This window comes from Microcoleus sp. PH2017_08_TRC_O_A (genome assembly GCF_020738665.1).
GTDB lineage: Bacteria > Cyanobacteriota > Cyanobacteriia > Cyanobacteriales > Microcoleaceae > Microcoleus.
The window spans coordinates 24,883-112,877 of the sequence record NZ_JAEQCE010000017.1 but is presented as its reverse complement, the minus strand read 5'-3'; the positions used below and the strand labels follow the sequence as shown (position 1 = coordinate 112,877).

The 87,995-nt window shown below is 45.1% G+C and carries 80 protein-coding genes and 1 pseudogene; 43 read left to right on the top strand and 38 right to left on the bottom strand.

Going from position 1 to position 87,995, the window contains the following annotated elements; translation table 11 throughout:
• The first annotated feature begins 150 nt into the window (after positions 1-150).
• Entirely contained in the window at positions 151-300 is a 150-nt protein-coding gene (locus tag JGK22_RS07690) for a type II toxin-antitoxin system RelE/ParE family toxin (protein ID WP_293189588.1), read from the top strand.
• Between the two features lie 156 nt (positions 301-456).
• Here the strand turns inward: JGK22_RS07690 and JGK22_RS07685 are convergent, their stop codons facing one another.
• The 3 genes from JGK22_RS07685 to JGK22_RS07675 all read right to left on the bottom strand — a co-directional run bounded on the left by JGK22_RS07685 (position 457) and on the right by JGK22_RS07675 (position 3,116).
• Complete coding sequence (locus tag JGK22_RS07685; RefSeq protein ID WP_293189590.1) at positions 457-1,263, bottom strand: pentapeptide repeat-containing protein; 807 nt, start codon at positions 1,261-1,263, stop codon at positions 457-459.
• Between the two features lie 65 nt (positions 1,264-1,328).
• Positions 1,329-2,189 (bottom strand): Rpn family recombination-promoting nuclease/putative transposase, encoded by an 861-nt coding sequence (locus JGK22_RS07680; RefSeq protein ID WP_293205429.1) that lies wholly within the window; start codon positions 2,187-2,189, stop codon positions 1,329-1,331.
• Positions 2,190-2,297: 108 nt separating this feature from the next.
• Positions 2,298-3,116, bottom strand: coding sequence for a pentapeptide repeat-containing protein (locus JGK22_RS07675; protein ID WP_293205431.1), 819 nt, complete (start codon positions 3,114-3,116; stop codon positions 2,298-2,300).
• Positions 3,117-3,265: 149 nt separating this feature from the next.
• Here JGK22_RS07675 and JGK22_RS07670 point away from each other — a divergent pair, with 149 nt between their 5' ends.
• From JGK22_RS07670 to JGK22_RS07660, 3 genes are all read left to right on the top strand, one after another.
• Positions 3,266-3,925 carry a hypothetical protein gene (locus tag JGK22_RS07670; RefSeq protein WP_293205433.1) on the top strand — a complete coding sequence of 220 codons (660 nt, stop codon included), beginning with the start codon at positions 3,266-3,268 and terminating at the stop codon, positions 3,923-3,925.
• A 153-nt stretch (positions 3,926-4,078) separates the two neighbouring features.
• On the top strand, positions 4,079-4,795 hold the full coding sequence (locus JGK22_RS07665) for a hypothetical protein (protein ID WP_293205435.1): 717 nt from the start codon (positions 4,079-4,081) through the stop codon (positions 4,793-4,795).
• An 8-nt stretch (positions 4,796-4,803) separates the two neighbouring features.
• Entirely contained in the window at positions 4,804-5,292 is a 489-nt protein-coding gene (locus JGK22_RS07660; RefSeq protein ID WP_293205437.1) for a hypothetical protein, read from the top strand.
• Here the strand turns inward: JGK22_RS07660 and JGK22_RS07655 are convergent.
• The 5 genes and pseudogenes from JGK22_RS07655 to JGK22_RS07635 all read right to left on the bottom strand — a co-directional run bounded on the left by JGK22_RS07655 (position 5,275) and on the right by JGK22_RS07635 (position 7,166).
• The gene (locus JGK22_RS07655; protein WP_293205439.1) at positions 5,275-5,493 is read right to left on the bottom strand and encodes a hypothetical protein; all 219 of its coding nucleotides are present in this window, start codon (positions 5,491-5,493) and stop codon (positions 5,275-5,277) included. The genes JGK22_RS07660 and JGK22_RS07655 overlap by 18 nt on opposite strands.
• 240 nt (positions 5,494-5,733) lie before the next feature.
• A complete protein-coding gene (locus JGK22_RS07650) occupies positions 5,734-5,955 on the bottom strand; it encodes a type II toxin-antitoxin system HicB family antitoxin (protein WP_293175944.1) in 222 nt (73 codons plus the stop codon).
• Entirely contained in the window at positions 5,952-6,155 is a 204-nt protein-coding gene (locus tag JGK22_RS07645; protein WP_363319110.1) for a type II toxin-antitoxin system HicA family toxin, read from the bottom strand. The genes JGK22_RS07650 and JGK22_RS07645 overlap by 4 nt, the downstream gene beginning before the upstream one ends.
• Positions 6,156-6,336: 181 nt before the next feature.
• Positions 6,337-6,705 (bottom strand): XisI protein, encoded by a 369-nt coding sequence (locus JGK22_RS07640; RefSeq protein ID WP_293217477.1) that lies wholly within the window; start codon positions 6,703-6,705, stop codon positions 6,337-6,339.
• Positions 6,693-7,166, bottom strand: a pseudogene (locus JGK22_RS07635) (element excision factor XisH family protein). The gene JGK22_RS07640 and the pseudogene JGK22_RS07635 overlap by 13 nt, the downstream one beginning before the upstream one ends.
• A 418-nt stretch (positions 7,167-7,584) precedes the next feature.
• Between JGK22_RS07635 and JGK22_RS07630 the strand changes: the two are divergent.
• Positions 7,585-9,285, top strand: a complete 1,701-nt coding sequence (locus JGK22_RS07630) for an ABC-F family ATP-binding cassette domain-containing protein (protein WP_293205441.1) — start codon at positions 7,585-7,587, stop codon at positions 9,283-9,285.
• Positions 9,286-9,558: 273 nt separating this feature from the next.
• Here the strand turns inward: JGK22_RS07630 and JGK22_RS07625 are convergent, their stop codons facing one another.
• The 4 genes from JGK22_RS07625 to JGK22_RS07610 form a co-directional block, all read right to left on the bottom strand.
• Complete coding sequence (locus JGK22_RS07625) at positions 9,559-9,987, bottom strand: hypothetical protein (protein WP_293175936.1); 429 nt, start codon at positions 9,985-9,987, stop codon at positions 9,559-9,561.
• A gap of 35 nt (positions 9,988-10,022) precedes the next feature.
• Positions 10,023-10,973 (bottom strand): fructosamine kinase family protein, encoded by a 951-nt coding sequence (locus JGK22_RS07620; protein WP_293274353.1) that lies wholly within the window; start codon positions 10,971-10,973, stop codon positions 10,023-10,025.
• Between the two features lie 291 nt (positions 10,974-11,264).
• Positions 11,265-13,592, bottom strand: a complete 2,328-nt coding sequence (locus JGK22_RS07615) for a S8 family serine peptidase (protein ID WP_293312645.1) — start codon at positions 13,590-13,592, stop codon at positions 11,265-11,267.
• A 159-nt stretch (positions 13,593-13,751) separates the two neighbouring features.
• Entirely contained in the window at positions 13,752-14,150 is a 399-nt protein-coding gene (locus tag JGK22_RS07610) for a transcriptional regulator (protein WP_293175930.1), read from the bottom strand.
• Positions 14,151-14,449: 299 nt separating this feature from the next.
• Between JGK22_RS07610 and JGK22_RS07605 the strand changes: the two genes are divergently transcribed.
• The 3 genes from JGK22_RS07605 to grxD all read left to right on the top strand — a co-directional run bounded on the left by JGK22_RS07605 (position 14,450) and on the right by grxD (position 16,032).
• Positions 14,450-15,073, top strand: coding sequence for a hypothetical protein (locus JGK22_RS07605; protein ID WP_293175928.1), 624 nt, complete (start codon positions 14,450-14,452; stop codon positions 15,071-15,073).
• 42 nt (positions 15,074-15,115) lie between these two features.
• Positions 15,116-15,373, top strand: coding sequence for a BolA family transcriptional regulator (locus tag JGK22_RS07600; protein WP_293175926.1), 258 nt, complete (start codon positions 15,116-15,118; stop codon positions 15,371-15,373).
• 338 nt (positions 15,374-15,711) lie between these two features.
• Entirely contained in the window at positions 15,712-16,032 is a 321-nt protein-coding gene (gene grxD / locus JGK22_RS07595) for a Grx4 family monothiol glutaredoxin (RefSeq protein ID WP_293175924.1), read from the top strand.
• A 388-nt stretch (positions 16,033-16,420) separates the two neighbouring features.
• On the opposite strand, the gene JGK22_RS07590 is transcribed toward grxD, so the two are convergent.
• Together JGK22_RS07590 and JGK22_RS07585 are read right to left on the bottom strand one after the other, a co-directional pair.
• On the bottom strand, positions 16,421-16,675 hold the full coding sequence (locus tag JGK22_RS07590; RefSeq protein WP_293175922.1) for a DUF6761 family protein: 255 nt from the start codon (positions 16,673-16,675) through the stop codon (positions 16,421-16,423).
• Positions 16,676-16,819: 144 nt separating this feature from the next.
• A complete protein-coding gene (locus JGK22_RS07585) occupies positions 16,820-16,960 on the bottom strand; it encodes a hypothetical protein (RefSeq protein ID WP_293175920.1) in 141 nt (46 codons plus the stop codon).
• Between the two features lie 311 nt (positions 16,961-17,271).
• On the opposite strand from JGK22_RS07585, the gene JGK22_RS07580 reads away from it, so the two are divergent.
• Positions 17,272-18,021: a response regulator transcription factor gene (locus JGK22_RS07580; RefSeq protein ID WP_293175918.1), complete on the top strand. Its 750-nt coding sequence runs from the start codon at positions 17,272-17,274 to the stop codon at positions 18,019-18,021.
• Between the two features lie 8 nt (positions 18,022-18,029).
• Here the strand turns inward: JGK22_RS07580 and JGK22_RS07575 are convergent, their stop codons facing one another.
• The 6 genes from JGK22_RS07575 to JGK22_RS07550 form a co-directional block, all read right to left on the bottom strand.
• On the bottom strand, positions 18,030-18,380 hold the full coding sequence (locus JGK22_RS07575) for a 4a-hydroxytetrahydrobiopterin dehydratase (protein ID WP_293175916.1): 351 nt from the start codon (positions 18,378-18,380) through the stop codon (positions 18,030-18,032).
• 47 nt (positions 18,381-18,427) lie between these two features.
• Complete coding sequence (locus JGK22_RS07570) at positions 18,428-18,790, bottom strand: DUF5615 family PIN-like protein (RefSeq protein ID WP_293175914.1); 363 nt, start codon at positions 18,788-18,790, stop codon at positions 18,428-18,430.
• On the bottom strand, positions 18,791-19,165 hold the full coding sequence (locus tag JGK22_RS07565) for a DUF433 domain-containing protein (protein WP_293312643.1): 375 nt from the start codon (positions 19,163-19,165) through the stop codon (positions 18,791-18,793).
• Between the two features lie 149 nt (positions 19,166-19,314).
• Positions 19,315-20,199, bottom strand: coding sequence for a Uma2 family endonuclease (locus JGK22_RS07560; protein WP_293312641.1), 885 nt, complete (start codon positions 20,197-20,199; stop codon positions 19,315-19,317).
• Positions 20,200-20,428: 229 nt separating this feature from the next.
• The gene (locus JGK22_RS07555) at positions 20,429-20,749 is read right to left on the bottom strand and encodes a nucleotidyltransferase domain-containing protein (RefSeq protein WP_293189605.1); all 321 of its coding nucleotides are present in this window, start codon (positions 20,747-20,749) and stop codon (positions 20,429-20,431) included.
• 235 nt (positions 20,750-20,984) lie between these two features.
• On the bottom strand, positions 20,985-22,352 hold the full coding sequence (locus JGK22_RS07550; protein ID WP_293312639.1) for an aldehyde dehydrogenase: 1,368 nt from the start codon (positions 22,350-22,352) through the stop codon (positions 20,985-20,987).
• 42 nt (positions 22,353-22,394) lie between these two features.
• Between JGK22_RS07550 and JGK22_RS07545 the strand changes: the two genes are divergently transcribed.
• On the top strand, positions 22,395-23,315 hold the full coding sequence (locus JGK22_RS07545) for a glycine betaine ABC transporter substrate-binding protein (RefSeq protein WP_293312637.1): 921 nt from the start codon (positions 22,395-22,397) through the stop codon (positions 23,313-23,315).
• 423 nt (positions 23,316-23,738) lie between these two features.
• On the opposite strand, the gene JGK22_RS07540 is transcribed toward JGK22_RS07545, so the two are convergent.
• Together JGK22_RS07540 and JGK22_RS07535 are read right to left on the bottom strand one after the other, a co-directional pair.
• Positions 23,739-26,012: a bifunctional (p)ppGpp synthetase/guanosine-3',5'-bis(diphosphate) 3'-pyrophosphohydrolase gene (locus JGK22_RS07540; protein WP_293217459.1), complete on the bottom strand. Its 2,274-nt coding sequence runs from the start codon at positions 26,010-26,012 to the stop codon at positions 23,739-23,741.
• A 345-nt stretch (positions 26,013-26,357) separates the two neighbouring features.
• Positions 26,358-26,483 (bottom strand): hypothetical protein, encoded by a 126-nt coding sequence (locus JGK22_RS07535; protein WP_293175899.1) that lies wholly within the window; start codon positions 26,481-26,483, stop codon positions 26,358-26,360.
• Between the two features lie 101 nt (positions 26,484-26,584).
• Here JGK22_RS07535 and patD point away from each other — a divergent pair, with 101 nt between their 5' ends.
• The 8 genes from patD to JGK22_RS07495 all read left to right on the top strand — a co-directional run bounded on the left by patD (position 26,585) and on the right by JGK22_RS07495 (position 33,925).
• Positions 26,585-26,983, top strand: coding sequence for a heterocyst frequency control protein PatD (gene patD, locus JGK22_RS07530; RefSeq protein WP_293175897.1), 399 nt, complete (start codon positions 26,585-26,587; stop codon positions 26,981-26,983).
• Between the two features lie 92 nt (positions 26,984-27,075).
• On the top strand, positions 27,076-28,530 hold the full coding sequence (locus JGK22_RS07525) for a transposase (protein ID WP_293175895.1): 1,455 nt from the start codon (positions 27,076-27,078) through the stop codon (positions 28,528-28,530).
• Between the two features lie 50 nt (positions 28,531-28,580).
• Positions 28,581-29,165, top strand: a complete 585-nt coding sequence (locus JGK22_RS07520) for a zf-TFIIB domain-containing protein (RefSeq protein WP_293175894.1) — start codon at positions 28,581-28,583, stop codon at positions 29,163-29,165.
• A gap of 4 nt (positions 29,166-29,169) precedes the next feature.
• Positions 29,170-29,373, top strand: a complete 204-nt coding sequence (locus tag JGK22_RS07515) for a hypothetical protein (protein ID WP_293312635.1) — start codon at positions 29,170-29,172, stop codon at positions 29,371-29,373.
• A gap of 327 nt (positions 29,374-29,700) precedes the next feature.
• A complete protein-coding gene (locus JGK22_RS07510; RefSeq protein WP_293175890.1) occupies positions 29,701-31,374 on the top strand; it encodes an ABC transporter ATP-binding protein in 1,674 nt (557 codons plus the stop codon).
• A 125-nt stretch (positions 31,375-31,499) separates the two neighbouring features.
• Positions 31,500-32,573 carry an RNA polymerase sigma factor, RpoD/SigA family gene (locus JGK22_RS07505; protein ID WP_293175888.1) on the top strand — a complete coding sequence of 358 codons (1,074 nt, stop codon included), beginning with the start codon at positions 31,500-31,502 and terminating at the stop codon, positions 32,571-32,573.
• A 445-nt stretch (positions 32,574-33,018) separates the two neighbouring features.
• Positions 33,019-33,504 (top strand): GNAT family N-acetyltransferase, encoded by a 486-nt coding sequence (locus JGK22_RS07500; RefSeq protein WP_293205452.1) that lies wholly within the window; start codon positions 33,019-33,021, stop codon positions 33,502-33,504.
• A gap of 214 nt (positions 33,505-33,718) precedes the next feature.
• A complete protein-coding gene (locus JGK22_RS07495; protein WP_293175884.1) occupies positions 33,719-33,925 on the top strand; it encodes a glycogen debranching protein in 207 nt (68 codons plus the stop codon).
• A gap of 122 nt (positions 33,926-34,047) precedes the next feature.
• Here the strand turns inward: JGK22_RS07495 and JGK22_RS07490 are convergent, their stop codons facing one another.
• Positions 34,048-34,362 (bottom strand): hypothetical protein, encoded by a 315-nt coding sequence (locus JGK22_RS07490; RefSeq protein WP_293175882.1) that lies wholly within the window; start codon positions 34,360-34,362, stop codon positions 34,048-34,050.
• A 98-nt stretch (positions 34,363-34,460) separates the two neighbouring features.
• Between JGK22_RS07490 and JGK22_RS07485 the strand changes: the two genes are divergently transcribed.
• From JGK22_RS07485 to JGK22_RS07470, 4 genes are all read left to right on the top strand, one after another.
• Positions 34,461-35,456, top strand: coding sequence for an AEC family transporter (locus tag JGK22_RS07485; protein ID WP_293175880.1), 996 nt, complete (start codon positions 34,461-34,463; stop codon positions 35,454-35,456).
• Between the two features lie 221 nt (positions 35,457-35,677).
• Entirely contained in the window at positions 35,678-36,496 is an 819-nt protein-coding gene (locus tag JGK22_RS07480) for a Uma2 family endonuclease (RefSeq protein ID WP_293189621.1), read from the top strand.
• A gap of 146 nt (positions 36,497-36,642) precedes the next feature.
• The gene (locus JGK22_RS07475) at positions 36,643-38,133 is read left to right on the top strand and encodes a hypothetical protein (RefSeq protein WP_293205454.1); all 1,491 of its coding nucleotides are present in this window, start codon (positions 36,643-36,645) and stop codon (positions 38,131-38,133) included.
• Between the two features lie 122 nt (positions 38,134-38,255).
• Positions 38,256-38,669, top strand: a complete 414-nt coding sequence (locus tag JGK22_RS07470) for a nuclear transport factor 2 family protein (protein WP_293175875.1) — start codon at positions 38,256-38,258, stop codon at positions 38,667-38,669.
• A gap of 368 nt (positions 38,670-39,037) precedes the next feature.
• Here JGK22_RS07470 and JGK22_RS07465 read toward each other — a convergent pair whose 3' ends face one another.
• On the bottom strand, positions 39,038-39,706 hold the full coding sequence (locus JGK22_RS07465; RefSeq protein ID WP_293195945.1) for a 2OG-Fe dioxygenase family protein: 669 nt from the start codon (positions 39,704-39,706) through the stop codon (positions 39,038-39,040).
• Positions 39,707-39,790: 84 nt separating this feature from the next.
• Between JGK22_RS07465 and JGK22_RS07460 the strand changes: the two genes are divergently transcribed.
• Positions 39,791-39,916: a hypothetical protein gene (locus tag JGK22_RS07460; RefSeq protein ID WP_293175871.1), complete on the top strand. Its 126-nt coding sequence runs from the start codon at positions 39,791-39,793 to the stop codon at positions 39,914-39,916.
• Between the two features lie 43 nt (positions 39,917-39,959).
• Here JGK22_RS07460 and JGK22_RS07455 read toward each other — a convergent pair whose 3' ends face one another.
• Together JGK22_RS07455 and JGK22_RS07450 are read right to left on the bottom strand one after the other, a co-directional pair.
• Positions 39,960-40,721, bottom strand: a complete 762-nt coding sequence (locus JGK22_RS07455; RefSeq protein ID WP_293175869.1) for an aldolase/citrate lyase family protein — start codon at positions 40,719-40,721, stop codon at positions 39,960-39,962.
• Between the two features lie 334 nt (positions 40,722-41,055).
• Complete coding sequence (locus JGK22_RS07450) at positions 41,056-41,568, bottom strand: hypothetical protein (RefSeq protein ID WP_293175867.1); 513 nt, start codon at positions 41,566-41,568, stop codon at positions 41,056-41,058.
• Between the two features lie 133 nt (positions 41,569-41,701).
• Here JGK22_RS07450 and JGK22_RS07445 point away from each other — a divergent pair, with 133 nt between their 5' ends.
• The 6 genes from JGK22_RS07445 (at position 41,702) to JGK22_RS07420 (ending at position 55,724) form a co-directional block, all read left to right on the top strand.
• The gene (locus JGK22_RS07445; protein WP_293175865.1) at positions 41,702-43,804 is read left to right on the top strand and encodes an FAD-dependent oxidoreductase; all 2,103 of its coding nucleotides are present in this window, start codon (positions 41,702-41,704) and stop codon (positions 43,802-43,804) included.
• A 413-nt stretch (positions 43,805-44,217) separates the two neighbouring features.
• Positions 44,218-45,045, top strand: coding sequence for a type I methionyl aminopeptidase (map, locus tag JGK22_RS07440; RefSeq protein WP_293175863.1), 828 nt, complete (start codon positions 44,218-44,220; stop codon positions 45,043-45,045).
• Between the two features lie 437 nt (positions 45,046-45,482).
• Positions 45,483-46,175, top strand: a complete 693-nt coding sequence (locus JGK22_RS07435) for a response regulator transcription factor (RefSeq protein WP_293155027.1) — start codon at positions 45,483-45,485, stop codon at positions 46,173-46,175.
• A gap of 510 nt (positions 46,176-46,685) precedes the next feature.
• Positions 46,686-47,063 (top strand): hypothetical protein, encoded by a 378-nt coding sequence (locus tag JGK22_RS07430; RefSeq protein ID WP_293175861.1) that lies wholly within the window; start codon positions 46,686-46,688, stop codon positions 47,061-47,063.
• Between the two features lie 635 nt (positions 47,064-47,698).
• Positions 47,699-52,897 (top strand): hypothetical protein, encoded by a 5,199-nt coding sequence (locus JGK22_RS07425; RefSeq protein ID WP_293189623.1) that lies wholly within the window; start codon positions 47,699-47,701, stop codon positions 52,895-52,897.
• 553 nt (positions 52,898-53,450) lie between these two features.
• Positions 53,451-55,724 (top strand): FdhF/YdeP family oxidoreductase, encoded by a 2,274-nt coding sequence (locus JGK22_RS07420; RefSeq protein ID WP_293205458.1) that lies wholly within the window; start codon positions 53,451-53,453, stop codon positions 55,722-55,724.
• A gap of 429 nt (positions 55,725-56,153) precedes the next feature.
• Here JGK22_RS07420 and JGK22_RS07415 read toward each other — a convergent pair whose 3' ends face one another.
• Both JGK22_RS07415 and JGK22_RS07410 read right to left on the bottom strand, forming a co-directional pair.
• Positions 56,154-57,395 (bottom strand): glycosyltransferase family 2 protein, encoded by a 1,242-nt coding sequence (locus JGK22_RS07415; protein ID WP_293197674.1) that lies wholly within the window; start codon positions 57,393-57,395, stop codon positions 56,154-56,156.
• Between the two features lie 424 nt (positions 57,396-57,819).
• Positions 57,820-57,969, bottom strand: coding sequence for a hypothetical protein (locus tag JGK22_RS07410; protein ID WP_293182331.1), 150 nt, complete (start codon positions 57,967-57,969; stop codon positions 57,820-57,822).
• A gap of 194 nt (positions 57,970-58,163) precedes the next feature.
• Between JGK22_RS07410 and JGK22_RS07405 the strand changes: the two genes are divergently transcribed.
• Entirely contained in the window at positions 58,164-60,683 is a 2,520-nt protein-coding gene (locus tag JGK22_RS07405) for a serine/threonine-protein kinase (RefSeq protein WP_293205460.1), read from the top strand.
• A 289-nt stretch (positions 60,684-60,972) separates the two neighbouring features.
• Here JGK22_RS07405 and JGK22_RS07400 read toward each other — a convergent pair whose 3' ends face one another.
• Positions 60,973-62,388, bottom strand: coding sequence for a hypothetical protein (locus JGK22_RS07400; protein ID WP_293205462.1), 1,416 nt, complete (start codon positions 62,386-62,388; stop codon positions 60,973-60,975).
• Positions 62,389-62,578: 190 nt separating this feature from the next.
• Here JGK22_RS07400 and JGK22_RS07395 point away from each other — a divergent pair, with 190 nt between their 5' ends.
• The gene (locus JGK22_RS07395) at positions 62,579-63,604 is read left to right on the top strand and encodes a hypothetical protein (RefSeq protein WP_293182325.1); all 1,026 of its coding nucleotides are present in this window, start codon (positions 62,579-62,581) and stop codon (positions 63,602-63,604) included.
• Between the two features lie 622 nt (positions 63,605-64,226).
• On the opposite strand, the gene JGK22_RS07390 is transcribed toward JGK22_RS07395, so the two are convergent.
• Positions 64,227-64,580 carry a TMEM14 family protein gene (locus JGK22_RS07390; protein ID WP_366025225.1) on the bottom strand — a complete coding sequence of 118 codons (354 nt, stop codon included), beginning with the start codon at positions 64,578-64,580 and terminating at the stop codon, positions 64,227-64,229.
• Positions 64,581-64,685: 105 nt separating this feature from the next.
• Here JGK22_RS07390 and JGK22_RS07385 point away from each other — a divergent pair, with 105 nt between their 5' ends.
• The 4 genes from JGK22_RS07385 to JGK22_RS07370 all read left to right on the top strand — a co-directional run bounded on the left by JGK22_RS07385 (position 64,686) and on the right by JGK22_RS07370 (position 69,013).
• Positions 64,686-65,990, top strand: coding sequence for an ATP-binding protein (locus JGK22_RS07385; protein WP_293197668.1), 1,305 nt, complete (start codon positions 64,686-64,688; stop codon positions 65,988-65,990).
• Between the two features lie 485 nt (positions 65,991-66,475).
• Positions 66,476-66,922, top strand: coding sequence for a tellurite resistance TerB family protein (locus tag JGK22_RS07380; protein WP_293182342.1), 447 nt, complete (start codon positions 66,476-66,478; stop codon positions 66,920-66,922).
• Positions 66,923-67,219: 297 nt separating this feature from the next.
• On the top strand, positions 67,220-67,633 hold the full coding sequence (locus tag JGK22_RS07375) for a thioesterase family protein (RefSeq protein WP_293193227.1): 414 nt from the start codon (positions 67,220-67,222) through the stop codon (positions 67,631-67,633).
• A gap of 408 nt (positions 67,634-68,041) precedes the next feature.
• Positions 68,042-69,013: a putative 2-dehydropantoate 2-reductase gene (locus JGK22_RS07370; protein WP_293182315.1), complete on the top strand. Its 972-nt coding sequence runs from the start codon at positions 68,042-68,044 to the stop codon at positions 69,011-69,013.
• A 148-nt stretch (positions 69,014-69,161) separates the two neighbouring features.
• On the opposite strand, the gene JGK22_RS07365 is transcribed toward JGK22_RS07370, so the two are convergent.
• The 6 genes from JGK22_RS07365 to JGK22_RS07340 form a co-directional block, all read right to left on the bottom strand.
• Positions 69,162-70,700: a 2-succinylbenzoate--CoA ligase gene (locus JGK22_RS07365; protein WP_293217439.1), complete on the bottom strand. Its 1,539-nt coding sequence runs from the start codon at positions 70,698-70,700 to the stop codon at positions 69,162-69,164.
• Positions 70,694-71,689 (bottom strand): o-succinylbenzoate synthase, encoded by a 996-nt coding sequence (locus JGK22_RS07360; RefSeq protein WP_293212267.1) that lies wholly within the window; start codon positions 71,687-71,689, stop codon positions 70,694-70,696. Before JGK22_RS07360 ends, JGK22_RS07365 begins: the two co-directional genes overlap by 7 nt.
• Positions 71,690-71,890: 201 nt before the next feature.
• On the bottom strand, positions 71,891-72,691 hold the full coding sequence (gene menH / locus JGK22_RS07355; RefSeq protein WP_293205468.1) for a 2-succinyl-6-hydroxy-2,4-cyclohexadiene-1-carboxylate synthase: 801 nt from the start codon (positions 72,689-72,691) through the stop codon (positions 71,891-71,893).
• Positions 72,692-72,716: 25 nt separating this feature from the next.
• The gene (locus tag JGK22_RS07350; RefSeq protein ID WP_293205470.1) at positions 72,717-72,962 is read right to left on the bottom strand and encodes a hypothetical protein; all 246 of its coding nucleotides are present in this window, start codon (positions 72,960-72,962) and stop codon (positions 72,717-72,719) included.
• Positions 72,963-73,109: 147 nt separating this feature from the next.
• On the bottom strand, positions 73,110-74,006 hold the full coding sequence (gene menA, locus JGK22_RS07345; RefSeq protein WP_293197660.1) for a 2-carboxy-1,4-naphthoquinone phytyltransferase: 897 nt from the start codon (positions 74,004-74,006) through the stop codon (positions 73,110-73,112).
• A 46-nt stretch (positions 74,007-74,052) separates the two neighbouring features.
• Positions 74,053-74,199 (bottom strand): hypothetical protein, encoded by a 147-nt coding sequence (locus JGK22_RS07340; RefSeq protein ID WP_293182305.1) that lies wholly within the window; start codon positions 74,197-74,199, stop codon positions 74,053-74,055.
• A gap of 188 nt (positions 74,200-74,387) precedes the next feature.
• Between JGK22_RS07340 and JGK22_RS07335 the strand changes: the two genes are divergently transcribed.
• A complete protein-coding gene (locus JGK22_RS07335) occupies positions 74,388-75,818 on the top strand; it encodes an isochorismate synthase (protein WP_293193231.1) in 1,431 nt (476 codons plus the stop codon).
• A gap of 286 nt (positions 75,819-76,104) precedes the next feature.
• Positions 76,105-78,069, top strand: coding sequence for a 2-succinyl-5-enolpyruvyl-6-hydroxy-3-cyclohexene-1-carboxylic-acid synthase (gene menD, locus JGK22_RS07330; RefSeq protein ID WP_293281792.1), 1,965 nt, complete (start codon positions 76,105-76,107; stop codon positions 78,067-78,069).
• Positions 78,070-78,217: 148 nt separating this feature from the next.
• Here the strand turns inward: menD and grxC are convergent, their stop codons facing one another.
• Positions 78,218-78,532 (bottom strand): glutaredoxin 3, encoded by a 315-nt coding sequence (gene grxC / locus JGK22_RS07325; protein WP_293182299.1) that lies wholly within the window; start codon positions 78,530-78,532, stop codon positions 78,218-78,220.
• Between the two features lie 260 nt (positions 78,533-78,792).
• Between grxC and JGK22_RS07320 the strand changes: the two genes are divergently transcribed.
• Positions 78,793-79,002, top strand: a complete 210-nt coding sequence (locus JGK22_RS07320) for a hypothetical protein (protein WP_293182340.1) — start codon at positions 78,793-78,795, stop codon at positions 79,000-79,002.
• Positions 79,003-79,208: 206 nt separating this feature from the next.
• Here JGK22_RS07320 and JGK22_RS07315 read toward each other — a convergent pair whose 3' ends face one another.
• Positions 79,209-80,060 carry a WYL domain-containing protein gene (locus JGK22_RS07315; protein ID WP_293205474.1) on the bottom strand — a complete coding sequence of 284 codons (852 nt, stop codon included), beginning with the start codon at positions 80,058-80,060 and terminating at the stop codon, positions 79,209-79,211.
• Positions 80,061-80,221: 161 nt separating this feature from the next.
• Between JGK22_RS07315 and JGK22_RS07310 the strand changes: the two genes are divergently transcribed.
• The 5 genes from JGK22_RS07310 to cas6 are packed head-to-tail and all read left to right on the top strand — an operon-like array spanning position 80,222 to position 87,869.
• Complete coding sequence (locus JGK22_RS07310; protein ID WP_293205476.1) at positions 80,222-82,930, top strand: CRISPR-associated protein Csc3; 2,709 nt, start codon at positions 80,222-80,224, stop codon at positions 82,928-82,930.
• Positions 82,931-82,947: 17 nt separating this feature from the next.
• Entirely contained in the window at positions 82,948-83,967 is a 1,020-nt protein-coding gene (gene cas7d / locus JGK22_RS07305) for a type I-D CRISPR-associated protein Cas7/Csc2 (protein WP_293205478.1), read from the top strand.
• Between the two features lie 3 nt (positions 83,968-83,970).
• Complete coding sequence (cas5d, locus tag JGK22_RS07300; protein ID WP_293205480.1) at positions 83,971-84,732, top strand: type I-D CRISPR-associated protein Cas5/Csc1; 762 nt, start codon at positions 83,971-83,973, stop codon at positions 84,730-84,732.
• A complete protein-coding gene (cas3, locus tag JGK22_RS07295) occupies positions 84,725-87,004 on the top strand; it encodes a type I-D CRISPR-associated helicase Cas3' (RefSeq protein ID WP_293217436.1) in 2,280 nt (759 codons plus the stop codon). The genes cas5d and cas3 overlap by 8 nt, the downstream gene beginning before the upstream one ends.
• A gap of 31 nt (positions 87,005-87,035) precedes the next feature.
• Positions 87,036-87,869 carry a CRISPR-associated endoribonuclease Cas6 gene (gene cas6 / locus JGK22_RS07290; RefSeq protein ID WP_293217433.1) on the top strand — a complete coding sequence of 278 codons (834 nt, stop codon included), beginning with the start codon at positions 87,036-87,038 and terminating at the stop codon, positions 87,867-87,869.
• Positions 87,870-87,995: the final 126 nt, after the last annotated feature.

The window sequence follows — 87,995 nt, the reverse complement described above, 5'->3', positions numbered from 1 at the left end:
AATCTTGACTCCAGGCAAGTCTAATAGATAGTCTAAATAAAAGTCCATGACAGTAAATGTATTGTTTGTTACATTATACACCATAAAGTCAGGAGAGCCAATTATTCCTCCTATTCATACTATAACTCAGCAACGCCGGTCTCTTCTCGGATGGGGGAGATTCGTCAGTGGCGAATTAAGGATTTTCAAGATTATCTAATTTTTTACCGGATTCAAGACGATCGGGTGGAGGTTCTCCGTGTTTTGCATGGTGCTAGGGATTTGGAAGATATTTTGTCTAATCTTGATGAAGAAGTTTAAGGCTCTCATAAGATGTGTTCGATCGCCCTTATGGACTGACGCACTCCGACAAAGAAACCGGGTTTTTACCTAATCTGTCGGTGACAACGCGTCTTTTCGTAAAAAACCCGGTTTCTGGGCCCCTATACGATCGCCCTTACGAAAAAAACACTCGCCCTATCTCTGACTCAATATGTCTAAAAACTCTTGGACAATGCGATCGGGTTCTTCTGTACATCTGTTGGCGTCGCAGTAGTGGATCATGCTGATACCGTGAGATGCAAACAGGCGATCGCGCGTTTCATCTTTTTGTGTGTCGGGATGCCATATTTCCAGAATTCCCCATTTGCCTTGGTGGAATATGAGGAAATCTGGTTCTTGGTTTTGTCTACCTGCGGGTGTGGTGAGGCGGGCTTTGGAGTTGGGGAAAAAGAGGGTGTTTGTGCGATCGAGCGCTTCGGCTATTTTTACTTGTTCTTCGCAGCGAAAGCGCAGATCGTTCCAGTGATAAATCCGTTCTTTTATGCTTGACAAGATTCCCTGGTTATGCGCGTTTTCAGGCTTGATAGTTTCATCTGATACTGTATTATAATCAGATATAGTTGCACCCTGTAAATCTGTTGATGAATCAGATTCACTTAAGTTGGCGAATGATATTCTGGCTCCGGTTAAATTAGCACCGCTGAGGTTAACTCCAATTACTTGAGTTCGATGTAATGTCACTTGATGTCGTCGCAAGTATCGCTTAAAAACAGAGCGTAAATTACTTTTTTTTACTTTTTCATCAAAAGCCTCTGAGAGTTGTTTCCAGAGTTTAGCCGCCAGCGCTTTGATGTATTCATCATTATATTGAGAGAGTTGAGAAATTTCCTCATAGGAACATCGGCCTTCCCAGCATTGTCTGAAGATGAGCTCTTGCACGTCGTTTAAGCCTTCGCCATCAAGGACTGTTTCTGCGATCGCGATTGCTTCATCAACGGTCATGGCTTAAGTTTCCTTAAAGTATATATCTGGTGAAGTTTTGAAAATAGGCGGCGATGTTTGAGCAATTAAGGCTGATGTTCATTCAACCAATTGGTTAAATCTGAGGCTTCTGAAAAATCCAGCAGCGCCTCTCCTAAATCCTCTAATTCTTCTACGGATAAAGTCTGAATTTGCTCGGTTGTTTCAGGTGCGATCGGACCAATCCGTCGAATCAACAGGCGAGTGAGCAACGACAGCGCCTCATCTTTCCTTCCTTCAAGGAGGCCTAGTTGTCTTCCTTCAAGGAGGCCATCTTCGCGAATTTCTTGGTAAATCACAGAACCGCGCATAGTTTCCTTCCTAAATAGTTGTCTGATTAAGTCTTTTTCAAATCTCAAACCTGCGAGCACTTGGGTACAAGCGAGTAAATCCGCTTGTTGATTCGGTTCCTCTATTGTAGCAATCTGAGTAGCGATTTGCTCTAACAAAGTTCGCGGCGAGTTGGTTTGGGATAGTGTCGCGAATGGGAGCAAGCCGGGGACGGACAGCAGTAAAGCGGGGTCTTGTTCCCACAGGCGGATAACTCGGTAGCCGTGTCGGGTGTTCGCGTCTGTGTACTCGGATACAAAAACTTGTTCTGAGGCTGTTTGCTGCAAAAAGATTACTACTTGATTGATGGAACAGGAGTATTGGCGTTTGAGCCTGACGTAGTAGTCTAGCATTCTGAAGGCGATCGGCGGGTCGGAGTAGGGTCTGGTTTCAAATTCCAGATGTAGGATTTGGCGATCGGTTTGCAGGAAAACGAGAGAATCGGCTCGGATGGGTTCTTGAATTAGTTCGGTTTTGAGTACCTGAACATCGGTGGGCTCGTCTATTGGTAGCAGCCAGCGGACGAAGGCGGCGGGGAATTTTTCGGCTAGGTATTTGCAGGTGTTGTCGTAGGCCAAGGAAGTTGGGTTGTGAGAGGGGTGTGTGAATTGTTGATTAGAGTATTGTAAGGTTAACTCGACTTTTTTGGGGAGTGCGATCGCCCTTACGAAAAAAAACCATTCGCCCTATGCGTGACTCAAAATCTCTAAAAATTCCTGCACAACGCGATCGGCTTCTTGACTGCACCTGTGGGCTTCACAATAGTAGATGGTGCAGATGCCAGCAGAGGCAAAGTTGCGATCGCGTTCTTCGTTTTTTTGTGTATCGGGATGCCATATCTCAAGAATACCCAATTTGCCTTTGTGGAAGATGAGGAAATCGGGTTCTTGGTTTTGTCGCCCTGCGGGTGTGGTGAGGCGGGCTTTGGAGTTGGGGAAGAAAAAGATGTTAGCGCGATCGAGCGCTTCGGCTATTTTTACTTGTTCTTCGCAGTCAAATCGCAAATCATTCCAGTGATAAATTAGTTCTTCTGTGTTAGACTCAATTTCTTGGTTATTTCCATTTTCATCCTGTATTTTTTCATCGCATGAATCTGCTGATTTAGTATTATCAGGATTGATTGCATTCTCTAAATTAGCTGGAAATGAATTGGCTCCGTTTAAGTTGGCAAAGCATAATATTGAGCCACTTAAGTCGGCTCCACTCAGGTTAATTCCCATTAACTGATTTCGCTGTGAGTTCACTTGATGTCGCCGCAAGTATCCATTTACTACTGACTTTAGGTTATTTCTTTTGACATTATCATCAAAAGCTTTTGATAGCAACTTCCATAATTTTCCAGCAAGGTACTTGATATATTCATCATCATAACTGTAGATTCGAGCAATTTCTTTATAAGACTGTCGTCCTTCCCAACATTGCTTGAAAATCAGCTCTTGAATGTCGTTCAACCGTTCGCCATTTAGAACGGTTTCCACCAGCGCTAGAGCTTCATCAGCAGTCATGGGTCAATTTTCCTTAAAAATATTTATTCTATATTCTAGCACTTGCACAAATATCTGATCGCTTTTGATCGCTTTTGATCTCTTTTAATCGCTGTTCAACCTGAACCATAGGCACTATATTAGATAAAAGCTCAAACAAAGCGACATTTATGGATGAAATAAGTGATTTTTTTAATGACTGTACAGCAGTTATTACAGAGATTGTAGTTGCTGTTACTGGTGGACTGGGTTTAGTTGACAATGCTCTCAATCAGTATCCTCCAGAGCAACCATGTGAGCGGGAATCGGGTGAAACGTCAGAATTGAATTGCAGAGCAGACGACAATTGGAAAGCTTACAATAACATAAAGGAGATAAAAAGACCCGAAAACGACAATGACGATAATGGTTCTATTTTTGGCTTATTTGGCGGTGGCGGGAATGATCATGATGAATCTGATTCTGAATACTACACGCCTGCGTCATCTGTAGAGGAATCATCTGGTGGATGGTCATTTTTGGGATGGTCTGGATCTACTGAAGATTGTAGGGTTAATACCAGTACCGACTATGACTCCACTACTAGCTATAACTCCTATAACTCCAGTAGTGAGTATGACTCCAGTAGTGATTATGACGGTGGTTCTGACTCCAGTAGTGATTATGACAGTGACTATGGCGGTGGTTCTGACTCCAGTAGTGATTACAGCAGTGACTATGGCGGTGGTTCTGACTCTGACGGCGGCGATGGAGGTTCTGACTATGGCGGCGGTAGTGACTCTGGTGGCGGTTCTGACTCTGGCGGTGGCGATGGAGGTAGCTGGTGGTAGGAGGGTGGCAAAACTTTCCTAAGTCAGTCAATAGCAGATTTATGAGCATCCCGCTTGAAAACACCGGGCGGGGTACTAGAGACGCTGGCTAAAATCAATTGCTGTACTTAAGTTATTCCCCTAACGGAAATCAGCTAGGAGATAAAACACACAATGACTGGTAAACAATATCATGAATCGATCGATCAAGCCACTACTTTTGAAAATGCTCTTGCTTCCGCATTAAACGTAGTGAACCCAATGGTGTTCTCGCACAATAATCAATTAATAAGTTTAATATTTAATGAAGTCGAATATATAGATAAAAATTTTCAAGAAGGAGAAATAAAAATATGTACATTTGAATCTTTTTATACAGCAGTATTACTACTGCATAGCAATCTAATACTTTTTAGTGATTTTACTAACAAAGATAACATATTTACAGAAAAAGCTAGCAAGATACATTTCAAAATAATAAATGAAATAATAAACCTAGAGCGTGAAGTTGCGACAAGTGGTCATTACGATTTCAAAGAGAAGGATAAATATTTAAATATTTGGAAGAAATTACTAAAAAATATAGTCTACTTATGTTCTGAGTATTCAAGAAACAGAAATGCTTCACAAAACAATGTTAGGAATCAAGGATTCTGGTCGAAACCTAGACACTTGCCAAAGTTTTCTTTAGAGTGGTTTAAATCTCTACACTTTCCAAGTGTTTCTATTAAACGGGAAAGAGATTTAGCTACAGAAGATGACACTTCCAATCATCCACAATCGTCTCCGTCTAAGAATAAGTCTGGAGTCTCTCGTCAGATGACTCATATAGCAATTGCTATTATCGTTTTTGTCATAGGTATAACATTAGCCTTAACTGTATTTCGTTAGAGGAGTTAGTGATGATCAGAACTTTTGCAATTATTGTATTTTGTATTCCCGCTGTTTGGGATGTGGTGACGACTTACAAAGGAATAGTAAGTATTTTAGGTGGTGAAAATTCAGGAACTATGGGAGTGGCGATAGTTCTGGCTCTTTTTATTGCGGGCTTAAGTGTACTAACCACGAATATTTGGAAACCAGAGGTTCAAAAGAAAATAAGTAATTTTGCTATAACAATTAATGGCAAAGAATATCATATGGATCTGGGAATGCGTACAATTTTATGGTGTATGTGGTGGCCAGCTATTTTATTTGATTTCTGGACTTCCCTAATAGGAAATATTCAATTATTGACAAGGGGAAGTTTTGGTATTGCTGCTGTCGCCGCTGCATCTATCCCTACCCCGACAGGAGCGCAGTGGATAGTCATAATTTTTGCTACAGCTATATCAGCATTAAGTCCTATGATACTAGGACATTTCATAACTTCATCTGATGAGTTTTAGCTCCGCGATAACTTCATTAACTGTACCTCGAAACACCTTTCCAGATTGATAGTCTTGTTTTCCTTGTGCAATGTTAGCCGCAATTTCGGTGCGACGGCGATCGCTAAGTCTTCGGTGCATGATGACAAGTAAAGCAGTTTGTTCGTCTATAGACAATGTTTCGATCTCGTCTAAAATACTGTCAAATGTTGAAGTTTGCATGGTGAGTTAGGTTTTGTGGAGATGATGGCTGTCTTATTTTACTCAAGTTTAATGGAATTTGCTGAAGGCGATCGCACCTCTCATCGCCTGCTTTGAAAGTGTTTGAAATTCGATAGCCCAAATCATCCCCAATGCGATCGCTCACGCTTGGGAAGTCGGTAGTCTGCAAGCATTAGAAGAAGTAGAAAGTGCGATCGCCCTCTTTTCCTCCACCACACAAATAGAGTTTTACAATAGCATTCAACAAGCAATTTGAAGCATACTAGGTTCAGGGATAGATTCACCTTCTGCTTGCCAAGCTTCCAAATACATTTCAATCACTTCTTCGCCGTTATGAATTGCTTGCTCGCGAGTTTCACCGTGAGTGCAAGGCATCACCACGCGATCGGCAAACTCTGGAATCGTGAGTAGAAAAAGCCGATCTTCATCAGACCATTGAACAATCATACTGTATCGACTCATAAATCCTCGCCCTCCCTTAACTCATTCAGCTCACTTAATAACTGTGCTAACTGCTTTTCTAGGTAGAGTGCCACATCATCTCCATCTTTGCCGGGAATTGTCAGCGTTTTTTTGAGCCTTGGATGTCGCCAACGCTCATGGCTACCTTTGCCGCGCTTGGGTAGATAAACAAAACCTTCACGCGCAATCTGAACTTTCAACTCTCTAATTTTCCTTGGCATGGATTTTGTTTACTGCTCAACTCTATTTTATCACTTTTTTTCGAGTCCTCCAAATACGATCGCACATTCTCACCCCCGCCTTTCTACAACCTTCTCCCATCGCCTGCTTTAAAGGTTTTTGAAGTGCGATCGCCCTCCCATTCAAATCCCTTCCACTCCATCATACTTTCAAGGATTCTCGCTGCTGCTCCCTACAAGGAACTCCATAAGCAGTATAAGGTCTAACATCAGGCGGTTGAAGCCCCAAAACAATTGATTTAGCCGGAATTCCCGCTGCAACTAACTCCTCAGCAATCAGGCGATCGGTATTATTTGCTTGAATCCACACCTGAGAGTCAATAATATCAATATGAATCACGCAATGGTGAATGCGCTGGTCGTTAAACCAACCTATATTTATTAACATATAGTGGTCATTTTCCAAATCAAAAATTGTGGCGTTTTGCGTCCCACTTTCACAAACGGGAATCTCAGTGTATTCAGTCAGGATCTGCTTAACAAGTTTGCGATAATTATTTAAGCTATCCATTGTACTATTTCCTCTGTTTTTGGGTTGAAAACAACAAGATTTAGGCGGTTATTATCTAGCAAAATCTGACCAAATTTTTCTCCTTCAAAAAGCTCTGTAAAAGCATTTAGTGGAATTGCAAGATACAGTTGTCTTTCTGATTCTTTCCGTTTTAAGATGTCATAGTAAAGAGTGTATTGACCCAAAGCTTGCTCTAAATCTGCAATTCTAGACTCTCTGATAAAACTTTTAACTTCAACCGCTATTTTGCGATCGTTGTTCTCAGCAGCTAATAGCTGTTATGCACCAAGATCGATCGATAGGTTTCTCTTCGCCCAAGCTAAGGGGTGCGGATCGTGGGTAATTGTCCAGCCAGCCTTAATCAGACCCTGTTTGACAACTTGATGATAAATGTCTTTTGCTGGCACGATCGCTTTAAGAGAGCGATCGAGGTTGATACTGACTATTGTAATGTATTGCATCAACTACAACAGAATAGGACTTACGCATCCATATCAAACAGTTCGCGATCGCACTCACACACCACAGAAACCGGGTTTTTTCGTGAATCTGCGACTCTGTACGAAGTATTTTTGTAAAAAACCCGGTTTCTGACTATGGTAATAAAATCTCAAATCCCAAGTGCGATCGCACTCATACACCAAAGAAACCGGGTTTTTCGAGAATCTGGGGCTTTGTGACAAGTATTTTCCTAAAAAACCCGGTTTCTCGCTACCCGCGCGCCCAGGGCTATAAAATCTAAAATCCAAAATCCGATCGCCCGCCCAAACCCAAATCTTGCCAATGACTAAATTTAATTAAAATTTGTTAAGATTAACTCGACCTCAGCGCCGGCATCCCATCCGCCGCTAAACCTCCCCTTCCCCAGTCCCCACAACAATGCTGCGACTCGAACACATCAGTAAAATTTACCCCACAGGCGTCGTACTCAAAGATGTCACCTGGGAAGTCAAACCGGGCGATCGCATCGGCTTAGTAGGCGTCAACGGTGCCGGCAAATCCACCCAACTCAAAATCATCGCCGGCGAAATGGAACCCACCTCAGGCGAAGTCATTCGCCCCGCCAGCCTCCACATCGCCTACCTCTCCCAAGAATTTGAAATCGACCCCACCCGCACCGTTAAAGAGGAATTTTGGCGCGCATTCAGCGAAGCCAACGAAGTCCACGAATCCCTAATGGAGGTGCACCGAGAGCTCGAAGCCGCCACCCCAGAAAATCTCGACAACATGATCCACAAAATGGATCGGCTACAACGGCAATTTGAAGGCTTAAACGGCTACGGTTTAGAAGCCCAAATCGAGAAAATTTTACCAGAAATCGGATTTGAGCAAGAAGATGGCGATCGGCTAGTCAGCGCTTTCAGCGGCGGCTGGCAAATGCGGATGAGTTTAGGTAAAATTCTCCTCCAAAAACCCGATATCCTGCTGTTAGACGAACCTACCAACCACCTCGACTTAGAAACGATCGAATGGCTGGAAGTTTACCTCAAAGGGCTGACAACCCCAATGGTAATCGTATCCCATGACCGCGAATTTCTCGATCGACTCTGCACCCAAATAGTCGAAACAGAACGTGGCGTTTCCAGCACCTACCTCGGCAACTACTCATCCTACCTCCTGCAAAAAGCAGAAGCGCGCGAAGCCCAACTCAGCGCCTACGAAAACCAGCAAAAAGAACTCGACAAACAGCAAGCATTCGTTGAAAAATTCCGCGCCAGCGCCACACGCAGTACCCAAGCCAAAAGTCGCGAGAAGCAGTTAGACAAAATTGAACGCATCGAAGCCCCAACAGGCGGCTTAAAAACTTTGCATTTCCGGTTTCCCCCCGCACCCCGCAGCGGCCGCGAAGTAGCCATAATTGAAAACTTAGTACACACCTACGGCGAGAAAATCCTATTTTTGGGAGCAGACTTATTAATTGAAAGAGGCGATCGCATAGCCTTTCTCGGCCCCAACGGTGCCGGAAAATCTACATTGCTGCGCCTGATCATGGGTTTAGAAACGCCCACCGAAGGTACGGTAAAAATGGGAGGCCACAACGTCATCCCCGGTTACTTTGAACAGAATCAAGCAGAAGCCTTAGATTTGAATAAAAGCGTGATGCAAACCATTCACGACGAAGTACCCGACTGGAAAAATGAAGAAGTTCGGACTTTGTTGGGGCGGTTCTTGTTTAACGGTGAAACAGTATTCAAACACGTTGGCGCTTTAAGTGGTGGAGAAAAAGCCCGTCTGGCTTTGGCAAAAATGCTGCTGGAACCTGTGAACTTGCTAATTTTGGACGAACCGACAAATCACCTCGACATTCCCGCGAAGGAGATGATGGAAGAGGCGATTAAGAATTACGACGGCACTGTAATTATCGTTTCGCACGATCGCTATTTTATCTCTCAAGTCGCTAACAAAATAGTAGAAGTTCGAGACGGCGAGTTTCGGACTTATCTGGGAGATTACCATTACTATCTGGACAAAATAACTGAAGAGAAAGAACTAGCCAAGTTCGCCAAACTTGAAGCTGAGAAAGCTGCCAAGAAATCCGAGAAGGAAGCGAAGAAGAAAGCGGCGGCTAAACAAAAGTAAGTAACTTGACTGGTAGGGACACGGCAATGTCGTGTCCCGATATTGAATTGAGTCAATTTCAATATTAGAGCGCTTCTAAGCTGGGGCAGCATTTAAATAGGATGCTCGGAACGGGCTAGAAGCCCATTCCACAATATCTTTATTGATTTTTAATCCACAATTTAAATGTAGAACAGCTTATCATAGAAAAACTCATTAATAGTTTAACCCAAAATTCTATTAATCATTTGACTTGCCTGTAACTCGTGATGACAGCCACAGCAATTAATAATTTTAGCGAGAACCTCTGCCCCCTGATTTTTGTTTAAAGAATGGCTTCTGGGAACTAAGACACTCCTGCAAATCATCATCTAAATCTCTAGCAAAACCATAATCTGCCACATACTTAATCAACTGATTTACCGGGCCTAATAAGACAGTATCTGTATCTTGTTGCGACAGAAACGTACCGTCAAATCCGTTGATTTTGTAAAAATCTTTGCGGTTAGTATCCGCCGTAACGGAAGCCACAGTAACTCCGTTAGAAGAAAAGCCTTTGAAGCAGATTCTCTTTTCTGTTTGAGCAATCTGAATGTATCGAGAACCGCCGCCGTGATAAATTCCCACCTGTAACGGTAAAGCAGCTAAAGCATTCTCAGCCCCGATGCTGCTCAAAAACAAAACTATAAATCCCAGTTTGGTACAACAGTGCCAAAACTTCATTTGTGATTCCCTCTAATCCAATTAATATTGAAATCTTAACCCAAAATTTTATTAATTATTTGATTTGCCTGCGACTCGTAACTCCCGCCAAACAAATTAAAGTGATTCAAAATATGATATAAGTTGTAAAGCGTTTTGCGCTTTTCATAGCCTGAATCCAGCAACCAAACTTCATTATAACCTCGATAAAATGCTGGGGAAAAACCGCCGAAAAGTTCCGTCATCGCAATATCGACTTCTCTGTCGCCCCAATAAGTCGCGGGGTCAAAAATTACTGGTTCCCCCGCAGCAGTTACCGAGGCATTTCCTCCCCACAAATCCCCATGAACTAAGGAAGGTTGAGGTTTGTAACCCTCCAATAACTTGGGAATAGCTGCTAGCAAAGTTTCCCCTCGACTGAAATTTCCACCACGACGCCTAGCCAACTGTAACTGATAACCAATCCGATGTTCTGTCCAAAATTCTGCCCAATCAGCAGTCCAGTTATTAATTTGAGGAGTTGAGCCGATCGCATTATTCCTATCCCAACCAAAACATCCCCTTAGCAAGGATGAATTCGCCTTTTCTCCCCCCGTTAGCAAGGATGAATTCGCCTTTTCTCCCCCCCTTAGCAAGGGGGGGCTGGGGGGGGTGTATTTGTGCATTTGAGCCAGTTTGCGTCCCATTTCTGCCCAGGCTATCTCGCCCCCGCCACTTCGCAAATCCAGCCATTCCAATACAATATAGGCAGAATTGCCCTCAGTTCCCCAGCAAATCGGTTGAGGAAGGCGAATAGTCTGAGTTTGGGCCATTTGCTGCAAACCCAGCGCCTCAGTTTCAAACATGGCGACTTGGGAAGCTTGATTGATTTTGGCGAAATAAGTGCGGGTACTGCTGTTGATAGCATAGCCTTGGTTGATGCAGCCACCGCTGACTGAACGGCGGTTGTCTATTGAAAATGTGTCTCCGGTTGCTTGGGAGATGTGTGCTGCAATTTTGTGCCACATAGCATCAAATGGTTTTGAGGGCGATCGCCATTAGTGTATCTGACTGGCGACACTTTACTGCGATTAATCGATCGCAGATCGGACACAATAGAATTATTCGACCGTCTTTTTTGTGGATATATCTTAATATCATGTGGGGTCGATTACCATAACAAAAAACTGTTCGTAGTGCGGACTGAAGTCCGCAGCATATTGCGGACTGAAGTCCGCACTACGAACGGCGATATTACTCGCGAACCGCCTGAAGATGACCAGAATAATTCGGTATGCCCAACAGCGGTTCGGGAGTGGCTAGACAATGTAGGGAGAGTCGATCGCCTTGGCGCGATTAATTGCTACCAATGTCTGGTAAATCAAAGCCGAAATCTCAGCCCGGGTGATGTCTCGCTGCCCAGAAAGCCGATCGCGCGCCGGATAGTTTACTACAATCTTCAAAGCTGTGGCTGTTGCTGCGGCGCTTAAAGCAAAATTAGGAATTTGATTGCGATCGCTGTAAACTTTTAAAATATCGGGATTGCCACCCTTAAGTTCCAAACCGTTAACCAAAGATACGATCGCCTCAGTCTTCGTCAAATTCTGATTCGGGCCAAACTTCAGCCCTGGAAACCCGGACAAAAACCCCGCCCGATTCGCCCGATCGATCGCACTTCTCGCCCAAAAACTCGCCGAAACATCAATAAAATTGGTAGCCGCCGCCTTCGGAATCGGACTAAATGCACTCACCAAAAGCGCCGCATATTGAGCGCGATTTAAACTGTTGTCAGGCCCGAAAGAACCATCAGGAAAACCGCTAATTATATTCGCCGCAGCCAAAGCTTCAATAAACTTTTCTGCCCAATGTCCAGAAATATCGCTGAACCTGGAACCGCCGATATTTGGATTGCCGCCAGCCTTTCTCACCGCAGCTTGCACAGCTTTTAAAGCATTCACTTTCCCGTAACCGAACCAATCGCTGCGGCGAGTATTAGCATCGTAATTTCCCAGGCGATTCCCCAACTGCGGATCGGCATCGGCATCGACAATTTTGTCAGCAGTTTGTTCGAGAATTCCCCGCACTTCCCGCGCCGTCAAACGAGGGTTTGCCGAAAGCACTAAACCTGCCACTCCAGCGACTACTGGAGTGGCGCTGGAAGTGCCGCCAAAGCTATCGGTGTAGTCCCCCGAGTCGTAGCCGGCAACCCCGACGCGATCGGCAGTAAACACCCCCAAACCTGGCAAATACTCCGACACCTCCGGCGCAGTCGCAATAAATCCGGTTTCTGGTAGCCAGGTTCCAGGCGGTGCGTTGTTGCTGGGCGCGCAAACCGAGATGCTGGTGCCCCAATTGCTGTAGGCTGCTTTTTTGTTGAGGGAAGTGGAAGCAGACACCGCAATTACATCGGGGTGTACGGCAAATCCTGCTAGCCAATTAGTTTTGCCGCCCACAACGTTATTTGGCCAGCCTTTCTCGTCCACAGTCCCGTTAACGGGGCGGTTGGCATTCCCCGCAGCAAACAGAATCACGCAGCCTCTGCCGCCCCGCCCTTGGGTTGCTGCTTTGGTGATAGCGGCGCTTTGGCGTAGGGAAAGCGGATAGTAAACTGCCCCAGGCCCCCAACTGCAAGAGATGACGGCGGCACCTTTTTCGATCGCCCAATTGAATATTTTTTCGATCGACTCGTCATCGAGAAAACCCGTGGTACGGATGGGCATCAGGGCGCATCCGGGGGCGACGCCGACAGTGCCTTTACCGTTTTCTTCCGCAGCGGCGACACCAGCGCAACTTGTCCCGTGGTTGTCCGATTCAGCAACCGGCATCGGGGAAGTATCGCCGTCTTTGAAATCGATGGGCGAGACGATTTTGCCTTGGCCTTGAAAATCGGGGTGCGTCAGATCGAATGAATCGTCGGCGATCGCAATTACGATCGATCGCACGCCGCGAGTTATATCCCAAGCTGGTTCTGCATAAATTTGAGCGCCGCTGACAACTCCGTCACCGCCTTTGTTATTGAGATACCACTGTTTGGGATAAAGCGGATCGCGGGGTGTATAATGTTGCTGAGTTTCTAGGATAATATTGGGTTCCGCCACCAAAACTTCTGGATATCTTGTCAAGCGGTTGGCAATTTTAATCGGGTTTTCGGTTGCTTGTTTGGTGACTTCGCAGACGAAGGTATTGGGAATGCCTTCGACTGGCCGGATTATTGTTAAATTTGCTGCATTGGCGATCGCACTTCGCGATTCTTCGTTTACTTGTTCGCCAAATTGAATAGTAATGCGATCGGTTAAATAAAAGAATGTACTCGGATTGTTTGCGGGACAATAGACATGGCTGGCAAAAACTACAGCATCACTGGCGCGGGCGGCTTGCATTGCTGCATCTAGGTTTTCCGGCGCCACTAGATATTCTTCCAGATTACTTTGGCCGACGCGACGGTTAAGTTTTGCCTGATTTGTTGCAGCCCAATTATTTGATGTCGATGCTGTCGCTGACGGACGGACTGTAAAGCGGTTTGGAACTTTTGACAGCAACAATTCATCGCCGCCGCGCTGCAAAATCACTGCCAGACTTGCTTCGGGAACTCCGATACCTTGATAATTTTGTAAGGTATTTGCGGAAAGTGCGATCGGTTGTGTCATTAGAAATGCCCCTGTTCAGTTTTGATCCAGTATTTACTATATCTCTGAAAAACAGGCAAGATGCCTGTTCCACAAAGACTGAATCTTCTGGTGGGGAGTAGGGGTTGGGCTTCTAGCCCGCCCAAAAAAGGCCGATCGACAAAGATCGAACAACTACCATCAAATAAATACGCTAGGATTAACGTTAAAAAAATCTCCCAGCGCCTTAGCTTGCGCCTTGCTAATCGCCCGTTTCCCATTAACCACCTCAGATACTACTCCTTTGGAACCAATCACGCCCACTAAATCAGCTTGTTTGAGTTCGCGAATTTCCATGAAATGCAATAGAACATCCCGGGGAGTCACTTCTGGATCTGGGTAATATTTTGATTCGTATTCTTCGATCAAGATTCCCCAGAGACTCAGTAAAGTTTCTTCTTCTAGTGTTAATTCTTCCTTAGACATCAGAAAATCGACTTCTGCGAGGGCAAGATCGTTATCTTCTTCGTTCAGGATGGGCTTAGGCTGCGATTTCGCCAGCAGTTGACCGTAGACTGTTTTCTCGATTGTGATATTCATGGTTCATTTTATTGTTAAATTAGATCGAAACTTACGCATCAAAACCAAAGAAACCGGGTTTTTCACCAATTTTAAAGCCTCAAATGCAGTATTTAGGTAAAAAAACCCGGTTTCTGCCTCCGGGACTAAATCGCCGGGATATGTCCAATCCCCCGCGATTTCCTTTGTTTAATCCAAAATCGATCGCACCCTTTGACATTTGAACAAATTTGGTTTACACTTAGCCGGTTGCGATCGCCAATGGTAAGATCGGCTCAAGCTAAATATCTTTTTAAAGCGCCGAGGCGCAAAGTAATTTCATGGTATACTCTGCAACTGTTTGCTGGCTTCGCTTCACCGCCCGGATGACGATCGGGGCGATCGCAGTTTTGACCCTGTTGCAACCGCTCCAAGCCCAAGCACAACAACCTTCTCGGCCAGATAACCAACCGCAAGTCGAACCCGCCGACGACCCCACAGACCCCAACAACCTCCGCCCTGTCACCCCAGACAGCAGCGTACTGAGCATTGCCGGAGGTCAGCGTTTGATGACAGAAGCCAGTGGTGCTATTTCCAGTCAAAATTACACGCTGGCGGCTCAAAAACTTCAAGAATCCCGCCAAATTTTCAATCAACTCTCCAACTTCTACCAGCAACTGGGCAGCAGTTTTGCCGGAATTGACATCCGCTTGGCCGACAGCAACCGCACCAAAGCTGTGGAAACAGCCCAAATGCGCGACGAAGCTACCTACCGGCTGGCGTTGGTACACCGCGCACAAAATAAGCCGGAACTGGCTGTTCCCCTACTGATTCAGATTATTCGATCGCAACAGCCAACTCGCGACTTGGGTAAAAAAGCTTACCAGCAATTACTGGAATTGGGCTTTGTGGATGCCCCCTATCCCCGGCCTGCTGCAACTCAACCGCGATCGTCTAACAAATAGTTCCACTAAAATACTCAATACAGCCCTTTATCACAAATACCAATGGTTACACCGTCTCAAGTAGCAGAAATGATTCAGACTGGATTACCAGACGCTAAGCTAAAAGTTGAGGATTTGAGAGGCGGCGATCACTACCAGGTGAGAGTAGTCTCTGCTGCCTTTGAAGGGAAAACCCGAGTACAGCAACACCAACTGGTTTACGGAGCTCTCAAACAGGCAATGGCTAGTGAAGCTATCCACGCTTTGGCGTTGGAAACCTTAACTCCGGCAGAATGGGCAGCCAAAAGTGAAGTTGCTTAGTTTTTTAGTCGCAATTATCGCAAGTTTGTGCTTGTGTCAATAGTCGCTTGAGAAACAGTTGCTAACCAAAGAAATCGGCTTTTGCACCGGAATCTATGGCTTTCAACAGTTGACAGTTGACAGTTGACAGTTGACAGTTGACAGTTTGATAGCGACCTCTACCCTTAAGTCCGAGGATTGGAGTAATCAATAGTCTGATTTTAATTTCTCCCTCAAAGACTTGGGGCTTTCAACCAATTCTTTCTGGTAACGAGAAATTTTCGTTAAAAACCCGGTTTCTGCCTCATCAGAAACTACTGTCAACGTTTAAAAATTTTCAAACAATATTAGGAGATACCATGAGTACAGCACATGAAAGAATTGACGAATTGGTTAAGCAAAACAAAATCATGGTGTTCATGAAGGGCAATAAGTTAATGCCACAGTGCGGTTTCTCTAATACTGTGGTGCAAATTCTCAATACGATGGGAGTGCCTTACGAAACAGTTGATGTTTTGGCAGACCAAGAAATTCGTCAAGGCGTTAAAGAGTATTCCAACTGGCCGACAATTCCCCAAGTTTATATCAATGGCGAGTTTCTTGGCGGCTCGGATATTCTGATCGAAATGTATCAAAAGGGCGAATTGCAAGAAGTTGTAGAAGTCGCTTTGGCTTCTTAAACAATTGACAGTTGACAGTTGACAGTTGACAGTTGACAGTTGACAGTTGACAGTAAAGTGTGAAGCGTGAGGTTTTTTTATGGGGATTTCAACTCCACTCCCCCACGCCACATTCCTGAAGTGGGGAAGTTAAACCCGCTAGCGGACAATTGTCAATTGCCCACTGTTTAAAATCAGACAGAACAAACATAGCCCCGACTTCTTCAAGAAGCCGGGGATCTAATAGCAACCGGGTTTTACGTTGAATTAGGTTGATTTATAGCAGAAGCAAGAAGGAAGAAGGAAAAAGCAGGAAATCACAAATAACCAATTCCCGATTCCCGATTCCCTCTTTTGCCGATGCCCGATGCCCAAATAATCAGCGGGTTTATTAAACCAAATTTGGTGTTTAATAATAGTCTGATTCAGCTTGCGTTTGTGTCTGTGGCATTTCAAAATTGGAAGTATCGTGAATGTAACGCGCTGCTTCTTCCTCTAATCTGTGAATCAGATAGGGTTCCAGGCTGTTACAATGTCGCAGGGCTGCGAGGTAGCCATCTAAGTAAAGCCGCAGGTCATCGAAACGATAACCTCTATTCCACATTTCGACGAGAGCGTCGGTGAGTTTTTGGTAGTGCCGGATTGTTTGGGTATCTTGTAGCATGGTCTGAGTTTGAAATCCTTTGTGGTGTATAATGACGGCGGGATTTAGGAACTGCCCGGATTCATACTGAGCAAGCTCAGAAGAGAGGCGATTGCTAAATAAAAGCTTTTACCCTGCTCAACAGGCTACCCTCCATAAAAAATTTCACTTGCTGCTATGCAGTGGCTCGACTCTTTGGCGCGCACCTAAATAATTCACCGTGCGTTTAATAGAATCGGGATGTTGCTGAATTTGGCGATCGAACTGAGTGAGTGTTCCGGCTACCGAGCGAACGGTTGCACGCATTTTAGTTTCAGTTACGCGATTTGTCAACTTCCTGGGAGTGGATACCCTGTCGGGGGGTTCGGTCAAAGCAGGTGGCTAGGTCATAGGCTCGATCGGCTGTAAGCTATATTATTTTCATTGTAAGCTCACCGCCAGAATGATTTAACCTTTCTCAGGTCTGACGATCGCAATTTGACCAAATCTTTAAAATTGATACTAGAAGTTTGTTCGTCGCTTTAAACGCAGCTTATGCTTGAGTAGCCATGGTTACAAAACCTTGACAAAAGCTCTGTTAACCTGGTACCCATTAGTGATAAGGGAAGCTCGCCGTTGTGGGATCTGCAAGTATTTCAATTGTTGAAGGAAATCCGCACCTGCGATCGCTCTTGGGCTGGCATTTACAGCAAGTCGGTCACTGGGTGCACCAATCAGCGGATATCAGTCATGCTAGGGAAATATTTTTCAGCCGCCAGCCAACCCTAGTGATTCTTGATGCCCAATTGCCTGATGGGGACGGTTTGGAATTTTGCCGCTGGCTCCAACAGCAGCAGCAATCGCTGATTTTGATGCTATCAGCGCGGAATTCAGAAGCGGATATTGTCGAAGGTTTGAAGTCGGGCGCCGACGATTACCTGACTAAACCGTTTGGGATGCAAGAATTTATGGCTAGGGTGGAAGCCCTGATGCGCCGCAACCGCACAATGGTACCGCCCGCGATGCTGGAGTGCGGGCGGCTAAAAATTGACTTGGTACAGCGCCGAGTCAGGCTGCATGAGGAACACATCGAGCTTACTCCCCAGGAATTCAGCCTGCTGTACGTGCTGGCTCAAGCTGGAGGAGTGCCTTTGTCGCGCTCCGATTTGCTGCGTCGGGCGTGGCCGGATGCGATTGACAACCCGCGCACGATCGACACTCACGTACTCTCTCTGCGGAAAAAAATCGAAATCGACCCGCGACAGCCGAGTCTAATTCAAACTGTGCGGAATGTCGGCTACCGCCTGAATCTGGAATTGTTGAATACGAATCAACAACATTCACCCGTATTCGGCGCTCCGACATCTGAAACTATCATTAGCCGATAGATCTGATTTTAGGTTGAGAATTGATGTGCGATCGCATCTGTTCTCGCGGCCATAATAAAATCATTGCGGTGCAGTCCCGAAATCGAGTGAGTCCACCAAGTAACGGTAACTTTTCCCCATTCGGTTAACAGTGCGGGGTGATGCCCTTCAGTTTCTGCTGCTTCGCCTACACTGTTAGTAAAGGCGATCGCACTTTTGAAATCCGGGAACTTGTAAGTGCGCTCTAACTGGGGAATACCATTTTTTTCAATCAAATTCCAGTCGGGAATTTGAGGTTTGAGTTGGACAATTTCGTAAGCTGTGACGCGGGGAGAGTTTGGGAGGCAGGCGGCACATTTTTCTTGCAATAGGGTGGGCATAAATTGCTTTTTAGTTCGATGATAGTTTTCTGGGTATTCTATTAGGATTAAGCTAAAGGTACATAACTAATGCGATCTAGATATTCATCATCATCAGCCGCTTCTGCAATTAATACTAAATCAGCAATCACTTGACCAACATCTGCTTGACGGCGAAGTACCAAAATTCCTGGTAAATGATGACCTGTGCTTAAATGATCTGCCAAGTGAAATGGCATTGAGCGGCGGTTCTTAGTAATGAGTAAAAAACCATTTTTTTCACACCAAACTATAATTTCTGGATCTAGTGTACCTCTAGGTGGCACACCTGAATCGCCAACCGTGTGGATAATTAAATTTGGTAGATGACGCAATAGCTGTTCGCGATACAAGGACGGCATATTTTCATCTATAAGGTACTGAATTGCCATTTATTGTGCTGCTGCCCGATTCGCATCGCCTTCTGCTTTTAACTTCCGAAGCCGTAAGACAACAGGCGGAGGATTTTTATCGTGTTCTGCCTGTGCTTTTAGAGTGTACTCTAACCAATCTTCTACATACTTTTCTACAATTTCTGGATTTTGTAGATAGTAAAAAATTGTAGCGTAAATTTGCTCTAAAGTTACTGTGGGAAACAGCTCTGCTATGACTTCTGGTGATTTCTTACCATAAATGTATTCATCGAGAATATCCTCGATCCCAATGCGGGTCTCTTTAATGCGAATATCATCAGCCGCCCAAAAATCAAAATAGTCTTTTAATTGCTTTGGTTGCTTGACTACAGTTACTTCTACAGTTTTACTCATTGTCTCTGGCTCGCTATCGAACACTTACCAACTTTAATTATAGCACGATCGTTGTGCGTCAGCCTGATGTAAATAAATGTTCGATCGCCCGTTTTTTCGGATAATTCATCAAAGAGCGATCGCACTCTCTTTTTCCGCCCAATTCAGTATTAACCGTTCAAAAATCGATCGGGATCGATGCCAGATTCCCGCAGTCTTTCGATCAAAGATTGTAAGCGAGTTTCGGCAATCTCTGCACGCTCCTGTGCCTCATCTGCCCGCTCTTGTGCCTCATCGGCACGCTCTTGTGCCTGCTCGGCTCGCTCCTCGGGAGTCGGAATCCAATTGCCTTCACTATCGTACCAGCGCAACCACAGTCGATCGACTCCCAGATAATCCCCGTGCCACAAACCCAAGCCTAAATCAATCTCAGGCATCCACAGGCGCGAGTCAGACAGTTCTAATTCTTCATAGCGAGCGCCATCCAATTTAAAAGCCCTCAATCGATTAGTGTAGCGACTGAAAACAACATAATAAGGAATCCGCAAAACCTGCTCGTAAACCTCCCATTTCCGCAGTGGCTTTTCCAAACTCGGTTCGTGGTTAATGTTACCATTACCTGCGATTTCCTCAGACACAGACGGCAGTTTTTCCCCATCATTTTCTCCCAAATCTTCTTTTTCTGTTCCCGGCGAGAGCAATTCTACAATCACAAAAGGATTCACACCCTCTTGCCAAATGACATAACTCAGCCGCATATCAACTTCATCATACAATCGGGAAACTCCCACAACTCCAAACCAATCCGGGCGCTTGTACCAAAGCGGGTGACGCACGTCATAATAAAGATTCATGTCGCTTCCGGTAAATATTTGGGAAGCCGAATAGGTGGAAGGGCGGAAGGTGTAGCTCAGCAACTGCGGTTGCAAGCCGTGAAATTCATCAGGCAAACCAGGTTCCTCCGGATTTTCGCTGGGTAGATCGTACATCGTGGGGAGTGTTTCTTTTGGCGATCGGGGCGGTTCTGTTTGAGGCACGGGATATTTAGGAAACATAAGAATTTAGGGGAATAACTGACTTTATTTTAACTCAAGCAATATTAAGCAGGTGGCTGATTTCCCAGCATCTAATTTCGTTAAATTCAAAAGGTTTGTAGTGAGGACTTTAGTCCGCATCAAATTCTGCGGACTAAAGTCCGCACTACAAACCTATTCGATCCAGCTAACAACTTAGCTGCTCGTAAGCTTTCAACGGCTTTGGTTAAAAGAGCAATTTGTTCTGGTATCAAATCAATACTCCTTCTCTGCGAACATTTAGAAAGAAAGGACTTTTCTCTTGCTGAAAACGTGCTGCGGAGGCGAAAGCACTAGAAATTACTACAGTACGATCTAAGCACAAAGCAGCAACAAATTCACTCGTGCGAGCGATTTCTTTGCCAGCACTCACAGGTTCGTCCAATACAACCAAAATATCAATATCAGAATCTGGTTTCGCATCTCCTCTGGCTTGGGAACCGTAGAGAATTAACTGTACAAGTCTGTCGCCGTACAAATCATTAAAGTAGTGGCGCAGTTCAGCTAATATTTCTGGTAAATTCTCGTTCATATTGTTGGTTTATCAAGTTATAGCGGATCTAGCTCTCATATGAGGTACGTTGTTGGGCTTCAGCCCTCTTAGTGGAACTGGTTATATAAGCTATCAGTCATACCTCATCTTTTTGAGAAAGGCTATATATTGTCAGATTATGGATAATCTGGGCGGAATAACACCGCGATCTTATTTAGATTGTAGATGTTGGTGAAATCACGCCCCGATGATATTGAAACAAGTAGTCGTTCGCTCAACCGATAATCTTCTTAATCAAATCCAACTTGCCTAGATAGGGAGCGTACCGCCATTTTAAGTCAAGTAAAAACGACTTTTGCAGCACGCTTTTTTGATGAGAGAAAGTGTCAAAACTGGCTTTCCCATGATAGCTACCAATACCGCTGTCGCCAACTCCGCCAAAAGGTAAAGTTGTAACTCCGACTTGCATAACCGTGTCGTTGATGCAAACTCCACCGGAAGAAGTTTCGCGCAAAACTCGCTCTTGTTTCTCCTTGTCCTTTGAGAACAAATACAAAGCTAGCGGTTTGGGGTGGGCGTTGATTTGGGCGATCGCCTCTGAGAGCTCTTCATACTCCAAAACGGGCAAAATCGGGCCAAAAATCTCATCCTGCATCACCGGCGAATCCCAGGAAACCTTGTCAATTACCGTCGGCGCAATATATTTGTCTTCGACGTTAGTTTGACCGCCCGCGACAATTTCACCATCTTTGATAAACTCTGCCAAACGTCCTAAATGATGCTGATTGATAATTCGGGAATAGTCGGGACTTTTCTGCGGATCTTCGCCGTAAAATTCGTGAATTGATGTTTTAATTGCTTGCATCAAAGCGGGTTTAACTTTTTTGTCAACTAACAGGTAATCTGGAGCAATACAAGTTTGACCGGCATTGATAAATTTGCCCCACGCAATGCGTCTTGCAGTATATTCAACTTGAATGTCTGAGTCTACAATGCAAGGACTTTTGCCACCCAATTCTAATGTGACAGGTGTGAGGTGTTTGGCGGCGGCTTCCATGACTACTTTACCGATTTTTGTGCCTCCGGTAAAGAAGATGTGGTCGAATTTTTCGGCTAATAATTGTTGGCTGATTTCAACTCCTCCTTCGATGGCTGCGATGTAGGCGGGATCGAAGGCTGTGAGAATCATATCCGCGACAACTTTCGACGTGTGCGAGGCGATTTCTGAGGGTTTGAGGATGGCGCAGTTGCCGGCGGCGATCGCCCCGACTAAAGGTGATATCATGAGCTGAAACGGGTAATTCCAAGGCCCGATGATTAAAACGACGCCCAAAGGTTCCGGGTAAATCCGGGCTGAGGCGGGGAATTGATCGATCGGTGTTGGCACTTTTTTGGGCTTGGCCCACGATTCAACGTTTTTGATGGCATAATTGACTTCTGCGAGCGCAGCAATTTCAAAATAAGCCTCATACTCCGGCCTGTTCAAATCAGCCTTGACAGCATCCACAATCCGTGATTGATTGGAGACGATCACACTTTTGAGATTTTTGAGTTGTTCGATCCGAAAATCCACATCTTTAGTTTTCCCAGTAGCAAAAAATTGTCGCTGCTCCCGGATCGTATCGCTGACACTCAATAGCATATTTTCTCCTGTATCTATCTACATAAATGTTACAATAAAAAAATGAAAATATCAAAAATCAATTTTTTATCTTCCTGTTTATCATTGCTTTGCTTGTTCGCAGTTACAAGCTGCAATTCGAGTTCTCAAAAACAAGTTGTTATTTGCTCAAAAGACTTTAGCGAACAAGTCATCCTTGCAGAAATTTTAGCACAGCACATCGAAGCCAAAACAGATATTAAAGTAGAACGCGAACTCAACCTCGGAGGCTCGCTTTGCCATCAATCCCTAACAGCAGGAAAAATTGACTTGTACGTCGAATATACGGGTACAGGTTTTACCAACATTCTCAAACAAAAGCCGATTTCTGACCCCAAAAAAGTCCTCGCCTACCTCAAACAAGAATATCCCAAACAGTTTAAAGCCGAATGGACTGAACCCCTGGGATTTAATAACAGTTTTGCGATTATTTTGCGGGGAGACGATGCCAAAAAACTCAACTTGCAAAATCTCTCGCAATTGGGTAAAGCTGCACCAAAATTGCGCGCTGGTTTCGGGCCGGAATTCAAAGATAGAGAAGATGGATTTCCCGGATTGGCTAAAACTTACGGGATTAAATTTGCGGAAGAACCGAAGGAGTTGCTGTTAGGATTGCTTTATCAAGCACTGCAACAAAAAGAAGTAGATGTGATTGCTGGAGGCACAACCGATGGTTTGATTCAAAGTTTGGGTTTGGTAGTGCTCAAAGATGATAAGAACTATTTCCCGCCCTATGAAGCTGTGCCGGTTGTGCGATCGCAAATTTTGGAAAAATATCCCGAATTGCGTCCAGTGCTCGCAGAGTTGGGCGGCAAAATCTCCGAGGAAGATATGCGCCAACTCAACTATCAAGTTGATGGGAAACAGCAGGATGCCGCACAATTAGCGCGGCAGTTTTTGCAGCAAAAATTGGGTGAGTCCAAGCCTGCAACTCCGGCGAAATAAAGGCACGAATTATGCAAAAAATGGTTGGATATCATGTCGAGCAAAATATCAACTATAGGTTTGTAGTGAGAACTTTAGTCCTTCTTTTTGCGGACTAAAGTCCTCACTACAAACCTACAATCGGGTGCGTCTCGAAGAAGACCGGGCGAATATAATTCGCGTCTATACAAGCACTCACGTGACGGGAGCAGGTTGAAGAACGAACGGTTAAAATTATGTGATCTTCTTCAGAAGACCGGGCGAATAGAATTCGCGTCTATACAGACAAAACCTGCCTTCGCAGGTTGAAGAAGGAACGGTTAAAATTATGTGATCTTCTTCAGTCCGCGGAGGCGGACTTTGTTTGTGTAGCCGCGGTTTTAACCGCCGTCTTTCTTCATTTTTTCTAAACCTGGTTTCAACCGCCGTCTTTCTTAAGTTCCTTCACTCAGCTTCACTCAGCCTCCGCAAATTCAAAATATCGCTCATATTTTTAATCTGCATACAAGTCCGCTCGAACTGTTCTTTATCCTGGATATCCATGCACAAGTCAATTAATGCCGGCAATCCTGGATATGTTTTGACTTGAGCGCTGCGGACGTTCACTTTGTTGTCTTTTAAATGCGATAATACATCATTGAGAACTCCCACTCGATCGAGCGCTTCGACTTGAATGTTAACCGGATAAGTATTGGGGCGAGATTCATTGCGGTTGGTGGAATTCCAACTCACAGGAACTAATCTATCACCCGGTACACTCTCAACATTTGAACAGCCTTGTCGGTGAATCGAAATTCCTCGGATGCGAGTCACTACTCCAATAATTGATTCGCCGGGAATCGGACAGCAACAGCCGGCTAAATGATACAGCAATCCTTCTACACCTGCGATCGGCGATTTGCTCGGAGATGAACTCGGTACGGGTTTGGGTGCGGCTGATGCAGGTATTTGTACTGGCGATTCCTGGATTCCTGCGGGTGCAGCTTCTATTTTTTGCTGCACTTTGACTAAATCTCGCAGTCGGTTGACTACGAGATTTAGGGTGACTTCGCCGTAGCCCAAACCTGCGATTAAATCTTCGACGCTGTGGTAGTTGCAGCGCTGAGCTACTGATTGCATGGGTTCAGATTTCAGCAAGGATTCTAAGCCGTTTTTACCTAATTCTTTTTCCAGCAATTCCCGCCCGCGAGCGAGATTTTCATCTCGGTGCGATCGCTTTAACCACTGGCGAATTCGGTTTTTTGCTCCGTTTGTCTTGACAAAATTCAGCCAATCGGAGCTGGGATGGCCGTTTTTTTGATTCAAGATTTCTACAATATCACCGTTCTTTAAAACCTTGTCTAGTGTCACCATCCGCCCGTTGACTCTGGCGCCGGTGCAGCGATTGCCTATTTCTGTGTGAATGCGGTAAGCAAAATCTACGGGTGTTGACCCGCTATTGAGAGCAATTACGTCTCCGTTAGGAGTGAAAACGTAGATATCTTCGTCGAATAAGTTGTCTTTAATGCTTTGTAAATATTCGCGATCGTCTTTGAGATCGGTTTGCCATTCTAGCAGTTGTCGCAGCCAGGTAAATTTTTCGTCGTCGCCGGTTACTGTGGTATTGGAACCGCCGGTTTCTTTGTATTTCCAGTGGGCTGCTATGCCGTATTCGGCAATGTGGTGCATTGCTACGGTGCGAATTTGTACTTCGATGGGGCGGCCGCTGGTGCCGATGACTCCGGTGTGCAACGATTGATAGCGGTTGGCTTTTGGTAAACCAATATAGTCTTTGAAGCGGCCGGGAATCGGGCGGAATGAATCGTGGACGATCGCCAATGCGCGATAACAGTCATCATTACTTTCTACTATGATCCGCACCGCAGCAATATCGTACACTTGGTTAAAGCCTTTTTGCCTGCGCTGCATCTTCCCATAAATCCCGTACAAATGTTTGGGACGACCGCTGACTTCATAGCATTTAATGCCTAAATTGTCAAGCCTGTCTCGCAAACAGTCTGTGACTTCTGCGAGTTGGGTTTCTCGATCGCCCCGCTTCACCGCCACCAAGTCCTGAATTTCGCGGTAAGCTTCCGGTTCCAGGTATTTAAAGGCTAAATCTTCCAATTCCCACTTAAAGCGCCCGATACCCAAACGGTTCGCCAGGGGAGCAAAAATCTCTCGGGTTTCTAGGGCAATGGTGCGCTGCTTTTCTTCGGACAAATGCTCCAAAGTCCTCATATTGTGCAGCCTATCTGCGAGTTTGACGACAATCACGCGAATATCTTTAGCCATTGCTAGGAACATTCGGCGGAAATTTTCGGCAAGGCGCTCTGTTTTGCTGGAAAAATTAAACTTAGAAAGCTTGGTGACTCCTTCGACTAACTGTCGCACTTCTGCCCCAAACCGCTGTTCTATTTCTTCGAGAGTAATATCTGTATCTTCCACAATGTCATGGAGGAAACCAGCAGCAATCATAGCGCTGTTTCCGCCCATATATCGGAGTATTCCAGCTACAGCTACGGGATGGCAAATATAAGGTTCTCCCGATTTGCGGTACTGTCCTTCGTGCAAGTCGCGGGCAAATTCAAAGGCCCGACAAATTAAGCCGTTGTCCGTCGTACAATTCGGATTTGGGGCTTCGTCAGGTTGCGATCGAGCATTCAGACATTCTTGCAGCCAGTCGGGAACTATGCAAGGATCGATCGCATTCGAGGGAGTCAGAGTGTTTGCGTTCATGGGGTACACCTTTAAAAATTAGAAATACAAATGGTTAAATGCCAGTTTTCGGTTGAATTGCCGAAATTATGTGTTTAGTTATACTAAACTAATTGAATGCCACAATTTGCAATTCAAAAAAATAGTCAATTTTTCTGTTAACTATACCTATCTAATTGCGAGTCGCCCCCCCTCGCAGGTAGGAAAATATAGTGACTCCACTGCCGCCACTGCGGTCGATCGATCGGGTAAAATGGGGATATTTTGGCGGTAGCAGTGGAGGTCAGTCGATTTGAGATTTGAGATTTGAGATTTGACTCGACAGATGAATCTGGAACTAGGGTCTAAAATTTGAAGATATCCACTCTAGCGAGCATTAGGACACTGTACCTGTTTTTGGTGGAGCGGGCGATCGGCATTTACAGGCAACGCTAAACTCAAAGCAGAAGCCAGAGCGATCGAGTCACGCCCCCAGTGATGAAATTTTCTCAAAAAACAGGGAATTGCTGCAAAAAGGCACGGCTTTCCTTCATCTGAGCCAACCTTAAGCAAGAATCTACTTTGATTATAAATATAAATTTGTTCACAAAATCATGATATTGTCCGAAGACCGCCGCCATTGCTACGAAGAATTACAGCAAGCACTCGAACAGCTACAAAGAACTGTTACACAGGATAAGGTCGATCGGGCAGCGCTGGCGATCGAATACAAAAAAGTGCAACAATTTTTCGGAAACCAAATTATGAGAGTCCCCAGCGCTGAGTTAGACGCCTCAGAACCCCCCCCAGAACAGTCATATTTGACGGAAATTCACAAGCAACTGCGGTTATTGGGAACAGATGTCACGTTTTTGCAAGTAGCGAAGCAGCCAGCAACAGCATCCGCAAGGCAAACTGCGACGGCGGAGCGACTTAACACGCTAATTGGCTACTGCGGCGCGGTGCTCCAAAAAAATTCTGGTGCGCCCGGGCCCGTCGAGATGCAAAATTAATAACTGTTTTCGTATAGTAAACGATTTCTTGTAAATTCCTTGAAGATAGCGGTAGACATTGATAGTATGTAATCAATAAAAAACCACCGTGTATGACGAATTCCAATACATTGGATACGGACTCAACTTCACACGCAAAGAAATTCTTGCCTTTTTGGGACAAGTCATGTCAGGAGATATCGAGACAGTTGTGGTCGTCGATCGCTTTGACCTACTCGCGCCCAGGAGTTGACAGATCCATATTATCAAGTGGATCTGTCAACAGCAAAATTGCTAACTCCTGGTTCTGTGCCGAACAGACTTATCTCCCCAACCAGAAATGGTTGAAGATATCCTATGAATCATCCAGGCTGACGATTGCGGACTCTACTCCCAGCGTCAAGACAAATCTACTATCCAAAAAGATCAGAGTCTACCCGGAAACAAAACTAGCTCAGAAATGGCGGACATGGATAGCCGCAAGCAGATGGTGTTACAATCAAGCAATTGCCATTCTCAAAAATGAAAAAATCGGTAAATATGAATTGCGTAAACGCATCATGGATTCAGCACCTGAATGGGTGTCTCAACAGCCATACAACCCGCGTCAACTAGCAGTATTTCAAGCCTGCGAAGCACACAAAGCAGCTTGTAAATCCCAAGGTACAGCCAAGTTTAGAAGTTGTCAAGAACCAACTCAAACTATTAGGTTTCAAACAGCGAACTGGAAATCAAACACATTCTATCCGCGCGAAACCAAAGGCTTGTCTTTTAAAGCGTCTGAAGCAATAGTGGAGGTAATGCAACACGAACCAACCCTTAGTATTATCAACGATCAATGGTTTATCTGCTATGCGGTTGACACTGTTGCACCGCCTCCGACTCAATCCGAATTAGCGATTGCCTTAGACCCGGGAATCAGAACATTTATGACAGGATTTGACGGTCATAATATACTGAAATTAGGCAAAAGTGATATCGGTCGCATTTATCGGTTAGCCAGACATTTAGACAAGTTAATGTCTCGGCTCGGAAAAAGCAAAGGTAGTCAGTTTAAGCGGCTGCGGTATCGATTGAGAAAAGTAGCAGCAAGGATTCGTGTTAAGATTAAGAACTTAGTTTCGGAATTGCACAATAAGGCGGCTAATTACCTAGTTAGCAAGTATAAGTTAATTTTCTTGCCAACATTTGAAACGCAGCAAATGGTAAAAAAGGGTAAGCGAAAACTTGCCACGAAGACAGCTAGAGCGATGGTGACTTTGAGTCATTATCGTTTTAAACAAACGTTGAAGCATCAAGCATCCAAGTACGGTTGTGTTGTAGTAGACGTGACAGAAGAGTACACCAGTAAGACTTGTTCAAAATGCGGTCATATCCATAGCAAGTTGGGCGGCTTAAAAACGTTTAAATGTCCCGAATGCGGACACACTCTGGACAGGGATTTAAACGGCGCTTTCAATATTCTGTTGAAAGCTTTGAGGGATACCTCCATGTCTGGTAAGCTGCAAGCTTTCCAGATTATGCCATACACAGTAGATTTGGGTGGATTCCTAGATTTACCGGGTTAAATGTATCTGAATTAACAGGGAATATAGATAAGGCAAGGAGAAATAAAGCGGTGGAATGTCCAAAATGCAAGCATCCCAACTTAGACGGTGGCACCTTAGCCGGCAGTATGTCGGTGCAGTGGTGTCCCAACTGTTACGGTATCTGGATTCCGGGCAAAGAATACGAAGCTTGGCAGAAAGAACACAGCCTCTGGTACAACAAATCCGAGAAGCCTCAGCCGACTGGCACTCTCGGCATAGAATTCACGCCGTCTCCCTACGACAGCAAAGCAGCACTGTGTCCCGAAGACGGTCACTATCTGTCGCGGGCAAAGGTTCCGTTTAGCAGAGTGCCCTTTTACATAGAGCGCTGTATGCTGTGCGGAGGAATTTGGTGCGATAACGGCGAGTGGGATATTCTCGAAAGTCTGGGATTCCACACCGAGATTGACAAGATGTTTTCTCCCAACTGGCAAGCTAAGGCCCGCGTGCAAGAACTCGCTGCTCGGGAACGTCAGGTGCTGACTGAGAAGCTGGGCCCGGATATCGCCGGATATGTGTTGGAACTAGCGGAAGTTTTAGCAGACCATCCCCATGCTGATTGTGCGGCTACTTACATATTGCGGAGAGCTGAGTTGAAACGAAAGGAAATTTAGTCAGTTGGCAGTTGGCAGTTGGCAGTTGGCAGTTGGCAGTTGGCAGTTGGCAGTTGGCAGTTGGCAGTTGGCAGTTGGCAGTTGGCAGTTGGCAGTTGGCTTGGCAGTTGGCAGTTGGCAGTTGGCAGTTGGCAGTTGGCAGTTGGCAGTTGGCAGTTGGCAGTTGGCAGTTGGCAGTTGGCAGTTGGCAGTTGGCTGTGGTCATTAGTTATCAAATACTGACTAACAACTGACAACTAACTGACAACTAATAATTAACTGCTATCATGTCTGGTCGATTGTCATTAATAAAATTGTTTGTAGTAAGGATGAAATTTATCCCGTCACCCCGATTGATGACTCGCCGTCCTCACTACGAACGATTTAGGATTATATGACGGGACATGATATGACCAATAACCAATAACCAATAACTAACAACTAATAACTAACAACTAATAATTAACAACCAATAACCAATAACCAATAACCAATAACCAATAACCAATAACCAATAACCAATAACCAATAACTAAGGACTAAGGACTAAGGACTAATGACTAATGACTCTTCTCTATTTTCGGTTGAAAATCTGCGAGTAGCTTATCCTCAGCGGCGGGGCCAATCCGGTTGGGCCGTTGATGGGGTTTCCCTGGCGTTGGAACCGGGGGAAAAACTGGGATTAGTTGGGGAGTCTGGGTGCGGTAAGTCAACTTTGGGTAGGGCGGCGATGCGGTTGCTGCCGGATTCGACTTTGGTTGAGGGGCGGGTTGGTTTTGGTGGAGAGTCGGTGTTTGAGATGAATGCTTCGCGGCTCAGACGCTTTCGGGGCGAAGCTGTGGCATTGATTTTTCAAGATCCGATGACTCGTCTCGATCCTTTGATGACTGTTGGGGAACACTGCATTGAGACTTTGCAGGCTCACAGACCGAATTTGAATCGCAAGGAAGCTAAGAAACGGGCGATCGAGATTTTGGATGCTGTGAAAATTCCGGCGTCTCGCTGGTCGCAATTTCCCCACGAATTTAGCGGTGGAATGCGCCAAAGAGTGGCAATTGCTTTGGCTCTTTTGCTCGATCCTAAATTAATTGTGGCGGATGAACCGACGACGAGTTTGGATGTAACTGTCGCTGCTCAGATTTTGCAGGAGTTAACCCGACTTTGCGCTTCAAGAGGAACGGCGATTTTATTGATTTCTCACGATTTGGCGATGGTGGCTGAGTATTGCGATCGCATTGCGGTGATGTACGGCGGCAAAGTCGTAGAAACGGGGCCGGTGTTGGATGTGTTTGAACGGCCGCAACATGAATATACTCGATCGCTCCTCAAAGCAGCTTTGCACATTCAAGCTGATTCGGGTAAAGGGTTAACATCGGAGGAAAGAAGGACTGAAGTCCTCACTACAAACTTAACAAATTCACCTCTGTTGACTGTGACGAATTTACAGCAGCACTACAGTTTAGAAAGCAATTTATTAGACCAGTTATTTTCGCGGAACCGCCAGGTAATTAAAGCCGTAGACGGCGTTAGTTTAGAGCTAGAGCGGGGAGAAATCCTCGGGCTTGTAGGGGAGTCCGGCTGCGGCAAAAGTACGTTATCGCGCACAATTTTGCGGCTAATTCCCCCGACAGGTGGCAAAGTGGAATTTCAAGGCATAGATATCACTGCCCTGAGTCGCGATGCTGTCAGGAAACACCGCCGCCAAATGCAAATGGTATTTCAAGATCCCCACGCTTGCTTGAATCCGATGATGACTGTCGGGCAAAGTATTGCCGATCCTTTGTTGATTCACAAATTAGCTAAGGGAGAAGAAGCTAAAAAACAAGTAATCCAAATGTTAGAGCGGGTGGGTTTGACTCCTGGGGAGGATTTCTTTCGCCGTTATCCGGGGGAACTGTCGGGGGGACAACAGCAGCGGGTTTCCATCGCCCGAGCTTTGATTACTCGGCCGCAACTGATTATTTGCGACGAACCGGTGAGTATGCTGGATGCTAGCGTACAGACTCAGGTATTAGAGCTGATGCTGGAGTTGAAGCAGGAATTTAATTTGACTTATCTGTTTATTACGCACGATTTGTGGGTGGCGAGGTTTTTTTGCGATCGCATTGCGGTAATGAATTCGGGAAAAATTGTGGAAATCGGGAAAACTAGGGATATTTTTACTAATCCGCAGCACCCTTATACTCAGGAGTTATTGCAGGCTGCTCCTTTACTGGCTCGAACTCAATAAAAATGTATAAAATTAGCGCAATCAGATATTAGTCAGCAACTTCTATATGGATTTCGGAAATTTCTGATTAAATTCGTTACAGTGAAGGGATACTTTTCAAATCATCCCACGGACACCAAGCAAATATGGCAAAATCTGACTTAGGCAGTTTTGCGGTGGCATCCGAAGCCTCACTCGAAATCGCAGAGGATGAGGACACCGAGATCGATCGTCCGACGGTAAGTAGATCGTCAGCATACAACAGTTGGTCTGCCGACGATCCCGTGGGAGCTTTGTTCAAAGAAATGGCTCGCTATCCCCTACTGACTGCCACCGAAGAGGTAGAGTTGGCGCGCCGCGTTCAAGAATTGGTAGCCCTTCAGGAACTAGAAGAGCGTTTAAAGCAGGAATTGGACAGAGTGCCCACAAAAGCTGAACTAGCCACGGCTTTGGGGGTGAGCGAAACTCAACTGCAACAGATCCGCTACCAGTGTCAGTCGGCGAAACGGAAAATGATCAGCTCTAATTTGCGCTTGGTGGTTTCGATTGCCAAACGCTATCTCAACCGGGGCGTGCCTTTTCTTGATTTAATTCAGGAAGGATCTTTGGGTTTGAACCGAGCCGCCGAAAAGTTCGATCCTGAGAAGGGTTATAAATTTTCTACCTATGCCTATTGGTGGATTCGCCAAGGAATTACCCGCACAATTGCCAATCAAGGGCGGACAATTCGGTTGCCGGTTCACATTGTCGAACAGTTAAATAAACTCAAAAGAGTTTATCGGGATTTGAGGCGTTCTCTTCAACGCAATCCCACTGAACTTGAACTTGCTAAAGAAATGGAAGTTACTTCCGAACAGCTTCGTTACCTCCAGCAAGTGCGCCGCCAATCTTTGTCTCTCAACCACCGCATCGGCACGGAAGAAAGTTCGGAACTTTTGGATGTTATTGAAGATAATGCAACGCAATCTCCCGAAGCTCAGATGAATGAGATGATGATGCGCCAAGATATTTTGGAGGTGTTGGATAATATTTTGACTGAGCGGGAAAAAGAGATTGTTGCTATGCGTTACGGTTTGATAACTGGCGAACCTTACACTTTAGAAGAAGTCAGTAGTTTGTTCAATCTGTCCCGCGAACGAGTCCGTCAAATTCAAAATAAGGCTATGCGAAAGCTGCGCCGCCCTCAGGTGACGGAACGGTTGAAGGGCTGGTTGAAATAAGCTTCAAAACATTGAGTTTGCATTGTGAAAAGTCTTAAATATTGGACGGCGAATGAAATTCGCGTCTATACAAACAAAACCCGCGGAGGCGGGTTTAATTGGTTTAACTGGTTCCAAGGCAGGGGAGCATCTTATTTTTGTAAAAAGCATTTTTTTCTTATAGTGCGAGCGTCCCCGCTCGCGTATCGTATAATACGCGAGCGTCCCCGCTCGCGTATCGTATAATACGCGATCGCCCCCGCTCGCACTATTAAATGCAAAACTGAGATCCTCCCCCAAGGCAGAGCCTTGGAACAGATATTCAGAGGCTCTGCCTCGGCTGGGAAAAAAGGAGGCAGAGCCTCCAGATCTGCGTTACTAGGCAGGAGCCTGGTAACGAGTAGAATTAAAAATATCTTGATGTGGTATTTTAAATTGTTGATTGTCGCTTACTACTGATTGATTTATGTCTGATGAGGTGATTTTGCGTCCAGCTACCCGCGCCGATGTGCCGGTGCTGTTTGATTTGATTAAGGCTTTAGCTGAGTACGAAAAGTTATCTGATGCGGTAACAGGTAATGCGGTAGATTTGGAAAATCATTTGTTTGCCGATCGCCCTTTTGCTGAAGCGATTCTAGCAGAATCCGAAGGTCGGATTGTCGGCTGGGCGCTATTTTTTTACAATTATTCTACTTTTTTGACTCAGCCGGGGATTTATTTGGAGGATTTGTTTGTGCTCCCTGAGTTTCGCGGGCGGGGAATTGGCAAGTCTTTGATTGTTTATTTGGCGCGGTTGACGGTGGAAAGGGGCTGCGGGCGCTTGGAGTGGAGTGTGCTTGATTGGAATGAATTGGCGATCGGATTTTACAAGGGTATCGGTGCTGATGTGATGCCCGACTGGCGGATTTGCCGGGTGGCGGGGGAGTCTTTGGCGACTTTGGCCTCGAAGTGATTTTATCAGTTGGCGATCGCACTACGACTCTCAAAAACGACTCTCAGAAACCGGGCTTTTTGCTGAATCTGCCGTCTGTAACCCGTCTTTTCCCGAAAAACCCGGTTTCTGGGCACCTCGTGGGTCAATTTTGGGTTGGGTAAATCCTAGTAAATAATTGGCAAAAATATAGGAAAATTTAAGTGACAGTAGATTTTGACTGAGAGAGTAGATCGTGATTATTTGGGTAAACGAGCAAATCGATCCGTCGGGTATTCTTTATGCTTGCATTGCTTGTGGCGATGAGACTCAAGCCAAGCAATGCCACGAATCTTTTGAGCAGAATTTGACGGCAGAGCAAAAACAGCAGGGCTGGGTTGCTACATTGCGAACAGTTACTTCTTGGGATGAGGTGCCTGTTAATTCTTTGAAATTGAATTGATGAGGGCAAGTTAGTCGATTTTAGATTTTAGATTTTAGATTTTAGATTGACTCCACAGATGCAATTTGGGAGTTTGAACTTTCGTCTAAAATTTTGATCGATACCCTCCGTCGTGTTGGCGCTTAATATGCGTTTTTGGTTGACTTATCAGCAGATTTAGTCTCGCTGTATTGAGGTGCGATCGCAACTGCCGGAAAACACAGCATATAATTTCGGAAAATGCCAGATAACTCGTTAGCAGAGCCTTCTAAGACGATCGCACTTTTGTAAAATTCAAACAAATCTGGTGAAAGTGTATCTGAAAGTACAATGCTGCAATCGTTGATGTCTGATACTCTCAAAATTGTGTCCTCCTGGCTGCGGGAATTTGGGCGGGAAATTGCGGGGGCGCAGTTCCCCGGCGGGAGGGTGAAACAGCCTGCATCCTGCGATCCCATAGCTGCAAGTTCCGCTAACGACAAATCGCATTTTTCAAACTGGTTTTAGCCTTACTATTAGTCAATAGAGGCATTTCAAATTGTCAAGTTAAGTTTTTATGATTGAGACATTATTTCACGCTTATACGCCTCTAGTGATCTGGACTGGGTTGGGACTGCTGGTATTTCGGTACATCCCAGTTGATTTTCCTAAGCTGCTGAGCCGCTTTCTGTTCTGGATTGGGATACCCCTGCAAATTGCAGTTTTAGCCCGTCAGAGCGATTTTTCCGGTGCTGTCGGATTCACACCGGCGATCGCCATATTCGTATTATTTGTCAGTACGAGTTTAGCTTGGTTGACTTGGGTATTATTACGGCGGCTGAGCACCCGCCACGTCAAAAAGCCATATTTTGACGGCAAACATTCTGTAGTTAATTTATTTCTATTAAATATAAATTCCCTGACGCGATCGAGCCAAGGCAGTTTTATCCTAGCTGCGATGTTAGGGAATACCGGCTTTGTCGGATTAGCAATCACCCCCGCGATCATCAGCAGCGATAACAACAACTGGGCCGTCTTGTACAGCGTCACCAACAACGTGATGGGAAGCTACGGATTTGGTGTATTTCTTGCTAGCTATTTCGGGCATTCCGATGGAAAAAATCACTGGTGGATTCAGCTTCGGGACGTGCTAACAGTTCCCGCCCTGTGGGCATTTATCATTGGTTTTTTTACCAGAAGTGTCCCCCTGCCTGAGACTGTAGAATCGGGATTGCAGACGGCAGTTTTAGGGGTAATTGCTAGTGCTTTGGTGTTGGTTGGTATCCGGCTGAGAGCTATTAAAACATGGCAAAGTTTTGAACTAGCGTTAATCCCGTCGCTGTTAAAAGTGGTAATTGTGCCGGTGCTGATCGGATTGGGTGCTAGTTTTTTCGGATTGAGCGGCGATCCGAGGTTGGTTTTGGTGTTGATGTCGGGAACGCCCACGGCTCTTTCGGTGCTGATTTTAGCAGAAATATATGAACTCGATCGCGATTTGTTAGCTAGCAGTATCGCCCTCACTTCTGTCGGTTTGCTGTTGATGCTTCCGCTGTGGTTGGCTTGCTTTATTTGATATTAACTGAGTTGGCTGTTGACTGGTGACTGTTGACTGTTGCTCGAAGGAAGAGGGAAGAAGGAAAAATAGTCCTTGATGCACATAATCTGTCTGTAGGGTGTGCAGCGTGCAATTTTACCATGACAATAGCTGGCGGTTGCTAATATTAGCTGAATTGTCAAATTAGATGACTCTAAAATTTTGGATTACAATTGACAATAACTGCACGGGAAAGGACGATGAACGAGACAATAACTGCTACAGGTTTGCCTCCTGCATTCCCCGATCATACCCAACTGCCAGAGGAAGACGGTACATTTGTGAAGAATTTTCAGGAGCATCCCCAGAGTATCATTCTGACAGATTCGATCGCGTCGGTGGTAGAGCGGCTGCATCCAGACGGACAATATGCGATCGGGCAAGATTGCGGAATTTACTGGCGAGAAACTGACCCGCCAGAGCGAGGCGCAGAAGCACCGGATTGGTTTTATGTGCCCAACGTACCGCCAACAATCGACGGTTATCGCCGTTCTTATGTACTTTGGCGGGAACACATGGCTCCGTTCATTGCTTTAGAGTTTGCTAGCGGGAATGGAGATGAAGAGCGCGATCGCACTCCGCTAGCTGTAGCCGCTGACGGTACTACAACTAAACCGGGTAAGTTTTGGGTTTACGAAAGAATTATCCGCATTCCTTACTACGGCATTTATGAAATTAAAACGGGCAATTTAGAAGTCTATCACCTGATAGATTTTGTCTATCGCAGGATCGAGCCAAACGAACGCGGTCACTATCCCATTCCTGTATTAGATGTAGAATTGGGACTTTGGCAGGGAAGTTATCAAAATCAAGAAATGCTTTGGCTGCGGTGGTGGGATTCCCAGGGGAATTTGCTGTTAATTGGCTCCGAACAAGTTGAAATTGAGCGGGCTAGAGTCGAGCAAGCGGAGCGAAAAGCCGAGCAAGCAGAGCGAAAAGCCGAACAAGCGGAGCGAAAAGCCGCCCAGTTAGCTGATCGACTGCGAGCAATGGGCATCGATCCGGATGCTGAGGATTGAGATCGAATCTGATGGCCTCGGAGTTATACTGAGCGTGCGATCGCCCGCTTCCAGTACCGAAAAAATTTGAATTGGTTTTACCGGGACTGAGGAACAGACAGCAAAGCGAACAGAAACAGCCAACAATCCTATCTATCTATTCCCCGATGACAAACTCAGTTTTGATCGATCGTTTAGGTAACTGGAACCCGCAACTGCTGCGGGAACTTCGCGGTAGACTCAAACCCCACACAGTCATTGCAGCGGTCTCATTTTCGGTCATCTTCCAAATTATTTTACTGCTGATTGCCTCGCCAAATTCCCGCCTCTTTTCAGACGGCTGGCTGGACTTGTGGCAAATCATCACTTGGATGCTGCCCTATGTAACATTTACCCTCGGAAGTTATTGGATAGTCAACGACATCGGACAGGAACAGAAACGGGGAACTCTGAATTTTATTCGGCTGAGTCCGTGTCCGGCGTGGCAGATTCTGCTGGGTAAAATGCTGGGCGTTCCCGTACTGCTGTATATTTTCCTAGGGCTGATGGTTCCCCTGCACTGCTTGGCCGGCTTGCAAGCGGGGATTTCGCTGCCCCTGATTGCCAGCGTCTATCTGATGCTCGCACTTGGATGCGCTATATGCTACAGCGTAGTGATGCTCTGCGGGCTGGTAAGTGAAACACAGAGAACAGGGAACCCACCACAGGCAACAGCCTTTGGAGTTGGGGCGATCGCCTGTTGCGCGATCGCCCCATTGTACATGAGCTGGAACACCGCCATCACATGGCGGCCGCTGTTGGCGAATTCAGAAATATTCGGATACCCACATCCTGTTGTTTCGTGGTTTTTGCTCCCGATTAACAACATAGGTGTGGTGTCTCATACTTTTAGTTTAGTGGTGTTAGGCACTACTGCGTTTTTGCTGTGGCGAATATTGTTGCGGAATTTCAACAAACCTCGATCGACTGCGATCGGCAAACGGCAAAGTTATGCCATTTTAGCTGGTGTAGAAGTTCTCGCTCTAGGCTTTTTCCTACCCACAAGCGTGGTGGATGAGCAGAACGCCACCTTGGCAGCTATCTCGATGTACGTTTTGACCGTTATGCTGCTGCTGGTTTTAATGCTTGCTATCTGCCCTCAACGCCAAGCTTTATTAGAGTGGGTACGCTATGATTCTCCCGGCTGGCAAAGCTTAATTTGGTCGGATCGAAGCCCTCTGTTAGTGGCTGTTATTATCCATCTAATCGTAGCAAGTGCGCTGTTAGTACCTTGGCTATTTTGGATAGGTATCGGCACTAAAAAACTTGTAGAAACAGGTCTTTTAGTTCTGTGTACGACAAATACGATCTTAATATCCGCCACCTTCGTGCAACAAGTTTGTGCGACGAAAATTCGCAATCCAATGGGATGGGCGAGCTGTGGATTCAGCATTTGGTTGCTCCTTGCTCCCGGAATGCTCCTATATTGGGAACTCATCCCCGATCGCATTCCTGCAACCGCCGCACTTTGGACGCTATTCGGCTATGGGTTTTGGCAGTTCTACAAACCAACAGCAATACCTTTTGTGGGATTGGGAATTCTTGCTCAATGGCTGTTTCTAGCATTTCTGCTGAGGAGATTTCAGAAAACTATGCAGAAATTAAAAGTAGGAACTTAGTACGATTTTAGATTTGGGATTGGGAACGATCGCAATTCGAGTTCTATACTAGGGCAATCCCAATTATTTCGCACAAATCGTAAGTCTAGCGGACTTCCTTCCAGTCACAAACAACAAAGCTTATGGAAACCAAACCACCTCTACCGCCCTTTACGCTAGAAACAGCAAAAGCCAAAGTTCAAGCTGCCGAAGATGCCTGGAATACCCGCGATCCCGAACGAGTAGCCCTAGCTTATACAGAAGATTCTGAGTGGAGAAACCGCGCGGAATTCTTCAGCGGACGGGAACAAATCAAAGCTTTTTTAACACGAAAATGGGCTAAAGAATTAGATTACCGTTTAAAGAAAGAACTGTGGAGTTTTACAGATAATCGGATTTCTGTCCGCTTCGAGTATGAATGGCACGATGATTCAGGCTACTGGTATCGCGCCTATGGAAACGAACAGTGGGAATTTGCCGAAAATGGGTTAATGCGAAGACGTGAAGCCAGCATTAATGATGTTCCAATTCTAGAGTCTGAACGCAAATTTCGATAACTCCTAAACCTATCCAAAGGTACGTAGTTGCGCTTCAGCGCTCCAAAGGTACGTAGTTGCGCTTCAGCGCTCCAAAGGTACGTAGTTGCGCTTCAGCGCTCTTAGGTACGTAGTTGCGCTTCAGCGCTCCAAAGGTACGTAGTTGCGCTTCAGCGCTCTAAAGGTACGTAGTTGCGCTTCAGCGCTCCAAAGGTACGTAGTTGCGCTTCAGCGCTCCAAAGGTATAGCCTTTTTCAAAAAGTGAGGTATGACTGATACGTTATGTAACCAGTCCCGCTAAGAGGGCTGAAGCCCAACAACGTACCTCACCTTTCTGAGAACCGCTATAGTTGCGCTTTAGCGCTAAAGCGCAACAACATACCTCATCCTCAATCAGTAAGCAAACTCGGAGAAGTGATCACAAAGACATCCCTAGTTCCGACTCCTTCCACTTCCGGTTTAATCGGCGTAGTAAAGTGGAAAAACTCGTGATCGTTGACTAATAGCAATTCTCCCGGATGCAGAATTTTATTAAAAACAGGCTTCTCTTTCTTCGCCAAATACAAATGCGTTTCCCCGCCCACAATATTAGTGCGATCGACCGAGAAAATCGCGATAAAATCAGTACCGTCTTGGTGAATGCCTTCCGGTGCGGGGTTGCCGAAATTTTTCGGCGAACAACTCGTCCTGATTTGATGCACTCCGATTTCAGCTTCCGGGTGAATTTTGCATGAATCGAAGAAAGCAAAAATCAGTTGTTTGAAGTTATCGAGCGCAATTAGCCGATCGTCCAATTCAGCAAATTCCCGCCGGATGTCGCCCACCACCGGATTGTACTCTTTGCTTTGAAACAAATAGCCGTGAGGTAACTTAACTAACTCATTCCCGTTCACGACAAACCGCGACAATCTTCTCGAACGATACTTGCCTTTAATATAAGGATCTACAGGCATATCGTTAAAAAATGGCTTGAAACCTTCTAGCTTAATCGAGTTTACCTTCTTAAAAGTAAACATGAAAGCATAGTCCAAATGAATGGATTCTAATATGGTTTTCATGGATTATTCTCCTTTAAGCCTTGCTCCCCTCCTAAGTTTTGCCTTAAGAAGGTTTATACTTCTACTCTAGCTCAGGTTTTTTGAATGAGTCGTAAAAAATACTACAAAATTTGCAAAGATATCGTAAAGAAGGAAGAAGGAAGAGGGAAGAGGGAAGAGGGAAGAAGGAAGAGGGAAGAGGTAAAAAGACATACACAGCAAGCTTTTTAGCGATCGCTATTTCACATTTAATTAAGTGGATTTACTTAGCAACTTAATTCCGCACTGCTTTGACTAGCGACTGACAAGCCCGCAGGAAGACGGCAACATCGACCCCAACTGCAACGTACTGAACGCCAGCATCAATCCACTGCTTGGCGATTTCCGGGTTGTCGGCAAAAGTACCTGCTGCTTTACCTGCTTTGCGGATGGTTTGCACTGCTTCCTGCATCATGTCGATGACTCGCCGATCGCGAACTTGGCCCGGAATGCCGATCGACTGTGACAGATCGTAAGGCCCCAAAAAAATCACATCAATATGAGGGACTGTCACAATTTCTGCCAGGTTCTCGATGCCACCTTTACCTTCGATGTGAATCACCACCAAGGATTCTTCATTGAGTTTGTCCGTGATATCAACGCCCGCAGCAGTATAACGTCCGGCCCGCGTAGCGAAAGAAAGGCCGCGCGCGCCCAGAGGACTGTATTTAGCGCTTTTGACAGCGATTTCGGCATCGATTTTGCTTTCAATTTGAGGTATTTGAACCCCTGCGCTGCCGATGTCGAGAGCTCGTTGAATTTGTGGGCCGTCGTTTTTGCGGACGCGGACGATGGGTGCAATTCCGACGCAGTCGGCGGCGCGGCACAAATCTTCAGCCGCTAGCGGGTGCAGGGGGCCGTGTTCCATGTCGATGACGGCGAAATCAAATCCAGCATGACCGCAGATTTCCATGAATGCGGGATAGGCGCAGTTCATAAATAAGCCGAGGACTGTTTCGCCTTGTTTGATTTTTTGTTTGAGTTCGTTTTGACGCATAAGTTTGGAATTTTTAACCGCAGATGAACGGCGATTGACGCGGATTATTTTAAATCTTATAACGGGTGCATCTGGTTTTAGCAAATATATCCGTAGGGGCGAAGCATGACCGCAGTAAATATAAAATTATAACTAATAACTTATATGCGGTCATGCTTCTTCAGGCTTCAACAACCAGATGCACGCCTTATAGCTCAATACGGTTTACTTAAGATAGTCCGAAGAGAGGAACGAAGCAATCTCCGTATCTATTTCTCATCGGATTTTACCCCCAGGGCGCTATATCAGTAAACGGTATTGCCTTATAGCTCACAAAATCCCGCAACAAGTTACTTTATGTTAAGAGAATTGACATAAATTTTATAGCTGATTTTGCTTCTATTTTAAAAGGAATCAAACACAAAAGCCATGCAAAAATAAACATTCCTAATATCGGTAAAAATATTGGGCCCACAGAGGGTTCTACTAACCAAGCAAATAAAGCAAACATTCCAATACTGCCCGTTGTCCACAGCCAAAGAATCATAAATGCTAGGACTATTTTATGTAAAGTCAGCCTAATTTTGATGGAACAACCAAACGGTTGAGAATGGATATCTCCTTCGATAATTGGCAAAAATGAATTGCGGCCCGTGATGATGCGACTGATTTTGAAGGTATTGCCAGAAATTGTTCCTTCGTAAGGTTTTGCAGGTGGCGGGCCGAAGGGTAGAGTTACTCTAAAAAGTTTGGGAGGAGTGACAACTTCGTCCAACCTGTGCAAAACTTCCGAAAAAGTTAAACTTGTCGTAATTGTTAAACTCTCAAAAGGAATCAAAGATCTAAAAAATTTGACGATTTTAAGCATAAGGTTTATCCTGCTTTTATATAGTTGTTGATGGTATTTATGCCTCTTGTATAAAAAAGTTTGCCCTGACAACACGGCGAAATACCAGTATACTGCAAAATAAACATTTGGATGCGATGAGTGTTGTTCACTTATGTCTAAATTGATTCCACAATCTCCGATTAAACTGCGACGGTATCTATTTTCTTCGCTCAAAGGTCGATCGCTCGTCACCTTCACCCTCAGCCTGATTACCTCCCTCTCGGCTATTACCCCAGCCTTGGCTGCGCTTCCTCGCAATCCCGACAAAGAGGAAACTTGCGACATTCTCGTAGCCGGTGGCGGGCTAGCAGGTGCTGCTACCGCCTACGAAGGTTTGCTGGCGGGGCGCACCGTTTGCATCACCGAAATTACTGACTGGCTGGGCGGTCAAATTTCCTCCCAGGGAACCTCCGCACTAGATGAAAGAGACACTCAGCGATCGCTCTTATTTTACCCGCGCGGCTACCTAGAACTGCGGCAGCGCATCAAGGAACATTACGGGAGACTAAATCCCGGCGGCTGTTGGGTTAGCTATTCCTGTTTTATGCCCTACAACGGCCACAAAATTCTATCTGACATTTTGCAAGATGCCGCAGAAAAAGGCAAAGGGAAGCTGAAATGGTTTCCCAATACGGTGATTAAAGAACTAGCAGTTACTCCGGCCTCGGCGGGGAATGCGGTTGGGGGCCAACAGATTAAAAGTGCGATCGGCATTCAACACAAACCAGCCGCCAACACCCCGCCAATCAACACCGAAACTCTGTCTCAAACCATCGAAGATGCCTATCGCTACGAAAACTCGGCGCGATTTAACAAAACTATTATTCGGTTTACTTCCAAACCACCAAACCAGTCAAAATCCCAACCGAGAGGTGCAGATTGGTTCGTGGTAGATGCGACTGAAACAGGCGAATTAATCGGACTTGCCGATGTTCCCTACCGCCTGGGAATTGACCCGCGTTCTCCTCTGGAACCTTCCTCCGCCAGCCCCAACGGCGACACTTACTGCACCCAAGGTTTTACCTACACTTTTGCCATGGAGGCAACGAAGGAACCGCAGCAGCACCAACAGCCGTCTTTCTATCAACAATACGCTCCTTACTACAGTTATGAATTAGCGAGATTAGCTAGTTTTCCGCTAGTTTTTAGCTACCGCCAAATTAGGAGCATGAGACCGGATGAGCCGCGCCCTGCCGACCCGAAGCAATTCCCGATTTATCCTGGGGATATTTCCATGCAAAACTGGACGTGGGGGAATGATTACCGTCCCGGTTCTGCCGAGGATAATTTAATTTATTCTCGATCGCAATTGGCAGCAAACGGTCAACTGCAACCGGGTGGCTGGATGGGCGGTTTGCGCGCGGAAACTTTGCGCCGCGGTGAAGAGAATGCGAAAGGATATTTCTACTGGCTGGTAGCAGGAACCACTGACTCGCAATTAGGTAATGGAGTGAAAAAGCCTTATCCTAACAATCGCTTTTTGAGCGGCTTGGATTCGCCCATGGGGACGGTTCACGGACTTTCTAAGTATCCTTATATGCGGGAGGGGCGGCGGATTATTGGGCGGCCGACTTTTACTCAACCTCAAGGTTTTACGGTGTGGGAAGTTGATATGTCTCGCAATGATTTTAAGACGGATTTTTACCGCCAGAATTTGTCGGAACAAGAGTATCGCAATTTGTGGCTGGCTTTGGGAGGCTTGAATGCGCCGGCTTTGGCTGTGGGAATTCAGTCTGTTGAGGAGACAAAATCGCGATCGCGCGCCACGATTTATCCTGATAGTGTAGGTATCGGTCATTATGCGATCGACTTTCACCCCTGCATGACCAACAGCCCGCCAGAAGCACCGGGAAACACCGAACGCGAAGGCACTCGCAAAGGTCAAGGATCGGCTTATCCGTTCCAAATTCCCCTGCGGGCAATGATTCCTCAGAAGATTGACAATATGTTAGTGGCGGGTAAAAGTATTGCTGTCAGCCACACGGCAGCGGCTGCTTATCGAGTGCATTCCTTTGAATGGTCTGCTGGGGCTGCTGCGGGAGTTACGGCTGCTTTTTCCCTAGAAAAGGGGATTTTACCCTATGAATTGGTGGACGAATTGCCCTCCCGCGAGCCAAATTTGGAGGCGTTGCAGTTGCGGTTGCAGCAAAATAAGAATCCGATCGCATTTCCGGGTACTTCTATCTTCAATAGTTCGTGGCAAAACTGGAAATAAATAAGAAGTCATTAGTCAGTTGTCATTAGTCAGAAGGAAGAGGGAAGAAGGAAAAAAGAGGATTGTTCCCATTCTCCCCCTGTCCCCCCTGTCCCCCCTCTCCCCCTCTCCCCCTCTCCCCCTCTCCCTCTCCCGTGCAGATTACCAAGAAAAATATTAAGCTAGCTAAAGGACAAGCGATCGACAGCTCGGAACAACAAACCCGTTTTTCCCCAAAAAACCCAATATTTGCCGTTTTTTGCTTTTATAGCAATCGCCCCAGCGATGAGGACATAAATAACCTCATGAATAGAGCCTCCTAACCCATAGCATCAACGGTTTGATTTCCTGACTGTGCAACTGTCAACTGTCCACTGTCAACTGTCCACTGCTATACCCGCCCTCAAATCACAAAATTACCTGACATTCAATACATGAATATTTTTAGCAGTCTGCTTTCTGGCCCAACTAAAGAACCCCAAGTCACAAAACAGCGTCGAGGCATTGAAATTAAGTCTGAACGCGAAATCGAAATAATGCGGCAAGCAGCGAAAATTGTCGCCACGGTTCTGAAAGAAATTTCTCAACTTGTAAAACCGGGAATGACTACTGCTGATTTGGATGTTTATGCCGAAAGACGCATCCGTGAAATGGGTGCAACTCCAAGTTTTAAAGGTTATCACGGTTTTACTGGTTCAATTTGTTCTAGCATTAATAACGAAGTTGTTCACGGCATCCCCAGCCCTAAAAAAGTAATTCGATCCGGAGATGTTCTCAAAGTAGATACGGGAGCATATTATCAAGGTTTTCACGGCGATTCTTGCATCACGATCGCAGTTGTGGAAGTGACACCGGAATCGGCAAAATTAATTAGAGTTGCAGAAGAAGCTCTCTATAAAGGTATCGAACAAGTCAAGGCTGGTGCTTATTTGCTCGATCTCGCTGGTGCGATCGAAGATCATGTCAAAAGCAACGGTTTTAGCATTGTTGAGGAGTTTACAGGCCACGGTGTCGGGCGCAATTTGCACGAGGAACCGTCGGTTTTCAATTTCCGCACCCGCGAAATGCCTAACGTGAAATTGCGATCGGGTATGACATTGGCGATCGAACCGATTTTGAATGCAGGTTCTAAGTACACTCGGACGCTTGCTGACAAGTGGACTGCTGTAACGGTTGACAATGCTATGTCTGCTCAGTTCGAGCATACTGTGTTGGTGACGGATACCGGTTATGAAATTTTGACCGATCGTTCAAAAGTTTAATTGGGAAGGCTTTAAGAATAGACAAGATTTTCAACAGTTGACAGTTGACAGTTGAAGAACGACCTCTACCTTTAAGTCCGAGGATTGGAATAATCAATAGTCTGATTTTAATTTCTCCCGATCGGGCTTTCAACCAATTCTTTCTGGTAAAAGTCTTTTTGATCAATTTTTCGGGCGACGATCTGAGCATCGTCCCACAACAATCATTTTTGTGGGACGACGATCTGGAGAATCGCCCCAGAAAAAATGATTGTTGTGGGATGGGCCGGAAAGCCAGTCCTAACTATTTTTGTAATCTTGTCTGTTGGATCGAAACCCAACTCAAAACTTTTGAGTTTAATCGCAATTTTTGGAGTTGCTTCTATAGATGGAGTGAAAAAATAGTTGAATTCGGCTAAATTAAAAGATAATAGTGGTAAAACGTAAGGGTAAGGGATATGTCAGCAAGACTATTATTGGTAGATGATGAACCGGGCTTGCGGGAAGCAGTACAAGCTTATTTGGAAGATAGCGATTTTTCGGTTGAGGTTGCCAGTAATGCTCGGGATGGCTGGGAACTCTTGCAGCAGATGAATCCGGATTTGGTGATTTCAGATATTATGATGCCGCAGGTGGACGGCTATCAGTTTCTCAAGCAAGTGCGGGAAGATCCTCGCTATAAGGCTTTGCCGGTGGTGTTTTTGACGGCTAAGGGGATGACTGGCGATCGCATTCAAGGCTATCAAGCAGGCTGCGATGCTTATCTTTCTAAACCCTTCGATCCCGACGAGTTAGTGGCAATTGTCACGAATTTGCTCGCCCGCCGCGCGGCGGCTAAGGAGACGGGCGGCAATGCTGAAAGTCCTGATATTGCTGCTTTGGCCAGCCAAATGGCGAGAATTGAGTCTTTGCTAAGCGGGCGGAGTGCGATCGTCCAAAGTAGTTCGTCGGTTAAAATTGATTTGACTCCGCGAGAGCAAAGTGTTTTGGATTTGGTTGCTCAAGGTTTGATGAATAAGGAAATTGCCCGCCGCTTGGAAACTAGCGTGCGGAATGTGGAAAAGTACGTCAGCCGTTTGTTTAGCAAAACTGGTACTAACAGCCGTACTGAGTTGGTTCGCTACGCTCTCGAACACGGTTTGACTAAGTAGCAACCGTCTCGATTTTGCTGGTGGCTCTTCCTCGCCACTCTGCATTACCAGACTCTTCCTGGTAACGAGAATTCTGTCCAATCAATCAAGGTACGTAGTTGGGCTTCAGCCCTCTTTAGATATATAGCCTTTCGAGCGAAAGATGAGGTATGCCGATGTATGCTGCAACCCTTACGATGTCAAGCTTTTTCTCACAAAATTGCTCCGCGAACCTTTTAGAGAAAGGCTATATGTCCCAAGAGGGCTAAAGCCCAACTACGTACCTATTTACCCTCCTTTCCAAAATTACTTACAGGAAAACCTGATTGTTTAAGAGTTTTCAAGTAATCAATAGAAACGGGAAGAGTTAGCCGGATACCCTCCGTCAGGCAAACTTGCCCCGAAGTGTCACAGATCGGGGTATATTTTCTCGAAAATAAGCGACGATTAAATAATAGCAGCGCAGTCAAGTAGCGGCCGATGTTTAAATTTATAGCAGCACCAAAATTTAGTTGATACTAGGAGGAGATTATGAGGAAAAGCACGGCGCGACAAACGATAAGTGCAATGGTAGCACTGCCGATCGTACTAATTGCCAATAACACTCAAGTTTTAGCTACTGATACCGGTCAGAAAATCGAGCCAAACAAGCAAGTTTCTAATTTAGGTGATGAGCTTGATTTAGAGATGGCGGCACCAACCACAACAATCCTCATTGAAGAAAGCGAAGATTGGGATCGACCTGATTTTTCAGCTACTAATTTAGATATGGAGATTGATAAAATTCTGATCGAAAATGCGATCGAAAATGTGCAAGTTGTCATTGAGGAACCGCCGCCCGTAGTTTATCTCAGTGCGGCGAGGGGCCAGCAAAGCAGGGAATGCAAGATTTCAGCCGTTTGCGAATAACTGCATCAGATTTGTGGGATTTTTGGCGATTCCCTACGGGATAGCTACGCTTCACGACTTTTTTGCTCGGGAGAATGTGAGCCACCGAGGGTAAAAAAAATCAGTAAAATCCGGTTGATTTTCCTGAGATTATGATAATAACAGAGTATGTATTTCTTCGGGTATGTTTTAAGGGCGATCGGCTAATATAATCGGACAGTTTCAGAGCTGAGGTACGGGCAGCTAAAAACAAGGTACGTTGTTGGGCTTTAGCCCTAAGAGTTTAATTGGTTATATAAGCTGTCAGGCATACCTCATCTTTTTGAGAAAGGCTATATTTATTATATCGTTGACCGTTGCATAGGAATGATTTAACCGCAGAGAACACAGAGGACACAGAGAGAGAATAGAACTCTGAATAATTGTGATGTTAGAGGCTACTCCCGAATCCGATCCCCCCTAACCCCCCTTAATAAGGGGGGGGGACAAGAAATATCCTCAAAGTCCCCCTTCTTAAGGGGGATTTAGGGGGATCGAGATATATGCAACTTCACATTAAATTGGTATCAACAGTCAACTGTCAACTGTCAACTGTCAACTGTCAACTATCAACTGTCAACTGAAAGCATCTATATCTATCAGGATTTTCAAATATTATGGTTAATTCGCACTGCCACCAAGACACCGCAGCAGAGCAAAATAAAAGTGCGCTGCAAACTCTCTCCCGGACTCTTTCAATGTCTCAGGGGCAATTTTCGCTGATTTTGGTGCGGTGCAATTACAGTGCGATGCGAGAACAAACTGTACGGCAATTGCGGCAGCAGTCTGGTGTCGAGATTCGAGAAATTGTCCTCCCGAAATCTGTTAAAACTCTGTACACGACGATAGAAACCGAACTTGAAGGCAGCCAGCCTCAAGCTTTAATGGTGTTTGGATTGGAATCGGTAAGTGCGATCGATCGCGTACTGACATCTACCAACTACGTCAGGGAAGAATTTCGCAATAATTTTCCCTTCCCAGTGGTGCTGTGGGTGACAGACAAAATCTTAAAAAAACTGATTCGGTTAGTCACAGATATCGAGACTTGGACGACAAGTGTTGAATTTGTGCTGGGCCCAGACGAGTTGGTGGATTTTTTGGGCAAAAGTTGCGATCGCATTTTTGCTAAGATTTTAGAAAGCGGCAAATGGCGTTTAAGTAACTCTGCCATTCTCGGAGCCAATTCTTTAGCTGAATTAGAGTCGGCGAGACAAGACTTGCAAACTTGCAACATCAGGTTAGAACCAGCTATTGAAGCAAGCTTGCAATTTATTCGCGGTCGAGACGAATATGCTGGTCATCGCATCCATGCAGCTCTTGAATTGTATCAAAAAAGTCTCAGTTTTTGGAAGTATCAAGTAGCATTTATCGGCCCAAAAACAGAATTTAGCGATTTATTATTTACCGTTCACCCTGCACCAGTATTAGAGGGAATTCTAGTATTTCACATCGGTCTTTGCTACCGTTTTCAAGCAGAAAAACACCGCAGTGGCAACCGTCCTTACTGGACGGAAGCTAAAAATTATTTTCAGCAATGTATTGATGTTATAGAACGTGCGGGACAGCCGGATGCCGTCGGTATATTCATCAATCAACTCGGCGAAGTATTGCAGCATTTAGAAGATTGGGATGCACTCTGGAATTTAGCTATCAAAGCTCGGAGGTTACATGAAAATATGGAAAACTCAACAGTTAATTTGGCTCAAGATTACGGCTTTTTGGCTAGAGTAGCCTTAGAGCAAAAGAATTGGCAAGGGGCGAAAGAATGGGCTTTAGTCGCCCTACAAGCTCTCAACTCAAAATTTGAAGCGACGGGACACGCAACGCCTCTAACATCGCAGCATCTAGGCTTATATCTGTTAATTTTAGCAGAGGCTCAGAGCGAGTTGGGCGAGATTGAGGAGGCGATCGCACATTTAGAGCTAGCTCGATCGCAAACCGAACCTTGCTACAACCCGCAACTGTATTTGCGGGTTTTAGAAATGCTGCGAGGATTCTATTTTCAGCGGGGAGAATATCTCAAAGCATTTCAGCTTAAGCAAGATTATCGAGCGGTAGAACATACGTATCGCTTCCGAGCTTTTATTGGAGCCGGAAAATTGCAGCCACACAGAGAAGCGATTAATCCCGCCGAAACAGTTGCCGCCGCTCCTACTATTGCTGACGAAATTACCGCTTCCGGTAGAGAAGCAGACCTCAATCGCTTGATATATAGGATGAACAATACCCCGGACAAACTGACAGTAATTTACGGTCAGTCTGGAGTTGGCAAAAGTTCAATTGTCACCGGGGGATTAGTGCCGGCTCTCAAGCAAAAAAAGATCGAAATGCGGACTGTTTTGCCTGTAGTGCTGCAAGTTTACAACAACTGGCCGCGGGAATTGACCAGACAGTTATCTGCCGGGAAAGCTGAAATATTCGATCGCGACATTTTCGATGCAGTACCGGGATCGGCTTCGGGAGATTTGAGCGCAGCAGGCGCAGCCAACGGCAATCTGCGGCAGGAATTTAACGGCGGCTCGGTTGGAGTAAATCAGGATCGGATTGAGCAGTCACAGCCTGTAGAAGTAATTGTCGAAAAACAGGCGATCGAATATGAGAAAATCATCAAAGAGTTGCAAACAAACTCAGAACATCTAGTAACTGTTCTGATATTTGACCAATTTGAAGAATTCTTTTTCGTGTGGAAAGAGCCTGCGGAAAGACAGATATTCTTTGATTTTTTGCGGGAATGCTTGACAATCAAGTATTTAAAAGTCGTCCTGTCTTTGCGGGAAGATTACCTGCACTATTTGCTGGAATTTTCCCGACCCAAAAACCCAACAAAATTTATCAACAATGATATTTTAGCGGACGTTCTCAGCAAAGATATTCTGTTTTATTTGGGTAATTTTTCCCAGGGCGATGCGCGAGCGGTAATTCGCACTTTAACTGAACGATCGCAGTTTTACTTAGAACCGGAGCTGATCGAAGAATTAGTCAAAGATTTAGCTGGAGAATTGGGAGAAGTCCGCCCGATCGAACTGCAACTTGTGGGCGCTCAACTCCAACAAGAGGACATTAGAACTTTAACTCAATATCAGGAACTGGGCAACAGTCCCCAACAAAAATTAGTCGAAAGATTTCTCGAAGAAGTCATCAAAGATTGCGGGCCAGAAAATGAAGGGGCTGCTCGCCGAATATTGTATTTTCTCACAGATGAAGATGAGATTCGACCCCTGAAAACCCGCGCCGAATTAGCCTCCGATCTAGCGATATTTGCAGCCACTGATAAATTAGATTTAGTCTTAGAACTGTTAGTCAAATCCGGTTTAGTTTTTCGGTGGACTGAACTGCCGGCAGAGCTTTATCAGCTCGTTCACGACTATCTAGTTAGCTTCATCCGCCAGCAGCAGGAATTAGATAAAAAAGCAGAATTTGAGGAACTACGCAAGCAAAACCAAATTAACCGAGATGAAATTGAACAAATTCGTAAAGACAGAGAGCGAGATGCTTTGCTGTCGGAAGCTAGAGACAACCAGCGCTTAGCTAGAGACAAACAGCACCAAGCGGAAGCTCAACTTTATCAAACTCGGAGATGGCAATTGCGGGCGGCGATTCTAGGAGTGCTGGTACTCGGAGGTGTTTCTTGGATAGGATTCGAGCAAGCAAAATTAGCAGAAAGCGCGCGGCAAGAAGCAGAAACAAGTCGGACTGATGCCCTAAATTCCGCATCGGAGGCTTTGGTGCTTTCTAATGAAAAAAATCAATTAGGAGTGTTGGAAAATAGTATCAAAATCGGTCGCGATTCTCTGAAAAGTACGGCGCTGCCTGTGGATACTAAAAATAAGATTGCTGAGAGGCTCAGACAAGCAGTTTCGGGGGTGCAAGAACGCAACCGTTTTGAGCAGCACAGCAAGTTTGTTTTGGATGTGAGTGTGAGTCCAGATGGCAATTCAGTTGCTTCGGCAAGTGCTGACAAAACGGTTAAATTGTGGAGCAAAGAAGGTAAGTTATTAAAGACTTTCAAGCACGGCGATAGCGTGACGAGTGTTAGTTTTAGCCCGGATGGGAAAACGATCGCAACTGGTGGCGCCGATCGCACAATTAAAATTTGGCAAGTGGATAACGACAAAAGTGCGATCGTAACTTTATCCGGCCACACCAAAATTGTTACCAGCGTCAGTTTCAGCCCCGACGGCAAAACCCTAGCTTCCGGGAGTCACGACAACACCGTCAAAATCTGGAACCTGGAAACAAAAAAATTGCTGCAAACCTTAACCAAACACAAAGACTGGGTGCTCGGCGTCAGTTTCAGCCCCGACGGCAAAACAATTGCGACCGCAAGTGTTGACAAAACTATCAAACTTTGGAATCGCAAAGGTAAAACCCAGAAATTTCAAATTAATCCCAAAACATTAACCAAACATTCTGACATTGTTTACAGCGTGAAGTTCAGTCCCGACAGCCAACAAATCGTCTCAGCCAGTGCCGACACCACAGCCAAAATTTGGAATCGAAAGGGTGAGGAAATCAAAACTCTCAAAGGACACAACGACGGAGTTGTCAGCGCGAGTTTCAGTCGCGACGGCGAAAAAATAGTCACCGGCAGTGCCGACGATACGGTAAAAATTTGGAGTCGCAGTGGCAATTTGCTCAACACTTTTCGAGGACATCAAGACGACGTGAGGGCCGTAACTTTCAGCAGCGACGGCACGATTGCTTCCGCCAGCAAGGACAAGATGGTGAAACTTTGGCAACCAAACAGCACTCCGTTGAATAAGATTTTATCCGGGCATGGAGATTGGGTTTATAAAGTCAGTTTTAGTGGGGACGGCAAAACAATTGCATCTGCTAGTGGCGACAATACGGTAAGACTTTGGCGCCCTGATGGGAGTTTAATCAAAACCTTAACAGACCACAAGGATTCTGTTACCTGGACGAGCTTTTCGCCAGACAATAAAACTGTGGCTTCTGCCAGCGATGACAAAACCGTGAAAGTCTGGAGTTTAAACGGGAAACTGTTAGATACCCTGCGTCATAGTGGCCTTGTGAGAAGCGTGAGTTTTAGTCCAGATGGCAAGATAATTGCCGCCGCCAGTGCCGATCGCAAATTGTATCTCTGGCGCTGGAACGGTACTAAAGCAACAATGCTTGCAAAACTCGATCACAGCAATCCAGTAATTAGCGTTAGTTTCAGCCCTGACGGCAAAACAATTGCTACTGCTACCGCTGCTGAGAATAAAGCAAGTGAAACACAAAATGATGCTGAAATGGCTGGAGAAAAGAGAGTTTACCTCTGGCAATTTAACGGTACATCGGCGAAGATGCTGAAATCTCTCGATCACGCAGACAGTGTAAGAAATGTCAGTTTCAGTCCAGATGGTAAGACTATTGCTGCTGGTTGTGCTGACAAAAAAGTTTACTTGTGGGCTTTTGATGGTAAGACAGCTAATTTAACTGAAAAACTGAACCACAGCGATACTGTGGAAAGCGTGAGTTTCAGCGCAGACGGCAAATTGATTGCGGCAGCGAGTGCGGGAAATACTGTTAAGCTGTGGAATTTTGACGGCAAGAAGGCGCTGCTATCGAAGACTTTGGAATCGAGCGATCGGGTGTTGAGCGTTACTTTTAGTTCTGACAGCAAAACTCTGGGTTTTGCTAGCAGGGATCGGACTGTAATTCTGTTACCTGTGGAGAATTTGGAGCTAAATAATATTATTGCTCGGAGTTGCGAGTGGTTGGGGGATTATTTACAGAATGACCCAAATGTCGCTGAGGGCGATCGATTGCTTTGTCTTGGGTTTGGCAAGCAGGCGTTAAATAAGAAGAAGTAAAGCTACAGGTACGTAGTTGCGCTTCAGCGCTCTTAAGGTACGTAGTTGCGCTTCAGCGCTCTTTGGTACGTAGTTGCGCTTCAGCGCTCTTAAGGTACGTAGTTGCGCTTCAGCGCTCTTAAGGTACGTAGTTGCGCTTCAGCGCTCTTTCATAAGTAACCAGGCAAAATTCAGAAATACTCTTTACGCTTGTAAGCATTTCAAGCAAAATCCCGTACAATTAATTCGGAACTACTATTTATAGCAAAGAGCGCTCAAGCGCAACAACGTACCTTTAAGAAATCTATCTAGCAAAATCTCGTACAATTAATTCGGAACTACTATTTATAGCAAAGAGCGCTCAAGCGCAACAACGTACCTTTAAGAAATCTATCTAGCAAAATCCCGTACAATTAATTCGGAACTACTATTTATAGCAAAGAGCGCTCAAGCGCAACAACGTACCTTTAAGAAATCTATCTATTGACTAATTTATGGGCTGTAAATTTGCGGTAAATTATAGTAATAAACTTAACTGTACATCAATTCGCAATTCAAACAAAAAATAAACCGTATGGACACCAACTCCCAAAATATCCAACCCGTTCCGCCATTTAGCGACAAAAATGACGAAACGCCAGACATCGGCGGCGGTTTGCCCATAATTGAATATTGGGCAAAGCATACTTTGTCGCCGGAAGGCCCGAAACTTTGGCAAACTTTGCTGCACAAAAGTGCTTGTTTGTCCTGTGCTTGGGGCACTGGCGGGCAGAAAGGAGGCTTTACGAATGAAGATGGCGAAAAACTTCAGCGGTGTATGAAAAGTGTTGAAGCAATTTCGGCTGAAATTAAACCTGCTATCTCGACTAACTATTTTCAACAGCACAGTATTGCAGAACTCCAACAATTAACTTCCAGGGAAGCAGATAGGCTGGGAAGGTTGAGTTTTCCGATGATTTTGCGGGCTGGTGCATCTCATTACGATCGCATTTCATGGCAAGAAGTCTATGAAATTGCCGAGGCTGGATTTCGTAAAAGCCCGCAACGAGTAGCTTCTTATAGTTCGGGTCGCTCTTCCAACGAGGCGGCTTTTCTGCTGCAATTGTTGATGAGGGCGATCGGCTCTAACAACTTAGCAGATTGTTCAGATTTGTGCCACGCTCCCTCGACCACCGGGTTAAAGGAAATGTTTAGCACCGGCACCTCCATAGTCAGTTTAGAAAACTTAAAGCAAGCAGATTGCGTCGTACTCGCGGGTAGCAATTCTTCCTACAACCATCCCCGATTGATGAACGAATTAATTAAAATCCGCGAACAAGGCGGTAAAATAATTGTCATCAATCCAGTGATGGAAATCGGTTTAGTCAAGTTTGCTTCTCCAGCATTTCCCCTCAAATCTCTCGTCCCAGGTTCCGAGATTTCGTCGCTCTACTTGCAGCCAATTCCCGGCAGTGATACAGCCCTATTTGTCGGGATTCAAAAAGCTGTAATTGAACAAGGATTGCTCGATGAAGAATATTTGCAATCTTATACAGAAAACTGGGAAGCAGTAGTGCAACACGCCCGTGAAACCGACTGGAAAACTATTACTCAAACCTGCGGAGTTTCTCAACCAGAAATTGAGGCAGCAGCCAAAATAATCGGCACTTCTCAACGAGTTGTCTTCGGTTGGGCGATGGGAATTACTCAACAACAGAATGCCGTAGATAATATTTTCAGCATCGCCAATACAGCTTTGATGACGGGAAATGTCGGCCAAGTCGGGGCGGGATTATTGCCGGTGAGAGGACACTCAAACGTCCAAGGATTCGGCTCTATGGGCGTGACTGTGAAGCTGAAAAAAGAAGTTCAAGCCGCTCTCGAAAAGCTGTTGGGGCGTCCCCTGAGCCGTGTTAAGGGTTATGAAACTCGATCGCTCATTGAAGCAGCAGATGCAGGCAAAGTCGATACGCTAATCTGTTTGGGCGGCAACTTGTACGGTGCCAACCCAGATTTAACTGAAGCCAAACGCGCTTTAGGCAAGATTGAAACCATTATTTACCTCGCCACCAAACCAAACTTAGGACATTTTAGCGGATTAGCAAAGCACAATACAATTGTTCTGCCGGTGCTGAATCGCTTTGAAAATCCCCACAAGACAACGGTAGAATCTGGTAATAATTTTGTGCGCTTCAATGATGAAGGTGAAACTCATCTCAAAGATGCTGATTTGATTTCTGAAGTGCATTTCTTGACAGAATTGGCTGCCAGAATTCACGGCACTTATCCGGTAGACTGGCGCCAGCTTCAAGATACCAAGTACGTGCGGCAATTGATTGCTCAAACCATTCCCGGCTATGAAAAAATCGCAACAATTGATGAAACTAAAGAGGAATTTACCATCAGCGGGCGGATTTTTACCGAACCCAAATTTCCCACTGATTCTGGCAAAGCCAAGATGTTTGTCACGCCTTTACCAGTGCTAAAATTACCCGAAATAAAGGATTTTGGTGCATCGAAATCGGTGCGGGGTTTAGTTGTGGCATTGATGACGGGACGCAGTTATTCTCAGCACAATACTGTGGTTTACAAAAATGATGACAAGTACCGGGGAATGCCGCACCGCAACTGCATTTTGATGAATCGCGCGGATGCAGAAAGTGCTGGTATGCAAGAACATCAGCGGGTTACTGTGCAGGGAAATGTGGGGAAAATGGAAAATGTTGAGGTGATTTACGGGGCGGTTCGTGAGGGTGCTGCTTTGATGTTTTATCCTGAAGTTAATGTGATTTTTCACCCGGAGATTGAAAAGCGATCGGGCACGCCTGCTTACAAGCGAGTACCTGCTTTTGTGTACGCAGAAGCATAAGGTACGTTGTGAAAACATCTATATGTAGAGTGCGTCAAGGTACGTTGTTGGGCTTCAGCCCTCTTTCCGAATATCATAAAGAGCGCTGAAGCGCAACTACGTACCTAATTTATATGACTGACGACTATATGTATGGTGCGTCAGCTATCATTATTTTCGCAACAAACCAACAATCTCATACTGACGCACTCCTCGAATAAATGGTGCGTCAGTATCAGACTTTTTGTGCTGATTGAAAATGTCCAACCTGACGCACCCTACTACTAACTGTCATAATTAATAAAGGTACGTTGTTGGGCTTCAGCCCTCTTTCCGAATATCATAAAGAGCGCTGAAGCGCAACAACGTACCTAATTTGTCTGACGAAAAGTCAACCGTATTGAAAGCTGACGCACCCTACCACTAATTTTTGTGAATGCAAAATCTGGATTAATTATTGTTAATTTGCAAAGCTCTCCCGCGCCAAGTCCATCCCCAACCTGTTTCGGTTTTGATCGCAGATCCGATCGCAATTGCCGCAATTAACGTCCCTCCCAAACCTCCCAACCACCAGTATTTCGTCGGACACTCAGAAATTTCGGCACCCAAACGGCGCAAAGTGTAATGGTACCCAATTACGATCGCAGATAAACAGATAGTTAACAACGTAATCGGCAAATGGTAATTGCTAATTGCTAATTGGTGATTGTTAATTATGTTGGCAATTTCGCCGTTAGCCAGCAAAATAGCTAATGCCAACCACGGCATCGGATAAAGAAAGAACATAATTGCTGCCATATAAAACATCGAACCCCAACTGCGGTTAGCGCCGAGATACAGATTCTTTGTCCAGCCTTCCCACAATGCGCTCCAAGACCGATACATCCGCACGGATGCCAAATTTGACCCGGAATAAAGTCCGAGCTTTAAACTCGCACGCTTGATGCGTCTAGCTAATTCCACATCTTCGACAATTTCGCCTGCAACTGCTTCGTGTCCGCCGATTTTTTCGTAAGCCGATCGCCTAAACAGCATAAATGGGCCACCTGCAAAGGCACTGTCTGTTTTTGTAGCATCATTAACGGCTGTAAAATCGAAGCAAACAGCTAGGTTATTGAACATTAAAGGCTGCACCAACCACTCGGAAAAACACCCACAAACCAGCGCTGGCATACAGGTTAGCAGGTCTATTTTCTCGGTTTCGGCTGTGGCGATAGCGGTTTCAATCGCCCCCGGTTTCAGCCGCACGTCGGCATCGATAAATAATAGGAATTCTCCGGTTGCTTCCCGAACAGCTTGGGCGCAGGCCCAGTTTTTGCCCGCCCAATATTGGTTTTCCGGTCGCGCCTCACCTGCTAATATTTTGAGGCGGGGGTCGCCCGGCTGTTGTTGCAGAGTTTGGGCGATCGCCTTCGTGTCGTCTGTCGATCGATCGTCTACAATCAAAACCTCTAGCTTGTCAGCAGACAGGGCTGTACTCTCCAAAATGGCGATCGCGCAATCCCGAATATTCTCGGCTTCGTTGTATGCTGGTACGATTACCGAAATTTTGGGGAAGTCACCCGCCGACGGAAATAACTGCTGAGCCACACTGCCGTTGGTGCGAGGCGCATTTTTGACCGATTGGCGCAAATTCTTGGTGTAAGCTCTACTGACTATGAGAGAAAAAATTACCAGGGTTAACAATATCAAAGCGAACTGACCTCAAAATTTACGTGCACAATTTGTGTCCTTAAATATTAAAAAATATTAAAACAAAAAGCTAGTCGATCGCCCAAAAAGTTATTTTCAGCATCTCCTTTGCTATAATTTGTGAGCATCTTTCGGCTCTACCGCAGCAAGGGGCAAGACCCCTCACCCAGTCTGAGACCGAAAAGCCGAGGATAGATATCAGTTGTCAGAGGATCTTGCAATGGGCGAATTTGTTTCAGTGGATGTGTTTGCGAATACCATAGCGATACTCGGTGCTTTGGGTTTTTTCTTTTTGGGATATCAAGCTTTGCAGATGTTGAAAAAATAAAGTATGGCAATTGTCAGAGGGAACATCTCATTTTTGCAAAAAGCATTTTTATACAGTGCTGTCCCCTCTCGCGTGCTATGTATAGTACGCGAGTTCTTAAGATCCCACTACAAATGCGATCGCACAGATGCACCCATCGTCAGGTGAGTGAGGTACGGATTGGTAATGGGTAATATGCGATCGATCGTGAGTGATGGGTGATGGGTAATGAGTGATTGGCTGGCGAGTACCTCCCTTGATTGACAATCGCTATATCAGTCAATTGAGAATTCGGCAAATCGTTGTAGAGAAATACAGTTAAATGCTTCTCTGGTGGGCATCGAACCCGCCACAAAATAGCAATTTAAATCTCAAATCGACTGACCTAATTACAACTAAAAACTGCCTGCTGTGAAACTGTTTCTTGCGAAAATCAACCAAAAAAAGGCTGCGTTATTATCATGGTGAGCCAACTTTTAGATGGACGCTATCAAGTCATTGAAGTCATAGAAACAGGAGAATTTGGGCAAACCTATCTGGCCAAAGATACTCGTCGCCCCGGTGAACCGCAGTGCTTTGTCAAGCACCTGCGTCCCGGTACCAGCGAGCCCAAATTAATTAATACTACGCGCCGTCTTTTCCAAAAAGAAGCAGAAGTTCTAGAAAAGCTCGGTCAACACGACCAAATCCCTCAGCTATTCGCTTATTTTGAAGAAAATGAAGAATTTTTCTTAGTAGAATCCTTTATTGCCGGTCACTCGCTATCCACAGAGATTGTCCCGGGAAAGCCGGTTCCCGAAGAAAAAATTATTCCTTTGTTGAAGGAACTATTAGAAATTTTAGTGTTTGTACACGGACAGGGAGTAATTCACCGAGATATTAAACCAGCAAATTTAATCCGTCGCTATGCAGACAACAAGTTAGTTTTGATTGACTTTGGCTCGGTGAAAGAAATTCACATCGCTCAAAGACAAGCACCGGTAACTGTGCGGATTGGGACGCTGGAATATATGCCGATCGAGCAATTTCAATACAACCCGCAGCTTAACAGCGATATCTACGCCTTGGGAATGATTGGCATCCAAGCTATGACGGGTTTGCCGGCTTACGATTTGCCGAAACTGCGGGATTTGAAAAATTCTAATCGAGGCGAAATTGTTTGGCGCCATTTAACCTCCTGCTCCCAAGCCCTAGCCGATGTTTTGGACAATATGGTGCGCTACGATTTTCGGGAGCGCTACCAGTCGGCGGCGGAGGCTTTGGCCGATTTGCGGAAAATTGGCGATCGATCGCGCACGCGGGTACCCAAACTCACAATCTATCGCGAAGAAGTCGATCGGCGCAGCAGCAGTCGCGGTGACATTACAGTCGTCGGTCGCAGAATATTAGAAGAATTGCGCGTCAGTTTGGAATTGCAACCAGAAGAAGCAGAGGCGATCGAAGATGAGGTATTGAACCCTTACCGCAAATACAGGGAAAAAGGCGAACGCTACGAACAATCGCTGCAAGAAACCATGCAGCAAGAATATCCTTTTTCTGCAAACACTCGCGAGGAATTAAAACGGTTGCAGCAAGTTTTAGGGCTTACCGACGAAGATGCGGCCAGAATCGAAGAATTAGTCGTTCCTAAATCTTTATTCGGTAAATTGTACAAGGCGATCGCGATCGTGTTGGAAGGACACCGCAACCCCAACGCCATTGTGCCCCCAGCCAGCAGCACTCTTCCACTGGGAGTGCAGGCAATTCCGGCGGCATCCCCAGAGGTAAATTTGAACGGAAAAGGGAGTTTATCCATCGCCCCAGACAGCACCAGCGCCTCAGCAATTGTCCCCAAAGAACCTCGCAAAATCAATCCTTATATCGCCGGAGCAACGATTGCAGCCCTCTTAACTGCGATCGGCGGAATTTACGGATACCTCAAATGGCAAGAAAGACAGCAGCAAGTGCAGCAAGAAACCCAACAATTCAATCAAATCGAAGCTTTTTATCAAGAAAGCAATTATGAAGGCTGCATCAGCCAAATCCCAATAATTGCCAAAACTTCCAGCACCTATACCTCCGCCCAAAACTTACAACAAAAGTGCCAAGCAGGTCTCCAATGGAAAAACGCCAAAGTCAAAAACTTCGCCCAGCATTCAGATGCAGTTGGATCTGTTGCTTTTAGTCCAGACGGCTTAATGTTAGCCAGCGGTTCCAAAGACAAAACCATCCAAATTTGGGATTTAGCCACAGGCAAATCGATCCGCACTTTCCCAGGAGATTCATCCACCGTTTGGTCGGTTGCTTTCGATGCAAAAGGTACGAAACTAGCCACAGGAACAGGTTTTTGGAGAGTCATGTTGTGGGATTTAAAAACAGGTCAAGCTACTCGCAGTCTCGATCATAGTGCCTCTGTTTGGTCAGTCGCTATCAGCCCCGACGGACAGCTCGTTGCTAGCGCCAGCGGAGACAAAACCACCAAAATTTCCGATGCCACAACGGGCAATTTGCTCCAGAATTTACCAGATCACACAGATTTTGTTTATTCTGTTGCTTTCACTCCCGATGGCAAAAATTTAGTTAGCGCTTCTAAGGATAAAAAAATCACAATTGTCGATGTAGCAACAGGGAGGTTGCTCAAAACTATTGAAGGACACGGCGACGCGGTGAGGTCTGTGGCAGTTAGCCCGGACGGAAAGACAATTGTTAGCGGCTCCTACGATGAAAGCATTAAAATCTGGAATCTCGAAAGTGGAGATTTAATTCGCTCGATCAAGGGACATTCTGACGATATTGTTTCGGTTGCTATCAGCCCGGACGGGAAATTTATCGCCAGCGGCAGCAAGGATAAAACCATTAAAATTTGGGACTTTGATACCGGAGAATTGCTGAATACTTTGACGGGACATACCGATGAGGTTTATGTAGTGACTTTTAGTCCCGATGGCAAAACTATTGCTAGCGGCTCTAAAGACAATACTATTAAGTTGTGGCTGAGATAATAGACTTGAATTGCAAAAATCGGAAAACACCCTGAAATTATCTGCGTTTATCTGTGTTTATCTGTTTGACATCTGCGGTTTATAGTCTGATTTGTAGTAGGGTGCGTCAGCCAATTCTGGTTCCTCACCTGAAAATTAGGCTACTCGCTGACGCACCCTACAATATCGACTAAGCAGAGCGGTTTTATTGTCGTCAGACAAATTAGGTACGTAGTTGCGCTTGGGCGATCTTTGCTAATATTATAAAGAGCGCCCAAGCGCAACTACGTACCTTGGCCAGCGCTTTCAATTAATTGCAGTAGTTTAACTCTTTTTCTAAGGATTTGGCAAAGTGCCAAGCAGGAGTTTCTATTGTGTCCTCAGTGGGATAAATTTCACTTAAATCCTCTCGACTTTGGAAAAAGTAGTAGAGGTTAGCCACAGTTAAATCGGATATTTCTTGCCAGTTCGAGACCGCTAAAGCTGGATAGCCAGTTGCGATCGCCTGCTGGCACACATAAAACTCGTATCCCCCGCGCAGTTCCGGCTTCAGGGCGAAGGCTAGCTGGTCGCGCAAGGATAGAAAGTGAGACTTTTGCTTTAAACTTTGATAAAGTGAAGGTTCCGCAGTTAATACCGCGAATGTCGTGTGGATGCTGCTTTTTATATGATGGTCGCCGCTGAGTTTATCTAAACTAGCTAACTGGTGCTGCTCTTTGGGAGACAAAGTTTGCATCCAATCTACCTCGTTTTGCCAAAATTCTATTACACTTAGATCGTGACCGAGAATCCTGGTAACTTCTGGAAATAAAAAATCTAGTTCAGATTCCGATTGACATCCTTTCACAACAGTGAGAAGATCGTGACGAATTTTTGATTGAAGTTTGAGCAGGCGATCGCTCACTAGATCGTAAGCCCGCTGCAACTGAAACGTGATGCCCAGCGCCAGCTCGATCGCCCAAACACATTCCATTTGCCGGAGCTTTCCGGCAGAACACAGCCCCTCCAACAAACCGGGACGATCGTAAATTTTTAAAGCCTCAAACAGCATATCTCGCCCGTTATTAATCTCCGAATTCCGCAGCTTGAGATCCGGCACTGTCAGGGCTGACTGGCAGCGTTTAATAGCTTTAGAAAAAATATCGTAACCGTTAACCAGTTGCTGGCGGTGCCTTTGAAAATTAGAGTCATGAGCCACCTTAAAAATCTGCTGAATTACCTCTACTCCCTTATCTTTGAGGATATGCCTGAGATCGATAAACCCGTCTTTAATTTTGAGCTTCTGGTGTTTTGCCTCATCTCTGATTTTTAATACTTGTTCGAGGTTTACTGCTGACAAAACTGTACTCGATACAGCCCCAATACCAATGACGGCAGCAGTCGCTTGCATCACTGCCAAATTAATTTTGAGACAGTTAAGCATTCTGTATATTTTCTGAAACCCCTGGTGACTTTGAGCAAGCTGCAAGGGCGCGACTGTCACGTACACGGGAGCTATCAGCGGCTGTACGGGCCCGCCTCCGCCTAAGTGTGAGAGCAATCCTAGAACTCCGCGATCGCATAGAGTTGTCGTTGTTGATTGATAAAATATTTTGGCAATCTCCACAAACTCCCCTGTCACCGGATCTCTAGCTGCGGGGAGCAATTTTCCAGTTGTGGTGGCAGGCTGTACGAGGTTGCCAGTATTGAGCCTAACCTGAGTTGTAGGGGTGAATACATAATCCATGTTGTGACACCAGTTTAAAACAAGAATGCAACTGTAGGCCCGCGCTCCAAACCCTGATAGTTATCAGTCATTCCCATTCCCAATTCTAAAATCTAAAATCTAAAATCTAAAATGGTCTGACTCAGTTTGCATTCCAAAAGGGAGATGTTCTGTATTGTATGCTATTTAGGGAAAGGAGGGATGAAACGAAATGAATGAGTATCTCAAGGTATTCCAGGCTATTACCCAGTTTAGCGATCGATTGCTCGCAGATGAATATCAATCCGTGGAGATTAAACAGTCAGCTACCCACCTCAGTCTAGACGTGGAACCTTGTATTCAGGAAATCAAGCAATCAGCCCTCAGACTCAAGGCGTTAGCTCACGTATGTTTCAAAGATGTATCTCAGGCTGAGGATGTCTGGAATAGCAAGCCGAGAATTGCTAAAGCATCTGCTGTTGATGTCTGGGAGCAAATTGGCGAACTAAGCGGATGCGACGTGAGAATTCGCAGTTTGGGAAAACAAGGCAAATATGATGCTATTGTTAAAGTTCGCAAATCGTGGAGCGACAAAGCTACAAAGTTAAAAAATAAGTGGTTTTTGTGGGATCAAAACCAGCAAGTGTTTAAAAAAGATTCTATCGGTTTTTATGACAAAGATAATTTGTACAAAGAATTGCGAAATGAAGTAGACTACCAAGGCGAACGAGTAATTTTAATTGTGGAGAATGAACTCAATTCTATCTTTAAAGAATTACAATCTATTGATATAGAAAAAGTTGAATATTGTATAGAATGCTTCGATTTCAAGAGTCAATCGAAATTTAGAGAGCGACTGCAATCAATAGGCGGCGAGATTGTATCGAAGTTTACGGAACCTCTGAGATATTTGCCGGAGTCTTATATGAAGACTTTTAAAGAAACTCTGAGAGATCCTGTAGAAACTCTGGTTCATAAAAGTAAAATGGGAATCAGCTTGAGCGATTTTGAAGAGTCTTGTAAAGTGATTAGCTCAATCCTGGATGATTTAATTTTAGCAATTTTTGAGGAGCGCATGAAACTGGGAATTCAAACAGTTGAAAAAGCGATTATGTTCTACAATAATTTTTTAGAGAAGCAGGCGCGGTACCAACTAGAGACAGCCCAACAGCGCGCGGCGGAAAAGGATTGGATTGAATACCAGCGGCAGCAACTCAGGGAAGTCGAGCAGTATATTGAATCAGTCATTAGTCATTAGTCATGGGGCATGGGGCATGGGGCATGGGGCATGGGGCATGGGGCATGGGGCATGGGGCATTGGGCATTGGGCATTGGGCATTGGGCATTGGGCATTGGTAATTGGTAATTGGTAATTGGTAATTGGTAATTGGTGTTTTAACTATAGAACCCATTTGAGATCTGATCTATTTTGCGTAAATCTGAGAAACCGGGTTTCTCTCTATATTTCTCGTCATCCAACCCAAAAACTCGTAGAAACCCGGTTTCTCGACATGAGCGTAAATCTCAGCAACGGGTTTCTCTCTATATTTCTCGTCACCCAACCGAAAAACTTAAAGATGTCAAATGGGTTCTATAGTGCGAGTTTCCCGATCGCCAGGAGAGTACGGTGTCGAGCTTCGCGATCGCTATGGAGGAGGCGAGCGGGGACGCTCGCACTGCTCTCGGACAATTATTATTCCGATGCAAACGGAAGGATGTAACTAATGACTAATGTCTGCTGAATCCACGCAAAGATAGATACAAGCCACCCAATTAAGTCATAGACCTAAAAAAGTTTAGACTTGAGTTCAATCTCCCAGTAAATGCTGTGGAGTTAATCTAAAATCTCAGCTCTAAACTCTAAAATCTAACATCTCAAATCAAAAACCTAACATCGATTGACCGCTGAGTTCGTAAACGATCGCACCCAAAGACGCCAAACTAGCCAAAATCAGCATCCCAGCGGGCATAAACTTGCGAGTTTTGACCAGCCGTACAATAAAAACTACTACTAAAACAGCGGAAATTGCTGCTGCTAATGTTAAACCCCAAGTTTGTCCCATGAGTTGTGCGGTGCCGGCAAAAATTAGCAGCGAACCGCTAACGAGGCCGGAAATGAGCGAGGCTTGGCTTTTGGCTTTGATGTAACCCATGATGCCGCCAATTAGTGTCAAAACGCCGTAGCCGATCGCCGCTGCTGTACCTAAATTCATTTTTAATTCCCCAATTTTCACTCTTTGCATCTCAATTTATACAGCGAGACCTGCAATTCCGGTCACAAATTGTTAGAAAATTTATTAAACCCAGTCCAGATATCTAACTGTTATACAATTGGCATTATGTCAGCCCTAACTTCTAGTGCGATCGCCCAAATCCGTTACCTCCAACGCCAAGCAGCATCCCTGTTGCTATATCAATCAGTTCTCCAAACCCGCGCAGGTCAAGCTTTTCTCGACTTGCTGCAAGCTCTCCACCACAGCGAACTCAGCGGTGTAGAGTGTCAGGTAGCTTACGGTAACTGGTTCAAAATTCAAGCTGCTCAAAATTTGAGCTGGAAAGATTCCCTGATTTTGCAAATTCTCAAAGACGAAAATCCATTTTCTCGCCAAGCTCAGCAAACAGATTTTGCGAGTTTGTCGCCCGCTTTAGTCGAAGCAGCCAGACATGATTTACAAGTGCTGCAAAATATTTATGACTGCACCAGCGAGCAGTTGAGTAAGTGGGTGCGAGTAGCGGGTCAACTTGACTCAGTTCCTCCCATTTGGTATTGCGAAAATGTACTAGAAAACGCCGAAAAGCCACTGCACGGAAAACTAGAAAAATGGTCTAGCGCTGCGGAATCTTTGGCAGAATATTACCGACAGTTTGGCACGGGTTTGTTTGCAGAGTATCGTGCTTTTGGGTGGAAGTCCGGGCAGTTAGCGAGTATTCCGCATCCCGATCGCATAAATTTGAAAGAGTTGGTTTGCTGCGATTGGCAGCGGGATGCTCTGGTGAAAAATACAGAGTTTTTGCTGGCTGGTTATCCGGCTTTGCACGTCTTGCTGTACGGAAGTCGCGGCTCGGGTAAGTCTTCGTTGGTGAAGTCGCTGTTAAATGAATTTGGATCTCGCAATTTGCGATTGATTGAAGTATCTAAATCGGATTTGCAAGATTTAGCGCTAATTGTGGAGAAGTTGCGGGGAGTTCCTCAAAAGTTTATTGTTTTTGTAGACGACCTTTCATTTGAGGAAGATGATGATGCTTTTAAATCCTTGAAAGTTGTTTTAGAAGGAAATGTCACCGCCCGGCCTCAAAATGTAGTTGTTTACGCCACATCTAATCGCAGGCATTTAATTCGAGAGTTTTTTGATGACAGGCCTCGCCCTCGCGACGGTGATGAAGTTCACGCTTGGGATACCGTGCAGGAAAAACTCTCATTTAGCGATCGCTTTGGCTTGACTTTAACTTTTGAACCTGCGGATCAAAACACTTATTTAACAATTGTCCGACATCTCGCCGAACGAGCTGGCATCAAGCTCGCTGTTGAGGATTTGGAACACCGCGCTAAGGAATGGGCAACTCGCCGCAACGGGCGCTCTGGAAGGACTGCGCGGCAGTTTGTTGATTTTCTGAAAGCTGATTTAGCTTTGTTTGACAAGTAGATTGTCTGCGCCCTTAGAGCGAGTTTTACCAGAAAAAATTGGTTTAAAGCCTCTCCCTTTTATGGAGAAATTAAAATCAGACGATTCATATCTATTCCGGTTGCACCGTCAGGTGATGTTGACTGTTAACTGTTGACTGTTTAAACAATACCGATGCAACCGGAAACGATATCATTGAGTCATTAGCGCGAGCGTCCCCGCTCGCGAACGTTATTAGTCATTAGTCGCTCAACTGTCAACTGTCAACTGTCAACCGTCAACCGTCAACTGACAACTGTCAACTGTCAACTGTCAACTGTCAACTGTCACCCGCCCTTACAGCGCCGAAGGAAAAAATTAAAAATCTTAATTTTTTCATAATTTTAGTAATAATAAATAATTCAGCAGATTTGATATAATTGTTGAAATCCCCAGCCAAGGAAGCTTCCAAAGCCAGAGCCCATAGGGACTCCGTGAATCCACTACTAAAGAATGAGGAAAGTATTATGGGTTTATTTGACAAAGTATCGCAGACTCGCCAACAAACTGATGTCACGTTAGGGCCTGCCGAAGCATTTGCGGCGATCGCGCTAATTGCCGTAGCAGCCGACGGTTACATCAATGACAGCGAAAGTAAAGCGATTAGCATGACACTATCTCGGATGCAACTTTTCCGCAGCTATCCAGATGATGTGATGCGAAAAATGCTCGATCGGCTGCTGAACATTCTGCAACGGCAAGGAGTTCAGGTACTGTTTAATGCGGCTTTGGCAACACTTCCCGACGAACTTAAAGAAACAGTTTTTGCTGTGACAACTGATATTGCTTTAGCAGATGGCGAGGTTTCAGAAGAAGAAGAACAACTTTTGAACGATCTTTACTGTGCATTGGATCTTTCCGAAGAAATTGCCCTCAAGATTATAGACGTGATGTTGATTAAAAACAAAGGTTAAGAAAGCAGGGGCAGGGGCAGGAGTGAGGAGGGTGAGTTTGAGAAGATCAAAAATTAGCGCCTGCTTAGTTAGGCGATCGCTGCTGCAAAAGTGCTGGTTTACCGATATGATGGTTGTTCAACAGTTGACAGTTGACAGTTGACAGTTGACAGTTGGAGAGCGACCTCTATCTAGAAGCCTGAGTATTGGAGTAATGAATAGCCCGATCTTAACTTCTCCCTCAAAGGGTTCTGGCTTTCAACCAATTCTTTCTGGTAAAATTCAGCTTTAATTTGCGATCGCCCGCGACTACCTCAAATGCCTTTTACTTACACCCGCACTGTGCGCTTTCAAGATACCGATGCTGCTGGAGTCGTTTACTTTGCAAACGTTTTGGCGATGTGCCACGAAGCTTACGAGGCATCTCTAGCAGCATCAGGAGTCAATCTCAGAGCATTTTTTGGCGATCGAGAGGTTGCATTTCCGATAATTCATGCTAGTGTAGATTTTTATCGTCCACTATTTGCGGGCGATCGGCTGACGATTCAATTGACGCCCACACAAGTTGCAGGCGATGAATTTGAAATTGCCTATCAAGTATTTTCAGGGGAAGTTGCAGGCAGAAGCTGGGCTAAAGCTCTGACTAAGCACGTCTGCATCGATGCAGTTAGCAGAACCAAAAAACAGCTATCTGAAGACTTAATGCAGTGGATGAGGCAATTTGAGAGTTGAGATTTTAGATAACTTCAATATTTAAATAATAGCAGGGAATGACAGTCAAATTTCTGTTTAGTTTAAAATTTCTTCTGACTTATTTATATTAAGTAGTTCCACTTAATTAAACGTAAATACAGATGACTTAAAAACCAGCTCTATAAGAAGCATTCTTCCTTCTTCCGACTTCCCTCTTCCTGATGACTGATAACGTTCGCGAGCTATAGCCTTTCTCAAAGAGATGAGGTATAACTGACAGCCTCTATAACCCTGAAAATAAGAGGGCTGAAGCCCAACTACATACCTCACCTTTCCGAGAAAGGCTATATACGAGCTCGCGCTACTGACTACTGACTACTGACTACTGACTACTGACTACTGACTACTGACTACTGACTTCTTCCTTCTTCCTTCTTCCTTCTTCTTATGACAAATCGCAATTATGCCATAGTCGGCACGGGAGCTTTAGGCGGATTCTACGGTGCTAGACTGCAAAAAGCTGGTTTAGAAGTCAATTTTTTGCTGCGGAGCGATTACGAGCGCGTCAAAAAACATGGTTTGATTGTCGAGTCTCCCGAAGGCGACTTCACCCTCCCGCAAGTCCGCGCCTACCGCGACGCGCACAAAATGCCTAAGTGCGACGTAGTAATTGTCGCGTTGAAAACAACTCAAAATCACTTGTTGCCAAAACTTTTGCCTCCTCTATTAAAGGATAACGGCGCGGTTTTAGTATTGCAAAACGGACTGAATACCGAACCGGAAGTAGCTAAAATTGTCGGTGCAGAACGAGTGGTGGGCGGGCTGTGCTTTCTCTGTTCTTATAAAGTCAGCCCCGGTCATATCTGCCACCTAGATTACGGTACGATCACGCTAGGCGAATATGCCAAAGACTACAAAGCCATCGGTATTACTGATAGATTGCACCATATTGCTAGGGATTTTAAACGCGCTCACATTCCGATTAAAATGAGCGAAGATTTGCTATTGTCTAGGTGGAAAAAGCTGGTTTGGAATATTCCTTATAACGGGCTCTCTGTGGTTTTGAATGCGAGAACCGACGAACTGATGGCGAATCCGAATACTCTGATTTTAGTTGAGCAAATCATGAGGGAAGTGGTAGCAGGGGCCAAAAGTTGCGATCGCATTATTCCCGATGATTTTATCCCGCATATGCTGGAATACACTCATAAAATGAAGCCTTACCGCACCAGCATGAAAATCGATTACGATGAATCGCGTCCTCTGGAGGTTGAGGCAATTTTTGGCAATCCCATGCGGGTAGCCCAAAAAGCAGGTATTAAGTTGCCACAAATAGAGGTACTTTACCAAATGTTGAAGTTTGTGGATGTTCAAAGGCAAGAAGCTGAGAAGACGAGAAGGCTGTTAGGTGTGGATTAATTGGGAATTGGGAATTGGGAATTGGGCATTGGGCATTGGGAATTGGGAATTGGGCATTGGGCATTGGGCGGGTTTTTGAGATTTCTCACTTGTGTTGTAAATATTGATGAACCCGCCCTACGGAAATTACTGTCAAATTCGGTTAATACTATTGATTCGCCAGAGATGACACCGCAATTTCTTGTAATTGTTCTCGATTGAGTTTGCCTTGAGCATTTCGAGGCATTTCTTCGACGACAACCCAATTTTTTGGTCGCTTAAATTTACTCAACTTATCTTCTATTGCTGCTTGCAAGTTTTTGACAGTAACTTCGGAATTAGCGGGAACGCAAACAGCCGTAACGACTTGCCCCCAATCTTTGTCTGGTAAGCCAATTATAGCAACATCTGCCACTAAATTGGTATTCTTAATGGCGGCTTCGACTTGGGCAGGAAATACATTTTCTCCGCCCGTGATAATCTTGTCGCTACTACGTCCGATGATATTTAAGCAGTTATTTTTATCAAAAAATCCTAAGTCATCTAGTTGGAAATATGGGCGATCGCCAAATCGTTCAGGATAATAGCCCAAGGCTAAAGATTTAGCATCAACCGCAATGTTGCCAATTTGATTGTAGCACAAAATCTCGCCACTAGCACTGCGGATAGTTATTTTTGCGTGGGGTAAAGCTTGACCAGAAGTGTTATTTCCCGCGAGAAAATCTTCGGGTTTGAGTGTAGCGATTTGCGATGCAGTTTCTGTCATGCCGTAAGTCGGCGCTAATTTGATTTGATTCTTTCTAGCTGTGGCTAAAAGTTCGGGCCAAGCGGGAGCACCGCCTAAAAGTACGGCACGAAACTGGGATAGCCAATTAGTTGTATCTGGGTTTTGCAGCAGCCGTTGCAGTTGAGTTGGTACTAAAGAAATGAAAAATTCTTCGGGTTCGACATCGGATTTTTCGCCTGCTTCTAGTGTTTTGAATGATGCAATTGCCAGTTTTCCCCCGGTTGTGAACGATCGCATAAATTGCATGAGACCGCTGACGTGGTATAATGGTAATACGCAGAATGAGTTAATTTTGTCAAGGTTAAAATATTGTTGAAAACCTTGGACTGAGGCTGTGAGGGTTTCCCAAGTGTGGATGGCAAAACGGATTTTTCCCGAGGAACCTCCGGTAGGAATCATTATTGTAGCTAATTCGTCTATTTCGGGTGAAGGTAATTCTCGTGAATGATGGAATTCCGGCGAATGATTGAGTCCCGGCGAATGATGGAATCCCGGCGAATGATTGAATTCGGGTGAATGATGGAATCCCGGCGAATGGAATTCGCGGCTATACAAACGAAGTCCGCCTCCGCGGACTGGGAGAGGGGGAAATGTGTTTTTAAGATTAGTATTTTGTCCCCAAATTAGTTCGGGTTGGACTAAATCAAAGACTTGTTCCCATTCTTCTTTTACCCAGTTGGGATTGCAGAGAAAAATTTGGCATTTGGCGGTGCGGGCGGCGATGAAACTGGCAAGAAATTGCAGGGGTTTTGGTTCGGCTAGGCAAATTTTTAGGGGTGTTTCTCCTGTTTGATTTTGGGTGATTTGTTGCAATTTCCGATCGACAATTCGAGCAAATTCGCCGCTGTCACCACCGATTAGCCAATTGTCGGGGAAGTCAAAGGGAAGATTCAGAGTATTTACTGTGAGATTTGTTACCATAGATGCTGTAACCAGGTGTCTTGATTGTCGTCGAACCAGCTATCGGTACCGAAGCCTAGGGCTCTATTATTTACAGATAAGTTTGTTGCTAAGTTTAAGGCGGCTTGTCTGCCGATTTTGGTTTCAAATACTGATGAGAAAACTGCGTCTATATTGTGAGTTTGACAAAATTTGCGGAGTTGGGATGGGGAACCGCCAATCGCAGGTTTGATGACGAAAATTCCCCGCCAGCCTTGGTTGTAGCATTCTTGGATGCGATCGAGATTGGCTGCGGATTCGTCTAGGGCGATCGCCGTTGTATAAGTAGCATTCAATCGTACCATTTCTGGGAACTGTGCGATCGCCAGCGGCTGTTCCAAAAATTCAATCTGGGCGGCCAAGTCGGGTGTTGCTGTCACGCTATCGCAAGCTTCCAGCCATTTTTCAGCCTGGGAGTAGGTGAGTCCCCCATTAGCATCTAAGCGCAAAAGTGCTGTTTGGCGATCGGCTAAATCATCCATTGCTGCGATTAGCTGCTGAAAAATCGTTAATTCTTCCTCAATTACAGCAACGCCAATTTTCCATTTAAACGTGCGATATCCCTCCAACCAAAGCATTGGTAAAACCTGCAAAGCTGTTTCACCTGCGGGTAATAAACCGCTACACTGATTTTTCGGAATTTTGTCTTGACGAGGCGTATTTTCGATTGCTTGGCCCAGATTTTCCCAAGCTGACTCAAAGCCAAATTGACAGGCTGGTAATTCAGCGGAAATACTGAAGATTATTTCCTCTGAAATATTAGCAGGTAACTGTTGACAAAAATCTAATGCTTGGTCAAAAGTTTCCGAACCAAACCAACTCAGCGGGGCAATTTCTCCCCAGCCAATGCTACCATTTTCGTCAATAAGCCGCAGGATGATTCCTTCTCGCATATCCCAGATGCCGTGACTTGTTTGTAGCGGGCGCTTAAATTTTCGCTGATAGGTGCGAAACTCAAATTTATATAGCATTTGTTTTTTAGTCGATTGTCACCAAGGCCAAAGAAACCGGGTTTTTTACCTAATTTGTCGGTAACAACGAATGATTTTCGTAAAAAACCCGGTTTCTGACTACCCGTTAATCATCACTAAGGCCAAAGAAACCGGGTTTTTTACCTAATTTGTCGGTAACAACGAATGATTTTCGCAAAAAACCCGGTTTCTGACTACCCGTTAATCATAAAATTGTCTCACAACTGATGCAAAGTCATCAATATTTTCAAAATGGATATTGTGACCAGCGTTTGGTATAATCTTGAGAGTAGCAGCCGGACACAAGCTGGCAATTTCTGCATTGATACGTTGAAATTTATCATCATCTTCTCCCGCTAGCAAGAGAATGGGGATTTGATTTTGGGCGAGTTTTTCCCACAGAGAGGGCTGGTGGCCAGTTCCCATGTTGCGGAGGGATTTTGCTAATTCTAAGGGATTGTTTGCTAAACGGCTTTCTATGAGTTTCTCGAATTTGGGGGATTTTTTTAATGATTTGAATAAAGGGCGGTCGTACCAGTTTAAGATAAAATCTTTGATGTTGCTATTTTCGAGGTTTTGTGCTGTTTGTGAATCGGCTTGCCGTCTGTGCGATCGATCTTTTTCCGTCTTCAATCCCGGGGAGGCTGACTCTAGCACTACTTTCTCGAATCTGTCTGGAAAATGCAGTGTCATATACAGTGCCAATCGCCCGCCCATTGAATAGCCCAACAACAAACATTTGTCTATTTGTAAATCATCTAATAAGTGGATCAATGCTTGGGCTGTATTTGACATATTGTAGCAACTTTCGTCGCCGATGACTCTGGTTTGTCCGTGACCGGGAAGGTCAACTGCTAGACAACAATAACTTTGAGATAGTAAGAAAATGACGCTGTTAAAGTCTTGACTGTCGCCCGTGAATCCGTGGAGTAATAAAATTAGTGGCTGATTTTTGTTCCCAGTTAAAGAATAGTGAAATTGATATTTTTTAGATTTGTTCATCTACACCATTAAGCTCCTATTTTTATTACAATATCATTACTAGGTTGTCAGGTATCAATCCAGTATATTCTATTGCCACCGATTTTCCATTCCTTAATGAAAGCTTACTATAAATTTCATCGCGTTCTATTGCATGGGCTAAAACTTCACCTCGAATCACGCTTAATTCTTCATCTAATTCAGGATTGACGATGAGTACCCACTCATCAGGATACAGACTAAAGATTTCTTCTAGGGTGAGGATTGGGCTAGTTTCTACTGGCGTACTCATGATTTTCTTCTCGTTGTTTTCGATTCAATATCAAACTGTTTGTAGTAAGGACTTTAGTCCTTATTGACTAAAATCTTGCAGATAGGACTAAAGTCCTGACTACGAACCATAGTTCTATTTTACCGAAATTCTCGATAATCGCCCAAACTACAGCACAAACCCCAGCGCTAGCAGCAAACCGCTCGTAAAATGCAGCGCCACTGCGATAAACTTAGAGTTGCTGACCTTTGCGGGTTGGTCGTGATAGTTTGCGACATGGCGGCAAAGGTCGATCGCAAAAAACAAACTTCCAAAAATCAACAGCGTCCAAATTGGGAACATTCGCAGCGCCACAAACAGCACAGTCAAAGCATAAACGCTGCCGCACAACCACTGCAACAACTGCACACCTTTTTTCGTACCAATTCGGACAATCGGCGATTTTTTACCCGCCGCCAAATCGTCCTCAACTTGATGGAAGTGAGAACAAAATAAGATGATACTCGTAGTAATTCCCACTATTGCCGAACCTGCGAAATTAGTAGCAGACCAAGTTTGATTTTGACTGTAATAAGCAGCAGCTAAAGCTAGCGGCCCGAAGGTAAAAAAGCAAATAATTTCGCCTAAACCCTGATAGCCCAAACGAAACGGCGGCCCTTGATAAGTGTAGCCGAGGGCGCAGCACAAAACTACTAGCAAAATTACTGTTGGGTCTTTTTGCCACCAGGAAATACCGCAGATTCCCGACACTCCGATTGCTAAAAATAGATTGGCAAGCCAGAAAATTAAAGCTTTATTTCCGGTTAAGTTTACCAAGGAATGTGCTTTATTTTTGTCTATCCCTGTTTCCGAGTCAAATACATCATTGGTGAGATTCAGCCATGCTATAATTAAAATGGCTGAAATTAAAAATGTCGAAAAAATTGACGCATTAATCGTTTGAGTTTCGGCAAAAGCAATTGCAGTTCCTACTGAAATAGGAATAACAGCAACGCTGTACATGGGCGGCTTGATTGCCGCCAGCCACAATTTACTATTTGAACGCTCAATTATCTTTGTTGTCATTACACAAACTTGATGCAATTGATAGCAGCTCAGTAATTTTACAATTTTATTGGTGAAGAATGTCTGCTAAGTCTCCGCTTGAGTGCGCCTCCGGCATCCGTTGATAGTCTTTGCGGGCGATCGCACGCCCGGTAATGCCCACCTGCAAACCTCTGCGGGGTCGATCGCCTTTTACCGAGAGTCGCCCTCTCAATCTTAAGTTTTATGTCTAAATGTTTCGATGGATCGCGCAATCGTCTGTTTTCTCCCTCCAGCGTGCCCAAACAGTCGGGAAACTCGAAAGGTCATGTTTGGCGATCGCCCGAGCGTGGTTAGATCGAAATAGGGATTATAGCGGGACAAAACCGCACTCTTTCTGACAAATCTGCTATTCTCGATTTCATGACAGTAATACCGCACCGCGCCAATCTTTTGCAAGACCGCAATCAACTGCATCAGTTGCTGTTAGATTGCCAGCAGTCTTTAACCGAAAAAGATCAAACAAAAATAGTTAGTATTTCTCAGGAAATTTCCCCCGTCGATCCGCTAGCGGTACTGCAAGAAATTGCCACACCCGATGACAGACACTTTTATTTTGAAAAAAGAGACCCCATTGTCGGCAACAGTTTTGCGATCGCCGCCCTAGATTCGGCAATCCATCTCACAGTAGCAGGAAGCGATCGATTTGCCCTCGCTCAAAATTTTATTCAATCAAGTCTAGCCCGGACAATTACCATCGGTACGGAACGTTTGCCCTTTAGCGGGCCGCACTTTTTTTGTAGCTTTGCTTTTTTTGATGAGAATGTCGCCACCAATTCTTACTTTCCCCCCGGTACCATATTTTTACCCAAATGGCAGATTACTCGCCTCAACGATAGCTGTACAATTGTCGCCAATGCCAAAATAGATAGAGATATAAATGTTAAAATTATTACTGAAACCATTAGCAAACAATTTGATAAAATTGCCTCTCAAAAATACATCAAATTAATTAACAGCCAAAACTCACTTCCATTAAAACAAATTCCTGTCAATGATGCCGCTCAATTTAAAAGATCTGTCAAGTCCGCTTTAGAATTAATCGAGTCTAAATATTTCAGTAAAATTGTGTTGTCCCAAGCTATAAATGTCATTTGCCAAACACCTTTTAGCGTAATAGATTCCTTAAATAACTTGCGCCTCACCTATCCAGGTTGCTACGTGTTTTCTACCAGTAACGGCAAAGGTCAGCAATTTATCGGTGCCAGTCCAGAACGCTTAATTAGCATTCACAACAATCAGTTGATCGCAGATGCTTTAGCCGGTTCTGCACCGAGGGGAAAAACTGAAGCAGAAGATGGTAATTTAGGCAAAGATTTACTCAACAGCGAAAAGGATATTCGAGAACATCAAGCTGTAATTGACTTTATAATCGATCGCCTTTCGAGTCTCGGCATCCATCCCGACTTTTCCCCGCTACCGAGACTGCTGCAACTATCCAACATTCAGCATTTGTGGACACCCATCAGGGCTAGAATTCCCCCAGATATTCACTTATTGAAAATTTTAGCCCAACTGCATCCAACGCCAGCGGTAGCGGGGGTACCGAGGGATATTGCACTACAGCAAATTCGGGGCTGCGAAAGCTGCGATCGCTCTTTGTATGCAGCACCCCTGGGCTGGATCGATCGCACTGGTAACGGCGAATTTGCTGTCGGCATTCGATCGGCATTAATCGATGGATCTCGGGCGATACTTCATGCTGGTGTTGGAATTGTGGCAGGTTCCGAACCCGACAAAGAACTAGCAGAAATTCAACTGAAACTGCAAGCACTTTTAAATGCTTTAGTTTAAGAATAATATAGCCTTTCGAGCGAAAAATGAGATAAGACATAGGGCATAGGGCATAGGGCATAGGGCATAGGGCATAGGGCATACCTTACTTTTGCGATAACTGCTATATCTCATAACTATGTAGCGAGAAATTAGGTAACTTAAGACTTAGATATGGGTAGCCAGAAACCGGGTTTTTCAGCCAAGACTAGCCAAAAACCCTCAATCTCGAAAAAACCCGGTTTATTGAGCTTTGATTGAGAACCGTTATATGTCATAAAATATTATCGATCGCCAAAACAACAAAATGCTTGACTTTCGGAACACAAACACCCTCTGGGCTTCCATCATAGCCGAGACATTGCAGCGACTGGGACTAACCACAGCCGTAATTTGTCCCGGTTCGCGATCGGCCCCGCTAACCATAGCCTTCGCCCAGAATAAGTTAATAGAAACTATCCCCATCCTCGACGAGAGATCTGCGAGTTTCTTCGCCTTAGGAATCGCCAAAAAATCCGGTGTACCAACCGCCCTAATTTGTACCTCAGGAACCGCCGCAGCCAACTTTTATCCGGCGATTATCGAAGCCCGTGAAAGTCGAATTCCGCTGCTAATTCTCACAGCAGATAGACCCCCCGAATTGCGCGACTGTCACGCCGGACAAGCGATCGACCAAGTTAAACTATACGGCAATTATCCCAACTGGCAAGCGGAATTAGCCATCCCTTCAGCGTCCATAGGAATGCTAGACTATGTGCGACAGACGATCGTGTACGCGATCGAGCGATCGACCTTTCCGACACCAGGCCCAGTCCACCTCAACATCCCCCTTCGGGATCCGCTTGTACCAGTTTCAGACATTGCTGTCGAAGCTTTAGAAACACAATTCGATATCGAATATTTCTTTGCAGGATTAGAACCGATTTTTGCAGCAGAAACTTCTACCCCCCCCAGCCCCCCCTTGTTAAAGGGGGGAGTAAGAAGTGCAATAGAACCGATTTGTGCAGCAGAAACTTCTACCCCCCCCAGCCCCCCCTTGCCAAGGGGGGGAGTAAGAAGTGCAATAGAACAATGGCCCGAATGCAGTAAAGGGATTATTATTGCAGGTGTAGCCCAGCCTGAAGATGCAGAAAAGTATTGTAGTGCGATCGGCAAAATTTCCCAACTATTAAACTGGCCAGTATTAGCAGAAGGACTATCGCCCTTAAGAAACCGCGCCCAACTCAACCCCCATCTAATTTCCACCTACGATTTAATCCTGCGAAACCGCGAACTAGCAGATAAATTAACCCCAGAAATCGCCATTCAAATCGGAGACTTACCCACAAGCAAAGAATTGCGAAACTGGTTAGACAAAACCCAACCCAAACGCTACATAATCGACCCCAGCCACCACAACTTCGATCCCCTACACGGCCCAACAATTCACCTACGAACCTCTGTAGAAAACCTCGCAACTCTATTAACTCAAGTCCCCCCCCTTACCAAGGGGGGGTTAGGGGGGGTTCAAGATCGGGGCAACCACGGGGGGATTGCCCCTACAAACAATGAAACAAAAAACCAGAATTTTGTAGGGGTAGTGCCCCCGTGCCTACCCCTCACCTCTCCATCAAACGAATACCTCCAACTTTGGCGAAACACCGAAACCCAAGTCAGACAAACAATAGACCAAAAACTATCAGCAATTAACAACATCATCGAACCAAAAATTTCTTGGCTGCTTTCCCAAATATTGCCACCAGCCACACCCATATTTATTTCCAACAGTATGCCAGTCCGAGATGTCGAGTTTTTCTGGAAGCCGAACAACTTAGAAATAAAACCTTTTGTCAATCGCGGCGCCAACGGCATAGACGGCACATTGTCAACAGCTTTAGGAGTCGCCCACCGCAATCAAAGCAGCATTTTGTTAACAGGTGATTTAACACTTTTGCACGACACCAACGGCTTTTTAATTACAAATAAATTTGTCGGTCATCTGACAATTGTTTTAATTAATAACAACGGTGGCGGGATTTTTGAAATGTTGCCAGTTGCTAAATTTGACCCGCCCTTTGAAGAGTTTTTTGCCACACCGCAGGATATCAATTTTGCTCAATTGTGTGCAACTTACGGCGTGGAACACGAGATAATTGAGCATTGGGAGCAGTTCCAACAAAAATTAAGTTTTCTACCAAATAACGGGATTCGGGTCTTAGAATTGCCAACAAACAGGCGTACAGATGCTAAATGGCGGCAAGATAACCTAAGTAAATTTGCCAAAGGTTCGTAGTAAGGACTTCAGTCCTTTCTTGGGAAATTTAAGGACTAAAGTCCTGACTACGAACCTCATATGCCAAAGGTTCGTAGTCAGGACTTTAGTCCTTTCTTTAAGAATTCAAGGACTAAAGTCCTTACTACGAACCTTTTATGAACAATATTTAAACGGCTGCTTGAGCTAGCAGTGCATCTAACTCTCCATCTCCATCAAGTTTGTGAATGTCATCGCAGCCGCCGACGTGTTGACTGTTAATAAATATTTGGGGCACGCTGCGCTTTCCGTTAGCGCGATCGGCCATGGCATTTCTAGCAGCTTCGTCGCCGTCAATTTTGTATTCCGTGTAATTGACGCCTTTCCACCACAGCAAAGTTTTGGCGCGGATACAGTACGGACAGGTTTGCCAAGTATAAATTTCAACATTGGCTTTGATGCGATCGGGCTTGCGGCCCAAAATGGGATTCAGAAAATCAAGCATTTTCGGTACAGGGGTAAAATTTCAACTGGTTGAGAGATTAAATCATTTTAGCGAAACGCCATCAATCCCGCGTTCTACCAAAGGTTAGGCTGGGATGCAATTACCTGCCGCACCTGTAGTGCTGTGATTCGTGTCACACATTTACTCTACTCCGATCACTTGCTTTCATCCAAAATAATCACCTGCGGAACCTACTTAATATCACCGATCTTTTGAGGAAACCAAGCGATTATGAATATATCGAATTCAACCGCACTGCCATGAAAGCTTTACAACTCCTCCCCGGCGCTATCTCTGAAATCCTCGCTTCTGTAACCGACACAGGCGTTTTGACATTAGCCGATCGCTACGGTTTGATGGCCGCCACCTTAGACGAGTCGCTGAATGACGAAGATAGATGCTGTGTCAACCGCCTGCTGCGGGCAGTGCTCAAAGGCCGGGTGAGAATGGTCAACGAACTTTCAGCGTAACGAGGATTTGCAGTTTTGTTCTGATGGTAAGGTGAGTTAGCGGTAGATAAAGATGGCGAAATTGGTTGGCAGCCGATCGCCCGCCGGAGTCCCAGAGACTTGATATAACGGCAATTTGAATTCGATGTAAAGTTTTCTCCTCCAACAAAACAACGGTTTTTTTCGATGTGCAGCCTGTAACGGGCTGCTTTTTGTTGGACGGCTAGCTAATCGCGGATTTCCAGGTTGTACAGGTGGCAGAGGTCAATGATTTCTTGTTGGAAGCGATCGCGCACGTTCTGGGGCGACACAATCTCGCAATCTTTGCCGTACCTGTGGACATCTCGAAACAGCCAGAACAGGCTGGATACGCGCTTCACTACATGGCGCGCGTCTCCCACCATTTCATTTGCCACATCTTCATCCGGTTTGAATTCATAGTTTCCAGCCAATCCCTTGAAAAAGTGTAAGTGTACTTCTAGATAGTCGATGGTTTCGTGCCATTTTTCACTTGCAGGTAGCAAGTTGACAATCTTGTCCAAGCGTAAACACCGATTGTGAGCTAATTCCGGGATTTCTCTGGAGTCAGCTTCGTCGCACGAGATTTCTAGGTATAGGCGCTTGTCGTAGAGCCGAATTTTGGCACTGCGGGCAGTAAATTCGCTTACTTTGTCTTTGCGTGACTGATAAAACAGTCTGAACGGTTGGCGATCGTCAATCAGTTGATTGAGTCGAATCCGCCACGCTTCGGCAGTTTGGCTGACTTGTTCGAGCAATTGTTGCCGGACAGGGGTTTCCAGATTGGCTTTGTCCAAAAGTAATGCCATGACGATCTGGGCGGCTTCGACTTCGCCGGAGTCGTTAAGCAATTTGACGGCTTTGTTCAAAGATTGTACTTGCACTGGATTGAGTCTAAAGGGTTCGCCAACTTCGATTGTTTGTTGGGCGATCGCCACCAATAACCCAGATACACTGGGGGATTTACCCCAGAAGATACCGAGGCGAAGGGCGATCGACTCTAGCTGTTCTTTGGTTTCCGGTGGGACTGAAAGGGTGAGTGCTTCTTTTTTTCGCGGCATTTCTAGAAATATACTTGCACTTTTAAAAATACGTGCTATATTGATTTTATTGTAAATAGTAATTCCCTGCAAACCCAGAAAGTACCATCATTGCACTTGCAGAAGTTGTTGGCAACTCAAAAGCTTGTCCCAAGCAATAAATTTTACATGAGGAATCGATCGTGTCAAACCAGCGCCGACTGTTGAACCGTCCTCCCAAAACCTTAGAAGAACGGTATTTTAGCGAAATTCGACCCCAGCTTTACAAACGTCACGCAGCCCATCACCAGTACGGCGTCAGGGAAGGGACAACCCTTGCAGAACACCTCGACTCCGCCTGTCAGTTCATGTTGACAGTCAGCCGCATCGGCGGAGTCCCCGAAGACAAACGACCTGTACTGCTAGCAGCAACGGCCGTTCACGACCTCAACAAACTCGATTTATCAGGACAAAAACGCAATGTGCAAACTCTGGCTAGAAATCGGGAATTTTTGCAAGAACAGTTAGAAAAAGCTTGCGTACTCAGCTTTGTTGTCACAGAAAATGACTTTGAATTAGCCAGAAAGTTGATAGAACGCCACTCAGGGCACAACCGCAGCGATGCGGCGATATTTTTACCCGAAGATCCGGCGATCGATCGCTGGGCCGCAATGTTAACAGGGGCGGATTTATTCGATTTAGGAATTGCCGAATCCGAACGTTTTCGGAAAGTTCAAAAAGAATTAACCGTTGCCTTTAATCGTCCCAGTAAACTGTTTCGAGTGCGCGTATCTGAAGATAGAGGTTACATCACAGCTTTGTTACTTGGGGCTTGCGAAGAAGTTTTGCAAAAATACGGGTTGACGACCTTAGCAATTTTTCCAGATGGAGAACTGTTTGAGGGAGAAACTTTGCCAACAGTTGATTTAACAACAGAGATAGCTGCTTGTTGGCAAGGAAAAATCGACCTAGTTTTTGGTAATAATATCGAACGGTTAGTACGGGCGACCAAAGATGGGATTAAAATTGCTCAATCAGCCATCCAGCAAAATGTTGAGGAAGTGCTGCTAAACGTGCAGGCTTTATTGGAGAAGAAAAAAGCTGGATTCAAGGCGGATAAAATCAATAAAGATATTGCCAAATGGGGCGATACTGCGGGTGCAGATGCCGTGCAAAACGCAGCAGCCATTGGTTTGCTGGCTGTTGGGAGTGCAGAAGAATTTGCGATCGCCGAAGGATTGAAAGCGGCTTATCTCAGCTATCGAGAAGCAGGAATTAATCCGAAAGAAGTTTGGGACAAAATTGCCGATCGTGTTGGCATTTCACAACAGCAAAGAGCCGCACTTGAACCTTTTAACGGACAATACGGGCGACCTTTATTTGCAGCGAAAGCAGCTCAAAAAGGATTAGAGGGCATTCTGGAAGCACTACGCGAATCCTTCCAATTGCGAAAAGAAAGCACCCACAAACCAGAGACATCTGAGGCTTCAGAAGAAATAATTGCAGCAGTTGCCAAAACTTTAAGTTTACCCATAGCACTTCAATGGAACGGAATAGACGAACTGAATGCTTATATAGAAGCAAATCCTCGCAAACGCTGTTCTCTGGGGTCTACTTTCAGCGAAACAGACGACTTAGTTTCTGGCAATATGCCACCCGGTACAAAAGTTCAAGTTTTCTCAAATCGCTTACCCGGTGGAAGCAGCGCCGAACCAAAAAGGCAAGCAGACTCAATGGCTGCTTTAGCTTATCAGTTAATGGCGATCGGAGCAAACTTTCCGGGTGCTAATAAAAAAGATCCCATCTATTTGCACCTAGCATTACCGAAAGGTTCTTCTCCAGAATTACTGAGGATTTGGCGAGAACATTTAAAAGAACTTGCTGCTACCAATGCTGAAGGCGGTACTGTAACAGTTGACGAGTTTAAGCTTTACAAAGACAATATTCTGGAATTCAAGGCTAACAAAGTTGTCGGAATTGCATTTCCCAAACGTCCAGAATTTGTCCATGCAACTGTTACCGAAGCCTTAGTTTGGGGAGATGCTAATGCTTCTGTTGCCTTGCTCAAGTCACTGCGACTAGCTTTAGAATTATCCTTATCTTTAGAGTTTGGCTTTCCCTTTACCCTGAGTGGCAATTTAGAAGTAGAAACATCATCAAATATTTACGGGCGGGTAGAGGGAATTCCGGCTGCACTCCAAACTTTGCTAGGAAGCGGACAATACAGCCGTCAAGAAGCCGAGGAAATCCTCAAGCGGCTGCGCTGTATCGGCCAACTAGCGATCGCAGTTGCCAGCATTCAGAAAGCCGATGATTGTTTGTACGATTTAGCCCGTGCAGCGGCACAACCTCTTAACCTTTATTATGTGCTGCTGCGCTGGACTTTACGAGAACAAGATGAACCTAATCTGAGTGTAATTTGGAGTCGCATTCGCGAACCTTTGAATAGTTTACTGGAGAGTCTTATGCCCAATCAAAATACACTTTTAACCCAATATCTCAAAGAAGCAGCTCAAATAGCGGCGGCTGCTAACCTCAAGGGAAGTTCTTTCAAACGCACGTCTTTAGCAGAACCATTCACTGATTTTACAGCAGCAGTGCGCTCCCAAAAGCCTTACATGGATTTAGAGTTTATGTTTGCCTCTCTAGTGCAGCAGTACCACACTCGCCTCGATCGCATTCGCGATCACGTTGTAGGTGCAACTAAGCGCGAACAAATCAAGCAATATTACGAGGTTTTGCGAAAACTCTATGAGGAAGTTTATCAAGGGCGTCCAGAGAAACTTCTCTCCGATAAAGACAAACTTGAAGCTGCATATTTGTTTTTCTGGCAAGAAGCATATCAGCAGCTTCCCAAAAGAAAGTCTGAAGATAACTCTGATGATTCTGTTGAAACCACCACATCTGTTTAATTAATTAGGAGGTTCCCATGTCAATTAACAAGCTTAATCCAGTTCTTGCTCCCACTTACGATAATTTCCCCAAAGGGCGAATTATCAGTTTAATTGTTCTCAGGACAACTCATTCTGAAACTATTTTTCGCACCGAAGGTTCTGGCGAACCAATGTGCAGCGAATTTGTGCCTGCTGGTTTAGAAGATAAGAAGACAATCGTGCAGCGTTTGGTGATGACTAAGCGCAAACAGGTAGCACCAGAAAGGCGCAGGGGACGCGAATTCTTAAGAGCTCACGAACTTCTTTATACAAGTCCAAAAGAAGGTGCTCTTTGTTCGCTAAACACTAATGCACCTTGCGAAATGTGCGTCGATTGTTTTCTGTATGGTTTTGCTGCTGGAGGCGGCGGCGCTCAAAAAAGCCGGGTTTGGACTGAAGATGCTTTTAGTATTTTGACGGCCGGTCAAGCTGTGGGCGATCGCACAATCAATGCTATCTTTGAAAACGGCACAATGCGCGATGAAAATGGCAAACCATCAACCGCTTTAAATACCAGTGAATATATCAAACCGGGAGTGCATTTTATTGATGTCGTCACCCTCAAAGATGTTACGGCTGATGAGTTGCGTTATGCGATCGGCAATATTCTGCTAACAAGTCGCTACGGCGCTGTTTCCAGCCGCGTCGGACGGATGGAAAACCAGATATTAGGAGTCTTTGGCAGCATTGCCGAACTTCCTAGTTCTCTCGAATTGGTACAAGCTACCTATGATGCTTTGCCAAAGCCTTTAGAGCATCCTTTCGATACTGATGATTTGAGTGCAGCAATCAAACAAGTCATTGCAAATTGGACTAACAAGCGTGGAGTTTCGATGCAGCTTTCGGAAGATGAATTAAAAAGTTTAATTGCCGATGTAGACCATCACTGGTCAGAAACAGAACGCGATGAATTTCTGAAGCGATTGGATAGATCCTACCAGCCTTTCCGTCTACCTCCTGCCGAGAAAAAAGGCAAAGGCAAAAACAAAAAAACACCTGTAGAAACAGAGAGTTAATCTATGTCAACACTTCCTTTTCAAAAGGCAAAAATAGTCGAACTGTGGTGTGCAGAACCAGTCTTTTTTGCCTCTAGGGAGTTGTCTGATACCTATTACACTGAAGGTGCGATCGGGAACTATGCTCTTGCCTATGCTTTTGGCTGGGTACGTTCCCCCTATCGCCTTCAAGGTGAGGCAACAGGACGACCAACCTACAAAGAAGATTTAGGATCGATCGCACAAACTTGTTATGTATTGCCAGCTTCGCCAATAAATGGCAGAGTAACATTCAGATTTGAGCGGTTCAACGCACTTTCGGATGCTTATTGGTACGCGATGACTAATAACCGCGTCGCTACAGCCCGTGAAGATTTACCAATTCAAAGACAAGGAAAAAAACCGAGTTCATTTAGAGCAAGTAATTTTCCTCAAACCGGACGGTTGCGGATGATTGAACGCGGTAACAAGTTTCAAACTGTGGTGTTTGGAAATTGCGAATTACCCGATTATATTCGCGTGGGTAAATTCATGAGTAAAGTCAAAGTGAATGTTTTATCTGAATGTGAAATAGCTCTTTTACCGACTGGCGATTATCAAAGTCAAGCTTATTTAAGTGTAGCCGATCTCCCGCCTAATTTAGAGCTTTTGTCATTCGATTTAATTTCCATGCCGCCAGCACCTTTACTGAAAAACCTTTCCTTTCGAGGTGCAGCTTGGCAGATTGGTGAAATGATTGTGCCAGCCAATTTATATTTCTGTTGCGGAGGCAGACAAAATGGCTAATGAAAAGTTAGTTATTAAGCTAGAACCTCGAAGTATTTCAGCTTGTGCATCGCTGCCGCCTGAGTTGGCATTTATGAAAAATGCACTTCAGCATCAAGTTGATGTATTTGAACAGTCTCGGAATGCTGATATTGTGCTCAATTCGTCGCCAACTGGCACTGGAAAAACAGAAGCTAGTTGTACAGTATTACTGCATAATCCCACTCAAAGTGCTGTTTATGTCGCGCCGACTAATGCCTTAGTGGAACAACAGCGAGAAGCTTTAGAAAAGTTTGTCCGCGCAGCAGGTTTGCGTCACGTTGTGAAATCTGCTTCTGCTAGGGAAGTTAGGGAATGGCCTAATGATGTTGGCAATCGCCCTGGTGAGAAGCTGTACAATGTATTGCGGAATCCGGCTACAGTATTTTCAGATGTCGGGGCTAACCGACCAATTATTTTGGTAACGAATCCTGATATTTTTTACTACGCGACTTTCTTTGCGTACAACAAGAACGATCGCACAAACATCGCCAGTGCTTTTTATCAAAAGTTTGGCACTGTAATTTTTGATGAATTTCATCTATATGACGCTAAACAGTTGGTTAGTTTACTGTTTTATCTGACTTATTCTTACGTTTTCGGCTTTTTTGAATACGGGCGGCGAGTAGTTTTGTTGACAGCAACACCAGAACCAGCTTGTGAGTTAGCATTGAGAAATTTAGAGTTCAAGGGTGTTAAAATAGCCTGGATTAATGGAGAAACAGACAATTCTCATCTTTTACCATCGCAAACAGCAGTTAATCTTGAATTGCGATCGCAACCTGAAAGAAGCCAGTTTTTACTAGAATTAGCAGAGGAAGTTGTCAACCGTTTTCGAGAAAATTCCGATCGCAATGGTGCGGTAATTCTCGACTCAAAAGACCACATCAATCGCTTGGCTGACTTGCTTTATGCAAGAGGTTTGGGCGGAAAATTCGGGCGGATTACGGGTTCTACTCCCCAGGGCGATCGCAAATTAGCAGCCCAACGCCCGATTATTCTCGCAACCAGCACCGTAGATGTCGGATTTAACTTTGAAAGAAAGCCTGCACCGACGCGGCAAAACTTGGATTGGTTGATTTTTTCCAGTCGCGATCGCTTTTCATTTTGGCAGCGATTGGGACGAGTTGGACGGGTATTGGGCAAGTCTGAAACTAATATTGATTCCGAGGCGATCGGCTATTTACCAGAAAAGGCTTGGGAACAAGGTTTATCCACCCTAGATTGTACAGGAGGACGCGCCGCACTCAAACAAATCCTTGACAGTATTCCCTGTCTTGACAAACCCTTTTTAGACGTTTATTGGCGTTCCGAAGCCTTTTTAGAAATTGCCCGTCCTTTGTTAGAACTCGAAGAAAAATTTGAGAATTTACCCGGCATTGAATTAATAATGCAACTTTTCAATACTCTGAAAGAAACACTCGGAGGAAATCGCGATTGGGACTATTACCGGCGCCGAATGCGAACCTTGCGCGGGGCGGAAGATATTGTCAAAGTCTCTGCTAAAAAACTCACTCTCAAAAGCCAGTGGAAATACATTAAAGGCGGTCAAGCTTTTGTCAAAAAGTTTTTAGAGGTTCACTATCCGTTTGAAGTTGAGGAACTAAAAGCAAAAAGAGCCAGCATCGAAGAATTTGAAAACTTGTTTCAAGAAGATGATGAAGCTGGTAAAGAATTAAAAGACTTTGCTGAGATTTGGAGTGCTAGCTATGCACCGCTATTTCAATTTCGTTCCGGCTTGTTTGACAGTCTCCCGATCCGCGATCCTCAAGGCTTATTGCTGGATGATTCGGAAGAAACAATTTTAGACCCTCTCCATCTTTTGCGTTATTACGAATTTGTAGAAGATGGCGAATTTGTGGTAGTAACAGCCCGCGCTAAAGTCACCTATGAATTGAGCTTTCGGTTGCGCTATCGCGACAGTTCGCAAAATTTTGTTAACAAAGAGCTCAACAAGTTAACGGCTTTTCCCGATTGTAGAATAGAACGGCGGCTGGGAAGTGCGATCGCACCAACTCCTTTGCTGAAAGTTTTGGAAAAACAATTGCTACCGGGAGTAATAGTTTGCGGAGTCAAAAATGCTGCTGCTATTTTCCAACTCCGAAAGCAAGGAATTGTCTCATATCCGATCGTCATTGCTTGTGACGATGCTGAGAAAGAATACAAGTTTTTACCTGGATTAGCAGGAATCTTAGCTATGGCAATGAAAAGCAAACAGCTACGTCTCCCCGATGATGAACCTTTCATCATTTAGAAAATCAACAATCACCAACCATTAACTAAATATGCCGCACAGTCTCATCCTCAACCTTCTTCCCATCGCCCCAATTCCCCCCGGATACCTCACCGGAAGACACCTGCACGCCCTCTTCCTCACCCTCGTGAGTTCCGTTGACAAACAACTCGGCGATCGCCTCCACGATGCCACAGCCGACAAATCCTTCACCCTCAGCCCTTTGCAAACTAAAAAATGCCCTTTCAAAAAACACCATTCTCTCCAATCAGAACACATAGAATCGATTCCAGAACACTCTCTCTGTTGGTGGCGAATTAGTCTGCTGGATGACACTTTATTTGGCAAATTAACTCACCTTTGGCTGAATCTCAATCCATCCCGTCCGTGGCACCTTGGCCCGGCGGATTTGATGATTACGAAGATTCTCGGAACACCTCAAGTAGATCAACCTTGGGCTAATGCTTGTACTTACTCTCAACTTTACGAACAAGCTTCGGAAACTAATCGCTTAATTGCCTTCAGTTTTGCGACTCCTACTACTTTTCGGCAGGGAAAATTTGATTCGGTGATTCCTACTAGAGATTGCGTTTTTAACAGTCTCCTCAGTCGCTGGAATAAGTACAGCGGGATTGAGATTCCTAATTTACCATTGGATTCACTTTTTTCGACCTTTGTCAATATCAAAACTGAAAGATTGACTAACTATGAAAGCAATTTTGTGGGCATGGTTGGGGAGGTTAGTTATCGGATTTTGGGTGATGTGGAGCCTTTGGTGATTAAGCAAATTAATGCTTTGGCTGATTTTGGTCTTTACTGCGGGGTGGGGAGGAAAACTCCGATGGGGATGGGGATGACTCGACGGATTGTTGTTAATAGGAGTTAAACGGATTTTGAGGGCGGGCAAGATGCCGGATGTCCAGGGCGGGCAAGATGCCCACCCCACAATAATACTAAACTCTTGTGGAACAGGCATCTTGCCTGTTGCTAATTATGGATGTCCAGGGCGGGC

Bases quoted from the DNA above. Each gene is read 5' to 3' on its own strand.
- JGK22_RS07690 (WP_293189588.1), top strand. From the start codon at position 151: ATGGGGGAGATTCGTCAGTGGCGAATTAAGGATTTTCAAGATTATCTA.
- JGK22_RS07685 (WP_293189590.1), bottom strand. From the start codon at position 1,263: ATGACCGTTGATGAAGCAATCGCGATCGCAGAAACAGTCCTTGATGGC.
- JGK22_RS07675 (WP_293205431.1), bottom strand. From the start codon at position 3,116: ATGACTGCTGATGAAGCTCTAGCGCTGGTGGAAACCGTTCTAAATGGC.
- JGK22_RS07670 (WP_293205433.1), top strand. From the start codon at position 3,266: ATGGATGAAATAAGTGATTTTTTTAATGACTGTACAGCAGTTATTACA.
- JGK22_RS07665 (WP_293205435.1), top strand. From the start codon at position 4,079: ATGACTGGTAAACAATATCATGAATCGATCGATCAAGCCACTACTTTT.
- JGK22_RS07655 (WP_293205439.1), bottom strand. From the start codon at position 5,493: ATGCAAACTTCAACATTTGACAGTATTTTAGACGAGATCGAAACATTG.
- JGK22_RS07650 (WP_293175944.1), bottom strand. From the start codon at position 5,955: ATGAGTCGATACAGTATGATTGTTCAATGGTCTGATGAAGATCGGCTT.
- JGK22_RS07640 (WP_293217477.1), bottom strand. From the start codon at position 6,705: ATGGATAGCTTAAATAATTATCGCAAACTTGTTAAGCAGATCCTGACT.
- JGK22_RS07630 (WP_293205441.1), top strand. From the start codon at position 7,585: ATGCTGCGACTCGAACACATCAGTAAAATTTACCCCACAGGCGTCGTA.
- JGK22_RS07625 (WP_293175936.1), bottom strand. From the start codon at position 9,987: ATGAAGTTTTGGCACTGTTGTACCAAACTGGGATTTATAGTTTTGTTT.
- JGK22_RS07620 (WP_293274353.1), bottom strand. From the start codon at position 10,973: ATGTGGCACAAAATTGCAGCACACATCTCCCAAGCAACCGGAGACACA.
- JGK22_RS07615 (WP_293312645.1), bottom strand. From the start codon at position 13,592: ATGACACAACCGATCGCACTTTCCGCAAATACCTTACAAAATTATCAA.
- JGK22_RS07610 (WP_293175930.1), bottom strand. From the start codon at position 14,150: ATGAATATCACAATCGAGAAAACAGTCTACGGTCAACTGCTGGCGAAA.
- JGK22_RS07605 (WP_293175928.1), top strand. From the start codon at position 14,450: ATGGTATACTCTGCAACTGTTTGCTGGCTTCGCTTCACCGCCCGGATG.
- JGK22_RS07600 (WP_293175926.1), top strand. From the start codon at position 15,116: ATGGTTACACCGTCTCAAGTAGCAGAAATGATTCAGACTGGATTACCA.
- grxD (WP_293175924.1), top strand. From the start codon at position 15,712: ATGAGTACAGCACATGAAAGAATTGACGAATTGGTTAAGCAAAACAAA.
- JGK22_RS07590 (WP_293175922.1), bottom strand. From the start codon at position 16,675: ATGCTACAAGATACCCAAACAATCCGGCACTACCAAAAACTCACCGAC.
- JGK22_RS07585 (WP_293175920.1), bottom strand. From the start codon at position 16,960: ATGCGTGCAACCGTTCGCTCGGTAGCCGGAACACTCACTCAGTTCGAT.
- JGK22_RS07575 (WP_293175916.1), bottom strand. From the start codon at position 18,380: ATGCCCACCCTATTGCAAGAAAAATGTGCCGCCTGCCTCCCAAACTCT.
- JGK22_RS07570 (WP_293175914.1), bottom strand. From the start codon at position 18,790: ATGGCAATTCAGTACCTTATAGATGAAAATATGCCGTCCTTGTATCGC.
- JGK22_RS07565 (WP_293312643.1), bottom strand. From the start codon at position 19,165: ATGAGTAAAACTGTAGAAGTAACTGTAGTCAAGCAACCAAAGCAATTA.
- JGK22_RS07560 (WP_293312641.1), bottom strand. From the start codon at position 20,199: ATGTTTCCTAAATATCCCGTGCCTCAAACAGAACCGCCCCGATCGCCA.
- JGK22_RS07555 (WP_293189605.1), bottom strand. From the start codon at position 20,749: ATGAACGAGAATTTACCAGAAATATTAGCTGAACTGCGCCACTACTTT.
- JGK22_RS07550 (WP_293312639.1), bottom strand. From the start codon at position 22,352: ATGCTATTGAGTGTCAGCGATACGATCCGGGAGCAGCGACAATTTTTT.
- JGK22_RS07545 (WP_293312637.1), top strand. From the start codon at position 22,395: ATGAAAATATCAAAAATCAATTTTTTATCTTCCTGTTTATCATTGCTT.
- JGK22_RS07540 (WP_293217459.1), bottom strand. From the start codon at position 26,012: ATGAACGCAAACACTCTGACTCCCTCGAATGCGATCGATCCTTGCATA.
- patD (WP_293175897.1), top strand. From the start codon at position 26,585: ATGATATTGTCCGAAGACCGCCGCCATTGCTACGAAGAATTACAGCAA.
- JGK22_RS07525 (WP_293175895.1), top strand. From the start codon at position 27,076: ATGACGAATTCCAATACATTGGATACGGACTCAACTTCACACGCAAAG.
- JGK22_RS07510 (WP_293175890.1), top strand. From the start codon at position 29,701: ATGACTAATGACTCTTCTCTATTTTCGGTTGAAAATCTGCGAGTAGCT.
- JGK22_RS07505 (WP_293175888.1), top strand. From the start codon at position 31,500: ATGGCAAAATCTGACTTAGGCAGTTTTGCGGTGGCATCCGAAGCCTCA.
- JGK22_RS07500 (WP_293205452.1), top strand. From the start codon at position 33,019: ATGTCTGATGAGGTGATTTTGCGTCCAGCTACCCGCGCCGATGTGCCG.
- JGK22_RS07490 (WP_293175882.1), bottom strand. From the start codon at position 34,362: ATGGGATCGCAGGATGCAGGCTGTTTCACCCTCCCGCCGGGGAACTGC.
- JGK22_RS07485 (WP_293175880.1), top strand. From the start codon at position 34,461: ATGATTGAGACATTATTTCACGCTTATACGCCTCTAGTGATCTGGACT.
- JGK22_RS07480 (WP_293189621.1), top strand. From the start codon at position 35,678: ATGAACGAGACAATAACTGCTACAGGTTTGCCTCCTGCATTCCCCGAT.
- JGK22_RS07475 (WP_293205454.1), top strand. From the start codon at position 36,643: ATGACAAACTCAGTTTTGATCGATCGTTTAGGTAACTGGAACCCGCAA.
- JGK22_RS07470 (WP_293175875.1), top strand. From the start codon at position 38,256: ATGGAAACCAAACCACCTCTACCGCCCTTTACGCTAGAAACAGCAAAA.
- JGK22_RS07465 (WP_293195945.1), bottom strand. From the start codon at position 39,706: ATGAAAACCATATTAGAATCCATTCATTTGGACTATGCTTTCATGTTT.
- JGK22_RS07460 (WP_293175871.1), top strand. From the start codon at position 39,791: ATGAGTCGTAAAAAATACTACAAAATTTGCAAAGATATCGTAAAGAAG.
- JGK22_RS07455 (WP_293175869.1), bottom strand. From the start codon at position 40,721: ATGCGTCAAAACGAACTCAAACAAAAAATCAAACAAGGCGAAACAGTC.
- JGK22_RS07450 (WP_293175867.1), bottom strand. From the start codon at position 41,568: ATGCTTAAAATCGTCAAATTTTTTAGATCTTTGATTCCTTTTGAGAGT.
- JGK22_RS07445 (WP_293175865.1), top strand. From the start codon at position 41,702: ATGTCTAAATTGATTCCACAATCTCCGATTAAACTGCGACGGTATCTA.
- map (WP_293175863.1), top strand. From the start codon at position 44,218: ATGAATATTTTTAGCAGTCTGCTTTCTGGCCCAACTAAAGAACCCCAA.
- JGK22_RS07435 (WP_293155027.1), top strand. From the start codon at position 45,483: ATGTCAGCAAGACTATTATTGGTAGATGATGAACCGGGCTTGCGGGAA.
- JGK22_RS07430 (WP_293175861.1), top strand. From the start codon at position 46,686: ATGAGGAAAAGCACGGCGCGACAAACGATAAGTGCAATGGTAGCACTG.
- JGK22_RS07425 (WP_293189623.1), top strand. From the start codon at position 47,699: ATGGTTAATTCGCACTGCCACCAAGACACCGCAGCAGAGCAAAATAAA.
- JGK22_RS07420 (WP_293205458.1), top strand. From the start codon at position 53,451: ATGGACACCAACTCCCAAAATATCCAACCCGTTCCGCCATTTAGCGAC.
- JGK22_RS07405 (WP_293205460.1), top strand. From the start codon at position 58,164: ATGGTGAGCCAACTTTTAGATGGACGCTATCAAGTCATTGAAGTCATA.
- JGK22_RS07400 (WP_293205462.1), bottom strand. From the start codon at position 62,388: ATGGATTATGTATTCACCCCTACAACTCAGGTTAGGCTCAATACTGGC.
- JGK22_RS07395 (WP_293182325.1), top strand. From the start codon at position 62,579: ATGAATGAGTATCTCAAGGTATTCCAGGCTATTACCCAGTTTAGCGAT.
- JGK22_RS07385 (WP_293197668.1), top strand. From the start codon at position 64,686: ATGTCAGCCCTAACTTCTAGTGCGATCGCCCAAATCCGTTACCTCCAA.
- JGK22_RS07380 (WP_293182342.1), top strand. From the start codon at position 66,476: ATGGGTTTATTTGACAAAGTATCGCAGACTCGCCAACAAACTGATGTC.
- JGK22_RS07375 (WP_293193227.1), top strand. From the start codon at position 67,220: ATGCCTTTTACTTACACCCGCACTGTGCGCTTTCAAGATACCGATGCT.
- JGK22_RS07370 (WP_293182315.1), top strand. From the start codon at position 68,042: ATGACAAATCGCAATTATGCCATAGTCGGCACGGGAGCTTTAGGCGGA.
- JGK22_RS07365 (WP_293217439.1), bottom strand. From the start codon at position 70,700: ATGGTAACAAATCTCACAGTAAATACTCTGAATCTTCCCTTTGACTTC.
- JGK22_RS07360 (WP_293212267.1), bottom strand. From the start codon at position 71,689: ATGCTATATAAATTTGAGTTTCGCACCTATCAGCGAAAATTTAAGCGC.
- menH (WP_293205468.1), bottom strand. From the start codon at position 72,691: ATGAACAAATCTAAAAAATATCAATTTCACTATTCTTTAACTGGGAAC.
- JGK22_RS07350 (WP_293205470.1), bottom strand. From the start codon at position 72,962: ATGAGTACGCCAGTAGAAACTAGCCCAATCCTCACCCTAGAAGAAATC.
- menA (WP_293197660.1), bottom strand. From the start codon at position 74,006: ATGACAACAAAGATAATTGAGCGTTCAAATAGTAAATTGTGGCTGGCG.
- JGK22_RS07335 (WP_293193231.1), top strand. From the start codon at position 74,388: ATGACAGTAATACCGCACCGCGCCAATCTTTTGCAAGACCGCAATCAA.
- menD (WP_293281792.1), top strand. From the start codon at position 76,105: ATGCTTGACTTTCGGAACACAAACACCCTCTGGGCTTCCATCATAGCC.
- grxC (WP_293182299.1), bottom strand. From the start codon at position 78,532: ATGCTTGATTTTCTGAATCCCATTTTGGGCCGCAAGCCCGATCGCATC.
- JGK22_RS07320 (WP_293182340.1), top strand. From the start codon at position 78,793: ATGAAAGCTTTACAACTCCTCCCCGGCGCTATCTCTGAAATCCTCGCT.
- JGK22_RS07315 (WP_293205474.1), bottom strand. From the start codon at position 80,060: ATGCCGCGAAAAAAAGAAGCACTCACCCTTTCAGTCCCACCGGAAACC.
- cas7d (WP_293205478.1), top strand. From the start codon at position 82,948: ATGTCAATTAACAAGCTTAATCCAGTTCTTGCTCCCACTTACGATAAT.
- cas5d (WP_293205480.1), top strand. From the start codon at position 83,971: ATGTCAACACTTCCTTTTCAAAAGGCAAAAATAGTCGAACTGTGGTGT.
- cas3 (WP_293217436.1), top strand. From the start codon at position 84,725: ATGGCTAATGAAAAGTTAGTTATTAAGCTAGAACCTCGAAGTATTTCA.
- cas6 (WP_293217433.1), top strand. From the start codon at position 87,036: ATGCCGCACAGTCTCATCCTCAACCTTCTTCCCATCGCCCCAATTCCC.